At 29.0% G+C, this 115,343-nt stretch carries 98 protein-coding genes, 1 tRNA gene, 1 other RNA gene and 1 pseudogene (1 of these 101 running past the window's edge); 84 read left to right on the top strand and 17 right to left on the bottom strand.

Going from position 1 to position 115,343, the window contains the following annotated elements:
* Both selB and BUA48_RS15640 read left to right on the top strand, forming a co-directional pair.
* Positions 1-93, top strand: partial view of a selenocysteine-specific translation elongation factor gene (gene selB / locus BUA48_RS11770; RefSeq protein ID WP_072832256.1) — the final stretch only. Its footprint begins 1,815 nt before the window's first position; the window shows 93 of its 1,908 coding nt (coding positions 1,816-1,908); the start codon falls outside the window, past its left edge; its stop codon occupies positions 91-93.
* Positions 94-403: 310 nt separating this feature from the next.
* Positions 404-500: transfer RNA gene (locus BUA48_RS15640), tRNA-Sec, on the top strand.
* 373 nt (positions 501-873) lie between these two features.
* On the opposite strand, the gene BUA48_RS11765 is transcribed toward BUA48_RS15640, so the two are convergent.
* Positions 874-1,107 carry a hypothetical protein gene (locus tag BUA48_RS11765; protein WP_072832255.1) on the bottom strand — a complete coding sequence of 78 codons (234 nt, stop codon included), beginning with the start codon at positions 1,105-1,107 and terminating at the stop codon, positions 874-876.
* Positions 1,108-1,346: 239 nt separating this feature from the next.
* On the opposite strand from BUA48_RS11765, the gene BUA48_RS11760 reads away from it, so the two are divergent.
* Both BUA48_RS11760 and BUA48_RS11755 read left to right on the top strand, forming a co-directional pair.
* Positions 1,347-2,078, top strand: coding sequence for a TIM barrel protein (locus BUA48_RS11760; RefSeq protein WP_072832254.1), 732 nt, complete (start codon positions 1,347-1,349; stop codon positions 2,076-2,078).
* Between the two features lie 226 nt (positions 2,079-2,304).
* Positions 2,305-3,063, top strand: a complete 759-nt coding sequence (locus tag BUA48_RS11755) for a MerR family transcriptional regulator (protein WP_072832253.1) — start codon at positions 2,305-2,307, stop codon at positions 3,061-3,063.
* Positions 3,064-3,487: 424 nt separating this feature from the next.
* On the opposite strand, the gene BUA48_RS11750 is transcribed toward BUA48_RS11755, so the two are convergent.
* The 4 genes from BUA48_RS11750 to BUA48_RS11735 all read right to left on the bottom strand — a co-directional run bounded on the left by BUA48_RS11750 (position 3,488) and on the right by BUA48_RS11735 (position 7,453).
* Entirely contained in the window at positions 3,488-4,807 is a 1,320-nt protein-coding gene (locus BUA48_RS11750) for an HAD family hydrolase (RefSeq protein ID WP_072832252.1), read from the bottom strand.
* A gap of 768 nt (positions 4,808-5,575) precedes the next feature.
* Positions 5,576-5,989: an arsenate reductase ArsC gene (locus BUA48_RS11745; RefSeq protein ID WP_072832251.1), complete on the bottom strand. Its 414-nt coding sequence runs from the start codon at positions 5,987-5,989 to the stop codon at positions 5,576-5,578.
* Positions 5,979-7,028, bottom strand: a complete 1,050-nt coding sequence (gene arsB / locus BUA48_RS11740) for an ACR3 family arsenite efflux transporter (RefSeq protein WP_072832250.1) — start codon at positions 7,026-7,028, stop codon at positions 5,979-5,981. Before arsB ends, BUA48_RS11745 begins: the two co-directional genes overlap by 11 nt.
* Before the next feature lie 116 nt (positions 7,029-7,144).
* A complete protein-coding gene (locus tag BUA48_RS11735; protein WP_072832249.1) occupies positions 7,145-7,453 on the bottom strand; it encodes an ArsR/SmtB family transcription factor in 309 nt (102 codons plus the stop codon).
* Positions 7,454-7,810: 357 nt separating this feature from the next.
* Between BUA48_RS11735 and BUA48_RS11730 the strand changes: the two genes are divergently transcribed.
* The 3 genes from BUA48_RS11730 (at position 7,811) to holA (ending at position 11,701) form a co-directional block, all read left to right on the top strand.
* Complete coding sequence (locus tag BUA48_RS11730) at positions 7,811-7,963, top strand: zinc-ribbon domain-containing protein (protein ID WP_072832248.1); 153 nt, start codon at positions 7,811-7,813, stop codon at positions 7,961-7,963.
* Between the two features lie 892 nt (positions 7,964-8,855).
* Positions 8,856-10,640 (top strand): ComEC/Rec2 family competence protein, encoded by a 1,785-nt coding sequence (locus BUA48_RS11725; protein ID WP_072832247.1) that lies wholly within the window; start codon positions 8,856-8,858, stop codon positions 10,638-10,640.
* Between the two features lie 32 nt (positions 10,641-10,672).
* Complete coding sequence (holA, locus tag BUA48_RS11720; protein WP_072832246.1) at positions 10,673-11,701, top strand: DNA polymerase III subunit delta; 1,029 nt, start codon at positions 10,673-10,675, stop codon at positions 11,699-11,701.
* A gap of 408 nt (positions 11,702-12,109) precedes the next feature.
* On the opposite strand, the gene rpsT is transcribed toward holA, so the two are convergent.
* Positions 12,110-12,373 carry a 30S ribosomal protein S20 gene (gene rpsT, locus BUA48_RS11715; RefSeq protein WP_072832245.1) on the bottom strand — a complete coding sequence of 88 codons (264 nt, stop codon included), beginning with the start codon at positions 12,371-12,373 and terminating at the stop codon, positions 12,110-12,112.
* A gap of 378 nt (positions 12,374-12,751) precedes the next feature.
* On the opposite strand from rpsT, the gene gpr reads away from it, so the two are divergent.
* The 26 genes from gpr to ppdK all read left to right on the top strand — a co-directional run bounded on the left by gpr (position 12,752) and on the right by ppdK (position 40,458).
* Positions 12,752-13,729, top strand: coding sequence for a GPR endopeptidase (gpr, locus tag BUA48_RS11710; protein ID WP_072832244.1), 978 nt, complete (start codon positions 12,752-12,754; stop codon positions 13,727-13,729).
* Between the two features lie 118 nt (positions 13,730-13,847).
* Complete coding sequence (gene spoIIP, locus BUA48_RS11705) at positions 13,848-15,116, top strand: stage II sporulation protein P (RefSeq protein ID WP_072832243.1); 1,269 nt, start codon at positions 13,848-13,850, stop codon at positions 15,114-15,116.
* 50 nt (positions 15,117-15,166) lie between these two features.
* Positions 15,167-15,421, top strand: a complete 255-nt coding sequence (locus BUA48_RS11700) for a hypothetical protein (RefSeq protein WP_072832242.1) — start codon at positions 15,167-15,169, stop codon at positions 15,419-15,421.
* Positions 15,422-15,621: 200 nt separating this feature from the next.
* On the top strand, positions 15,622-17,430 hold the full coding sequence (lepA, locus tag BUA48_RS11695) for a translation elongation factor 4 (RefSeq protein WP_072832241.1): 1,809 nt from the start codon (positions 15,622-15,624) through the stop codon (positions 17,428-17,430).
* An 84-nt stretch (positions 17,431-17,514) separates the two neighbouring features.
* Positions 17,515-18,642 (top strand): radical SAM family heme chaperone HemW, encoded by a 1,128-nt coding sequence (gene hemW / locus BUA48_RS11690; protein WP_072832306.1) that lies wholly within the window; start codon positions 17,515-17,517, stop codon positions 18,640-18,642.
* A gap of 286 nt (positions 18,643-18,928) precedes the next feature.
* Entirely contained in the window at positions 18,929-19,966 is a 1,038-nt protein-coding gene (hrcA, locus tag BUA48_RS11685) for a heat-inducible transcriptional repressor HrcA (RefSeq protein WP_072832240.1), read from the top strand.
* A gap of 36 nt (positions 19,967-20,002) precedes the next feature.
* Positions 20,003-20,629 (top strand): nucleotide exchange factor GrpE, encoded by a 627-nt coding sequence (gene grpE, locus BUA48_RS11680; RefSeq protein WP_072832305.1) that lies wholly within the window; start codon positions 20,003-20,005, stop codon positions 20,627-20,629.
* Positions 20,630-20,934: 305 nt separating this feature from the next.
* Complete coding sequence (gene dnaK, locus BUA48_RS11675; RefSeq protein WP_072832239.1) at positions 20,935-22,764, top strand: molecular chaperone DnaK; 1,830 nt, start codon at positions 20,935-20,937, stop codon at positions 22,762-22,764.
* A gap of 89 nt (positions 22,765-22,853) precedes the next feature.
* Positions 22,854-23,993 (top strand): molecular chaperone DnaJ, encoded by a 1,140-nt coding sequence (dnaJ, locus tag BUA48_RS11670; RefSeq protein ID WP_072832238.1) that lies wholly within the window; start codon positions 22,854-22,856, stop codon positions 23,991-23,993.
* A gap of 340 nt (positions 23,994-24,333) precedes the next feature.
* Positions 24,334-25,275: a 50S ribosomal protein L11 methyltransferase gene (gene prmA / locus BUA48_RS11665; RefSeq protein ID WP_072832304.1), complete on the top strand. Its 942-nt coding sequence runs from the start codon at positions 24,334-24,336 to the stop codon at positions 25,273-25,275.
* A gap of 13 nt (positions 25,276-25,288) precedes the next feature.
* Positions 25,289-26,041, top strand: coding sequence for a 16S rRNA (uracil(1498)-N(3))-methyltransferase (locus BUA48_RS11660; protein ID WP_072832237.1), 753 nt, complete (start codon positions 25,289-25,291; stop codon positions 26,039-26,041).
* A complete protein-coding gene (gene mtaB, locus BUA48_RS11655) occupies positions 26,041-27,342 on the top strand; it encodes a tRNA (N(6)-L-threonylcarbamoyladenosine(37)-C(2))-methylthiotransferase MtaB (protein WP_072832236.1) in 1,302 nt (433 codons plus the stop codon). Before BUA48_RS11660 ends, mtaB begins: the two co-directional genes overlap by 1 nt.
* A 98-nt stretch (positions 27,343-27,440) precedes the next feature.
* Positions 27,441-27,785 carry a histidine triad nucleotide-binding protein gene (locus BUA48_RS11650; protein WP_072832303.1) on the top strand — a complete coding sequence of 115 codons (345 nt, stop codon included), beginning with the start codon at positions 27,441-27,443 and terminating at the stop codon, positions 27,783-27,785.
* A gap of 124 nt (positions 27,786-27,909) precedes the next feature.
* Positions 27,910-28,086, top strand: a complete 177-nt coding sequence (gene rpsU, locus BUA48_RS11645; RefSeq protein ID WP_072832235.1) for a 30S ribosomal protein S21 — start codon at positions 27,910-27,912, stop codon at positions 28,084-28,086.
* Positions 28,087-28,110: 24 nt separating this feature from the next.
* The gene (locus tag BUA48_RS11640) at positions 28,111-28,557 is read left to right on the top strand and encodes a GatB/YqeY domain-containing protein (protein WP_072832234.1); all 447 of its coding nucleotides are present in this window, start codon (positions 28,111-28,113) and stop codon (positions 28,555-28,557) included.
* Between the two features lie 108 nt (positions 28,558-28,665).
* A complete protein-coding gene (gene yqfC / locus BUA48_RS11635) occupies positions 28,666-28,947 on the top strand; it encodes a sporulation protein YqfC (RefSeq protein WP_072832233.1) in 282 nt (93 codons plus the stop codon).
* Positions 28,940-30,097 (top strand): sporulation protein YqfD, encoded by a 1,158-nt coding sequence (yqfD, locus tag BUA48_RS11630; RefSeq protein WP_072832232.1) that lies wholly within the window; start codon positions 28,940-28,942, stop codon positions 30,095-30,097. Before yqfC ends, yqfD begins: the two co-directional genes overlap by 8 nt.
* A 39-nt stretch (positions 30,098-30,136) precedes the next feature.
* Positions 30,137-32,401, top strand: coding sequence for an HD family phosphohydrolase (locus tag BUA48_RS11625; RefSeq protein ID WP_072832231.1), 2,265 nt, complete (start codon positions 30,137-30,139; stop codon positions 32,399-32,401).
* An 8-nt stretch (positions 32,402-32,409) separates the two neighbouring features.
* On the top strand, positions 32,410-32,907 hold the full coding sequence (gene ybeY / locus BUA48_RS11620) for an rRNA maturation RNase YbeY (protein ID WP_072832230.1): 498 nt from the start codon (positions 32,410-32,412) through the stop codon (positions 32,905-32,907).
* Between the two features lie 75 nt (positions 32,908-32,982).
* Positions 32,983-33,681, top strand: coding sequence for a diacylglycerol kinase (locus BUA48_RS11615; protein WP_072832229.1), 699 nt, complete (start codon positions 32,983-32,985; stop codon positions 33,679-33,681).
* A gap of 144 nt (positions 33,682-33,825) precedes the next feature.
* The gene (locus BUA48_RS11610; protein ID WP_072832228.1) at positions 33,826-34,227 is read left to right on the top strand and encodes a cytidine deaminase; all 402 of its coding nucleotides are present in this window, start codon (positions 33,826-33,828) and stop codon (positions 34,225-34,227) included.
* A 41-nt stretch (positions 34,228-34,268) separates the two neighbouring features.
* Positions 34,269-35,153 (top strand): GTPase Era, encoded by an 885-nt coding sequence (gene era, locus BUA48_RS11605; RefSeq protein ID WP_072832227.1) that lies wholly within the window; start codon positions 34,269-34,271, stop codon positions 35,151-35,153.
* 21 nt (positions 35,154-35,174) lie between these two features.
* The gene (gene recO, locus BUA48_RS11600) at positions 35,175-35,921 is read left to right on the top strand and encodes a DNA repair protein RecO (RefSeq protein WP_072832226.1); all 747 of its coding nucleotides are present in this window, start codon (positions 35,175-35,177) and stop codon (positions 35,919-35,921) included.
* Between the two features lie 5 nt (positions 35,922-35,926).
* The gene (locus BUA48_RS11595) at positions 35,927-36,580 is read left to right on the top strand and encodes a DUF4342 domain-containing protein (protein ID WP_072832225.1); all 654 of its coding nucleotides are present in this window, start codon (positions 35,927-35,929) and stop codon (positions 36,578-36,580) included.
* Between the two features lie 499 nt (positions 36,581-37,079).
* Positions 37,080-37,721 (top strand): transcriptional regulator CcpN, encoded by a 642-nt coding sequence (gene ccpN / locus BUA48_RS11590; RefSeq protein WP_072832302.1) that lies wholly within the window; start codon positions 37,080-37,082, stop codon positions 37,719-37,721.
* A gap of 103 nt (positions 37,722-37,824) precedes the next feature.
* Positions 37,825-40,458 carry a pyruvate, phosphate dikinase gene (gene ppdK, locus BUA48_RS11585; protein ID WP_072832224.1) on the top strand — a complete coding sequence of 878 codons (2,634 nt, stop codon included), beginning with the start codon at positions 37,825-37,827 and terminating at the stop codon, positions 40,456-40,458.
* 368 nt (positions 40,459-40,826) lie between these two features.
* Here the strand turns inward: ppdK and BUA48_RS11580 are convergent, their stop codons facing one another.
* Positions 40,827-41,894 (bottom strand): CotS family spore coat protein, encoded by a 1,068-nt coding sequence (locus BUA48_RS11580; protein WP_072832223.1) that lies wholly within the window; start codon positions 41,892-41,894, stop codon positions 40,827-40,829.
* A gap of 487 nt (positions 41,895-42,381) precedes the next feature.
* Between BUA48_RS11580 and dnaG the strand changes: the two genes are divergently transcribed.
* The 15 genes from dnaG to BUA48_RS11505 all read left to right on the top strand — a co-directional run bounded on the left by dnaG (position 42,382) and on the right by BUA48_RS11505 (position 56,732).
* A complete protein-coding gene (dnaG, locus tag BUA48_RS11575) occupies positions 42,382-44,142 on the top strand; it encodes a DNA primase (protein WP_072832222.1) in 1,761 nt (586 codons plus the stop codon).
* Between the two features lie 24 nt (positions 44,143-44,166).
* Positions 44,167-45,225 (top strand): RNA polymerase sigma factor RpoD, encoded by a 1,059-nt coding sequence (gene rpoD / locus BUA48_RS11570; protein ID WP_072832221.1) that lies wholly within the window; start codon positions 44,167-44,169, stop codon positions 45,223-45,225.
* A gap of 728 nt (positions 45,226-45,953) precedes the next feature.
* The gene (locus BUA48_RS11565) at positions 45,954-46,841 is read left to right on the top strand and encodes a PH domain-containing protein (protein ID WP_178138981.1); all 888 of its coding nucleotides are present in this window, start codon (positions 45,954-45,956) and stop codon (positions 46,839-46,841) included.
* A 32-nt stretch (positions 46,842-46,873) separates the two neighbouring features.
* The gene (locus BUA48_RS11560) at positions 46,874-47,560 is read left to right on the top strand and encodes a tRNA (adenine(22)-N(1))-methyltransferase (RefSeq protein WP_072832220.1); all 687 of its coding nucleotides are present in this window, start codon (positions 46,874-46,876) and stop codon (positions 47,558-47,560) included.
* 3 nt (positions 47,561-47,563) lie between these two features.
* Positions 47,564-48,376, top strand: coding sequence for a Nif3-like dinuclear metal center hexameric protein (locus BUA48_RS11555; protein WP_072832219.1), 813 nt, complete (start codon positions 47,564-47,566; stop codon positions 48,374-48,376).
* A gap of 404 nt (positions 48,377-48,780) precedes the next feature.
* An RNA gene (gene rnpB, locus BUA48_RS11550) (RNase P RNA component class A) lies at positions 48,781-49,124 on the top strand.
* A 213-nt stretch (positions 49,125-49,337) separates the two neighbouring features.
* The gene (gene pyrE / locus BUA48_RS11545; RefSeq protein WP_072832218.1) at positions 49,338-50,009 is read left to right on the top strand and encodes an orotate phosphoribosyltransferase; all 672 of its coding nucleotides are present in this window, start codon (positions 49,338-49,340) and stop codon (positions 50,007-50,009) included.
* Between the two features lie 227 nt (positions 50,010-50,236).
* Complete coding sequence (locus tag BUA48_RS11540; protein ID WP_143147717.1) at positions 50,237-50,560, top strand: hypothetical protein; 324 nt, start codon at positions 50,237-50,239, stop codon at positions 50,558-50,560.
* 217 nt (positions 50,561-50,777) lie between these two features.
* Positions 50,778-51,458 carry an MgtC/SapB family protein gene (locus BUA48_RS11535; protein ID WP_072832216.1) on the top strand — a complete coding sequence of 227 codons (681 nt, stop codon included), beginning with the start codon at positions 50,778-50,780 and terminating at the stop codon, positions 51,456-51,458.
* A 410-nt stretch (positions 51,459-51,868) separates the two neighbouring features.
* Positions 51,869-52,420: a maltose acetyltransferase domain-containing protein gene (locus tag BUA48_RS11530; protein WP_072832215.1), complete on the top strand. Its 552-nt coding sequence runs from the start codon at positions 51,869-51,871 to the stop codon at positions 52,418-52,420.
* Between the two features lie 219 nt (positions 52,421-52,639).
* The gene (locus BUA48_RS15635) at positions 52,640-53,491 is read left to right on the top strand and encodes a hypothetical protein (RefSeq protein WP_072832214.1); all 852 of its coding nucleotides are present in this window, start codon (positions 52,640-52,642) and stop codon (positions 53,489-53,491) included.
* 322 nt (positions 53,492-53,813) lie between these two features.
* Complete coding sequence (locus tag BUA48_RS11520; RefSeq protein WP_072832213.1) at positions 53,814-54,533, top strand: LytR/AlgR family response regulator transcription factor; 720 nt, start codon at positions 53,814-53,816, stop codon at positions 54,531-54,533.
* Entirely contained in the window at positions 54,530-55,906 is a 1,377-nt protein-coding gene (locus BUA48_RS11515; protein ID WP_072832212.1) for an ATP-binding protein, read from the top strand. The genes BUA48_RS11520 and BUA48_RS11515 overlap by 4 nt, the downstream gene beginning before the upstream one ends.
* A gap of 113 nt (positions 55,907-56,019) precedes the next feature.
* Complete coding sequence (locus BUA48_RS11510) at positions 56,020-56,163, top strand: cyclic lactone autoinducer peptide (RefSeq protein ID WP_072832211.1); 144 nt, start codon at positions 56,020-56,022, stop codon at positions 56,161-56,163.
* 2 nt (positions 56,164-56,165) lie between these two features.
* The gene (locus tag BUA48_RS11505) at positions 56,166-56,732 is read left to right on the top strand and encodes an accessory gene regulator ArgB-like protein (protein WP_072832210.1); all 567 of its coding nucleotides are present in this window, start codon (positions 56,166-56,168) and stop codon (positions 56,730-56,732) included.
* A gap of 604 nt (positions 56,733-57,336) precedes the next feature.
* Here BUA48_RS11505 and BUA48_RS11500 read toward each other — a convergent pair.
* Entirely contained in the window at positions 57,337-57,903 is a 567-nt protein-coding gene (locus tag BUA48_RS11500; RefSeq protein WP_072832209.1) for a sigma-70 family RNA polymerase sigma factor, read from the bottom strand.
* Between the two features lie 209 nt (positions 57,904-58,112).
* Here BUA48_RS11500 and BUA48_RS11495 point away from each other — a divergent pair, with 209 nt between their 5' ends.
* Together BUA48_RS11495 and BUA48_RS11490 are read left to right on the top strand one after the other, a co-directional pair.
* Positions 58,113-58,583, top strand: coding sequence for a helix-turn-helix domain-containing protein (locus BUA48_RS11495; RefSeq protein WP_072832208.1), 471 nt, complete (start codon positions 58,113-58,115; stop codon positions 58,581-58,583).
* A 258-nt stretch (positions 58,584-58,841) separates the two neighbouring features.
* A complete protein-coding gene (locus BUA48_RS11490) occupies positions 58,842-59,063 on the top strand; it encodes a hypothetical protein (RefSeq protein WP_072832207.1) in 222 nt (73 codons plus the stop codon).
* Between the two features lie 209 nt (positions 59,064-59,272).
* Here the strand turns inward: BUA48_RS11490 and BUA48_RS11485 are convergent, their stop codons facing one another.
* Entirely contained in the window at positions 59,273-59,725 is a 453-nt protein-coding gene (locus BUA48_RS11485; protein ID WP_072832206.1) for an ImmA/IrrE family metallo-endopeptidase, read from the bottom strand.
* Between the two features lie 608 nt (positions 59,726-60,333).
* On the opposite strand from BUA48_RS11485, the gene BUA48_RS11480 reads away from it, so the two are divergent.
* The 16 genes from BUA48_RS11480 to BUA48_RS11405 all read left to right on the top strand — a co-directional run bounded on the left by BUA48_RS11480 (position 60,334) and on the right by BUA48_RS11405 (position 76,109).
* Positions 60,334-60,549 (top strand): helix-turn-helix transcriptional regulator, encoded by a 216-nt coding sequence (locus BUA48_RS11480; RefSeq protein WP_072832205.1) that lies wholly within the window; start codon positions 60,334-60,336, stop codon positions 60,547-60,549.
* Between the two features lie 465 nt (positions 60,550-61,014).
* Positions 61,015-63,549 carry a CHC2 zinc finger domain-containing protein gene (locus BUA48_RS11475; protein WP_072832204.1) on the top strand — a complete coding sequence of 845 codons (2,535 nt, stop codon included), beginning with the start codon at positions 61,015-61,017 and terminating at the stop codon, positions 63,547-63,549.
* 622 nt (positions 63,550-64,171) lie between these two features.
* The gene (locus tag BUA48_RS11470; protein WP_072832203.1) at positions 64,172-64,609 is read left to right on the top strand and encodes a hypothetical protein; all 438 of its coding nucleotides are present in this window, start codon (positions 64,172-64,174) and stop codon (positions 64,607-64,609) included.
* 216 nt (positions 64,610-64,825) lie between these two features.
* Positions 64,826-65,185: a hypothetical protein gene (locus tag BUA48_RS11465; protein ID WP_084666291.1), complete on the top strand. Its 360-nt coding sequence runs from the start codon at positions 64,826-64,828 to the stop codon at positions 65,183-65,185.
* 1 nt (position 65,186) lies between these two features.
* Positions 65,187-65,681, top strand: a complete 495-nt coding sequence (locus BUA48_RS11460; RefSeq protein WP_072832201.1) for a hypothetical protein — start codon at positions 65,187-65,189, stop codon at positions 65,679-65,681.
* A complete protein-coding gene (locus BUA48_RS11455; RefSeq protein WP_072832200.1) occupies positions 65,682-66,023 on the top strand; it encodes a DUF6673 family protein in 342 nt (113 codons plus the stop codon).
* The gene (locus BUA48_RS11450) at positions 66,023-66,625 is read left to right on the top strand and encodes a bacteriophage Gp15 family protein (protein WP_072832199.1); all 603 of its coding nucleotides are present in this window, start codon (positions 66,023-66,025) and stop codon (positions 66,623-66,625) included. The genes BUA48_RS11455 and BUA48_RS11450 overlap by 1 nt, the downstream gene beginning before the upstream one ends.
* A gap of 189 nt (positions 66,626-66,814) precedes the next feature.
* Entirely contained in the window at positions 66,815-66,970 is a 156-nt protein-coding gene (locus BUA48_RS11445) for a Com family DNA-binding transcriptional regulator (protein WP_072832198.1), read from the top strand.
* Positions 66,971-67,020: 50 nt separating this feature from the next.
* The gene (locus BUA48_RS11440; protein WP_072832197.1) at positions 67,021-70,221 is read left to right on the top strand and encodes a phage tail protein; all 3,201 of its coding nucleotides are present in this window, start codon (positions 67,021-67,023) and stop codon (positions 70,219-70,221) included.
* Positions 70,214-71,062 (top strand): phage distal tail protein, encoded by an 849-nt coding sequence (locus BUA48_RS11435; RefSeq protein WP_072832196.1) that lies wholly within the window; start codon positions 70,214-70,216, stop codon positions 71,060-71,062. Before BUA48_RS11440 ends, BUA48_RS11435 begins: the two co-directional genes overlap by 8 nt.
* A gap of 18 nt (positions 71,063-71,080) precedes the next feature.
* Entirely contained in the window at positions 71,081-71,698 is a 618-nt protein-coding gene (locus BUA48_RS11430) for a hypothetical protein (protein WP_072832195.1), read from the top strand.
* On the top strand, positions 71,680-72,987 hold the full coding sequence (locus BUA48_RS11425) for a siphovirus ReqiPepy6 Gp37-like family protein (RefSeq protein ID WP_072832194.1): 1,308 nt from the start codon (positions 71,680-71,682) through the stop codon (positions 72,985-72,987). The genes BUA48_RS11430 and BUA48_RS11425 overlap by 19 nt, the downstream gene beginning before the upstream one ends.
* 15 nt (positions 72,988-73,002) lie before the next feature.
* Entirely contained in the window at positions 73,003-74,985 is a 1,983-nt protein-coding gene (locus tag BUA48_RS11420; protein WP_072832193.1) for a hypothetical protein, read from the top strand.
* A 10-nt stretch (positions 74,986-74,995) separates the two neighbouring features.
* Entirely contained in the window at positions 74,996-75,181 is a 186-nt protein-coding gene (locus BUA48_RS11415) for a hypothetical protein (protein ID WP_072832192.1), read from the top strand.
* Positions 75,182-75,193: 12 nt separating this feature from the next.
* Positions 75,194-75,634, top strand: coding sequence for a hypothetical protein (locus tag BUA48_RS11410; RefSeq protein ID WP_072832191.1), 441 nt, complete (start codon positions 75,194-75,196; stop codon positions 75,632-75,634).
* A gap of 76 nt (positions 75,635-75,710) precedes the next feature.
* On the top strand, positions 75,711-76,109 hold the full coding sequence (locus tag BUA48_RS11405; RefSeq protein WP_072832190.1) for a phage holin family protein: 399 nt from the start codon (positions 75,711-75,713) through the stop codon (positions 76,107-76,109).
* A gap of 412 nt (positions 76,110-76,521) precedes the next feature.
* Here the strand turns inward: BUA48_RS11405 and BUA48_RS11400 are convergent, their stop codons facing one another.
* Positions 76,522-77,079 (bottom strand): CD3073 family putative ECF transporter S component, encoded by a 558-nt coding sequence (locus tag BUA48_RS11400; protein ID WP_072832189.1) that lies wholly within the window; start codon positions 77,077-77,079, stop codon positions 76,522-76,524.
* Positions 77,080-77,860: 781 nt separating this feature from the next.
* Positions 77,861-81,868 (bottom strand): SdrD B-like domain-containing protein, encoded by a 4,008-nt coding sequence (locus BUA48_RS11395; protein ID WP_072832188.1) that lies wholly within the window; start codon positions 81,866-81,868, stop codon positions 77,861-77,863.
* Between the two features lie 972 nt (positions 81,869-82,840).
* On the opposite strand from BUA48_RS11395, the gene BUA48_RS11390 reads away from it, so the two are divergent.
* The gene (locus BUA48_RS11390) at positions 82,841-83,482 is read left to right on the top strand and encodes a DUF3862 domain-containing protein (RefSeq protein ID WP_072832187.1); all 642 of its coding nucleotides are present in this window, start codon (positions 82,841-82,843) and stop codon (positions 83,480-83,482) included.
* 1,196 nt (positions 83,483-84,678) lie between these two features.
* Positions 84,679-85,548, top strand: coding sequence for a YitT family protein (locus BUA48_RS11385; RefSeq protein ID WP_084666288.1), 870 nt, complete (start codon positions 84,679-84,681; stop codon positions 85,546-85,548).
* A gap of 464 nt (positions 85,549-86,012) precedes the next feature.
* Here the strand turns inward: BUA48_RS11385 and ade are convergent, their stop codons facing one another.
* On the bottom strand, positions 86,013-87,800 hold the full coding sequence (gene ade / locus BUA48_RS11380; RefSeq protein ID WP_072832186.1) for an adenine deaminase: 1,788 nt from the start codon (positions 87,798-87,800) through the stop codon (positions 86,013-86,015).
* 447 nt (positions 87,801-88,247) lie between these two features.
* A complete protein-coding gene (locus BUA48_RS11375; RefSeq protein WP_072832185.1) occupies positions 88,248-89,045 on the bottom strand; it encodes a DUF368 domain-containing protein in 798 nt (265 codons plus the stop codon).
* Positions 89,046-90,397: 1,352 nt separating this feature from the next.
* Here BUA48_RS11375 and BUA48_RS11370 point away from each other — a divergent pair.
* The gene (locus tag BUA48_RS11370; protein ID WP_072832184.1) at positions 90,398-91,051 is read left to right on the top strand and encodes a nitrite/sulfite reductase domain-containing protein; all 654 of its coding nucleotides are present in this window, start codon (positions 90,398-90,400) and stop codon (positions 91,049-91,051) included.
* A 387-nt stretch (positions 91,052-91,438) separates the two neighbouring features.
* Here BUA48_RS11370 and BUA48_RS11365 read toward each other — a convergent pair whose 3' ends face one another.
* On the bottom strand, positions 91,439-91,984 hold the full coding sequence (locus BUA48_RS11365; RefSeq protein WP_084666286.1) for a DUF6512 family protein: 546 nt from the start codon (positions 91,982-91,984) through the stop codon (positions 91,439-91,441).
* Between the two features lie 1,240 nt (positions 91,985-93,224).
* Between BUA48_RS11365 and BUA48_RS11355 the strand changes: the two genes are divergently transcribed.
* From BUA48_RS11355 to BUA48_RS11340, 4 genes are all read left to right on the top strand, one after another.
* The gene (locus BUA48_RS11355) at positions 93,225-94,403 is read left to right on the top strand and encodes a Shedu anti-phage system protein SduA domain-containing protein (protein ID WP_072832183.1); all 1,179 of its coding nucleotides are present in this window, start codon (positions 93,225-93,227) and stop codon (positions 94,401-94,403) included.
* 345 nt (positions 94,404-94,748) lie between these two features.
* Positions 94,749-95,000, top strand: coding sequence for a hypothetical protein (locus tag BUA48_RS11350; protein WP_072832182.1), 252 nt, complete (start codon positions 94,749-94,751; stop codon positions 94,998-95,000).
* Positions 95,001-95,023: 23 nt separating this feature from the next.
* On the top strand, positions 95,024-96,607 hold the full coding sequence (locus BUA48_RS11345; RefSeq protein WP_084666284.1) for an SIR2 family protein: 1,584 nt from the start codon (positions 95,024-95,026) through the stop codon (positions 96,605-96,607).
* A gap of 376 nt (positions 96,608-96,983) precedes the next feature.
* Positions 96,984-101,762: an SMEK domain-containing protein gene (locus BUA48_RS11340; protein ID WP_072832181.1), complete on the top strand. Its 4,779-nt coding sequence runs from the start codon at positions 96,984-96,986 to the stop codon at positions 101,760-101,762.
* 335 nt (positions 101,763-102,097) lie between these two features.
* Here the strand turns inward: BUA48_RS11340 and BUA48_RS15400 are convergent, their stop codons facing one another.
* The gene (locus tag BUA48_RS15400; protein ID WP_143147716.1) at positions 102,098-102,310 is read right to left on the bottom strand and encodes a hypothetical protein; all 213 of its coding nucleotides are present in this window, start codon (positions 102,308-102,310) and stop codon (positions 102,098-102,100) included.
* A gap of 382 nt (positions 102,311-102,692) precedes the next feature.
* On the opposite strand from BUA48_RS15400, the gene BUA48_RS11335 reads away from it, so the two are divergent.
* From BUA48_RS11335 to BUA48_RS11300, 9 genes are all read left to right on the top strand, one after another.
* Positions 102,693-106,790 (top strand): NACHT domain-containing protein, encoded by a 4,098-nt coding sequence (locus BUA48_RS11335; RefSeq protein ID WP_072832180.1) that lies wholly within the window; start codon positions 102,693-102,695, stop codon positions 106,788-106,790.
* 90 nt (positions 106,791-106,880) lie between these two features.
* Positions 106,881-107,243, top strand: a complete 363-nt coding sequence (locus BUA48_RS11330; RefSeq protein WP_072832179.1) for a hypothetical protein — start codon at positions 106,881-106,883, stop codon at positions 107,241-107,243.
* A 528-nt stretch (positions 107,244-107,771) separates the two neighbouring features.
* A complete protein-coding gene (locus BUA48_RS11325; RefSeq protein ID WP_072832178.1) occupies positions 107,772-108,683 on the top strand; it encodes a tyrosine-type recombinase/integrase in 912 nt (303 codons plus the stop codon).
* Between the two features lie 91 nt (positions 108,684-108,774).
* Positions 108,775-108,927, top strand: coding sequence for a hypothetical protein (locus tag BUA48_RS15630; protein ID WP_178138980.1), 153 nt, complete (start codon positions 108,775-108,777; stop codon positions 108,925-108,927).
* A 23-nt stretch (positions 108,928-108,950) separates the two neighbouring features.
* Complete coding sequence (locus BUA48_RS11320; protein WP_143147715.1) at positions 108,951-109,301, top strand: hypothetical protein; 351 nt, start codon at positions 108,951-108,953, stop codon at positions 109,299-109,301.
* A gap of 82 nt (positions 109,302-109,383) precedes the next feature.
* Positions 109,384-109,695 (top strand): hypothetical protein, encoded by a 312-nt coding sequence (locus tag BUA48_RS11315; RefSeq protein WP_072832176.1) that lies wholly within the window; start codon positions 109,384-109,386, stop codon positions 109,693-109,695.
* Positions 109,682-110,332: an SWIM zinc finger family protein gene (locus tag BUA48_RS11310; protein ID WP_072832175.1), complete on the top strand. Its 651-nt coding sequence runs from the start codon at positions 109,682-109,684 to the stop codon at positions 110,330-110,332. Before BUA48_RS11315 ends, BUA48_RS11310 begins: the two co-directional genes overlap by 14 nt.
* A 125-nt stretch (positions 110,333-110,457) precedes the next feature.
* A complete protein-coding gene (locus BUA48_RS11305) occupies positions 110,458-110,652 on the top strand; it encodes a hypothetical protein (RefSeq protein WP_072832174.1) in 195 nt (64 codons plus the stop codon).
* Positions 110,653-110,671: 19 nt separating this feature from the next.
* A complete protein-coding gene (locus BUA48_RS11300; protein ID WP_072832173.1) occupies positions 110,672-112,210 on the top strand; it encodes a recombinase family protein in 1,539 nt (512 codons plus the stop codon).
* A 233-nt stretch (positions 112,211-112,443) separates the two neighbouring features.
* Here BUA48_RS11300 and BUA48_RS11295 read toward each other — a convergent pair whose 3' ends face one another.
* Positions 112,444-113,808: a hypothetical protein gene (locus tag BUA48_RS11295; RefSeq protein ID WP_072832172.1), complete on the bottom strand. Its 1,365-nt coding sequence runs from the start codon at positions 113,806-113,808 to the stop codon at positions 112,444-112,446.
* Positions 113,809-114,410: 602 nt separating this feature from the next.
* On the opposite strand from BUA48_RS11295, the gene BUA48_RS15625 reads away from it, so the two are divergent.
* Together BUA48_RS15625 and BUA48_RS11285 are read left to right on the top strand one after the other, a co-directional pair.
* Positions 114,411-114,572, top strand: a complete 162-nt coding sequence (locus BUA48_RS15625; protein ID WP_178138979.1) for a hypothetical protein — start codon at positions 114,411-114,413, stop codon at positions 114,570-114,572.
* Positions 114,573-114,592: 20 nt separating this feature from the next.
* Positions 114,593-114,910 carry a hypothetical protein gene (locus BUA48_RS11285; RefSeq protein WP_072832170.1) on the top strand — a complete coding sequence of 106 codons (318 nt, stop codon included), beginning with the start codon at positions 114,593-114,595 and terminating at the stop codon, positions 114,908-114,910.
* Between the two features lie 285 nt (positions 114,911-115,195).
* Here BUA48_RS11285 and BUA48_RS15395 read toward each other — a convergent pair.
* Positions 115,196-115,343, bottom strand: a pseudogene (locus tag BUA48_RS15395) (integrase core domain-containing protein); the annotation flags it as partial.

Genomic DNA, 115,343 nt, shown 5'->3' with positions numbered 1-115,343 from the left:
AATTCTAGCAGAAAGTATGTAGTTGCATTACTAGAACATTTTGACTCTATAAGATTAACTAAGAGAATAGAAAATGATAGGGTGTTATATTAGTCATAGAAAGTTAATATAAGCTCGTAAATGCATTGAATTTAAAGAGAATATTTAAATAGTGTAAGGATAGAATGAAGATAAGGTAAGCTTGAAATATGGCTTGCCTTGTTTTTATATTAAGAAGATTGAGTATAAAGATTAATTTAAATGACTATTAAATTTTCAGAATAAAAAGTTGAATTAATTTAATTATATGTACACATATAAAGGGTTTTATATATCAAAATATAGTGAAAAAAAATAAAATTGAAGAAATATAGGATAAAATGTTGCATTTATTTTAGTTTTATGGTAGAATATTTTTTGTCGAGGGAGTAGATAAGTGCTGGTGTACTTGCCGGTCTTCAAAACCGTGTTGTCGTGCTAAGACCACGATGGGTGAGTTCGATTCTCACATATTCCCGCCAAAAAGCTTAAAGTGTTGAACTTTAAGCTTTTTTTATTTTGCATTTATATATAAATCTTATAAAAGGTGTGCAGTAGGTGTGCAGTAAAAATACATCCTTAAAACTGTATATTTAAAACTCAAATAGAGCACTTACGCAGATAAAGCTTAGGTACTTTTATTTTAAGAATAAAGATCAAGGTTTAGTTCATTGGTTCTAAAAAGATTTTAATAATAAATAGGTAATTTATTATCATAGAAGAAATACCTATAAACAAAGGGTTTTTTAATATCTTGTTTATAGGTACTTGTTTTAAAAGATATAAGATTTATACCTTTATTGATTTTGATTCTTATGTATTTTTATAGAAAAGATTAAAGTTTAATTTTTCATATTACTTTTCATCAAAACCGCCAAGTGCTTTTTCAAAGCCTTTTAAAGCATCATCAACAGCAGCTTTGCTTGCACTGAATCCCTCTTTGAATTTTACTTTGAATTTATTTTTACAATTAGGACATTCAACTTCGCTATCTACTTGATTTAGCTTAAGTTCTATTATTTCTTTGCAAACAGGACAATTTATAGAAATATCTTGTTCTCCAAATAGAGAATTGAAACTTAATGACATTGAATAATCCCCCCCATGATTTATTTCGACTTAGCAGAGTCGATAGTTAAATTATAGGATATATATGTTTATATTACAAGTAATTCAATAGTTTGTATATCTAGTATATAAGGAACTAGATTTTTATTAGATTTTCAATTAATCATATACAATATATTGAATTTTATGATATCATTTGCATATGTTAAACTACAATATATACGGGGTTGTAGAATTTTATAAAGTGAAGAGGTTAGATGATGATAGAATACGGAAGAAGTATACGTTGGTTTAATGATTATAGAGATGAAATAGAGTTTTCGAGTTTAAATAAATTTACTTTTATGCAAATCTGGTTTATGAAGGGGGATTTGATACTTGATAAGGTACCATATCCAAAAGAGGAGTATGTCCTTAATTCTAATTTTCCAGTAATAATTCATGCAGTATATGATATTGATGACTATGATAAGTATAATGATGAATTACTTCGTATATTAAAGGTTTTAAATCATAAGGAAGTAATTATACACCCAGTCTGTGAAAGTGCTCCTGTGAACTCAAAAACTATATATACATTTGCAGATAACATTTATAAAACAAATCAATTACTTAAGGCAAATAATATAAAACTATATATTGAGAATAATAGTGTAATTGATAAGGTTAATTATAAAGCTAGTGATTTAAAAATAGTCTTTGATAAAAATCCAGAGGTTGAATTACTTCTTGATATCGCTCACATAGATGATTATGATCATTTACAAAGTATTCTTGAAGTTAAGTTCCCTAAATGTATACACATAGCAGATAAGCGTTTTAGTGAGGAGCATGAACATCTTCCACTAGGGCAAGGAGAACTTGATTTTGAATTGATTTTCAAAAAGTACCTAAAGGGATATGAGGGGAAAATTATCTTTGAGGTAGTTGATGAGGATGAAAAAATTATAAAATCTAAAAGTATAATAGAAAAAATATTTGAAGATAAATAAATTTAAGGGAAGTCAGAAATGGCTTCCTTTGAATTTATATAATAAAATAAACAATTATATAAAGTATTGTGAAAATAAAATGAAGGTATTGAGATTTTTCTAAAATATAGTGTGAAAGTGAAATGAAGTTATTGATTTTCTTCTAAAGTGTAGTGCAAAAATAAAATAAAGCTATTGACCTTAACATTGTGTTATAGATTAATATAGTTTTAGGAGGAGAATTGCCATGTACATGATAAATGAAATTTCAAAGTTAACTGGAGTAAGTATAAGAAGGTTGCATCATTATGATGAAATAGGGCTTTTGGTACCAAGTAAAAGGACAGAGTCCAACTATAGAATGTATAGTGAAGAGGATGTTGAAAGGTTATATCAAATATTACTTTTTAAGGAGTTAGATTTTCCTCTTCAAGAAATTAAAAGATTATTATATGATGAGGAATTTGATAAGCAAAAGGCTCTTACAATGCAAAGGGAGCTTATAGTGGAGAAGAAAAATAGGTTAGAAAATATAATAGAGTCTATAGATAGTAGGATTGTGAATTTAGGAGGTAAAGCTATGAGTAAAAAGGATTTTAAGGCATTTAATTATGAGGAAATAAAGAAACATGAGGAAAAATATAAAGAAGAAGTAAAAGAAAGATACGGTAAGACAAGCGCTTATAAAGAAAGTAAAGAAAAAACATCAAAATATTCTAAGGGGGAGTGGGAAAATATAATGGGAGAGGCAGCTGAAATATATGAGGGATTAGCTGCTTTAATGGATGAGAATCCTTCTAATGAGAAGGTACAGGAGTTAGTAGGTAAATGGAGAAGTCATATAAGTAAAAACTATTATAATTGCACCTTGGAGATTTTTAGAGGATTAGCTCTTATGTATGTGGCAGATGAGAGATTTACTGAGAATATAGATAAGTATGGTGGAGGCTTAGCACAGTTTTTAAGTGAGGCTATGAATATATATTGTGATAATAATTTAAAGTAGCTTTAAGAATACAGCAAAGTAAGAAATTTAGATTGATTTAAGCTTAGAAGTTATAACTATGAAGTTTAAGATAATGAAGAAGAAAACTTTAAGCATAAATAGGTATAAACATAAGGAGAAATATATTATAGTTAAGTTTAATTGATAAAACAATTAGAAGAGAATTATAGAAATATAGGGATAAGTATATATGTTGCATTAAATAAAATTCATTCATATTTTATAGGATAAAAAATTTAATATATATCGTAAATTACGATGATGCAGATTTAATATTGCAAAGTATATATAAATAAAAGTTTAATTGAATAGTATAAGAAAAGAGAGAGTAAAACTTAATTAAAGATTTTAAAAGCCCTATATGCTTAGTTTTGAGTTAATCATATAGGGCTTAATTTATTTTAAACTATTAAAGCACACTAAACTATTTAAGTTTCTCTTCAGTCGCACCTAATTTAATAGATTTTTCAGAAGAAGTGTATTTACCAGTATTATCGTTTCTTCCTTGTAAGAAGAATCTAGCTTCTGGTTTACCCATAGTTTCAATAGCTTTTTCACAAAGCTCACCGATTTTTCCACCTTTGCATCTGTTGATGATTAAGCTAACTTTAGTATCATCAAAATCAGATAACATGTTAACGTCACCGTTGCTGTCTCCACCAACGATTACTGGGCCATGTCCATGGATTGGTACTAAGAATTTGTTTATAGTTTCTGTTTTACCTTTTCCTTGAGTTTGGAAATACTCAGGATCAAGTTCAGCTGTTATTTTTTTGTCCTCAGTTTTTAAAAGTTCCATAGCGTAAACTTTTTCACCTGGTATATTGTAACCATACTTAGGGTTTGTAGCAAACTCTTTAACAACGTCAATGTAAGAAGCAGAACAAATATAAACCTCAATTCCGTTTTCCATTAAAGCTTTGTATAAGTTTTGTTGCTCAGCAACAGTTCTTAAACCAGTGTTAAATGAAACTGAAACAACACCAGCTTTTCCTGGCATTTCTTCAGAACTTGTCCAAGTTTCTTCACCTAATTCATGTGCTAACCAATAGTCGTTAGATTTTTCAGTAAGAGTAGCAACTTCTTTAGAAGTCATTCCTGCAAATAAGTAAGTAACCCATGGGTAGCTTACATCTGAACTGAAAGATTCTCCGATTGCAGCATAAAGATATCTAAGTTTAGCTTTGAAATCAGTATATTCTTTAGTCTTTTTGATTTCATCTAAAGATTTAGATCCTTTAAGTCCTTTGAAGTTTTCATATAAATATTTATAGTCATTAGTAATATCTTCTGTAATTGAGTCGATATTAACTGGTTTTCCATCTTTATTGTTACATTTCTCGTTAAAGTTGTCCTTTGGAATATTAGTTTTCATAACTGAATCTAACTCTTCAGGAGTCATTTTAAATTCTAAGTTTTCTAATTGGTAAGCAAGTAATGCTTCTTCAACGTCATTCATGATTGTAGTGTTGTCCCAATCGAAAACAGCATAAGGTTTTTGTTTTTCATCATAGTTTTTGCTATCTTTTCCGTATTCTTTGATAACATTAACTAATGCATTGTAAGTATCAGGAGCCCATGCTAATTGCTCTAAACCGTATTCTGATTTTGTTGCTTTTTCTTCTACATTTGTTTTAGCATTTGATGCCTCATCTTTTTTTGCAGTAGTTCCACATGCAGTTAAAGAGAATGCAACTAAAGTTGCTAAAGCAATGCTAAGAGTTCTTTTCTTAAAGTTATTCATGATTTTACCTCTTTTAATCTCTTAATATAAATTTATCTTTTTTAGTATAAAGTTATTTATAAGTTATAGTATAAATTATTTTATAATTGCAATGAAAATAATCTATAAACTAATTCTTATAATAAAACATAAGTTTATAAATTTAATACAATTCAGGTTTATAAAATATAAACGTATTTTATAGATTTATAATTTATAAAAGCATCTTGTATCAAAAAATTAATTTAAAGTTAATAAAATGTTGCAACAATGTAAATTTTGTGACTATCACAAGTATATTTATACACCTCTACCAAAGATAAGTCAATATTTTTGATATAATTTTAGAATAATTAAATAAATTCACATAAAAATAAAAAAAGATAAAAATTCATAAAAATAAAAAAATAAATTCAAATTTGAAGTATACGTAAATTTTCTTTAATGGAAACATAGGAAAATATTATGAAAATGAAAAATATTTTTCTGTAGAAAATATATAAAATCTAAACAATAGAATGGAATTTAAATAGTAAAATGTTTTTGTAGTGAAAATTTTAAAAATAAGAACTTGGATTTTATATATATTTTTGGAAAAGTTTAATTAAACTATATAAAAGTTTATTTGTGGTAATTAAATATATTGAAGAAATATAAGATTAAAGTAAAATAAAAGATATTATGTTGATAAAATAAAAGATAAGGTGAAACTTTTTATTAAAAAGGTTTTTAATTAAGATTGAAAAAAACGTAGTCCTATTTATTTCAAGAAATAGGACTACGTTTTTGTTATAATATATTTTCTATTATTCTTTTGCGTAAATTAAGTATATTACAGTGAATTTCAGTTATGATTTCTAAAAAATCTTCATCGGATTTTCCAGTAGGGTCCTCTAGTCCCCAATCTTCTCTAAGAGTACATGGAAGAGCTGGACAGCTTACGTTACATCCCATTGTTATAACAATGTCCACTGGAGGAATATCACTTAATAACTTTGAGCATTGAGTTTCTTCCATATCTATATTGTACTTTACTTTCATTAGTCTCACAGCATCTTGGTTTATTTTAGATTTTATTTCTGTGCCTGCTGAGTAGCTTTCGAAAATATCAGATGCTAGATGTTTTCCTAAGGCTTCAGCAATTTGACTGCGACATGAATTATGAACACATATAAAAGCTACTTTGGGCTTATTATTTTTCATTATTACTAAACCAACCTTTCGTACTATTTGCAACTTTAACTAAAAATAGCATGATTGGAACTTCTACTAAAACGCCTACAATAGTTGTTAAAGTTGCGGGCGATGACATTCCAAAAATTGATATTGAAACAGCTACAGCTAATTCAAAGAAGTTAGAGGCTCCTATCATTCCTGCTGGAGAAGCAATATCATGTGGTAGCTTTAGTAAATAACTTGCTAAATAAGCTATAAAGAATATAAGTATTGTTTGTATAATTAAAGGTATTGCAATAAGAATTATGTGAAATGGATTTGAAATAATCACATTTCCTTGGAAAGAGAATAAAAGAATTAGGGTAAGCAATAATCCTATAGTAGTAATACCATCAAACTTTTTTATGAAAATATTTTCGAAATAATCTCTTCCTTTTTTCTTAGTAATAAAATATCTTGTGAATATTCCTCCAAGCAAAGGGATGACTACAAACAATACAATTGATAAAAATAAAGTATCAAAAGGTACAGATACATTACCCATTCCAAGTAAAAAACTTACAATAGGAACAAATGCAACTAAAATAATTAAGTCATTTGTTGCAACTTGTACAACTGTATAACTTGGATTTCCCTTTGTTAAAGAACTCCAGACAAAAACCATTGCAGTACATGGGGCAGCTCCTAATAGAACAGCACCAGCAAGATATTCCTTAGCTAAATCTGCAGGTATCCACATTTTAAATACAATATAAAAGAAGAAAGCAGCAATAATATACATTGTAAATGGCTTGATTAGCCAATTAGTTACCCAGGTTACAACTAATCCACTAGGATTTTTACTAATGTTTTTAATGCTTTGAAAATCTACTTTCATCATCATTGGATAAATCATTATCCAAATAAGGATTGCAATAGGTACTGATACATTTGCGTATTCAAATTTATTTAGGAAGTTTGGTAAAGCAGGTATATATTTTCCTATTAGTATTCCGCTAAGCATGCATATAATAACCCAGAATGTAAGGTATTTTTGAAAAAAGCTGATGTTTTTATTCTTTGACATAATTTACTCCTTTTGCTGTAAAAGCATCTTTATTTTTTTCAAGATATAATTGCCATATATTCATATAAAAAAAATTTGATGTAAAGTTTTTTATAAAAGCCATCCTATGATGACTTTTATTTGCAACATTGAGGATGACTATCTAAATCAGGAGTAGTTAGCTCTAACAAACGATTAGAAGCATATTCTCCTCCACACTTACTTAATTTATAATGAGTCCATTTACCCTCTTGTCTACTTTCTACAAGTCCTGACTCACATAAAATTTTCATGTGATAGGAAAGGGCTGATTGTCCTATATTCATATTATCAATTAATATACAAGCACATTTTTCTCCGCTTTTTAAAAGTTCTAATATATATATTCGTTTTTCATCACATAGTGCTTTAAATATTTTTACGTCTTCTTCGTAATTCTTACTCATAGGTAACACCTCACATCAAAAATTTTTGATATGATAATAATATAGGGTAGATTTTTATTTGTCAATAGTTAGTAATAAAAAATATAAAAGGTAAAGTAATTTATGAAAATATTAATAGAAACTCTTGGATATATATAAGTTTAGAGTTTAAAATAAAACAAAAAGTATGTTTTAATTAACATAAGGATTTAAAATTCAGAATTTTTAAAAAAATACTATTTTAAATGTTGACGGTGAAAAATCAAAATGGTATAATCTCTATAAATTAAGAGATTTAAACATTCAGAATAGTTCCCTTTTAGGTTTTAGGAGAATATTTCTATGTAGTTTAAATCCTAAAATATGGAGGTGGAGACTATGGCAGATAAGAAATTAATTTGTGCAGATTGCGGTCAAGAGTTTGTTTTCACAGAAGGTGAACAAGAATTCTACAGAGAAAAAGGTTTTGAAAATGAACCAAAAAGATGTCAAGACTGTAGAAGAGCTAAAAAACAACAAAGAAACAGATAATTTTAAATTAGAAGTTTTGGCTGATAACATTAGTTATCAGCATTTTTATTTTTTGTTAAGATATTTCAATAGGGACATTTCCTTAATCATATAAATAAAATTCTTTCATGAAATATATAAGTTTTAATTCATATTCTATATTTCTAATCATAGGTATATTTATTCTATAATGAATGGGACATCTAAATACAATGAAGATTTTTTATTAGAATATATACAGATTATGACTTCCTAGGAATTTATTCTCTCATAAATAATAAAAACAATATAATAGAGATTTTCAAAGTTCTCATGATTTAAATCAATAGCATATAAGTGGCTTTTAATAGTGTGTCTGTAGTTTTCAAGGGTATAAATTATGCAATACAATTAGTTAAAATGTGTAAAAAATATAAAAATAGGAATTTATATTGCGCATTTTGATAATAATGTAGCTATAAACAGTGAAGTGTTATAGTAAATTTTTTTATAACCCTAAGGAGATAATTACAGTTTTCTATAGAATTTTCTACTAAAGGATATAGTTTCTGTGTGCTTACCATATTTCTTTGGGTTTATTATGGTGAAATAGGTATATGTTGTTGCAGAGCTTGAGGAGAAATATTTACTATAAAATTATTTAAAAGGAGGACTTTAGAGAGTTATTATTTATACATAGGACTTTGAAGAAGCTACAGTTATTTTTATAAGATAAGTTTTAAAGATAGTTAGATATTAATATGGAGATGAGTTTTAAAGATAGTTATGTATTAATATGGATATGAGTTTTAAAGATAACTAGACATTAATATAGTGATATGTGTTAAACCTAATTAGGTATTAATGAGGTAGCTTAAGTTTTGGCTTTGATATTGAGAAGTATACAATAAAACTTTTTTAAATAAAGGAGATTATGGATAGAGATACTTTTGGCTTTCCTATGGTGTATTATGCTTTTGCTATTTTTATTGGAAGTTTATATGCCATGGCTTATAAGGATAGTGCTGTAGTTGCTACGATTTTTAGTATTATACTAATAGTTATAATTGCTTTTACTATAAATTATAGAGATTTAATAATTGTGATGTGCTTTTTTATTTTAGGAGCAGCTAGTAATTTTATTTATTTTGATTTTAAAGCTCCAAGCTCACAGGGTATGGAGGGGAGAATAGTGGAGCAGAATGAGTTTAATTATGTGGCTAAAATAAATGGCAAGCTTGTACAACTAGATGGTGTTTATAATAGTGAGATAAGGGAAGGAAGCAGGGTTTTAATTAAGGGAGCATATGAAAAATATCCTATATATAATAGAGGGGTAGTTGCTAGGTGCAAAGTTGAGGAGTGTACCTTAAGTAAGGATGATTTTATTTCAAAGATATATGATAAAAAGAAAAATTTCTACTTATTATTAAAGGAGCAGATGGGAGAAGACAAGGCAGCTGTAGTGGTAGCTTTATGTTTAGGTGATGATGCTTATATAAGTGAGGAGCATAATGAAAAGCTGAAAATCCTAGGGATAGTCCACGCTATTTCGGTATCGGGACTTCATATGGCAATAATATATACATTTATAAAGAAGGCTTTAGGAAGTAACTTAGCTTTAATAGGAGCATTTCTTTTCTTGATTATAACAGGAGGAAAGTCTGCTACGGTAAGGGCTTTTGTTATGATTTTAGTAAATGATTTAGCATATAGATGTGGAGAGAAATATAGTGCTTATTCGGCTTTGAGTATTTCTGCAATAATATTAATAATTACAAGACCTTTTAGTGCTGCGTCGCCTGGATTTATGTTATCTTTTCTTGGGGTAATAGGTATTCTTATGTTTAATCATAAAATAGAAAGAGCTGTATATAAATTACCTAAGACTTTGAGGAGCACCATAGCTTTAGGGGTAAGTGCTCAGGTTTTCACTTTTCCTTATATGGCTATTGTTTTTGGACAAGGAAATATAAATTTTATACTTGGAAATTTAATTTTACTTCCTATATTAACAGTGGTTATAGTTTTAGGTACTTTGGCTTTGATATTTTGTAAAATACCTTTAGTGTTTATTATGCTTTGCAAAGGAATGGAGTTTATTTTAATTTGCTATGAAGGGTATAGAGAAATTTTATTGAAATTAAGCTTTGGAATTATGAGTTTAGGCTATTTAGATGCAGTGCTGTTCATAGTAATAATAACTTCCTTTATACTTATGAAAAAGGGGCATAAAAAGCTGGTGTATATTCCATTAGCTTTTATAATTGCAGTTGGTATAAGTAGATATAAGTTCAATGTAAATATTAGTTATTTTAAAATGGCTTATAGTGATGGTATACTAATAGAGTATAAAGACAAAAGTACCTTTATATGTGATGATTCTAAAATGATAAAGAATATTGAAAAGGTAAGGGAAATAGATAATTTTGTAACTGTAGATAATTTAAAATCCTGTGCTATGAATTTGGATGAGGATTTTAAAGTTTCATATTTAGATAAAGCTTATACTAAAAATAGCAAAAAGGATATTCTTGCTTTTTCATGTAAAGATAAGATTAATAATGTTTTTGTAAAGGACTCTAAGGATGTAAGTAAGGAGTCTATTGATGGTAACTATAATATTGAAGTTTTACCTCAGGGCGAAAATAGATTTTATAAAAATGAGGTTTTGGCAAAATATATTATAGTAGGTCATAGGATTATCAGAATTAAGTAACGTATTATGTGAGGATAAATGGGAGTGATACTTTGATAAAACTAAGTGAACTAAGTGCAAAGTTAGATAAAAAGAATTTTGATAGCTGTTATATCTTAGGTGGAGTAGATGAAAATTTAATAAAGGAATCTTTGAAAAAGATAATTGATTGTAATGTAGATCCTACTTTTAAGGATTTGAATTATGTTGAGTTTGACGGGGAAAATGCACAGATAATAGATGTTATTAATGCCTGTGAAACACTGCCTTTTATGAGTGATAAAAAGGTGGTTATGGTATACAGATGTAAGTTTCTAAAAAGTGGTGGAAATAAGGAAGATGAAAAGAAACTTGATGAAATAAAAAAATACATAAGTAATATGCCTAAGCATTGTATTCTTGTTATGTATTATCTTTTTTCATCGGATAAGGATAGAATAAATCCTAAGTTGAAGGCTCTTGAAAAGAATGCCACTGTGGTTTCTGTTGAGAAATTAAGGGGTGGAGAGTTAAAAGCTAAGGTTAAAAAGATATTTGATCAAAATCATAAGAAAATAGAGCAAAATGCTTTAACTTTATTTTGTAATGAAGTAGATAATAATATGGAAATTATAAATAATGAAATAGCTAAATTATGTGCTTACACTGAAGGAAGAGGGGTTACAAGGGAGGATGTACTTGTTTTAATGCCTCAAAGGTCTGAAAGTCACATTTTTGATTTAATAGATTACATTGGGGAGAAAAGACTTAAAAATGCTCTTGATGTATTAGATGAGATATTATTTAAGGGTGAAAAGTGGAATTTTATTTTAAGTAGCATAGGAAAAAGATTTGAACAGATACTTAATATAAAGCTGCGTCTTAATCAAGGTAAAAATAAGGATACTATAGCAAGTGAAATGTCTTTACATCCTTATGTTTGTGAAAAATTAATTGCTCAAAGTAGAAAGTTTAGTGATAAAAACATAGTTAAAATTTTAGAACAATGTTTAATTACTGAGGGAAGATTGAAAAGCAGAACAATTGATGAAAAGGTTGAGCTTGAAACTTTGCTAATAAATATAATGACTGTAGTAAGGTAAATGAAATAGCTAAATATAAAAGCCTCAATTTAAAATGTACATTTTTAATTGCAACAAGGTTTATTTAATAACAGTTATTTCTAAGTATGATGAAGAATCATTGTTGAGATAGATATATAAGAATACATAAATAAGGTTAAGTAGAGGCTATAGCGATCTAAATAAAAAGTTTATGAAATTATAATAGGGTAGTTTAAATAAGAATATACAAATTGGAATGCTATAAGATTATCTAGGAACTATATTAATAAAAGAGAAAAGTTTATAAAGCTGGAAATAAAATAAGGTGGACAAAATGTCCACCTTATTTGTTTTTTATAGAGTTAATAAAGAGCTTACTTCATATAAGCAACTAAAAAACACTCTATAAAAAACAACAACCGGTATAAAATACCGGTCTATATTCCACTATGCCATAGCATTTAACTTAGCAGCAAGTCTTGATTTATCTCTTGAAGCTTTGTTCTTATGTAGAATGTTTTTAGCACAAGCCATATCAATAGCTTTAACTGCTAAAGTTAATTTAGCTGTAGCTTCTTCTTTGTTACCTGCAACAACTGAAACTTCGAAATTCTTTATAGAAGTTTTTAATGCAGATTTAACCATTTTATTTGCAAGAGCTTTAGTAGCGTTTACTTTAATTCTCTTTTTAGCTGATCTTGAGTTTGCCATTATGTGTTCACCACCTTATTTTATTATAACTGTGTACGCAGCTTTTGGGGAATCACGTACGAGTTCATATAACACGTGATATTATAGCATTAAATTTACAAGACTTCAATAGAAAATCCAAACTTAATTAATATTATTTGTAGATAAGATTAAAGTCATGAGAATTTCCATATAAAGATGAAGATTTATATATAAATAACAAGGGTTAAAGTAATAGACTTTGTAGGTGTTATTGAAGTTTTGAAAAATTATATATGAAAAAGCAGAATTAAAATAATATAACAGTATACATTAAAGAGATTAGGAAAAAATAAGAAAGACATAATAGATATATTGTAACTAAAGGTAATAAAGAGTTTATTCAAAGGAGGAAATATTGTGGGAAGTATTAGAACGGATTTGGCTATAGAAGCACAAGAAATGTATAAAGAGAAAAACTCTGTTGAAGAAATACCTGGTACAGAGGTTAAGGAATATAGAGATGGAGCAATGAAGGTTACTCATGTAAAAATATTAGATAATGATGGTGAACTTGCCATGGGTAAACCAAAGGGAGATTATATTACCATAGATATGCCGATTATTGTGCATTATGATAATGACTCTAAGGAAGAAGTAAGTAGAGTGCTTTCAAGAGCCATGAAACCTCTTATAAAATTAGATGAAAGTATGACTGCTTTAGTTGTAGGTTTAGGAAACTGGAACATAACACCTGATGCTATTGGCCCTAAGGTTGTTTCTCAAATAATGATAACAAGACATTTAAAACAATTAGTACCAGATAGTATAGATGAAGAAATAAGACCAGTTTGTGCTATTGCACCGGGAGTGCTTGGATTAACAGGAATGGAAACAGGGGAAGTTATAAGAGGAATAATAGAGAAAACTAAACCTGATTTAGTTATATGTGTTGATGCCTTGGCTTCAAGAAAAACAGAAAGAGTTAATAGAACAATTCAAGTAAGCAATACAGGAATATCTCCAGGTGCTGGCGTTGGTAACAAGAGAATGGAACTAAGTGAAAGAACCTTAGGAATACCTGTACTTGCAATTGGCGTGCCAACTGTAGTTGATGCAGCAACCTTGGCTAATGACACAATTGATTTAGTTTTAGAGGATTTAATTAAAAATGCTACAGAAGGTAGTGAGTTCTACAAGATGTTAAAGGAAATGGAAAGTAGTGATAAAGAGCAATTAATGAAGGAAGTATTAGATCCAAAAGTAGGAGATTTAATGGTTACTCCAAAGGATGTAGATATGATAATTGATTCTGTATCTAAAATAATAGCTGGAGGAATTAATATATCTCTTCAACCATCCCTAAGCTTAGAGGACATAAATAACTTTATTAATTAGCTGTGACTAAAGTTCACAAAATGTTAATGAACCTTTCCTAAAAAGAAGTAATAAAAAAGTTATCCCCTCATATATTTTAATATATAAGTCCTAAATTCGTTGATATGGGGGGATAAATATGAAAAACAAAAGTGGAAAAATAATGTTACTACAGGAAATAAAGAAATTCTTAAATGAAAGGTTCAATAGTAAAGATTTAACTTCGATATTAAATAAAATAAAGAGGATAAAATTACCATATGAACTTGAAAATTTAAAAAATAAATGGTCAAGCCCTGGCAACAATTATAAATTTAATTATAATAATAACAAGAAAAGAAAAGGTCCTAAGAGAGAGAGTAAGTTTGTAATATATTTTAATATAGTAACCATACTCATAGTTGTAATATTATTTTCGCCTAATCCAGTTATTAATGCTGAAACTAATCTCATTAGGATGGAACAAGGCAAGTATGAAAATATGATTGGTTTTAATATGCCATATTTAAATGGGAGCAATGGCAAAAGTGGCATAATACAAAATCTATTAGACTTTATGGGTATTGATTTAAATAATCCTTTATCTATAATGGCAAAGGAAGTTTCTTGCTTTAGTGACGGTGCTAGAATTGCTTCAAATGATTCTTGTGATGAGCATGATAGACAATTGAGCGAGGAAGATTTAAAGGGTATTACTTCTTTTAATTTAAGTGAAGAGGACATAGTTAAAATAGAAAATGTTGATACTGACATAGATATAAAGATAAAGGCTGCTCTTGAAAAAAACTTAAAGGATAAGGATAAACCAAGAGTACTTATTTATCACACACATACTCATGAGGGATATCTACCAGATAAACCTTATGCAGATAGCCTTGAAAACTCTGTTGTCGCAGTTGCTGATGTTTTAACCTCAACACTTACTGAAAAGTATGGAGTTAAGGTGGTTCATGATAAAACTGTTAATGACTTGGACTACAATGCATCTTATTATAGATCAAGTGAGGTAATTACAGATCAATTAAACAAATACAATGATTATGATTTAATAATCGACCTTCACAGGGACTCTTCTCCAAATAAAAAGGAATTAGTTTGTAATATAAATGGAGAAAATACTGCTAGATATATGTTTGTTACAGATGATACTAGTCCTAATCATCCTGAGCATATGAATATTCTTAATAAGCTTATAGATACTTCTGAAAGTATTTATCCTGGATTTATAAGAAGTAATAAGATTTATCATTATAAAACAGGGGGAATACTACACTTTAGCCAAGATAAGAGTCCTAAGTTAGCTGTTTTAGAAGTTGGATCAATGATTAATGATATTTCTGAAACTAAAAATACAGGCAAATATCTTGCTACAGTAATTGCTAAATATATTGCTGATGTAAATGAATAGAAATTACCAAAAAAGTACATCCTTTAAATATTAAGGAGGTGCTTTTTTTTATGAACAAACAAAGAGGTAAAATCTTTGCTGTGGTTGTTTTTGCATTTTTGATTATGGTAACAGGTATAACTGTTGTAAATATAAGAGTAACTAGAAATTTATCTCAAAGCTACGAGTATGATGGATTAAAGGTATATTTGGAAAAAGACCCCTTCACCTTTGCTGTAGATTTTGGAGATTATTATTTTAAATTTGATGGTAGCGGAATAACTAAGATCACAAGAGACATTGTAAATGTATTCAATAGAGATTGATAAATAGATAGCTAATTCGGTTTATATAACAAAAAACGTTGACAAGAACTCTTGATTTTATGATATAATTTGAATGATTGCGTAAAAATATAGTAAAGCAATCCTTTTTAAACTGTGGCTTTTGAAATAAAACTAATTTAATTTAAGATAGTTTTGTAAATTATAATATTCATAAATAAATAGAATCGGGGGTAGAAGTTATGCAGAGTAATAGACAAGAACGTATAAGAAACTTCTGTATAATAGCTCACATAGACCATGGTAAATCTACTTTAGCAGATAGATTACTAGAAAAAACAGGAACACTTACATCTAGAGAGATGGAGCAACAGGTTCTTGATAATATGGAGCTTGAAAGAGAAAGAGGAATAACTATAAAGTCCCAAGCAGCTAGATTAGTATACACTGCAAAGGATGGAAATGAGTACATATTAAATTTAATAGATACTCCAGGGCATGTAGACTTTAACTATGAGGTATCAAGAAGTTTAGCAGCTTGTGAAGGTGCTGTACTTGTTGTTGATGCAACTCAAGGTATACAGGCTCAAACTTTAGCTAACTGTTATTTAGCAGTTGATAATGATTTAGAAATAGCACCTGTTATAAACAAAATAGACTTACCAAGTGCTAGACCAGATGAAGTGAAAAAAGAAATAGAGGACATTATAGGTCTTGATGCATCAGATGCACCTTTAATTTCTGCTAAAACAGGCTTAAATATAGAAGATGTTTTAGAATCAGTGGTTGAAAAAATACCTGCACCTACTGGAGATGAAGAGGCTCCATTAAAATGTTTAGTATTTGACTCTTATTATGATAGTTATAAGGGTGTAGTAAGTTACGTAAGAGTTATTGATGGCTCTGTTAAAAAGGGAAGCAAAATTAAATTCATGGCATCAGGAAAATCCTATGATGTAGTTGAGGTTGGAGTATTTACACCAGGACCTATGTCAATAGGAGAATTAAAAGCTGGTGATGTTGGATACATAGCAGCTTCTATTAAAAACGTAAGAGATGCACGTGTTGGTGATACTATAACAGATGCAGCTAATCCAACAGAAAATGCTTTAGAGGGATATAGACCAGCAGTACCAATGGTATTCAGTGGTATTTATCCAGTAGATGGAGCTGACTATGAGGAGTTAAAGGAAGCTTTAGAAAAACTTCAGTTAAATGATGCTGCCTTAGCCTTTGAACCAGAGACTTCTATAGCTTTAGGCTTTGGATTTAGATGTGGATTCTTAGGATTATTACACTTAGAAATAATTCAAGAGAGAATAGAAAGAGAATTTGATATAGATATCATAACTACAGCACCTTCCGTTGTTTACAAGGTGTATAAAACTAACGACGAGATGATTGAAATAACTAACCCAACTAATCTTCCAGAACCATCAGAAATAAAACACATGGAAGAGCCAGTTGTTAAGGCTTCAATCATAACTCCTTCAGATTATGTTGGAGCTATTATGGATCTATGCCAAGACAGAAGAGGAGTATTCCTTGATATGCAATATATTGATACAACAAGAGTTGTAATCAATTACGATATACCGTTAAATGAAATCATTTACGATTTCTTTGATGCTTTAAAATCAAGAACAAGAGGTTATGCATCCTTTGATTATGAAATGAAGGGATACACTCAAACTAAACTTGTTAAGCTTGATATTATGTTAAATAAAGAAAAGGTCGATGCTCTATCAATGATAGTGCCTGAAGAAAGGGCATATAACAGAGGTAGAATCATGGCTGAGAAGTTAAAGGATATAATCCCAAGACAGATGTTTGAAATTCCAATTCAAGCAACAGTAGGTGCTAAGGTAATAGCAAGAGAAACAATTAAGGCTATGAGAAAAGACGTACTTGCTAAGTGTTATGGTGGAGATATTTCAAGAAAGAAAAAACTTCTAGAGAAACAAAAACAAGGTAAGAAGAGAATGAGACAGGTTGGTAGCGTAGAAGTGCCACAAGAAGCATTCATGGCAGTACTTAAATTAGACGAATAAACTTAAAACTAAATTAAGATTACACAATTAGAGGGAGTATTAACTTCCTCTAATTTTATATTAAAATGAAATAAGGTGATTAAAATAGAGAAAACAGCGTTATATATACACATACCTTTTTGTAAGCAAAAGTGTTTATACTGTGATTTTGCTTCCTTTGCAGGAGCTGAAAAGTATATGAAGGAATATACAGAAGCCTTATGCAAGGAAATTGAAGCATATAAGGATATAGAAATAGAAACAGTTTTTATTGGTGGGGGAACACCTACTTATTTATCTATTGAAGCCTTAGAGCTTTTAAAAAATACTATGAAAAAATTAAAGTACTCCAAAACTCTAGAGTTTACTGTGGAAGGGAATCCAGGTACTTTTACAGAGGAGAAACTTAAAATTTTTAAAGAAATGGGCATGAATAGATTGAGTATAGGACTTCAATCCTTTGATGATAATCTTTTGAAGAGTATAGGAAGAATTCATAGTGCAGAAGACTTTAAAGAAAGTTATTATATGGCAAGAAAAATGGGTGTTGAAAATATAAATATGGACTTAATGTTCGGGCTTCCTAATCAAAGCTTAGAAAAGTGGATAGAGACTTTGAGAGAAGCTATGACTTTAAATCCAGATCACATATCTTGCTATAGCTTGATAATAGAAGAGAACACAGCTTTTTATAATTTATATGAAAAGAATTTATTAAAGCTTCCTAATGAAGATACAGAAAGAGACATGTATTCCTTAACTAAGAATATCTTAAGAGAAAATGGATATGAGCAGTATGAAATCTCTAATTACTGTAAGAAGGGTAAGGAATGTAGACATAACTTAGTTTATTGGAACTTAGAAAATTATATAGGGTGTGGTGTTGCTGCACATTCTTATTATAATGGTGAGAGATTTAATAATTGTGAGAATATAAAAGAATATATAAAGATGATGAATGAACAAAACAGTCCTATTATAACTAAAAGTAAAAATACCTTAGAGGATGATATGGAAGAGTTTATGTTCTTAGGTCTTAGAAAGATACAAGGAATTAGTATTAAGGAATTTAATCAAAGATTCAATGTTGATATTTATGATGTATATAAAGAAGTAATTGAAAAATATAAAGACTTAAACTTACTACAGGATTCAGAAGGATATGTGAAATTAACAACTAAAGGCATAGAAGTTTCTAATGTGGTAATGGCAGACTTTATTATAGATAGATAAAGTATAAAAATATGGTAAGAAAATCATCATATTTTGTAAATAAAAGAAAAAGGTTATTAATAAGGTGTAAATTTTATTAATAGCCTTTTTCTTTTTGGTATAAAATAGCGTAAGAAAGAAAAAATAAGAGATATTAAGAGAAATATTGAGATAAATTTAAAACAAAGCTATAAACAATCAAAAATAAAGAAAATATATTTTTGACAAGGTTTTAAAAAAGTGATATTTTTTAAACATAGCAATTAGCACTCGAGGTTAATGAGTGCTAATAAAGAGGTGGTAGTAAGTGGACGATAGAAAATTAAAAATTCTAGAGGCTATTATAAAGGATTATATTCAAACTGGAGAGCCTATAGGTTCTAGAACAATAGCTAAAAAGTATGACTTAGGGGTTAGCCCCGCTACTATCAGAAATGAAATGGCTGATTTAGAAGATTTAGGCTATATTGAGCAACTCCACAGTTCATCGGGTAGGATACCTTCAGACCTAGGATATAGGCTGTATGTTGACAAACTTATGAAGCGAAGAAATATAAGTGCTGAAGATGAGATTTTGATTAAGCAAAAGGTATTTACTTCAGCAATATATGAAGTGGAGAATTTAATTATAGAAGCCACTAAAATACTTTCTGAATTGACTGAGTTAGCATGTATAGTAAAAACTCCATCAATAAGAAAAGCCTATATAAAACAAATACAATTAGTCTTTATTGATCCATACAATATTTTAACTGTTATAGTTACTGATACTGGAGTTATTAAAAACAATGTAATAAGAGTTTTTAGTCCGGTAGAGGAAAGTTCTATAAATGGATTAAATGTTTTAATAAATAGAAGAATTGTAGGATTAACAATAGATGAAATGGATTTGGAGGTTATAAATAATCTTCAGAGAGACTTAAGAGGTCATGATGATATATTTAATGCGCTTATACCTGCATTATATGAAAGTTTAAAATCCACAGAAACTTCTAAGGTTTATACTGAAGGATTTACTAACATATTTAACTATCCTGAATACAATAACATAGATAAAGCAAGAGAGTTCATACAATTTATAAACAATGAGCACAATGTGGATATGTTATTAAGTAGTAGAGAAAAGGAAGATGGTATAGCAATAAGCATAGGTGCTGAGAATTACTTAGCTGAAGCAAGAGATTGTAGTGTAATAACTGCAACTTACAGTATACATGATAGACCATTAGGTGTAATTGGTGTTGTTGGGCCTACTAGAATGCAATATGATAAGGTAATATCCATATTAGGTAAAATCGTAAAAGAGTTAAATATCAATATGGAGGATATTTACAAAAATAAATAGTTAGTTTAAAAGCTGACTTTGAAATTAGAATGGAGGATTCAAGTGGTGGATAACAAAGAATCAAAGTTAAATGAAGAATGCAAGGAGAATACTTCAACAGAATTTGAAGTAGGATGCGACGCAGCTACTGAAGAGTGTATTGAGGAAACAGAAGCAACTTCAGAAGAGACTTCAGAGGAAGTACTAGACTTTACAAAAGTTTTAAAGGATAAAGTTGCAGCTCTTGAAGAAGAGGTGAAGCTTTTAAATAATAAATTAGAAACTGCTGGCGATAGATTTATAAAGCTTAGTGCAGAGTATGATAATTTTAGAAAAAGAACTAATAAAGAAAAAGAAAATATTTACACAGATGCATGTGCAGATGTTTTAAAAGAGTTTTTACCAGTTTTAGATAACTTAGAGAGATCAGTTGCTGTAGGTGGTGACATTGAAGATTTCAAAACAGGAATAGAAATGGTAATAAGAGGATTTAAAGATTCACTTGTAAAACTTAATGTTGAAGAGGTTGAGTCAGAAGGAGAATTTGATCCTAACTTACACAATGCTGTAATGCATATAGAAGACAGCTCACTTGGTGCAAACCAAATAGTAGAGGTTTTCTTAAAGGGCTATAAAAGAGGCGATAAGGTCTTAAGATATAGCATGGTTAAGGTTGCTAACTAAGCACTTAAAAAATATTTTGCTTATATAACTAATAAATAATCTTAATTATATTTAGCTTTAATTTTAATTATATATCTTGCATTAAATAAGCTTCATTTATATTTTATAGGATAAGAAATTTAATATGTAATAAATTAAGATGATGTAGATTTAATATTGCAAAGTATGTACTAAATAAATTTAATTATAAATAAGAGTAATTAGTATTATAATAAGCGAATTTAATAAATTTTAATAAATTGTAATAGAAACAAGCAAAACAAGTAAAATAATATAGATAAATTAGTTATCAGGAGGAAATTAAAATGGCAAAAATTATAGGAATTGACTTAGGTACAACAAATTCATGTGTAGCTGTTATGGAAGGTGGAGATCCAGTAGTAATAGCAAACTCTGAGGGTGCAAGAACTACTCCATCAGTTGTTTCTTTCCAAGCTGACGGTTCAAGATTAGTTGGGCAAGTTGCAAAAAGACAAGCAATTACAAATCCAGATAAAACAATAATATCAATAAAAAGACATATGGGTACTAACCATAAGACAACAATAGATGGTAAAGACTATACACCACAAGAAATTTCAGCTATGGTTCTTCAAAAAATCAAAGCTGATGCTGAAGCTTTCTTAGGTGAGCCAGTAACAGAAGCAGTTATCACAGTTCCAGCTTACTTTAATGACAGTGAAAGACAAGCAACTAAGGATGCTGGTAAAATAGCAGGCTTAAATGTTAGAAGAATAATCAACGAGCCAACTGCTGCTGCTCTTGCATATGGATTAGATAAAATGGATACAAACCAAAAAATCCTTGTATATGACCTAGGTGGTGGTACATTTGACGTATCTATCCTTGAATTAGGTGATGGTGTATTCGAAGTTTTATCAACAAATGGTAACACTAAATTAGGTGGAGATGATTTCGACGAAAGAATCATGAACTACATTGCTGAAGACTTTAAAGCTCAAAATGGTATTGATTTAAGACAAGATAAGATGGCTCTTCAAAGATTAAAAGAAGCTGCTGAAAAAGCTAAGATTGAGTTATCTTCATCAACTCAAACAAACATAAACTTACCATTTATAACAGCTGATGCTACAGGTCCAAAACACATTGATATGACTTTAACAAGAGCTAAATTCAATGAGTTAACTCATGACTTAGTAGAAGCTACTATAGAGCCAATTAAAAACTCTTTAAGAGATTCTGGTTTAGATAAATCAGGTGTAGATAAGGTTATCTTAGTTGGTGGTTCAACAAGAATACCAGCTGTTCAAGAAGCAGTTAAAAACTTCATGGGCAAAGAGCCTTCAAAAGGAGTTAACCCAGATGAATGTGTAGCTGTTGGTGCTGCAATCCAAGCTGGTGTATTAACAGGAGACGTTAAAGACGTATTATTATTAGACGTAACTCCATTAACATTAGGTATCGAAACATTAGGAGGAGTAGCAACTCCATTAATAGAAAGAAATACAACTATTCCAGCTAAGAAGAGTCAAGTGTTCTCAACAGCTGCAGATGGTCAAACATCAGTTGAAATTCACGTTGTTCAAGGTGAAAGACAAATGGCTAGTGACAACAAGACTTTAGGTACATTTACATTATCAGGAATAGCTCCAGCTCCAAGAGGAATTCCTCAAATCGAAGTTACTTTTGATATAGATGCCAACGGTATCGTTAACGTAACTGCTAAGGATAAAGGAACTGGTAAAGAAGCTAACATCACTATTACAGCTTCAACAAACTTATCTGATGATGAAGTTCAAAAGGCTGTAGATGAAGCTAAGAGATTCGAAGCTGAAGATAAGAAGAGAAAAGAATCTATAGAAATTAAAAATAATGCTGACCAAATAGTATATCAAACTGAAAAAGCTTTAACTGACTTAGGTGACAAGGTTACTGCTGAAGATAAAGCTAAAGTTGAAGAAAAAGTTAATGCTGTAAAAGCTGTAAAAGATGGCGAAGATTTAGAAGCTATTAAAAAGGCTACAGAAGACTTAACTCAAGAGTTCTACGCTATTTCTTCAAAATTATACGCTGATGCAAATCCACAAGGTGCAGGAATGAACCCAGAGGATATGCAAGGTGCTTCTCAAAACAACAACGATAATGTAGTTGACGCTGAGTTTGAAGAAAAGTAAAATAGACAGAGTGACATTTAATTAAGGGAATGGGTAGATACCCTTCCCTTAATTTAGGTTTAAATACAAATAGGTGGTGAAATTATAACATGGCAAGTAAGGATTACTATGAGGTTCTTGGAATAAGTAAAGATGCTACAGAAGCTGATATAAAAAAGGCCTTTAAAAAATTAGCATTAAAATATCATCCGGATAGAAATCCTGATGATAAAGAAGCGGAAGAAAAGTTTAAAGAAATAAATGAAGCTTATCAAGTACTAACAGATTCAGAGAAGAGAGCAAGATATGATCAATATGGAACTGCTGATTTCAATGGATTTGAAGGTGGCTTTGGTGGCGGCGGCTTTGACATGGGCGATTTAGGTGATATATTCGGAGATATCTTTGGAGGTTTCGGTGGATTTGGAGGAGGATTCTCTTCTAGAAGAAACCCTAATGCCCCAAGAAAGGGATCGGATTTAGAAGTAAATCTAAACCTAACTTTTGAAGAAGCTGTATTTGGTGTGGATAAAGATTTAAAAGTAAATAAAAATGAAAAATGTAGTGCTTGTGGTGGAACAGGTGGAAAAGATGGTGCTAAACCTACTACTTGTGATAAATGTAATGGTAGTGGTACTGTGATGAGCCAAAAGAAAACTCCATTTGGTACTTTTGCAACACAAACTACTTGTGATAAGTGTAGAGGAACAGGTCAGGTAATTAAAGATCCATGTACTACATGTAGAGGAACAGGACAAGTAAGAGAGCAAAAGGTTATAAGCATAAAGGTTCCAGCAGGAGTTGATACTGGAAACGTAATTCCATTAAGAGGATATGGTAATCCAGGAACTAATGGTGGACCAAACGGAGATATATATGTAAATATCTTTGTATCACCACACAGTAGATTCCAAAGAAAGGGAATAGATATCTATATAGAAGAAAAGATAAGTATAGGTAATGCTGTATTAGGTGTTGAAATTGACGTTCCAACAGTTGATGGAGAAGTTAAATATAAAGTGCCAGCAGGAACTCAGTCAGGAACAGTATTTAGACTTAAGAATAAAGGTGTTCCAAGAGTAAATGGAGGGGGAAGAGGAGATCAATATGTTAAAGTAGTAGTTGAGATTCCTAAGAACCTAAATGATGAACAAAAAGCAGCAATGAAAGAGTTCATGAGAGCTAGCGGAGAAGATGTATCTCATATTGAAGATACTAAAAAGCATAAAATATTTAAAAGTAAAAAATAAAACTAAGTCTACTTCTTGTTAATAAGGGGTAGACTTTATTAATGTATAGATTATTGACAATTGCAGTCATAAGGTTATACTTAAAATAGCATTGCATTAAATATAAAAAGGCATTATTATATAATATTATCCTTATTATTTGAGAAAGGATTAAATTTAAAATTGCTTTATGCAATATATATTTTTTAGAATTTACATTTATATCTTGCATTAAATAAACTTTATCTATATTTTAATAGGATAAAGAAATTTAATATGTAGTAAATTACGAGGATTGAGATTTAATATTGCAAAGTACATATAGAAACTAAATTAATTTACATAGAGGTGATTATTCATGATGGATAAAGAATGGATGGAAGTTACGGTTGTAACTAGTAGTGAAGCTGTTGAAGCTGTTTCAGGATTTTTTTATAACACTGGAGTAAAGGGTGTATCAATTTTAGATTCAGAGGATATAGAGTTTAAGAAGAAAAGCAAGGGTGAATGGGATTACTTTGATGAGAGCTTATGTAGTTTAACTACTGGTGCTGTTATTAAGGGTTATTTTAAACATGATGAGAACTTTGACGGCTATTTAAAGTACATAGAAGAAAGTGTTGATTCTCTAGAAAAATTTGGTTTTTCTAAGGGGGATGGCATAGTATCTGCTTGTAAAGTTAATGAAGAAGATTGGGAAAATAACTGGAAGAAATACTATAAGCCTACTAAGGTTGGACAAAAGGTTGTTGTAAAACCTATATGGGAAGAGTATGAGAAAAAAGAGGATGAACTAGTATTAGAGTTAGATCCAGGTATGGCTTTTGGTACTGGAACTCACGAAACTACAAGAATGTGTATAAAAGCTCTTGAAAAGTATACAAAGCAAGATTCTACTGTTTTTGATATTGGAACAGGTTCAGGAATTTTAGGTATAGCAGCTGCAAAATTAGGTGCTAAAGAGGTTATAGGTGTTGACTTAGATCCAGTAGCAGTAGATTCAGCTAAGAAAAATGTTAGCTTCAATGATATAAATAACATTGATATTAGATATGGTAACCTTATGGAAGTTGTTCAAGGAAAAGCTGATGTTATTGTTGCTAATATTATTGCAGATATTATTATGTTATTAGCTGAAGATGTGAAGAGCTTTATTAAAGAAGGCGGAAGATTTATTTCCTCAGGAATAATTTTAGATAGAAAAGAAGATGTTGTAAACAAGCTTTCTGCTTGCGGATTTACTATTGAAGAAGTAAATGTTGAAGGCGAATGGGTTTGTGTTGTAGCTAAAGTAGAAAAATAAAGAGAGGTAATTTATGCATAAGTTTTTTGTCCCTATAGAGAATTTTACAGCTAATGAAGCTTTTATTGAGGGTGACGACGTAAAACATATTTATAAGGTTTTAAGACTTACAGAGGGTGACGAGATTAGCATCAATAATTGCCAAGGTGAAGAGTTTTTAGGTGTAATAAAGGATATAACTAAGAAAGAGGTAGTTGTTAGTATATCTCATAAAATGGAGCTTAATAATGAAAGTCCTATTGAGGTTCATTTATATCAGGGATTACCGAAGTCTACTAAAATGGATTTAATTTCTCAGAAGGCTACGGAACTAGGTATATCTACTATAACACCTATAATTACAGAAAGAGTAGTTGTTAAAACTGATTTAAAGGAATTTAACAAGGTTGATAGATGGAACAGAATAGCTTTAGAGGCTTGTAAACAAAGCAAGAGAAGCTTAATACCAAAGATAAATACTCCTATAGACTTTAAGGAGCTTTTGTCTCAATTAGAGCTATGTGACTTAATTGTTGTGCCTTATGAAAACGCTGAAGGATACGGCTTAAAGGGTGTATTTAAAAATGTGGATAAGGATGCAATAAAAACTGTGGCTATAATAATAGGACCAGAGGGTGGCTTTGAAGAAAGTGAAATAGAAGAACTTAAGGACAAGGGTGCACATATTGTTACTTTAGGTCCAAGAATTCTAAGAACAGAAACTGCTGGTTTTACTTGTTTGAGTTTGATTATGTATGAGATAGGAGATTTAGGAGGAAAAATATAATGAAAGTTGCCTTTGCAACATTAGGTTGTCGAGTTAATGTATATGAATCGGAAGCTATGTCAGAGAAGTTTATAAAAGAAGGATATGAGGTTACTGAATTTGATGAGTTCTCAGATGTATATGTAATCAATACATGTACAGTTACTAATATGGGCGATAAAAAGTCTAGACAAATGATTAGTAGAGCAAGAAGAAAGAATCCTGAGGCTATAATAGCTGTTGTAGGATGTTACTCTCAGGTGGCATCAAAGGAAGTAAGTGAAATTGAAGGTGTAGATGTAGTTTTAGGCACAAGAAATAAAAGCGAAGTCGTATACTGGGTTAATAGAGCTAGAGAAGAGCAAAAGCAACAGGTTAAGGTTAATGATGTACTTAAGAACAAAACCTTTGATGAGCTTAATATAGAGGAATATCAGGACAAAACTAGAGCCTTCTTAAAGGTTCAAGATGGATGTAATAGATTTTGTTCATATTGCTTAATTCCCTTTGCTAGAGGAGCTGTTTGCAGCAAGACTCCAGATAAGATAATTGAAGAAGTTAAGAAGCTAGCAGAGCATGGATTTAAGGAGATAATATTATCTGGTATACATATAGCTTCTTATGGTGTGGATTTAGATAAAAACATAAATTTAATCACAGTATTGGAAGAAATTAATAAAATAGATGGTATAGAGAGAATAAGAATTGGCTCTATAGACCCTACATTTTTCACAGAAGAAGTAATTAAAAAAGTAGCAGAAATAGATAAGATGTGTCCACATTTCCATTTATCAATGCAAAGTGGTTGTGATGAGACTTTAAAGAGAATGAATAGACACTACAGTGCTATGGAATATAAGGACTCTGTAGATAATTTAAGAAAATACATTAAAGATGTGTCTATTACTACGGATGTAATAGTTGGTTTCCCAGGAGAATCTGAGGAGGAGTTTTTACAAACTTACGAATTCTTAAAGGAAATAAAATTATCTAAAACTCATGTATTTAAATTTAGTCCTAGAACAGGAACTAAGGCTGCTACTATGAAGGAGCAGGTAGACGGCAAGATAAAAGATCATAGAAGTAATATGTTAATAGAGTTAAATAAAGAGAATGAATTAAGCTTTATGAATAAATTTATTGACAGTACTATGGATGTTTTATTTGAGCAAGAAAGTAATTCACATAAAGGATTTTATGAAGGATATACTCCTAATTATATTAAGATTTTAGCTGAATCTCATGAAGATTTACAGGGGAAAATAAAAAGAGTTAAGCTAAAAAAATCAGAAGAAGAACATATGATAGGCGAAATAATATAAGCGTAAAAACAGCTAGTTTGGTGAAAAATATGAGATTATATAATGGTATAAGAAGAAAATTAAGGAAGATAAAAAGGTACTTAAAAGGGGGTGAAAAAATGGAAAACTGTATATTCTGTAAGATATTAAAGGGAGAAATTCCCTCAGAAAAAGTTTATGAGGATGAGAAGGTTTATGCTTTTAAGGATATAAATCCAGAAGCTCCAGTTCACGTTCTTATAATTCCTAAGAAGCACATAAGCAGTGCAAATGAGCTAACAGAAGAGAATAAAGAAGTAATTGGTGATGTTTATTACGCAGCACAGAAAATTGCTAAGGAATTAGGAATAGCTGACAAGGGTTATAGAATAATAAATAATTGCGGTGAAGATGGTGGGCAAACTGTGTTCCACATACACTTTCATTTAATGGGTGGAAAGAAATTAAATTGGCCACCCTGTTAGTAAATTCTTAAATAAATGTTGACACTAACTAGCAAAATAGTATATAATCTATAACGTACTATTTATTCCTACGTTTATTTGGATAAAATTAAGTCAAAATGGCTAGCGGAGGGAGGGATATAGAATGTCAGAAGTAAAAGTAAGAGATAATGAAACGTTAGAAAGTGCTTTAAAAAGATTTAAAAGAGAGTGCGCTAAGTCAGGGGTTCTTGCTGAAGTAAGAAAGAGAGAACACTACGAAAAACCAAGCGTAAAAAGAAAGAAAAAATCAGAAGCTGCTAAGAGAAGAAAAAGAAAATAGTAGTGTGAAAGAGGGTAAGTTTTAGTGTCCTTAAAAGAATTATTACAAAATGATTGGAAGGCAGCTGTTAAAGCTAAAGATAAAGTCAGAGCGACAACTCTAAGTATGGCAAGAGCTGCAATACTACAACTTGAGAAAAGTGGCAACTGTCCACAGGTTGATGACAACTCTGTTATAGAGATTATAGCAAGAGAAGTTAAACAACGTCGTGAATCAGTTGAAGAGTTTGTTAAAGGTAATAGGCAGGATTTAATTGAAGCAACCCAGCAAGAAATAGAGATTTTACTAGAATACCTTCCTAAGCAGTTGACGCAACAAGAGATAGTTGAGGTTATTCGTGAATCAGCTATTGAAGTAGGAGCAAGTAGTGCAAAGGATATGGGTAAGCTTATGTCTGTCGTTGTACCGAAGACTAAAGGTAAAGCAGATGGTAAACTTGTAAGCAAACTAGTAAGAGAATATTTAAACTAATAATAAAGACTCAGTTTTATACTGAGTCTTTTTTGCGCGTAAAAAGTAGTAATTAAATTCCATAATCTCTCATAAATTAATTATGAAATATTAATATGAGGTGATAGTGTGAGTGGTAAATTTGAAGCTGCTAAGGTTGCAATAGCTAAAAAGATTGATATACCTAAGGAGATAGTATCAGGAGACCCTAAAATAACGGTTATAGCTGACAAAGAGATAACTATAGAGAATCATAAGGGGATTATATCCTTTGGCGATTTTGAGGTGCATATTGACACAAACTATGGGGAGCTGGTAATAGAGGGGTCTAACTTTGAGATATTATACCTTGGAGGAAGCACCCTAACTTTAAGTGGTAAGTTCAAGGGGGTGCATTATTGCAATGTTTAATAAGTTTAAGAGGGATATTGTTAGACTAGAGATAAGAGCTTTACATCCAGAAAACTTTATAAATAGGCTTTGGATTGAAGAGGTTTATGTGGAGAATCTTAAAAAGGAAAACATAAGCACGATTTGCATAGACATTGAAGCTAAGGATTTAGAGAGGGTTAAGATATTTGCAGAGGAAGAGGAAATAAAAATTAATATAGTAGGCAGAAGCGGACGTGCCTACTATAAAAGAAAGCTTAAGAAAAGATCAGTGCTATATGCAGGTGTTATTCTGCTTGTAGCCTTAACATACTATTTGTCTACATATTTATGGAGTGTTAGCATAGCAACGGAAAGTGCTGTATCTCCTTATGAAATAAGGCAGCTATTAAAGGATAATGGAATAGTTCCAGGGATAAAAAAATCTAAGATAGATATATTTCAAATTGAGAAATTACTTTGTCAGCAAAATAAGGAGATAATATGGGCTAAGGCTAGAATTGAGGGTACTAGACTAAAAATAAAAATAGCTGAAAAACAAACTCCTCCTAATATAGAGGATGATACAACACCTTGTGATTTAGTAGCAGTTAAGAATGGTGTTATAAAAAATGTATATACTAAATCCGGTACGGCAATAGTTAAAGATGGGGATGTTGTAAATGCTGGAGATGTTTTGGTTAGTGGAATTCAAGGTAAAGAGGAATCAACCTATGAAGTTCATGCTGAGGGTAGTGTAAAGGCTGAAACAAACTATGAAAGAGAAACCATAATTGATACAACTCAGCCTAAAAGAGTGAAAACAGGAAACTTTATAGTGAATAAATATATAACTTTATTTGGTAAAAAAATTTACCTAAAAAATGGGTTAAATAACTTTGATAATTATGATAAAATAGATAAAACAGATTCTTTTATAAAAAGTGAATATTTATATGAGGTTAAAGAAGAGAATATAAGTGAAGAAAACATAGAAAAAAAAATAAAAGAGGTTTCTGATAAACTATATTCTGATATAACTATAAACTTCAATAAGAAAATAAAAATTGTAGATACGGTAAGAGAAAATAAAGAAGAATCTGAAGGGGTATATAAAGTCAGAGTTTTAATTATAGCAGAAGAAGATATATCAATGCCTAGGGCTATGGAAAATAGCAACTCAGGGCAGTAAAAAGAGGTCACGTTTTTAAGAGAAAAAGGTGGGATGGCTATGTTTAAAGAGAAGATTGCGGAAGTGATGAAAAATGATAAGCTTATGAAGGGAATTATATTTGGGGTTACCTTCTTATTCATATTCTTTACTTTGGTAGGAGCAGTAACTCCTGAAAAATATTTTTTAAAGGTGGGAGATATAGCAGGGTCTTCTATAAAGTCTCCAAGTAATATTGAAAATACTATCGCAACAGAACAGAAGCGAAAGGAAGCTGCTGATAAGGTTAAGGATGCAATCACCATAGATACGGAGGTTGCAAATGAAGTAAGTCAAAATATACAGCAGTTATTTTCAAAGACTTTGGAGATAAAAAGTACTAATGTGGATGATATAAAAACTTCGGACTTAGTTTTTACTGAGCAGGAAAAGGCTTTAATGGAAGATGATAATACAAGTAAAAATGATCTTATAAAACTAAAAAGATTAAAAGCAGATGTTGATATTAGATTATCTGATGAAAGTTTTAAGATTTTACTTTCTTTAAATGCCAATGAGTTTGAAAGCTTAAATAAGTATTTAGATGAAACCATGGGTGAGCTTTATAAGCAGTATCAGATAAACACTGATCTTAAGCAAGCTCAAGACTTTATAAATTCTCAATTTAATGTCTCTGATTTTAATATTAGTACAAGAGAATTAGGAAAATCTATAGGGTATAATTTAGTAAAACCAAACGTTAAAAATGATAGTGTTAAGACAAAAGAGCAAAAAGAAGAGGCAATGAAGGCTGTACAACCGGTTATGATTAAGGAAAATCAAATAATCGTTAAGGAAGGAGAGCCTGTAACTTCTGAACAAATAGAGGTTCTTAAACTCTTAGGTATATATGGAGAAGATAATAGTTTTGCAGTAATGGCATCTATTTCATTATTGGTTATTATAGCTATAACTCTTTTAATCGAAGGGTTCTATATTTATAAATATCATAAAAAGGCTTACACTAACAAGATGCTAATTTTGATATGTTTACTCCAATGTTTTTCCATACTTATAGCGAGAATATTGTCTTATATATCGCCATTTTTAATTCCTTTAGCATGTGTACCAATGCTTATGGCATTGCTTATAGATGAAAACTTATCCATAATACTAAATGTCATAAACTGTGTTTTTATAGCTATAGCTACTCATAGTAATGTGCCTATAACCCTTATGGCTGTAACTAATGCTATTATGGGAACCACATTATTAAAGAAAATGGATACAAGAAATGATATTTTATATTCATCTTTATACATTTGTGGTATAAACCTTGTGTTTACAGCAGCTCTAAGCTATATACAAGTGGATAACAGTTTTAAAGCAATGCTTATAAAATGTGGATATTCCTCAATTGCAAGTTTACTTTCTGGAGTACTTACAATAGGGGTACTTTCAAGTTTAGAAAGTTTATTCGATATAGTAACTACGGTTAAGCTCTTAGAGTTATCTAATCCTAACCAACCCTTACTTAAAAAGCTTTTAATGGAGGCGCCGGGAACATATCATCATAGTGTTTTAGTTGCTAATTTATCAGAACTAGCAGCAGAAGCTATAGGTGCTAATTCGGTTTTAGCTAGAGTTGGGGCATATTATCATGACGTTGGTAAACTGAAAAGATCTTATTTCTTTAAGGAAAACCAAGTTGGTATGTCTAATCCTCATGATAAGCTATCTCCTAACTTAAGTACCTTAATTATAATTGGTCACGTTAAGGATGGGATAGAACTTGCTAAGGAATATAAGCTTCCAGAAGTAATACAAGACATAATAAGGGAGCATCATGGTACTTCACTAGTTAAATATTTTTATATAACAATGAAAAATAATAGTGAAAAGCCAGAAGAGGTTAGGGAAGAAGACTTTAGATATCCAGGACCAAACCCACGTAGCAGAGAAGCAGGTATTATAATGCTAGCTGATGGAGTAGAAGCTGCTGTTAGATCAATATCAGAGCCTACTACTGGGAAGATCCAAGAGATGGTTAATAACATAATCAAAGGAAGATTAAATGATGGTTATTTAGATAGCTGTGATTTAACATTGAAGGATATTGAAAAAATAAGAAAAGCATTTTTAAAGGGGCTATCTGGAATATATCATGAAAGAATAGAGTATCCTAAGTTAGCCACAAAGGAAAATGAAGATAAATTAAAGAAAATAGAAAATATAGATGAGCTAGATAAATTAAACGAAGTAAATAATAAAAGTGGCTCAGAGAAATTAGAACAACCAGAAAATAAGAGTAAGTTAGATAACTTAAACAAAGAGAAGGGAAAATAAAAGAGGTAATGATTTATATTGATGATAGACAAGATAAAATAAAAGTTACAGAAGAAATGGTGGATGCAATTAAAGAAATTATTGATTATGCATTAAAGGAAGAAGGGGTAAAGGTAGATTATGAAGTAAGTCTTATTTTTGTAGATAATGAAAATATTAGACTTATAAATAATGAGCAAAGAAATATAGACTCAGTTACAGATGTATTATCTTTTCCTATGCTAGAGTATCCACAGGATGAGGTTTTTAAAGATGTTTATATAAATTATGAATTCGATGATAGTTTCTATGATGATGGAAATCTCGTTTTAGGAGATATCGCCTTATCTTTAGAAAGAGCGCAGGAGCAAAGCCTTGAATATGATCATAGTTTTATAAGAGAAACTTGCTATTTGATAGTGCATTCAATTCTTCACTTATTAGGCTACGATCACATGGGTGATGACAAAGTTATGATGAGAAAAAGAGAAGAAGAGATACTAAATAAGTTTAAAATAAGTAGATAAATCAAACTATATGTGACATACTAGTGTATGTCACATAATTTATATATAAAGTATTTCTTGAGAGGATGTGGTAATGTGAAAAATAAGAAATTGACACAAAGTTTTAACTGTGCTATAGAGGGGATTATTGAGGCTATAAGAAAAGAAAGAAATTTAAGAATACATATATTTGCCACATTTATAGTACTAACAGCATGTTTTTTTTATGACTTATCTAGAATAGAAATAATGATAATTACAACAAATATAGCTATTGTAGTAATGGCAGAGCTTTTAAATACAGCAGTAGAAAAGGCTTTAGATGCCGTTATTGATTATAAACATCCCTTGGTTAAGTTTTCAAAGGATGCAGCAGCAGGAGCAGTTCTCGTAGCTGCAGGTAACTCAGTTTTAGTAGGATATATGGTGTTTTGGAATAGATTAAAACCTTTTACTTTTAATATGCTATCTAAGATTCAAAGTTCTAAGGCACATATGGTATTTTTGGTTTTAGTTTTTGTATGTGTAGTTACGGTAATAATAAAGGTTATAGTTGGTAAAGGTACACCTCTTAAAGGTGGAATGCCTAGTGGACATAGTGCCATTGCATTTTCTATAGCTACTATAATAGCCTTTTTATCAAAGGAAACAGTAGCTCAGGTACTTGGCTATGTATTAGCCTTAATAGTTGCTCAAAGTAGGGTTGATTCTGAAGTTCACTCTGTACTTGAAGTTATAGTAGGTGCTATACTTGGAACGGTTTTAACAGTTCTATTCTTTAGAGTAGTTTTATAACATATATTTATAATTATATAGTATAATATAAAATATAAGACAAAAATATAGCAATAAATATAATATATATTGTTATATTTATATAAGATATGATTTAAGTTTTACAGCATATATAGTAAACTTAAAGTACAAGGGAGGAAAAGTATGGATTATAATATACTAATACAAAAGGCCATTGAAGCGAGAAAAAACTCTTACTCACCATATTCTAACTTTAAAGTTGGTGCTGCAGTACTTGGTGAAGACGATAATATATACTTAGGTTGCAATGTAGAAAACGCATCCTATGGAGCTACAAATTGCGCAGAAAGAACAGCTATATTTAATGCCATTGCTAATGGAAACAGAAAGATAAAGGCTATAGCTTTAATAGGTGACACAAAGACTTACACTTATCCATGTGGAATATGCAGACAGGTTATAGTGGAGTTTAGTGACGAAAACACAGATATTATAATAGTAAAGAATGAAAATGAATATTTGGTTAAAAAAGTTGAAGAAATACTTCCTGGGGCTTTCACAAAAAAAGACCTAGATGTACAATAGATATAGGATTGAAGGTAAAATAAAACAACAGAGGAGGAATTATGTTTAAATCAGGATTTGTAACGATAATAGGAAGACCAAATGTGGGGAAGTCCACATTAACTAACTATATAATGGGTGAAAAATTAACTATTGTTTCAAACAAACCTCAAACAACAAGAAACAATATACAAACAATATTAAACAAAGAGGATTGTCAAATAATATTTGTAGATACTCCAGGGGTTCATAAACCTAAAAATAAATTAGGTGAACAAATGGTTAAGTTTGCATCAGACTCTTTAGGCGAAGTTGATTTAGTATTATTCATAACTTCAGCAGAGGGAGAAATGATAAAAAGTGATGAATATATTTTAGAAGAATTAAAGAAAGTAAAGGTTCCTGTTTTCTTATTAATTAATAAAATAGATGAAACTACACCAGAAAAGGTAGCTACGACAATAGAAGCTTATGCAAAGGCCTTTGATTTTGCAGAAGTAATACCTATGTCAGCCTTAAAGGGTAAAAACGTAGAGCCATTAATGGAAGAAATGAAAAAGTACCTTCCAGAAGGACCTAAATATTACCCAGAAGATATGATTACAGATAAACAAGAGAGATTTATTGTAAACGAAATAATAAGAGAAAAAGCTTTAAGACTTCTAAACCAAGAAGTGCCACATGGTATTGCCATAGAAATACTTTCTATGAAACAAAGCAAAAGTGGAACATATCACATAGATGCTAATATGTTATGTGAAAAGGCTTCCCATAAAGGAATTATCATTGGTAAAAATGGTACTATGTTAAAGAGAATATCACAATATGCTAGAGAAGACATAGAGAAGTTCTTAGGAAATAAAGTATATCTAAGAGTATGGGTTAAGGTTAAAGAAGATTGGAGAGATAGTCAATTCCTATTAAAAGAATTAGGGTACAAAGACTAATTTAGTTTAGGGGATGATTTTCTGAGTATATTTAAAACTAGAGCTGTAATTATAAAAACTCAAGAATTCAAAGAAAACGATAAACTCGTATGGCTGTATACAGAGAAACTTGGAAAGATTTCAGCCATAGCTAAGGGAGCTAAAAAGGGCAATAATAAGTTTTTAGCAGCTACATTGCCCTTCACCTTTGGTGAGTACGTTCTATATAGAGGAAAGAGTTTATACACTATAAATGAATGTCAAATTATTGATTCTTTTCAGGAATTGATAGGTGATTTAGAAACTCTCACATATTCTTCTTATTTAAATGAACTTATAGATATTGCCACAGTAAACGAAGAAAGTAATAGAGAATTATTTAAACTATTAGTTTCCACATATTATTTATTGAGACATAAGGTTATAGATACAGAAATACTAATAAGAGCTTTTGAATTAGGATTGCTAAAGAATACAGGTTATGGCTTAATTTTAGATAAATGTGTAAAGTGTGGAAAGTCTATTAATAAATCTAATTACATAGATTTAAATTCCTATGGATTTTGTTGCTCAGATTGTAAAGCACATTTAAGTGCCAACATATCCTATTCTACCTATAATATTATTAAGTACATAAACAATCTACCCTTTGATAAATTAAGTAGGCTTTCATTAACCAAGGAAAACAAGGGGGAAGTTTATGATGTATTATCTAAATTAGTTGGGCAAAGTTACTCAAGAAGACCTAAGAGTCTAGACATGTTCAATTATTTGATTAAGGAGGAATGATTTAAATGGAAATAACTTTAGAAAAGATTGATTTAATAAGAGAAAGACTAGGTGTATCTTACGCAGAAGCAAAGGAAGCATTAGTAGAGTGTGATGGAAATGTAGTTGAAGCATTAATATATTTAGAAGAAAAATATGATAATGCAAAGAGTGATGTTAACAGTCAAATCAAAGAAGAAATATATACATCAACAGAAGAATTTAAGCAATGGTTTAAAGATCTTATAAGAAAAGGCAATTTAAGAAGAATAAAGGTTAAGAAAGATGACAAGACTATAGTTGATGTACCAGTTAATACTGGAATAGCAGCAGGCTTAATAGCATGTATATGGACTCCTATAATTGTAATAGGTGTAGCTACAGCTGTAGTTGCTAAATTAACTATAGAAATAACTAGAGAAGATGGATCAGTTGAAGTAGTTAATGCAATAATCAAAAATGCAGTAAATGAAACAGTTGATAAATTTAAAGATATGAAGGAAGAATTCAAATCAAGATCTAATGATGAGTATTCTCATTTTTCACAGGATGACAATGACGAGACAATATATACTTATACAGTTAAGTATGATGAAATGGGAAATGAAGAAGTAGAAGTTAAGTGTAAAGAAGAAGTTAAATTTGAAGATGATGAAAAAGATACTAATAAAGACAACTAATTAATTAAGCATATAAAAGTTTTAAGTATTTATTTTGATAGGTTTATATTAAAAAGGTTTGTAGTATAAAGGTCTATATTTACGGTTTACATTAAAAAATATATATGGAAAAGCAATAATAAGTATTTAATAAAATAAATGAATATAAAGTAAAGCACAAATGTATATAAAGCCAATAAAAGTCTATAAATATAATATATAAATAAAACTAGCAGTCTTAAACTGCTAGTTTTTAAAGGAAATCAAGCCATAGAGGGTATAAAAAGAGGTATACAGTTAATAAAATGATATACAATTAGCATATATGATACACAAAAAAGCTATATATGTTATACTAAATAATATAAAAAAGCTAAAAAAACTTAAATAGTATGCAATAATCGTAGTTAAATGCTGATAAATACGGCGAAAATGGCGAATTTGGCTCTTTAGGTGTGTTGTAATGTTAAATGTGATACATTATAATAAAAACAGTAATAGAAATGTTACCGGGAAGAGGGTGGAGACTATTAAACTTACAGATAGACAAGAGGAAATTATAAGATTAGTAAAAGAAAAGCAGCCGATTACAAGCGAGAAGATCGCAGGTAGTTTAAGTTTAACTAGAGCTGCGTTAAGACCAGATTTGGCGATTTTAACCATGACAGGAATTTTAGAAGCACGACCAAAGGTTGGCTATGTATATTCTAAAAAACCCTCTTACAGTATTATATATGACTATTTAAAAGGTATTAAAGCAGGCGAGGTAATGTCAAAGCCTGTAATGGTCAGTGAAGAATGTACAGTGTATGATGGAATAGTTCATTTATTCTTAAATGATGTAGGAACATTATTTATTCAAAGTGAAGGATGTTTAGTTGGAGCTGTTTCAAGAAAAGACTTCTTGAAAATAGCTATAGGTGGAACTGATATCCACAAGGTACCTATTGGAATAATAATGACTAGAATGCCAAATATTATATACTTAAAACCAGAAGATTCCATATATGATGCAGCTAGAAAAATAATAGATCATCAAATAGATAGTTTGCCAGTAGTAGAATCAGTTTTTGAAGATGATGTTGAACAATTAAAAGTTATAGGAAAAGTTTCAAAAACTAATCTTACAAATCTGCTTATTAAAATGAGCGAAAACGGGTAGAATTTTTATGGTGTGGGACAATTTGGTGCCAGTATAGGTTTTTGGTTGATGTCGAACAGGTAAAATTTATATAAAACACTAGATAATTAAGGAGTTGTTAAAAATGGGGAATAAGAAGTTTGTTTACTTATTTAGCGAAGGAAATGCCTCAATGAGAAACTTATTAGGGGGTAAGGGTGCTAACCTTGCAGAAATGACAAAGCTAGGCATACCAGTACCAGAGGGCTTTACTGTTAATACGGAAGCTTGTATTAAGTATTATACTGATGGCGAGAAGTTATCAGATGAAGTTATAGAACAAATAAAAGAGTCTTTAGCTCACGTTGAAAGCATTACAGACAAGAAATTTGGATGTAAACAAAATCCCTTATTAGTATCAGTTAGATCAGGTGCTAGAGTATCAATGCCAGGAATGATGGATACAGTATTAAACCTAGGATTAAATGATGAGACTGTTGAGGGATTAGCAAATTTAACTAATAATCCTAGATTTGCTTATGATTCTTATAGAAGATTTATTCAAATGTTTGCAGACGTTGTTATGGGTCTTGATAAAAACAATTTTGAACAAATACTAGAAGAAGCTAAGGAAGCAAAGGGCGTAAAATATGATACTGAATTAGAAGCAGATGATTTAAAGAAAATCACTTTAAGATTTAAAGCTTACTATGAAGACTCCTTAGGAAAGAAATTCCCACAGGATCCTGTTGAACAACTTTTAGAAGCTGTTACAGCAGTATTTAGATCATGGAATAACCCAAGAGCTATAGTGTATAGAAGATTAAATGACATCCCAGGAGATTGGGGAACTGCAGTTAACGTTCAAAGAATGGTTTTCGGAAACATGGGAGACAATTCAGGAACAGGAGTTGCATTTACTAGAAACCCAGCAACTGGAGAAAAGAAAATATATGGTGAGTATTTAATAAATGCACAAGGTGAAGACGTTGTTGCAGGTATTAGAACACCTCAACCAATAGCTAGATTAGAGCAAGATTTACCAGAATGTTATAAGAAGTTTATGGAAATCGCAAGCAATCTAGAAAATCACTACAAAGATATGCAAGACATGGAGTTTACTATAGAGCAAGAGAAGTTATACTTCCTTCAAACAAGAAATGGTAAGAGAACAGCTCAAGCAGCTTTAAAGGTAGCAGTTGACTTAGTTGAAGAAGGTTTATTAACTAAGGAAGAGGCTATATTAAAGGTTGAACCTAAGCAATTAGATTCTCTTCTACACCCAACTTTTGATGAAAAAGGCTTAAAAAATGGTGTTGTTTTAGCTAAAGGTTTACCAGCATCACCAGGTGCTGCATGTGGAAAGGTATATTTCACCGCTGAAGAAGCAAAAGCACATCATGAAGATGGGGAAAAAGTTATTTTATTAAGACAAGAAACTTCACCAGAGGATATAGAAGGTATGGTAGCTGCTGAAGGTATATTAACAGTTAGAGGTGGTATGACATCACACGCTGCTGTTGTTGCTAGAGGAATGGGTACATGCTGTGTTGCAGGTTGTGAAGCTTTAAGAGTTAATGAAAAAGAAAAGACTTTCGAAGTAGCTGGAAAAGTATTTAAAGAAGGAGATTTCATTTCTTTAGATGGTAGTACAGGTAAAGTTTACGAAGGACAAATCGAAACTAGATCACCAGAAATGGTAGGAGATTTCGGAGTGTTCATGGCTTGGGTAGACGAAATAAGAAAGTTAAAAGTAAGAACTAATGCTGATACTCCAAAGGATACAGCTCAAGCTATAGAGTTTGGTGCAGAAGGTATAGGTTTATGTAGAACAGAGCACATGTTCTTTGAAGAAACTAGAATACCAGCTGTTAGAGAGATGATAGTAGCTAAGAGTGAAGAACAAAGAAGAAAAGCATTAGACAAGCTATTACCAATGCAAAGAGAAGACTTTGTAGGTATATATGAAGCTTTAGAGGGAAGACCAGCAACTGTTAGATTACTAGATCCACCTCTACATGAGTTCTTACCAAACAAAGAAGAAGAAATAGTTGCATTAGCACAAGAAACGCATATTACTGTTGAAGAATTAAAGGCTACTATAGAATCTTTACATGAGTTCAACCCAATGATGGGTCACAGAGGATGTAGATTATGTGTATCTTATCCTGAAATTGCTGAAATGCAAACAAGAGCAATCATAGAGGCTGCTATTGATGTAAATGAGCGTAAAGGATTTAATATAGTTCCTGAAATAATGATACCTTTAGTTGGGGAAATTAAAGAGCTTAAGTATGTTAAAGATGTTGTTGTTAAAACAGCTGATTCAATAATAAAAGAAAAGAACTGTGATTTAAAATATCAAGTTGGTACAATGATAGAAATTCCTAGAGCTGCATTAACAGCTGATGAGATTGCTAAAGAAGCTGAGTTCTTCTCATTTGGTACAAATGACTTAACTCAAATGACATTTGGATTCTCAAGAGATGACGCTGGTAAGTTCTTAAACTACTACTATGACAAGGCTATTTATGAATCTGATCCATTCCAAAGATTAGATCAAAATGGTGTTGGTCAATTAGTTAAGATGGCAGCTGAAAAGGGTAGATCTACAAGAGAAAACATTAAATTAGGTATATGTGGAGAGCATGGTGGAGATCCATCTTCAGTAGAATTCTGTCACAATATCGGATTAAATTATGTATCTTGTTCACCATTTAGAGTACCAATTGCTAGATTAGCAGCGGCACAAGCACAAATTAAAAATCCAAGACAATAGTTTATATAAATGAAATAAAAGTTGCCACATTTAGAGAAATCTAAGTGTGGCAACTTTTAGTTGTGTTAAATGTAAAGAAAAGTTTAAGGTAAAATGGTATAGAAAAGGTAAAATATGAGGTGAAAGATATAGACAAAGAAATGGTAGAAGGAAGAGAAAAGATAATAGAGGAAAAGTAGAATAATAGATAAGCTCTTAGAGAGAGAAAGAAATAAGAAATAAGAATGAAAAAGGGCTTAGCGATATAGAGAAAAGGTAAGATGGAAGAGCGAAAAAAGACTTGGAAATATAGAGAAGAAGTAAAAAGAAAATCGAGAATGAGTATAAAAATAAAGAGCCAAGTATACTTGGCTCTTTTATGAGTTTTTTTAAAGTGTTATGTTAAATTTATCTTCGATATATTTCTTGAAGCTTATTACAAAGTTGTAGTGAGCATCGCAGGTTCTTACGGTCTTGCATAATAGTGTAAGGAAGGCTTGCTTGTTACACTTTTCAATGTAGTTATAATAATCTCTAGATATTTTCCAGTACTTTTGAGGGAAGGCTAAATAAGATAGTAGATATTTATAATCATCTACTGTCATTTTTATATTTTCGTTATATACATATAGCCACTTTAGAAGTAAATCCATGTCCCAATTAGTGGAGTCACGACGAAGAATTCTTCTAAGTGCATATCCCACATCATGCATTGCATAGTCTACGGAGCTTTTATCGAAGTCTATTGCCCAAGTTTTTCCGTCAGGAGTGAAGATAATATTTTTATTAACGTAATCTCCGTGACATAGGGTTTTAGTTAAGTTTTCATATTCTATAGACATTGCTGCACTGGTTGAGATGTTAGCTATTTCTTTCATTTTTTCATAGTATTTAAGATAGACCTTAGAGAATTCATCCTTATATTCAAAGGCATAGTTTGAATAAGTAGCAAGGTTTTTTAAATGCTTATAAGTTGAAATATCAATTTTATCGCATTTATAATTAACTTTACTACCTTCTATTGGGATGAATTTTTTACCGCACTTATGCATTTCTCCCAAGGTTACAGCTATTTTATATAGGTGAACAGGATTGTTATAATCACATTTTTCACCATGAACCCAAGGAGTTAATATGAATATCATATTTTTATAAGTTACAAATCTACATTTATCTTTACTAGGCAATAATTTAGGTACATTTATTCCGTGTCTATGCCACCATTCAATGGTAGAATACACAAAAAGTAAAGTAGTAGCTGGATAATATATCTTTTTTAAACAAAAACACTGCTCATCTGATGTTACTTTATAGACTGCTCTTTGTTTGGCAGTATCTTTGAACTTAACTTGTTCAATTGTACAATTATTAAGGTTGTATTTTGGAAGAACGTACTTTTTTACGTTCTTTTCACTGAGTAAATTAGGATCATTGGTAGAAACAAAATTTTTGGGCATTTAAAACACTCCCTTTATATTAATAGAAATAACTAACAGTAAAGGCTTAGTATCATACATTACAGTATATTCAGTAAAAATATTTTTTAGAACTTTTAAAAAATATTTATAATTTTTACATTATTAACAAATACTATGGAGATGATTGATTAATAAAAAAATATTATTTAGAAGTAGTATTTACATTGAAATCATAGTATAATAGAATGGCTTTTATATTACATAAAAGCTATATTGACTTACATAATAAAGCAAATTTGTATTTAAACCCCTTTAAATAAGGGCTTTAGAGGAATTTGTTTCATAATTAATAAAAAGTTAAATGTTTTTATTAAAATCTTTTTACATAAAAGAAGGAGTTACGGATTATAAGTAGAATTTATATCAAGATAGAAAAATAAATTTTAATTATAAAGAAGGAATTTAGTAATTCTTGTCGAATAATAAATATAGAGTTAAATCATTTAAAGGTGGGTGGAAGTTTTAAGTGATACCAGAAGATATTCTTGAAAGAATAAAGAATGAAAATGATATTGTAGACGTGATATCAGAGACAGTAAGGTTAAAACGAGCAGGTAGAAATTATTCTGGACTTTGTCCCTTTCACAATGAAAAAACTCCATCATTTAGTGTATCATCTGATAAACAGATTTTTAAATGTTTCGGTTGTGGAGAGGCAGGGAACGTAATTACCTTTGTAATGAAAACTAAAAACATGAATTTCCCTGAGGCTTGCGAGTTTTTAGCTAAAAGGGCTAACATAGAAATTCAACAAAGTACTAATTCAAGTAAAGAAAAGGAATCATATGGCAGACTTTATAAATTAAATGTAGAGGCGGCAAGGTTTTTCTTTTCAAATTTACAAAATACAAAAGAGGCAAAAGCTTACTTCATAAGAAGAGGCATAAGTGAGCAAACTATTAGAAGGTTCGGATTAGGGTATGCTCTTGACGGCTGGAATTCACTTATGAATTATCTTAAAAAAAGAGGATATACAGAGTTAGATATGTTATCTTTGGGTTTAGTGGCAAAGAGTGAAAAAAATAATTGCTACGACAGATTTAGAAACAGGGTAATTTTCCCCGTATTTAATACTCAAGGAAAGGTTATTGGATTTGGTGGTAGAGTATTAGATGACTCAAAGCCGAAGTATTTAAACTCTCCAGAAACAAAGTTATTTAATAAAGGTTATAACTTATATGGACTTAATTTTGCTATTAAAAATCTTAAGGAGAGAAGTCTTATAATAGTCGAGGGATATATGGATTGTATATCCTTACATCAGTATGGAATAACAAATGTTGTTGCTTCATTAGGTACTGCACTTACGCAAGGGCAAGCTAAGCTTATGAGAAAATACGTAGATGAAGTGATTATTTCTTATGATGCTGATGTGGCTGGGCAATTAGCGACTTTAAGAGGATTAGACATTCTTAGAAAAGAAGGTTTTAGTGTAAAGGTTTTAACTGTTCCTCAAGGCAAAGATCCCGATGAATTCATAAAAAGTAATGGTAAAGAAGCATTTTTGAGACTTGTAGAAAATGCAGTCCCATTAATAGATTACAGGATTACAAGAGCTAAGGAAGGTCTTAACCTTAAGGAAAATGAAGGACTAATTGAATACATAAAAAGAATAACAGAAATTCTTATTGATCTAGATCCTGTAGAAAAAGATGTCTATATTAAAAGAATTTCAGAGGAAACAAAGATCAAAGAGCAGTCAATATATGATTTATTTAACAAAGAATTAAAAAATAACATGAAAAATAGTGATGGAATGAATACTTCACAGGAATTTAGACAAAAATTATATATAGAACCATCTTATGTTAAAGCTGAGAGAACTATACTTCATCTTATGCTTGTGGAAGAGACTTTTGAGTATATTACAGAGGGCTTTTCAAAGGATGATTTTATAAGAGAAGAGTGTAAAGAACTTTATAATTTAATTATAAAGTTTCATGGAGAAGAAAATAATTTGAAAAAAATTGAAAATAATTGTTTGAATTCAGAAACTGTTAAGGAATGGATTAATATAACGGATTTAAAAATTCTACAGCAAGAGGATAGAGAGAAATTCGTAAAATTAATAGAAGATTGTAAAAAAGAAATAACAAATTTTAAAATAGAGGAATTAAGAAAGGATATTATGAGTAAAATAAAAGAGTTTGAAAGTAAAGGAATGCTTGAAGAGTCTATTAAACTTGCAGAAGAACTAATGCAGATAGAAAAGCAATTAGCTAAGTAATAGAGTGAGAAGGGAGGTATATTCATGAAGGACAAAGGAGAAAAAATGAAGGTCGTTAAAAAGCTTGTGGAAAAAGGTAAGAAGCAAGGTACTTTAACGTACCAAGAAATAATGGATGAGTTAGATGAAGTTGATATAACGCCAGATCAAATAGAAAAAATATATGAAGTTCTTGAGTCTATGAATATAGAAGTAACTGGTCAAATTGAGGAAGAGCAAGAGGAAACAATTGAAATAGCTATTCCAGAAGGGATTGCTATAGATGACCCTGTAAGAATGTACTTAAAGGAAATTGGTAAAGTTCCTTTACTTAGTTCTGAAGAGGAAATTGAGCTTGCTAATAGAATCGAACAAGGTGATGAATATGCTAAGAAGAAATTAGCAGAAGCCAACTTAAGACTTGTTGTTAGTATTGCTAAAAGATACGTTGGTAGAGGAATGTTATTCCTTGACTTAATTCAAGAAGGTAACTTAGGTTTAATCAAAGCTGTAGAGAAATTTGACTACAGAAAAGGATTCAAGTTCAGTACTTATGCTACATGGTGGATAAGACAGGCAATAACAAGAGCTATTGCTGACCAAGCAAGAACAATAAGAATACCGGTTCATATGGTTGAAACTATAAATAAATTAATAAGGGTTTCTAGACAATTACTTCAAGAGTTAGGTAGAGAACCACAACCAGAAGAAATTGCTAAAATTATGGAAATGCCTGTAGAAAAGGTTAGAGAAATCATGAAGATTGCTCAAGAGCCAGTTTCTTTAGAAACTCCTATAGGTGAAGAAGAGGATAGTCATTTAGGTGACTTTATACCTGATGATGATGCACCAGCACCAGCTGAGGCAGCAGCTTTCACTATGTTAAAAGAACAATTAATCAATGTTTTAGATACTCTTACACCAAGAGAAGAAAAAGTTCTAAGACTTAGATTTGGATTAGATGATGGTAGAGCTAGAACTCTTGAAGAAGTAGGAAAAGAGTTTAATGTAACAAGAGAGAGAATAAGACAAATTGAAGCTAAGGCTTTAAGAAAACTTAGACATCCAAGTAGAAGTAAAAAATTAAAAGATTACTTGGATTAATAGCTAGTGTTAGCTTAGAATCCTATGATGAAATAAGCAGTAAAATAGGATTTAAGCTAACTTTCACTATTGCAACTATACTAGTTTTAATAGCACCCTTTGGGTGCTTTTTCTATATTGATTTTATTATAAATAGTAAATTATTAATAGGGGGTAAAAAACTATTTTCATTTACTAATTTATAAGAAGTTGATGAAAATGGCTTAGTTTCAGGCTTTGAAGGATTTCGTAAAAAAAGTAAATTTAATATGATGAAAAAAAGTAAGTGAATAAATTACTTTTTTAGAAAAAAGATAAAATTCAAAGCAAAAAAGTTTCATATATATCTTGCATTAAATAGACTTCAGCCATATTTTATAGGATCAAAAATTTAATATGTAATAAATTACGATGATGTAGATTGAATATTGCAAAGTATATATATGTAAAAGACTTTACTTTTAGAGAGTTACTTTGAACTTAGTTACATGTTAAGTATAAAAAAATCTAAATTAAGTATAAAATTAAATTAGAAAAAATATACTTAGAAAATAAGTGAAATAAAACTTAAAAGCAAATGAAACCCTATAAAATATCTTATTTATGCAGGAAAAGTAAAAAATGAGCTTTTTAAGAATTGAAATTATGAATAAGCACTTCAATTGTATATGATAATGCACAAATTTTCTTAGAATTTACAGCTTTAAAAAATATGATATAATATAGGTGAATAAAGGAGAGTGATGAACTTGGAATTTAAGGCTAAGAGGCCAAGGGAAATGTTTTATGTAATATGTTTATGTGTGTTAAGTATATTTGGGATGTTTGTGAGTACTAATCTTGTGGACTCCTACACATGGGATAAAATATTATTTTCCCTATTTACAGTTATAATAATATATCAACTTTATTATATGATGGCAGTAGAAACTTTAAAGTATTCAATAGATGAAAATGGAATAGAAATTATTAGATTCTTTGGGCTTAAAAAGACCTTTATACCTCAAAGAGATATATTAGGGTATTTATATAAAGATACTAAAATAAGTGGTGTAAAATTATCAGGTTATAGTTTAGCTAATATTAATTATGGAAAATGTTTTGAAGACACTATAGGACTTTGCAAGTTATTCTTAACTTCTAGCCATAATAACTTTTATATAGTAACAAAGGATATAACATATGTTATATCACCAGCAGATATTGATAAATTTAATGAGAAGCTAGATAAAATAAGCAGTACAGTTGAGAATTTTAAGAGATTTCCTAAGCAAGGGAAATTGGAGTTATATAAAGATAAGCAGTTTATGATTCCTTTTTTGTTGACCAGTTTTTTATGTATAATATCAGTTGCGACACCACTTGCATTATACGGTCTTAACATGTTACCACAGATTATGCCACTTAAGTTTAACTCACTTTTTCAGCCTGTCTTAATAGGTACTGGAAAACAGTTTGCGTCAACTCAGATGTTTTATGGAGTAGGTGCTATGGCACTTTTAATGTGCATGTATTATGCAACACATTTTACAGCTAAATTTGATAAGAGATCTTCTTATAAATATATTTATATTGCACTTTTAGTTGTGGTAATGGTATTAATAGTTCAATTTAGAATACTGTATAAATATCTATAAAATTAAAGATATAAGATGAGGAAATGAAGAATATGGATTTAAGTATAAGATTACAAAAGATTGCAGATTTAATAGAACCTTGCGAATCGGTAGTAGATGTAGGGACGGATCATGGATATATTCCTATTTATTTAGTTAAAAATAATATATGTAAAAAAGCTATAGCTTCAGATATAAATAAAGGCCCTATTGAGCGTGCTAAAAATAATATAAGAATGAAGGGGTTAAGCGGTAATGTTAAGTGTAGATTAGGAGCTGGATTATCTACAATTAAGAAAAATGAAGTAGATGTAGCTGTTATCGCTGGTATGGGTGGCAACCTTATAAGAGATATTTTAAATGACAAATTAGAAGTCTTTAAAGCTCTAAAATATGCAGTGATACAACCAACACAAAATGTTGAAGTCTTTAGAAAGTATGTTTTGGATTCAGGATATGAAATATTAGGTGAGGATATATGCTTTGATGAAGGAAAGTTTTATCAAATGCTTAAAATAAGATATAGGAAAGCTGCTCCTATAGAAGTTGAAAATGAAATTTTCTATGATATAAGTGAAAATTTAATTAAACAAAAACATCCTGTAGCAATAGAATATGCACAGCATTTAATAGAGAAGTATGAGAGAGTATGCAGTTCTTTAAATGAGGATACAGAGAATAGTAAAGCTAGAAAAATAGAATTAAAGAAAAAGATAAACAGTTTAAAAGAGGTAATGTAGATTATGGAATTATATATTAAGGAATTAGTGAAAATAATTGAATCTATTGCCCCAACAGTGTTAAAGGAAGACTTTGACAATGTTGGATTAATGGTTGGAGATAATAGAGAGAAAGTATCTTCTATATTAATAGCTTTAGATTGTACTTTAGATGTAATTGAAGAGGCTAAAAATAAGCAGTGTAACTTCATATTAACTCATCACCCATTATTATTTATAAAACCTAAATCTATAACTAATGAAACTTTACAGGGAAGAAAAATATTATCTTTAATAAAAAATGATATAAATTTATATTCAGCTCATACAAATTTAGATTCAGTGCAAGGTGGATTAAATGATTATGTAGCAGAAGCTTTAGATATCAAAAACTTTAAGATATTAGATAAAAGCCCTAAGGGAATGGTTGAAGGAAATCATGGAATAGGCAGAATAGGAAAGTTAGAAAGTCCAATGACTTTACTTGAACTATGTAATAAGGTTAAGGATAGGTTTAATCTTAAGAATGTAAGATTTGCAGGAGACCTTAATAAAGAAATTTCTAGAGTGGCAATAATAAATGGTTCAGGGCAAGATTATTTCTTTAAAGCAAAATCCTTAGGTGCTGAGTGCATAATAACAGGAGATACTTCATATCACTTTGTAAGCGACTTTAAGGAAGAGGACATATGTATTATTGATGCAGGGCATTTTGGTACAGAATGGAGTGCAATGAAGTCCATAGAGACTGTTTTAAAAGAAAAGCTAAAAGAAGCGGGACATGATATTACAATATATATATCACAAAGCGCAAAGGACCCATATGAAGTTTTATAGAAGGAGTTATTAGCAATAGCAGTAAAGTTAGTAATGAATTTATATATAGTAATTTATATATGATAATAAATAATATTAATCTTATATAGATTTAAATTTAAGTAGAAAATAAATAGTATTAAAAAGCACAGTAATTTCTGTGCTTTTCATATTTTATAGGATAAAAAATTAATATGTAATAAATTATGATTATGTAGATTTAATATTGCAAAGAATATACAAGGACTATATAAAAATTTTTTTATTATGACTTTTAAGGAAGTTATTTAATAAAGTACTTTCTTAATTCAAGTTTAAAGTTAAGTGTAAATATTATAGGTAGTAGCAATAGCAGGACATATTTCCGAGGAAATGTAGAAATTTGTTGTTGTAATTTGTTTTATAGTATGATATTATAAGTACTGCGAGTAAGCCAGACAATCGCTGCTGTAGTTTACTACAGAAGAGGAAAGTCCGAGCTCCATAGGGCAGGGTGCTGGGTAACTCCCAGTGGAGGCGACTCTAAGGAAAGTGCAACAGAGATATACCGCCAAGTTTACTTGGTAAGGGTGGAAAGGCGAGGTAAGAGCTCACCAGCGCATTGGCGACTTTGCGGCTATGTAAACCCCATCTGGAGCAAGATCGAATAGGAAGACATTATGGGGCTGCCCGTCCCGTCTTCGGGTGTATCGCTTGAGCATATTGGAAACAATATGCCTAGATAGATGATTGTCTAATACAGAACTCGGCTTATAGACTTAGTCGTATATTAAAAACACTGCGTTATACGTGGTGTTTTTTGTATAAGAAATAACTTGAGGTAGAAAATGGTTTTAAAAGCACAGTTTAACTTATCATATAAATATAAAATAATAATCTATAAGTTGTAATTAATATGTATAAAATTTAATTTTAGAAGTTAAGCGCTCAAATTGAGTGCTTTGGTTACATAAAAGTTTATAAAAATATATGGGGGTAGCGTATGAATTATAAAGAGAAATTTATTGAGTTAATGGTAAGAGCACAGGTTTTACAATTTGGAGATTTCACAACAAAGAGTGGTAGAAAAACACCTTATTTCATTAATACAGGTAACTACAGAAATGGTATGGAACTTTACGAACTAGGTCAATACTATGCAGAAGCATTCCATGAAAAATGTAATGTAAGCAATCCAGTATTATACGGACCAGCATACAAAGGAATTCCACTAGTTGTTATTACTTCAACAGCTTTAGCTCAAAAATTTGGTGTAAACGTACCTATTAGCTTCAATAGAAAAGAAAAGAAAGACCACGGCGAAGGTGGAATGATAGTTGGAAAGGTTCCAACTAAAGAAGATAATGTTGTAATCATTGAAGATGTTATTACAGCAGGAACAGCTATTAGAGAAACTATAGGAATCCTATCACAATTAGGTGATATAAAAATAGACTCAGTAGTAATAGCCGTTGATAGAATGGAAAGAGGAACTGGAGATGTATCTACATTACAGGAAATCGAAAGAGAATACGGCATAAAAACTTATTCAATAGTTAATATTCGTGAAATAGTTGAGTACCTACATAACCGTCCAGTTGATGGAGTAGTTCATATCAACGATGAAATGAAAAAGAAAATTGAAGAACACTTAGAGAAATACGGCGCTAAGTAATAATATATAAGAATAATTAAAGATGAAAACTAAGAAATAGAGCCAGTGAGAATTTTCTAATACAGAACTCGGCTTATGAACTTAGTTATATATAGAAAACACTACCCATATGGTGGTGTTTTTTATATACTTAAGTTACGGATTTTAATAAATTAACTTTAAAGAAAATCTAACAACATAGAAAAGATAATTTGCTTAAGAGATTGATAGAATATGAATAATTTAATATGATGATGATAAGAAGTTATAATAAAGTAAAGACAATGGATCAAAGAAAGGCATTAACATATTTTCTAGAGTATTTATTTTTAATACAAGATGATAGCTTATCTGAAAAATTCAAAGAAATTAAGGATAGTGCGGGAGGGGTTGTAAAAATGAGTATTGATGAAATAAGAGAAAAATATTTAGAGGAAAAGGGTAAGGAAGAGAGTAAAAAAGAAATAGCTATAAAGTTACTTGATATATTAGATGATGAAACCATAGCAGAGAAAACTGGTTTGGATTTAGAGGAAGTTAAAAGATTAAGAAAAGAGAATTTAAAAATATAGTTAAGCATTGCAGATATATTATATGTAAACTTATTGAATGGCTTTGTTATAATTCAGTTTGATTTTTAGGTGTGGATATTTTTATATAGACATTAAGTTTAAGGTTATATCATATACTTTAAGATGTTTATAGAGTATAGAAGTATTTATTGCCATATGTATTAAGATGATTTAAAGTTAAGGTATATCATTAAATAATAGGTAAGCGGGTGAGTGTATGTCAGTAAGTTGTTTAATGCAATTAGATTATCTTTTAAGGATTTGCATAGCGGCTATATGTGGAACTGCTATTGGATATGAGAGAAAAAATAGAATGAAGGAAGCTGGTATTCGGACACATTTTATTGTGGCTGTAGGTGCTGCTCTTATTATGATTGTATCGAAGTATGGTTTTCAGGATCAGATAGGATGGCAGAATACAAATCTTGATCCATCACGTATAGCGGCACAGGTTGTAACGGGGGTTGGATTTTTAGGTGCAGGTATAATTTTCATGCACCGAGAGAGTATAAAGGGATTAACTACAGCGGCAGGTATTTGGGTTACAGCTGGGATTGGACTAGCAATAGGTTCAGGATTATATTTTGTAGGGGCAGTAGCTACTGTTGTTATTATTTTAGGACAAGTCCTATTGCATAGTAAAATTAAATTTTTATCTTCTCCTAAAACTGAGTTATTGCTTTTACAGATTGCTAATCTCCCAGGGGCAGTGCAGGAGATACACAAGCTTTTAACTCATGAGGAGATAACTCTTATTAATTTTAAGGCTAAAACAGATGATGAACTTCCTGATAGGATTAGCTTGGAGATTATTATGAGAACTGATGAATGGTTTGATATGTGTAAACTTATATGTACTTTGCAGGATAATCCTCTTGTGAAGTCTGCTGAGTTTTAAAAAAATTAATAAGCACTGTAAAATCTAGTGAGGTAGATTTTATGGTGTTTTTTAATGCATTTAATATGGATATTTAAAAAATATGAGAATGGTATATAAGGATATTTTATTGAAAGCTCCTTAAATAGAATTTATATCATTTATAGTTTTAAAGTATATATATTGCATTAAACAAACTTCACTCATAATTTTATAGGATAAAAAAATTAATATGTAATAAATTATGATGATGTAGATTTAATATTACAAAGTATATATTTAAATTAATTTTTTATATAAGTATAAAGAGCAGTGAAGTTTATTATGAGCTTTACTTTGTATTAAGGTGGATTATAAATTTTAAGGTGGCTATCTGTATTAAATTTCAAATATAATATAGATAGTACATTTATTATTTTGGAGGGAAGAGTATGGAGAGAAAAACTGAAAAAGAGAAAATGCTAGAGGGGAAATTATATTGTGCTTTAGATGAAGAACTAATGAGGGAGCAGGCAGAAGCTCAAGCTATTCTTAGAAAATTTAATAATTCTTCAGAGGAAGATAGTAGTGAAATTTTAAGAAAGTTATTTGGGAGAACTGGGGAGAACTTTTGTGTAAAGCCAAGCTTTCGTTGTGATTACGGGTACAACATATATGTTGGTGAAAACTTCTTTGCTAATTATGACTGTATAATTTTAGATGTTTGCAAGGTTGTAATAGGGGATAATTGCATGATGGCTCCTAGAGTGTGCATATATACTGCAACACATCCCTTGGATGCAGAAACAAGGATATCAGGGCTGGAGTATGGGAAGGAAGTTATCATTGGGGATAATGTTTGGCTTGGTGGAAATTCTGTTATAGCACCAGGGGTAACTATTGGTAATAATGTAGTTGTGGGGGCTGGAGCAGTGGTAGTAAAGGATGTTCCGAATAATGTTGTAGTTGGAGGAAATCCAGCTAAGATTATAAAGTATTTATAATTGATCATGGATAGGTAGCTTTAACTTAGAAATTTCTACTTAAGATTACTTTCTAAAATAATTAATATAACTAGTGCTGTGTAATTTGAAATTTAATACAGTAGTTTTATTAAATAGAAATATAAATAAAAATAAATAAATAAGTTGCTATGATTATATAGTAATTATACATATTATGCTAAAATAGAGGGAGTTATTATAAAATTGGGGGAGTTTAGTATGGGGGAAGAAAAAAAGAAACCTTTTTATGAGAAGGCTTGGTTTTGGATTATGGCTGTAATTATACTAGCTACAATAGGAAATGAATTTTCAAATGGATCAAAAGATAGCGCCAATAAAAGAAATGATATTACTATAGAGAGCAGCAGTAATAAGGATAAATCAAAGGAAGAAATTAAAAAGGAAGAAGCAAAGAAGGAAGAGTTGAAGAAAGAAGAAACTAAAAAGGAAGAGGCAAAAAAAGAAGAATTAAAGAAAGAAGAATTAAAGAAAGAAGAAGCTAAAAAGGAAGAAGCAAAAAAAGAAGAATTAAAGAAAGAGGAAGCCAAAAAGGAAGAGGTAAAAAAAGAGGAAGCAAAGAAAGAAGAGCCTAAGAAAACCTCAAGAATTACCGCTGGCACATATAAAGTAGGAACTGATATTCCAGCAGGAGAATACTTAGTGTTAGCTACTAGAAGTATGTGTTATATAGAAGCTGCTAAGGATAGTACAGGTAACTTAGAAAGTATCATATTTAATGATAATTTAATGAAGGGCAATTCATATGTAACATTAAATAATGGGGAATATTTTAAACTTCAAGGTGGGGAAATGTATCCAGTTGCAGAGGCTAAGTCTATAATACCAGCAAGTGGATTATATACAGATGGTATGTATAAGGTGGGAATTGATATTCCAGCAGGAGAATACAAAGTAGTATTAGATAGTGCAATGGGCTATGTAGAGGTGTCAGCTAATAGTACTCATAAGCTTGAAGCTATAATTACAAATGATAATTTAACAGCAGACTCCTATATAACAGTATCTCAAGGGCAATACCTTAAGATAAGTGGAGTTAAAATTCAAAAATAATAGCTTAAGATATAACAATAAACGGTTATAAATGAAAATTTTATTTCTGTTTATTTTTTTATAGGAAAAACTTTAAATGATAAAAGTAATAATATAAAATTAACTAATTAATGCAAATGTAAACATTTGAAATGAGTATTAGTATACTATATAATTAGTTTGGTGAAAATAACACAATATATAGTTAATAAAAAGTAAAGGGGAGGATTGCTTAGGATAGTACATAAAATTAAAGAACTATTAGATGAAAAGATAAGATTAAAAACATTTTAAGTTAAAGTTATATTTAATAATTGCGGTTACTAGAGTTGGGGGAAGGTATATGATTAAAATTGCATTTTGTGATGATTGTGAAGAAGATCGTAATGAGATTTTACGTTTATTAGGAAGGATTGAATGTTTATGGCATGAAGAGTTTTGCATTTTTCCCTTCAGTGGTGGTAGAGAGCTATGTGAATCTTTAAAAACAAAGTTCTATGATATAATACTTTTGGATATCCTAATGGATGATTTAGATGGGGTTGAGACAGCAAGAAAGATTCGTTCTATGGGAGTTGATTCAAGAATTATTTTTATATCAAGCTATGATGAACGATTAAGAGATTTATTTAGTGTGGGTACCCTTGGGTTTGTGGACAAACCAATAGATATAGAGATTTTAGAGAAAGCTATTAAAACAGCTTACCAATCAATTTTGCAAGATAATGAGAGAGTATTTATTTATCAGAAAAACAAAACTAAAAATTTTATTCCCTTAAAGGATATTATTTATTTTGAAAGTGATAAATATCAAGTAGCTATTCATACTACTAAATCTGTAATTAGGTATAATGAAAGCTTGAAAAATATATGGGGTGAACTGAAAACCAATGAAGAATTTATAATGCCACACAAGGCATATATTGTAAATTTAAAGTATTCATCAGTACAAAATTCTTCCACTATTTTAGTTAACAATAATTTATCTATATCTATAGGAAGAGTGTATAAAGAAGAAGCTCTTCAAAAGTATATGGAATATCTAAGGAGGAGAAGGAATTGATAGAAGAAATTTTTTCTCAGAAAAGCTTAATTTACTCAATGATAACTATTGTAACACTATACATATATCATTGTTTTTTTGAAACTTTTTTCTCTAAAAAAAAGAGAGGCAAGCATATATTTCTAATTGCTACATATGGCATGTTTTTTATAATAACTCTTATTTTATTTTTATTTATTCATGGTGGGATTATAAATATTATAATAACCATTGGAATGTTATTTTGTATTACACAGTTTTATGAAGCTAAAATAGCTCATAAGATTTTTGCAGTGCTCATAATGATAATTCTTATGAGTTCTATGGAGGTTTTTGTATCAGTTATGTATAGCACAATCTTAGTAATTCCCATGGAAAATGTTTTAGTAGGGGAAACGGCTTTATTAATTATAGCATCAATTTCTAGACTAATTCCTTTAATTATAATAAAGTGCTATCAATTCTTTGAAAAGTCTATAAATGATAAGCGTAATAAGACATTGTCCAAGATATATTGGATTACATTAATTATGATTCCTACTGTAAGTATTATTATTATTCACTGCATATATGTACTTTCTGATGAAAAGAGAATTAATCATAATTGGTTAGTAGCCACTGCTATTGTATCAGTTCTATTTATTAATATATTATTTTATTATTTATATGATAAATTAATAGATGCTTCAGAAAGCAAATTAGAAAATGCGCTACTTAGCAAACAAATAGACTACTATACTACTCAATATTCTCAAATAGAAAGTAACTGGAAGGAATCTCAGCGTCTCAGACATGATTTAAAACATAATATAATTAATATTCAATCGAAGTTTTCAGAAGTATCTGACTGTAATGCTAACTATATAAAGAGTGAGTTTTTTAAATTAATTGATGAAATAGATTTACATGAAATGATTATTTATTCTGGAAATGCAGCGATTGACACTATCTTAAATCATGAAATCAATGTAGCTAAGAAAAAAAACATTGAAATTGATATAAAGGTTAATATTAGCGGTGATATTAATGTTGAAGGCAAGAGTTTATGTATTGTCTTAGGAAATGCTTTAGATAATGCCATAGAAGCTTGTGAGTATTTAGAAGAGAAGTTAAGAAAAATTTCTATAAAGATTTTCGAAGAAAAGGGTAATATGTACATAAATATATCTAACTCTTACTTAGGAAAAATAAACTTCAAAGATAATTTTCCAGTCAGTATAAAAAGGGACAAGACTGCTCATGGAATTGGACTTAGAAGTATAAATAAGATGGTAAATAAACTAGGTGGATACATGCAAATAAACACAGAAAACAACATTTTTCTTTTGGAGATTATTTTATTTGGAGTGATAAAAGGAGCAGAAGATTATCGTATAATGGAGAAAATAAACTAAAAGAAATGAAATATGTATTTTATTAAAAGTTTAATGTATTTCGTTTGAACTTGAAAATTCCTTCAAAATATTATGCTAATATGTAGTTGCAATGTTTAAAGGGGGAATGAGTTATGAAAAAATTTATTTATAAATATGGAAAGATATTTGCTGCAATTGCATTTATGTTTACAACATATAATTCAAATTCAGCGTGTGTATATATCATCCATCAACCAGAATTACCAAAAGAAGCAAAGCGTTTACGTAAATTTTAACTATGAGAAATCTTTGTGAGAAATTCGCAAATGCACTTGTAGAAAGCAAACAGTGTGATCCAAGGGATAAAGAAATTGTTGTTTTCGGATTAGCTTCGGCTATTGAAATAATAGGTAATATTATTACGACTTTAATAATTGGATTCTGTTTAAAGATGACCTTAGAAAGTATCTTATTTTTATTTAGCTTTTCATTTATACGTACATATACAGGGGGATATCACGCAGAAAAGGCTAGCACTTGTTATATAATGTCTTCAAGTATTATAGTATTAGCATTGCTTACCTGTAAAATAATGCCTGAAGCATACTTTATAAGTACAAGCATTATTTTATTAATAGTAGCAATTCCTACTATATTATGCTTAGCACCTGTTGCTGCAAAACATAAACCTCTAGATTATGAAGAAGTATCGTATTTTAGAAAAAAATCATTAATAACTTTATTTATTGAGCTACTAATAATAGTGATATTTATGATTATAGGGTTTAAAGCAGGAATTTTTCTTGTATCCCTAAGTTTATTTTTAGTTTCAGTATTAATGATTATGGAAGAGTTAAGTAAATAAACTTATAGTTACAAAGTTTATTAAAGTAAGTAATTAAGTATTTTTTATAGAGGGTATGATTTGTAAAAATAAAATTTTAAATAAGATTCATTATCTAAATATATAATAAACTCATCTAATTTGGTAGTATAGTTATATTCATAAGGAATATGCCAGTCTTACTATGCTACATTTCTAATAAAAAGGGCTAATCTTCCTTGTCCTACATATTAAAGGCACATTTTTATTAAGGACAGTTTAGATAATGAATTGAGGATATGAAAATTTTATTTCTAAAAACATAGTAATCTATTATAATTTACTAATAATTATACAGTGATATAAAATGTGGTTTGTAACCACCAATACAGACCACATTTAATATATATTGAATGTATCAATATGTTTGTTTAAGTTACATTGTTTATAATAATCGTTTTAATAGAAGTATATTAAGGTTTAGTCACTTACTAATAAAAAGTAAGTGATTTTTTTTAGGGTCATATTAGAAGAAGTATTAAAAAACTCATCTTTAATAATAATATTTATCTTAATTTATACCTAAGCTAAGAGCTTAATTTTCTAGTTTTATTGCAAGGTAGTATTTACATAAGCTAGTTTATTCTTATTGAAAAGTCGTAATCATAGCAGCTTGAATTTTAGCTAAAGCAATTTTATGCTTTCTTGCTATGGTATGGGGAACCACATTGAGCTCCTTTGCAAGTACTTTTCGAGTTTTATTTTTAAAGCATATATCTATTATTAATTTTTGATCTAAAGGAGTTAAATTTAAAAGTTCCTTATTTAGCTTTTCTGTATAAATATTACTTATAGCTATATTCTCATAGCTTGTATTATCTATAAATAAATTCTCGAAGATATAATAGTCATCTTTAGGCAAATCATTTAAAGCAATATTTAGAGCATGCTTGCTCTCCTTTCTATGATTCATTCTAAGTTCATTTTCTATAACAACACTTGCAAACTTGTGAAATTCTATGTTTTTACTTAAATCATAAGAATTAAAAGCTTTATAAAGTCCTAAAAAGCTTATTTGCATTAAATCATCTATGTCATAAAGGTAAGTCCAGTTTTTACATTTATGATATAGAAAATTCTTAAACAAAGTATAAGTATCCTGTAAACTTAAATTGCATATTTTATTTTTATATAAGATATTTTTCTTTTCCATTTTATCCTCCTACGTAAATTTGTAAGTTATTATTAAGGTTATCTTACGTCAAAAGGTCTTAAAACACAAAGATTAAATATTCTTATTTATGCTTATTTGAAATTGAATTATGAAGTTAGATATGTATAAATTACTTTAAGTAAAAATTGCTAACTCTTATTGACATAATGACGTAGATGACGTATTATTGTAGTGTGAGGTGTATTGAAATGAGTGCAAATAAGTTACTAGGTTTAAAAATTAAAAATTTAAGAAGTAGTAAAAGCTTAGAGTTGGGCATTAAGATTACACAAAGCAAATTAGCTAGTGAATTAGGAATCTCTCGTTCTTATTTAGGAGACATTGAAAGTGGCAGGACTAAGCCAAGTGATGAGATACTAAATAAGTTAGTTACATATTTTAACGTCACTCTTGAGTACTTATTAAGTGAAGAGCCTGTTGAAGGTAATGCCTTAAAAGAAGATGTATATGCTAAGATTCCGGAAGAGTATTCAAGTAAATACAAAGTGACCTCTAGAGATGTGACAAGATATATGGAAGAAATGAAAAGATCTAATGAAGCCTTCTTTTTAAATGATGAATTGAATGAAGATGATAAAAAGGAAATGCTTGATTTAATGTCAGAACTATTTTGGAAAGCTAAAAGCATTAATAAAGAAAAAAGAAAGAAAAATAAATAAATGAAATTTTGAGATAAGATCACGTAAAAGACTCTTATCTTTTTTTTATACAATAATAAGATATATGGTAAAATTAAAAATTTTAATATATTTTGAAGAAAAAATCACTTAAGTATGTGTAAATAAATGGTTCAATAGTAATAATTAGAGTATAATATATATATAATAAGACAGCAAGTAAGAACGTGAATAAGTTTAAGAATAAAAATAATAAAATGCTTTTAAGTAAGGTTTTATTATTAAAAAGGGGAAGGTAAAATGAAGAAGAAGTTAAATATAATTGCTATATTTTTAGGATTAATTCTTATAGGTATAGGTGTCTTTATTGGATATTTAAATGATTTCCAAGGAGATAGTGGCTTCCTGTTCTTTATGTTAGGTGGTCCATTAACCTGTGTTGGAGTAGTGTTTACACCTAAGATATGGGAGACTTTAGGCTATGCCATAGATATCATAGCTTGTTTTTTTAGTGGTCTTTAATTTGTAATTTTCAATATAAATTGTAATGAGAAAATTAAATAGTTTTACTTTAGCCTCATTTAAATCTATTAAAGTTATGAGGGAAAGTTAAGATATTTATTAAAGAACAAATCTTAAAATAAAAAATTAAAGTGGATAAACTAAGTTCAATGTTATTAGAGAAATAGCAAGGAGCATTAGTTTATCCACTTTTTATATTGTAATGAATTTTATTTATTATTTTTAAACTTATATTCAACAAGTTTACATGGAACACCATAAATTTTAGAAAGTTCATCGGTGGTCATTGAAACAGGTGGGTATTCTTCTAACTTACTTTCATCAATTAGTAACTCAGCTGCAAACTTATCAGCTTCAATTTCGAATTTTCCTCTTTGAAAAAGAGTATGATCATGTAAAAAGAATGCACAATCACTAGAATGATAAAGGGCATGACCTAGCTCATGAGCTAAAACATACTTCCTTTCTAATTCATCTTTCACTCTGCTTGTATTAATTACTATAAATTTTACTCCAAGAATTTTTTTAAATAAACCCTTAGGTAAATCTTCAGAAAAATCTTTTTCCACTATAGTAATTCCTAATTCCTTAGCAATTTCATTAGGATTTCTAGTATTAAATTTTTTAACTAAGTTTTTAGTTCTTAATTTGAAATTTATCATAATACCACCACTACTTGATTTCTTTAATAAACAGTTCTTTAAAGTTGAGTTTATAAGACTCAATAATTAAATAGTACGGCATTTACGTCATTATGTCAATAAGAGTTAGAAAAATTTTGAAAAATGAAGATAAAGTAATGCAAATTTATTATAAAAGCAAATATAAGACAAAATGACGTTTGATACTTAAGTTAAAATGACGTAATATGTAGCTAAAGAAGTTTTAAATATATTTATACTTAGATATATATCTTGCATTAAATAAACTTCATTCATATTTTATACAATAAAAAAATTTAATATTTAATAAATTACGATGATGTAGATTTAATATTGCAAAGTAGATATTTTGAGAAAATTAAGTTTATAAATATATATAAGAAAGCTTCATGTTACATATAAAGTAAAGTTCGAGAGCTTGGTTTTACATCTTAAAAGCAGGAAAAGCCTCATAGTGGAGTAGCATTATTTCAAAGTATGTATTCTTAAAACTTAAAAATAGAGAGCAGAGAAAATAATAAGAAATAAGTTTAGATTTTTAATGAATATATAAATTTAAGTCTGAGGTATATGTTTAAAATTTTTAATTTAATAAAGGGGGAGAGAAGATGCAGGATTTATTTGAAAATTTAGATTGGAACAAAAAGATGGAGGTTTTAAGGGTGATGAATAATTGGACTCAGATGGAGGCAGCTGAAAGATGTTTTACGGTACAAAAGGCTTATTGGTCATGGGAAGCAGGTAAGGTATATCCACGCAAGAATAGTAGACGAGCTATAGCAAGAGCTTTTTCAGTTAAGGAAGAAGAGATTTTTAAAGCTTAAACTTTAATTTGAAAATAACCTTAATGAGGCAAGTTAATAAAAAAACTATTAGCCATACAAGGGGAAGAAATAGAGGAGAAACAATCTAATTACTATATTAAAAGAAATTTGAGATGCAGAAACTTTAATAGCTCTGTTAAAAGAAATGTAAGTTAGATAGTTTAACTGAGGTATTAATAAGAGATTTAAGATATAGAGACCTTATTAGTTATGTTAAAAAAATATAAATTAGATGATTTTACTTAGGTATTAAGAAAAGATTTGAGATACAGAGACCTTATTAGTTATGTTAAAAAAATATAAATTAGATGATTTTACTTAGGTATTAATAAGAGATTTAAGATATAGAAACCTTATTAGTTATGTTGAAAGAAACAAATATAAATAGATAATTTAATCAAGGTACTAAGAAATAATTTATAGAGGATTAGATTTATTAATTATATTATGAGAGGAAGTTTATAAATGAATGATTTAAGTAATTTTAATTTAAGAGAATTTATAGAAAGAGAAACAGGAGAGAGATTTAATGCTCAAGGCTATATTAAATGTCCTTTTCATAGTGAGAAAACACCATCTTTAACAGTTAAATATAATGCTAGTTTATGCAAAGATACTTTTAAGTGCTTTGGATGTGAAGTCTATGGAGATGCCATTGATTTTATAAGCAAATTAAAGAATTTCACTTATATTGAGGCTAAAAAGTATTTGGGTATGTCTGTGAATAAATCCTTTGGTGAGACCTTAGAAGATAGAATAAAAAAGTATGCTCAGTGGGAGATAAGCAAATTTAGAAAGAATAATGAGCTTGTGGATGTGTTCACCTTTGTAGATGAAAATAATGAACCTAAGTATTTTAAGGTGAAGTTTAAGTTGCCAGATGGAAGTAAACAAATTTCTTACTATCATTTTGAAAAAGACAAAATTGTTAACACAAGAGGGGTAGAGGAACTTCCATACAACTTATTTAACCTTATTAATGGCGTAAGGAGCAACAAAGCAATAATTGTAGTTGAAGGAGAGAAGGATGCTAATACTGTTAACTCAATTCTAGGACAAGAGTATGTTGCAACTAGTATCAAGGGCTGCAAGGACTTAGAGGTTATTTTAAAAGAAAATTATAAACCTAAGATAATTATAATTGGTGATACTGGGAGGGCTGGGGAAAAGTATAAAAAGCAGGTTTACGAGAGCTTTAAGGATTATGCTTATGACATAAGGATAGTTAATTTACCAGGTATTAAGGCACTTGGAGATAATAAGGATGTAACGGATTGGATTAACATTGGACATAATAAAAGAGATTTACTTAATGCTATAAAGAGAAGTTTGAATTTAAAAAGTAAGCAGGACTTACAGCAGGATTTTAATGGAATATATAAAACTGTTTTTAAGCAAAAATTAGATGAACTATTGGAGTTTAAAAAATATATAACAGATTTTAATGTTTTAGAAGCAACGAGAATTAAGTTTGTGGAAGAAGATGAGGAGGGAATAAGGCTTAAGCTTCAAAGTATTAATGGGGAAATAATAGAAAGGGTTGGAGATGTAACGGTTTTTGATGATATAAGAAGTTTTAAAAATTTCTTATCTACCTTAGAACTATCTTTTAAGGGGAATATTGAGGATTTAACGGAATTAAAGGGATGGATAAATAGATATTTTGCCTTAGATATAGAGCATGTATATGAGGGAATGAGCTTTATTGAAAAGGATGAGGAAATATATTTTGTAATGGAGGAAGGGGCTATAGGAAAAGGAGGAATTGATAAGAGTATTAAAAGCATTAAAAGTTTTAAATCCATGCTAGAGATACCAGAGATAACAAAGAAGGAGTTTAAGCTTGTAAGAAAATATTTATTTAAGTTTTTACCCCTTGAAAAATCTATTTCCATTATTGGAACGCTTATTAATGACTTAGCAGCTTATCAAAATCAAGCCATAAAAGGTAACATGCATCACTTACTTATAGCTGGGGAAAGTGGAAGTGGAAAATCTACTATTTTAAGAAATGTCATAGCTCCAATACTTAATTATGATGGAAATGAGATAAAGTCCATAGGTCTTATAACTCCCTTTGCTTTTATTAGAGATTTAAGTGAGGGAAATTATCCAAGCTTATATGATGAGTTTAAACCTTCAAGTTTAGATAAATATAAGGTGGCAAAAATATCAGAAATACTTAGAAATTTATATGATAGATCAGCAGTATCAAGAGCAGATAAACTTTATAGAACAAAAAGATTTGACATTAGAAGACCACTTATTTTAGTCGGTGAAGAGGGATATCCAAATCAAGAAAAAGCCTTAATAGAAAGAAGTTGTATAGTGTATCTTTCTAAAAAGGAAAGAAATGAGGAGTCTTCAGAAGCTGTAAATTGGATTATGAAAAATGAGCATTTACTTAATAAATTAGGGCGAAGTTTAATCAATGTAATAACTAATTTAAGTGTCAAAGAGTATAAAAACATAACTGAAAAAGTAGCCTTAGAGCTAACAGAACTTAATGGAAGACCATTAAATACTGCTATTAATATATGTGCAGGAATAGAGATTTTAAATATTTTGGGTAGTAAATTAAGAGTTGAAAGAGTTGGAAGTTATGCTTCTTATGTGGTAGAAAACCTGAAAAATGAGGTCCTTGAAAATGGAAGAGATGTTCGTTCAACAGTTGAGCAAATGCTGTATTTATATAACGATATGATAGAAACAGGACGAGCATTAGGCTGTGAAAGTGTTGTTATAAATAGATATTCAGGATTATATATAAAAACAACAGAAATGATAGATCAAATACAAGAGCATGTAGCACGATTTAATTCGGATATAAATCCCTTAAAACTTAGAGACTTTAAAAAACAAGCAAGCAAAAGTGGCTATTTAATAGCTTCATCAGATAAGGTAATAAAAGTTAATGGCAAGGCTGTAAAGTTCGATACCTATGACGCTGCCTTGATTAGAGAACTTGGCCTTACAGCTATTCTTTCCGAAGAATTTTAAAAAAGGTAACTTTGGTAACCTTTTGGTAACCGGCTGTAGACTAGTGATTTCAAGGGGTTTCCCTATTATATATATATATAGTTACTATAAAATAAAAATATATATTATATATAAGGGAAATAAAAAAATATATAGGCATGTATTTTCTAAAAGGTAACCCAAAAAGGTAACCGGTGAGAATTTTAAAATATAGAGAAAAACTAAGAAAGAAAAGTGAGAAACTTTGAAAGAAAGAGAGAAGCTAAAAGATAAGTGTGAAGAGATATAGAAGAAATAGAAGTACTAAGAGACAGAGTGAAGTGGTTTCAAAGAAAGAGAGGAACTAAAAGATGATGGGAAGAGCTTTGAAAGATGGAGAAGGACTAAGAGATAAGTGTGAAGAGATATAGAAGAAATAGAAGGACTAAGAGACAGAGTGAAGTGGTTTCAAAGAAAGAGAGGAACTAAAAGATGATGGGGAAAGAGCTTTGAAAGATGGAGAAGGACTAAAAGAGAAAAGTGAGAAGCTTTCCAGGAAGTAGAAAAACTAAGGGTAAAAAAAGGAGAGATGTAGACTGTACACTGTAATGTGGACATGTTAGGTGTAATTGAGAAAAGACAATAGTGAAGGGTGGATGAGAATATGGATAAGGTTTTAAAGGAAACTGAGAATTTGCTTTATGGTTATAAGGATTTTGAAACAAAATTGAAGATTATAGATTTAGAGATAGAGAAGGTAAAGAGTAATTATAACGGTGTAAGTGCTGTGAGAATTGAGGAGGCATCATCAAAGACTAATAAAGTAAACTCTGGAGTGGAGAATGAAATTTTAAAGAAAGAAGAGGCTATATTAAAACTGCAAGAGATGAAGAAAGAAATAGAGTACACGAGAAGAAAGGTGGATATATCTTTTAGCAATTTAACGGATGAGGAGCAGATGCTTGTGAATTTAAGATATTTCAGTAGACCTAAAAAAACTTGGATTGAGATAGGTAATACCATGGGCATAGATAAGGACTATTGCTGCAAGCTTAGAAAAAATATTGTATATAGAATCGGGAATTTAGTTAATAGCATTTAGTTTTAAAGAAATTCAGTTTTATGACAGTTTTATAACAGTAAGGCAACAATTTTACGTTAAAAATACGTGTTAATATATTAGCATAGAAGATTGAACAAGAAAGCAATTTCAGTTGTTTAAGCTCTATAAAAAGGAGGTGTTAATATAGCTACTGTTATAGAAAGTGTAAAAAACTATATAAGGGGTTGCCCTTACTTAAGTGAATTCAGTGCAGCTGTGTCTACAGGGTATGCAGCAGTAAATCCTGAAGCTTATTTTATAGCAGAGTTACCATCTGAACCTATAATTAAAAATTATTTAGATGGTAGTACCTTAAGACAATTTGTCTTTGTGCTTGCAAGCAAGGAGACATATGGGCCAGAAATAGCTCAGGAATTAGACAAAAGTCAATTTTATGAGAAATTCGTAAAATGGCTAGAAAATCAAAACAAAGATGGAATACTTCCTGTTTTAGATGATGGAAGAGAAGCTAGAAGTATTCAAGCAATTACCACAGGTCATACATTTAATATTGATATAAATAAAGCAAGATATCAAATTCAATGTAAATTAACTTATTATCAAGGGGGAAAATAAAATGGCAAAGGTTAGACAAAGAAGAAGTGTTGCAAACTATTTAAATGTTGGTAAGGAGGCAGAGGAATTCGTACTAATGGGTGCAGGTTTCATAGACTTAAATGAAGTACCAGCAGCTCAAACAACTTCAAAGAAGTATGTAAATGATAAAACAGCTAGAAAAGCTGTTATTGGATATGATTGGACTACAGCTTATGTAACAAATCAAATCAGAGATGAAAAAGCAGTTGAGTTTATATGTAATGTAGGAGAAATGCAGTTAACAGGACCAGAATGTGAAACTGATTACGTAATAGTTGATTTAGACAAGAAAACTTCAGTGGAAAACGAGTACAAAGCTAGAAAGTTTAGAGTAGCTATAGAAGTTGCAAGTTTTGATAACACAGATGGTGACATGGGTGCTACAGGAAACTTACACGCTGTTGGAGATTTAGTTTCAGGAAAGTTCAATACAGTAACTAAAAAATTTACAGCAGATGGAGAGGTAAAAGCGTAAATGAAGGTTAATGGAGTAGAATTAGGTGATTTAGATATATTTGATGTTGATATATCAGAAAAATATGAAAAAGTATTAGAGAGAATTGATACTTCTAAAACTGAGGTTGAAAATTTAAAAGCTTCAGAAGTAATAAGAAATCAATGTGAAATGATATTTGGTATTTTCAATGATTTATTTGGTGAAGATACTCATAAAAAGGTGTTTGGTGATAAAGTTAATTTAAGAGTATGCTTAAATGCTTTTGCTGAACTAGTAGATCAGATTAATTCTCAAAAGGATGATATAGACAAGCTTACAAATAAGTACTCTTCAAATAGAGTGCAAAAACGTAAGAAATAATGAATATTTTAATAGATTTAGTTCCAACTACTGTGAATATCGATCATAAGCAATATGAAATTAATAGTGATTTTAGAAATGCTATCTTATTTGAATTACTTATGCAAGAGGATGAGATAGCAGAACTGGATAAAACCATGCAAGCATTGGAGCTATTTTATCCAGTTTGTCCTAAAAATATAAATGAAGCAGTTGAAAAAATGCTTTGGTTTTATATTGGGGGCAAGGATGATAAGAATATTACTTCGAAGAAATCTGGTTCTGTAAATAATATTAATAGAATTTACAGTTTTGATTTTGATGATGATTATATCTACTCAGCTTTCTTAGATCAGTATGGAATTGATCTGCAGGATATAGAATATCTGCATTGGTGGAAGTTTAAAGCTATGTTTAAATCCTTAAAGGAAGATAATGAAATAGTAAAGATTATGGGCTATAGAGCTACGGATTTATCTAAAATTAAGGATAAAGAACAAAGAGAATTCTATAAAAAGATGAAGCAAATTTATGAACTTCCAAAATCTCGAAATGAGGTTGAAAAAATTAGTGATATCGAAGAGGCACTACTTAAGAGTGGGAATTTAAGCGATATATTGTAATATTATTATAATAATATGAAATTGAATTTATAAATAAAAGATAGGGGTTGTTGCATAAAGAAGATTTATATCAATAATTTAGGTTATTGATGGTGCTTTTTAATGTGACAGCCCCTTTTAAAGAAGATTAGCATAACATTAAACTTTTATAATACTTTTCTAAAATAAAATCTTTATTTTGTAAAGAGGGTGATTTGTATAAAAGATATAAGATGTACAAATTGTAATCAGTTATTATTAAAAGCTGATTACATAAGGGGAGAAATAAAGTGTCTTAGATGCAAGAAAATAAATGTAGTTAATATAAAACAAGAAGACAGAGCAGAGAGTCACACCGGAGAGTAGTGAGCTAATGCCTGCTTTTTTTATTTAAATAAAAAGGTAGGTGAGAAAAGATGAATGATTTTGAAAAAGAAATCAATGCAGCTAATGTTGCTTTGGTAAACAATTTAAGTATGAGTTTAGCCATGCTTATTAAAGTTGTTTTTGAAGCAAAGGCTCAATTAGAGGAGTTAACTGTATCTGTACAAATGCTGACCATGGCCTTAAACGAAATGAAAAAGTCAATGAGTTCTAGTGGTTACAAACAATTTACTAGAGAAGTAATAGAAGCGCAAGAACCTATGGTTTATTTAATAGAGCTAGTTGAATCTGTGGATGACAAGTTTAAAAGACTCAAGGGGGAACTAGCTACAACTATTAAAGATGGTTTTAATGCCTTAAAGAATGAAGTGTTAAATGTAAAAAATGAACTATGTAATTTAAAAGATAATGCTATTGATTTTGTAGTAGGTGGATTTAATAAGCTGAAGTCGGGAGTTAATACTGTTGTAGATGAATTCAATAAACTGTTAGATCAGTCCAACAATGTAAAAGAAGAGCTGAAGAAATTAAAGGACATGGCGGTTAATAGTTTAAAAGATGGTTTTGATAAGCTGAAAGCAGGTGCTGTTAGTCTTGTAGATGAAGGAATTAGCAAACTAAAGACAGGTGCTATAGGAGCTGTAGAAGAGTTTAAAAGGATATTAGATCAATCGAATGATTTAAAAGAAGAGCTAATGAAACTAAAGGATATGGCAGTTACTAGTTTGAAGGATGGTTTTGATAAATTAAAAACAGGAGCTGCAAGTCTTGTAGATGAAGGAATTAGCAAACTGAAAGCTGGAGCTATAGGAGCTGTAGAAGAGTTTAAGAAATTGTTAGATGAATCTACAAGTGTAAAAGATGGATTAAACAACTTAAAAGATGCAGCACTTACTAGTTTAAAAGATGGCTTTGAAAACTTGAAGGCAGGAGCTATAAGTTTCGTAGATGAAGGAATTGGTAAGGTAAAAGCTGGAGCTATAGGAGCAGTAGAAGAATTTAAAAAGTTATTAGATCAATCTAATAATGTAAAAGAAGAGTTCAATAAATTAAAAGATACAGCTCTTAGTAGCTTGAAGGATGGCTTTGAGAACTTAAAGGCTGGAGCTATAAGTCTTGTAGACGAAGGAATTAGTAAATTAAAAATAGGTGCTAGCACTGTTGTAGAAGAGTTTGGTAAATTATTAGGGCAATCTAACATCGTAAAAGAAGAATTAGGTAAACTAAAAGACATGGCGGTTAATGGCTTAAAAGATGGTTTTGATAAGTTAAAGGATAAAATTTCAAATGTAAAAGAAAGTTTTTGTTCATTAAGAGATGGAGCTATAGATGCTTTAAGTGAAGGATTTAATAACTTGAAAAACGGAGCCATCAATCTTTTAAGTAGTGGTTTTCAAAAGTTAAAAGATGGGGCTAAGGAACTTGCAGATAGTGGTATTGAAAAACTAAAAATAGGTGCCATTGGTGCTATGGAAGGCATTCAAAAATTAATAGGAAAATGTAGCAATGCTAAAGAAGAACTGAAAAATTTAAAAGATAAAGCTATAGATAACGTCAAAGAGGGACTTCATAATTTAAAAGATAAGGCTATTTCATCTGTAAGCGACGGGTTTAAGTCATTAAAAGAAAGTGCATCAGGACTCGCTAATAAAGGTATGGAAGCTTTAAAAACTAAGACAAAAGAATTAGCAAGTAAGGGATTTGCTTCACTTAAAAATGGTATTGTATCAGCTAAGGATAATTTAAAGGGATTTTTAAAGGATAGTATCTTAGCAGCTTCTGAGTTTGAAAAAACCCAAGGAGTTCTAGGAGGTAGTGGTGATAGTTTATCGAAGCAGATGGAGAAAGCTAATAGTAATGTTGATAAATTAAAGCTTTCTGTTGGAAATGCATTGATGCCAATAGCTAAAGGAGCCGCAGAGGAGTTCGCTGGCTTAACTGAACAGTTAAATTCAGCTTTTAATGAAGGTGGATTTGAAGGATTAGCTGGATCTATAGGTGGTGTTTTAGCTCAGGCCGTTACCTATATCGCAGAACAAATTCCTCAAATTGTGGAAATGGCAGTTTCAGTTGTTAAGAGTTTTTCAGAGGGTATAATAGCTAATTTACCTGAAATAGTATCATCAGGTATGCAAATAATATCATGTTTAATTACAGGAATCATGGAAGTTTTACCTGATCTTCTAGAAATGGGTGTACAGGTATTAGTTGCACTTGTTAATGGAATTGCTGAGGTTATACCAACTTTACTTCCATTAGTAGTTGAAACTTTCTTTAGTTTAATAAATGTATTACTAGAAAATATTCCTGTTATTGTTGAGGCTGGAATAAACTTTATAATGGCCTTAGTAGATGGTATATTGGCTGCGATCCCAATCCTTATAGAACAAGCACCAATAATAATTAAGAACTTAGTTGACGGATTAGTAACAAGTATTCCTATGTTAATAGATGCTGCCTTAAATATTATAGATTCTTTAATAGGTTTTATTACGGATGAGAATAATTTAAATAATTTGCTTAATTCTATGTGTCAATGCATTGATGCCATTGTAGAAGGATTAACAACAGCGGCACCTATGCTAATAGATGGGGCATTAAAGATTATTGGAAAGTTAGTTGAATTCTTAACTAATCCTGAAAACTTAACTAATATATTCAACTGTGCAATAACATTAATAGCTAAGTTAATTGAAGGATTAATAAATACATTACCAAGTTTAGTAGGAAGTGCACTTAAGCTTGTTAGTGGAATAATAGATACTTTATTAAGCACAAACTGGCTTAAGGTTGGTGCAGATATATTACTTGGTATAGGTAAAGGATTGCTTGATGGAGTATGGGATTTAGCTAAAAGTTTAGGGAAATCATTATTAGGAGCAATTAAATCTGTATTTGGAATTAAATCTCCTAGTAGATTATTTGCTAAGGAAATTGGTCCATATCTAGCGCAGGGGATAGGTGTTGGATTTGAAAAAGAAACTCCTAGCTTAGAAAGTGTTATAAGCGGTGATATAGGTAGTTTGGTTAATAAAATGCAAGCTACCGTTGCATATGAAGCTTCTAATTTTTCTTTAGGAATAGGGGCTAGAGCTAATGAAGGTAATAGTAGTATAGTAAATAATAATGACAATGGAGTAGTTCAAAATGTTACTATTAACCAACCTGTTAAGTCTCCATATGAAACTGCAAGAGTCTTGAGAAGAGTAGGGAGGGAGTTAGCATTTGGATAATAAAAATGTGAATTTAAGATTAGAAAATAACAGTGGATTCTTAGATTTAGGTAAAAGCAAGGAATTTAACTTAGTAAGCATTGAAGGTCTTGAAAGTGCTGATTATGAAATTAATATAAGCAATAATATTATGTATGATGGCGGAAGTGTTGTTAATAAAAGGATACAGTGTCATTCAATATCCTTTGTTGGAGAGGTTTTTATCAATGAGGACTTTAATATAAAAAGACAAAAGCTTATAAGCTTCTTTAATCCTAAAAATACAGGGTATTTAACTGTAAATTACCTTGGAACAGAGAGAAAAATAAAATATGAAATAGAGAGTTTTAAAATAAATCATCCTAATGTATACGAACCTATGGAATTTCAGGTTAATTTAGTTTGTGCTAATCCTTATTTTCAAGATACTTTAAGCTTAGGAAAAGAGATAAGTACTTGGATTGGAGGATGGAAGTTTAAGTTTAAATTACCCTTTAAGTTTAAGCAAAAGGGTGATACTAAGGTTATTATAAGCAATTTAGGGCATGTTGAAACTCCAGTTGAAATTATTTTTAAAGGACCAGCTGTTAATCCTTCAATAGTAAATCTTACAACTGGAGAATTTATAAAGATAGATAGGACATTAACAAGTGATGATATTCTTTACATTACTACGGAATACGGTAACAAAAAAGTAGAAATAGAAAACAATGGTGTTAGGAGCAATGCTTTAAACTACATTGATTTAGATTCTACTTTTTTTAGTTTGGTAGTGGGAGATAATATTATTGAATACAAAACAGATGGATTAAAGCCTGAATCCGTTGAGATAAAATATAGAAACAGGTATTTAGGTGTATAAAGTTAAGGGGGTGTAGCAATGCAGTATTATGGTTTTTTTAATGGTGAACAGGAATATGGCCAAGAAGAATTTAGCAGATTATTTGATAATATTTATGAAAGTGGTGTTTCTGTAAAAAGTGATGATACTTTAGGTTTTGGAATTGTAAAGGATCAAAGTACATTAAAGGTTTCAGAAGGATATGCTATAGTAAAAGGTTTTTATTTATATAATGATAGCTATAAAAATATATCAGTAGTTAAGGATAGTAGCTTCGATAGAATTGATAGAGTGGTTATAAGACTTAATATAAATGAAAGAAAAGTAAGTATTGAGTATAAGTTAGGTACTCCACAAAGTACTCCTAAAGCTCCTACATTGCAAAGAGATAATTTAATATATGAATTATCCTTAGCTCAAGTTAGAGTGAATAAAAATGGAGAAATAATAATAAGTGATGAAAGATACAATATGGATTTATGTGGAACCATAAGACCTAAAAATTTAACAGAGTTTAATTCTATGATAAAGGATTACTCTGCAAAATTTGATAGATGGTTTGAATCTCAACAAGCTAAAGGATGGAGAAACATCTTTATTCAGAGTCAAAAACCAAGTGGAAGTGTGGCAGGTTCAATATGGATAGAATTAGCATAAGGGTATTTGATAAAAATATAAATTTTTTAGGAGAAGTAGATGAATATACTTCTCTTTTTTATATAAGAAAATGGAATACCCATGGAGAATTTGAATTTCACTTAAGTAGTATTGATCCTAATATTATCAAAATAGGAAATATAGTTATGTTAGGAAAGGATAAAGCTAAAAGTGGAGTTATTGAATATGTTGAGATAAATCAAGAGAATCATAAAGAAATAATAGTAAAAGGATTTGGACTGAGCTACTGGCTAAGTCAAAGGGTAACGGTACCTCCTATAAATGCTGCACAGGATTATTACAATACTAATGCTGAAGATATAATTCTTAATTTAGTAAAAAATAATGCGATTTTACCTACAGATAGAAATAGAATTATTCCTTATCTAGAAATAGAAAAATCTAAAGGAAGAGGAGAATTAATAGAGTTCCAAACAAGATATAAAAACTTAGCTGATGAATTAAGTAAAATAGCTAAGGCGTCTTCCTTAGGTTTTAATATAGATTTAGATTATAAAAATAAAAAATTTATCTTTAGGGTACTAGAGGGAAGAAATCTGACTTCTTCACAGAGGGTTAATCCACCAGCAATATTTTCCTTAGACTATGACAATATAAAGAAGCAAAACTATGTGGAATCAACTATAGGATATAAAAACTGTGGATATATTGCAGGAGAAGGAGAAGGCGAAGAAAGGGATATTGAGGTAATTTATAATGAGCTAAGTGGATTAGAGAGAAGAGAAATCTTTATAGATGCTGGCGATGTTAAAGAAGGTGGAAACCTTATTGATGCAGGAAAAATTAAATTAGCTGAAAATCCTAAAATAGCTTCCTTTGAATGTGAAGTAGATCCTAATGCATATAAGACAAATTGGGATTTAGGGGATGTGGTTACAACCATTGATAAGAAACATAAAATTGTAATTAATAATAGGGTGTTAGAGGTTACAGAGGTTTATGAGACTAATAATTTTAAGGTTGAACCTAGATTTGGAGAAGCTATTCCAAGTGTTAATGAAAAAATAAAACAAATTACAGATGTACCTTTAAAGGAAAATAAAAAAAAATCACAGGAGCCTACAGGGGCTATAGATAAAACCTTTATATGCACTCAATTATCTCCAAGTAAACTTTGGAGAATAAATCATAACTTAAATAAAATGCCATCTGTATCTGTTGCAGATAGCTCAGGGACTGTTTTAATGGGCGATATAAGGTATATAGATAGTAATAATTTAGAGTTGATATTCACAACTGAGGTTTCAGGAAGTGCATATTTTAACTAGAAAGGAGAGTAGGATTTGAAATATTTTTCTAATATTGATTTAAATAAAAATGAATTGCAAAATGCTAGAATTCAAAATCTAGGAGCAGCTCCAGCTAGTGCTGTAAAAGGACAAATATATTTTAATAATGTAGATAATTTATTTTATGGTTTCGATGGAGATTCATGGATAAACTTAGGTAAAGTCTTAAATGGAAATGAAATAGTTACTTTAATTAATGGAAGTAGTAGTAAGTTAGAGGATAAGAATTTAAGTACAGTTGTTAATGATGCTATAAGTAAAAGACACAGTCATGGCAATAGCTCAATATTAAATGCTATGGAACAAGCATTTACAACTGCACTTAAAAATAAATTAGATGGAATAGAAACAGGAGCTAACAATTATACACACCCAGGTAATGGAAGTAATCCACATGGAACAACTAAAGGTGATGTAGGCTTAGGAAATGTAGAAAATAAAACTTCAGCTACTATACGAGGAGAACTTACAAAGGAAAATGTAGGTGCTGCATTAGGTTTTATGCCTAAAAAGATATTAGAAGGGGTAGAATCTTCTAGACCAATAGCAACGGGATCTATGATTATATATATAAGCACAGACACTAAGAAGATATGGCTAGATTCTTTAAGTAATACTTGGCTACAGATAGGAGGACAAGATACTATTTCCTGGGGAAATGTAACGGGAAAACCAGTGACTTTTACACCTCCTGTAGCTAGTAATAGTGTGCTTGGAGGCATAAAGGCTGGAAGTAACTTAAGTATAGATGCTGATGGAACTTTAAATGCTAATGATAATCCTTCAAGTTATATTATTAAACAAGAAAAATTTATAGCAGCAGAAGGGCAAAGTTTATTCACCTTAAGCAAGGGAAAATATAGACAAGGACTAGGTACATTAGCAGTATTCCTTAATGGAGCTAAGGTTGCCAATACAATGGTTGATGAAACATCACAAACAAGTTTTACTTTAAAAACAGGATTATCTGCGGGAGATCATTTATTAGCTGAGTATGTGGAGTTAGTAAATATAAGTCCTTATCCAATACATGGAAGTGAACATTTGCCAGGGGGAGTAGATCCTATTCCTTTAGTCACAACAAGTAAAGATGGTCTTATGAGTAAAGAAAGCTTAAGTAAACTTAATGGAATTGCAGTAGGGGCCAATAATTATACTCATCCTTCTACACATGCAGCTAGTATTATTGTTCAAGATACCAATAATAGATTTGTAAGTGATGGAGAGAAAAGTACTTGGAATGGAAAAGCTGAAGGAAATCACAATCATGGCTTAGCTAGTTTAAGTGAGAAGAGTTATAACTCCTTAAGTGATAAACCAAACTTAGGAAGTGTAGCTAGTAAGGATGTAGGAGCGAGTTCAGGACAAGTACCTTTAATAGGCAGTAATGGAAAGTTAGATCCTACTATAATGCCAGCCTTAGCTATATCTGATACTTTCGTTGTCAATTCAGAAAGTGCTATGTTAGGACTTGCTGCAGAAATAGGAGATATATGTGTAAGAACGGATTTAAGCAAATCCTTTATTTTAAAACAATCTCCAGCTAGTACCGTAAGTAATTGGCAGGAACTCTTAACACCAGCAGATAAGGTGTCTAGTGTAAATGGTATGACTGGATCTGTGACTTTAAATAAGTCTCATGTAGGACTTAGCAATGTTGATAATATACAACAAGCAACTAAAGTGGAGTTTAATAGTCATAATGGTGATGCTGTAAAACATATAACAGCAGCTGAAAGAACCACATGGAATGAAAGAACTGAAAAATATGTAACTAATATAGGAAATGGTACTTTAACTACAATTCCTGTAACACATAATTTAGGCACAATGGATTTAAGTATTTCTATAAGAGAGACTTCAAGTCCCTACAATATTGTTATGGCTGATGTGCAACTTGTAGATAATAACAGTCTTAACGTATTATTTGCTACAGCTCCATCAAGTAACCAGTACAGTATAGCAGTTATAGGTTAGGAGAGATAACATGAAGGTTTTAGGAAAAGAATTAAAACTTAATGGCAAGGATGTAGCCTTAAAAGAGAATATACCAATAAAATTAAGTCAGTTAAGTAATGATATGGGCTTTACTCAAGAGGCTATGAAGCAAGTAATAAGTACAACACAACCAAGTAATTCAAAGAAAAATGATGTTTGGATACATTTAATTTAGGAGGAGATAAATATGGCAGTTAAAAATGCAGTTTATAAAGTAGATAATGGTGCAGGTGCATTTGATGAAATAATGTTTAAAACTCAAGCAGAACAAGTTGATATTGGACAAAACTCGAGCTTGAAACAATATCTTGATAAAGTAAACCTTGCAACAAAAAATGATGGTTCAACTGGAGCAGACGGTCAAGAGGGATGGATTCCACTAGGAAATGGAGAAAAACTATATTTTGGATGGTTTAATGTTCCAACTTCTTCTGGAGTAGCATGGGGATCTAGAGTTTATGCAGTGCCTGAATGTACTTTAATAAGAAATGCAATTGTATGTAGCGCTGGAGACTATAGTATAAGTTTGCTTAATTTAGGTGGAACTAATAATAAAATGAATGTAGCAGTATATAATGCACCAGTAGGTGGATTTGGCAGAGCAAGATATTTTGCAGTTGGATATTAAAAAGGTATTAAAAGTATGGTGTGTTTAATTAAACTAAGAATCAATATGATAACCTTAAATAAGGAGTATATATAGTATGGAGAAAAATTTTTTTAGTGGGTTTATTGCTTTTATTGCTACTATATTTACATGGTTATTAGGTGGTTGGAATACATCATTGAGTATATTAGTATTATTTATGACCTTAGATTATATAACAGGAGTACTTAAGGCTTATGTAAATAAGGATCTTAGTTCGAATATAGGGTTTAGAGGAATTGCTAGGAAGTGTGTTATATTTATAGTTTTAATAGTAACAGCATCTTTGGACAAATTACTGACAACTCAAAACTGGATGTTTAGAACTGTTGCATGTTATTTTTATATAGCAAATGAAGGATTGAGCTTAATAGAAAATTGTTGCATCATAGGTATACCAATCCCACCTAAAATCAAGAATGCTTTAGAGCAATTGAAGAGCAATGAAGATGATTAGGTGAAAGTAATAACTTAAATGAATATATAAGATATTGAAGTAATATATTTATAAAATATGATTTAGTAAAAGGCTGTAGCCCATGGAAGTTTAATAGCAATATACTTTAAGTTGTTTAATAAAATAACTTAAGTATTGTTATTATAAATCTTGGTGCTACAGCCTTTATTAATTTTATGTAGAGTTATATTAGGCGTAAAGAAAATTTATATATATATATTCTAATAGACAATCTTCATTGTATTTAAGGGTAAGATCTATTGGAGAATAAACACAACCACTATTAGGAATGTAGAATATTAATTAGAACTTATATATACATTTTGTAATATTAAATCTACAAATCCCATCAACAAGTTTTAAGTAACTTATAATATTTCAAAGTAGAAATTACTAACACTGCTTCTGAAGCTTACTTCTGAACTTTAGCTTTAATACTGAAAAAATTCTTAGGTAGTTTTGTGATCATAATTGATACTAATACACAAGTTAGAATTTTATCTACTAAGTTGCTTGCTATTCTAGGGAAGAATGTTGAAGCAAATATAGTTTGTCCAGCTTGTCTTAACCACATCACTAATAAGTCGGCACCACTTCCGCTAAGTCCACCAGATATAAGTATAGATATAGGTGTTCCAATAAGTGGGCACACAACAGAAAGGATTAAGCCAGAAATTATAGCTGTTTTTAAGTCGAATTTAAATTTCTTAGCTATGAAGCCCACAATTAAACCTACAGCTATGTTAACTAAAGCAAAAGGAATATTAGTAGGAGAAGAAATTGCTCCTAATACTAAATTGGTTGTTAATCCTATAGCTGCTCCATAAAGAGGTCCCATAACAACGGCTCCAAATACAGTCCCTATGGTGTCTAGAAATAATAGTGGAATATTTAAAACTCCCATTATTAATCCTAAAACAATATTAATTACTATACATATTGAAGAAAAGGTTAAGTGTTTTGTTTGCATTTTAAAAATCTCCTTCTTAGATATCCTGTGTAACTTAACACAGAACTTTATTTTAATTATTTATAAGTTTTAATTAAATTACACATGTTCTAATTAATGATAATTACTAAGCTTTTATATATGTAGTTATATTTCGGGTTTATAATTTAATTTATATATGCATATAGGTTGCAATATTAAATCTACATCATCGTAATTTATTACATATTAAATTCTTTTATCCTATAAAATATAAATGAAGTTTATTTAATTCAAGATATATATTTATATTTGAGCTTTATGATTGAATCAAAATCAATATGAAATATAATTGTCGAAAATTACTATAAGCCCTTTAATGCATCTTAATTATATAGACTTATAAAAGTTAAGTGAAATAGTTTTAAATTATTAATAAAGAGATAAGTATTTGAAAAAACTATAAAGGTAAGTTATTCCAATGGGGTATAGTTGAAGGGGATACATTAAATATAATAATAGGAAAATCACCACATGAGTTATGATAATTTTTAAGACGTTAGATTACTGTATAATCCATAAATTAAAATAATATACAAGGCATATTAGCTATTGAAAGGTCTTTACTAAGGTTAATCCCTTGGTAATAAATAACTAATATGCCAAGTTAATATTCATAAAGAAGTGAGTTGAAATTTAATTTGCTAAATTAGTTATTTAGTCTGTGAATCTAGTTTATAAAGAATTAATTTATAAACTAGATTCACATAACTAACTTTACATAACTAACTTATAATTAATTAGTCTTTAAATTACTATAAGATTATGAGTTATCGCAACAATCTCCAGCGCCACTTTCTTGAGCAAATTTTAATTTGTCGTGTAGAATTATTTCAAGTTTAGTTATTGCACTAATCATTGATTCTACTGAACAATTTACTTCTATTAAATCTTTAATTGGTAATTTTAAAGCAATAGCCTTTTGAATCTTTTCACCTTCAGCATTTAAAATATGAGCAAGAGCAGTTTCTTCAAGTGCTACTGATTCAATAAGATCAGTAATAGCTTGTTGATAAGGAGTGTTTGTGCATACCTTTACAGAAATTGTTTTTGTTGTTGTTTGACCCTTACTATCAGTAACGCTATAAGTTACTGAATACACTCCAGGTTTTGTTGTATCAACATTATTGAAAGTTACAATTATTTTACTTGTAAGATCATTACCTTTACAATCTGTTGCTGTTACACCATCAAGTGGATTAAAGGTAGATCCGGTATGAATACATTGATTGGAAGCATTAATAGTTGGTGGACCACAAGGCTTTTCTACTAAACCAGCATTAATATCTGTTCTATCTTCATGAGCACCTAATGAAATAAGATTAGTAAAGCCAGTTACAGGATCTGGACGGCTTCCATTAGGCTCAAAAGCTTTTTGTTGAGTAAGGACAAATTGTGGTGTTGGAATAAACTTTACAAAATAGTCATTAGGATCTAATTTATCAAAGATATAATGTCCTGGATCACCAGCTAAATCAGAGGTTGTAGTTGTTGCAAGTAGAACACCAGTACTAGAGTATAATTTTACAGTCACACCATTTACACCAGGTTCACCTGGATCATGGAAACCATTTTTATTAAGGTCGTTCCATACAAAGTTACCTATACTCGATTTCTTTATAGCAACAATACCAGCATTGATGTCTGTTTTGTCTTCATGAGCTCCTAATGAAATGATATTAGTAAAGCCAGTTGTAGGATCTGGACGGCTTCCATTAGGTTCAATAGCTTTTTGCACAGTAAGCTCAAAGCCAGACATTGGAATAAATTTAACTTTATAGTCCTTTGGTTCTAATTCATTAAAACTATAGTATCCTGGATTGCCAGCATAATTTGCTGTTGTAGTTGTTGCAAGTAGAACACCAGTACTAGAGTATAACTCTACAGTTACACCATTTACCCCAGGTTCACCATCATCATAAATTCCGTTTTTATTAAGATCCTCCCAAACAAAGTCTCCAATACTTGATTTTGTATTAGGAACAACCCCTGCATTAATATCTGAAATTTTTTGATCCTTTGAAAGTGTAATAAATGAGGTTAAACCTGTAGTAGGATCTGGTTTACTACCATTTGATTCCATTGAATGCTGACTAGTTAAAACATAATCACGAGAAGGGATGAATTTTGCTTGATAGATTCCTTCTACAAGGTTATTAAATAAATAGTATCCAGCTTTTCCAGTAGCATCGTCAGCTGTAACTGTTGTATCGATTAACTTTCCAGTTTCAGAATAAAGCTCTACCTTCATACCATTTATTCCAGGTTCATCAGGATCATAAAGTCCATTTCCATTTAAATCAATCCAAGTGAAATCACCAATACTACCAAGGATATTCTCATCAATTTTTATACTAACTTTATTAGGTTCTGTTGGAAGTAAAGGCTCAGTTCCACTACTTGTAACTTTATTTGCTCTTACTGCATAGGAGTTATAAGCAAGCTTGCCTAATCCTATACCAACAGGGGCTTTTGCTCCAATGTCAACAATTAAACGGTCATATGGGTTTAAGATAACAGAGGCACCAGTTGTAACTTTAATAGAGCGAAGAGTTGTTATATCTTCTGGAGGTATTAAACTCCAATCACCAGTACCAATTGGATTTCCTAGCTCATCAAAACGTTTAGGATCATTACTAGTAGAGTATTCAATAACAATAACAGGACTTGGATCTACTGGGTCACCAATGATATTTACAATTTGTGCTGTTACTGCTGAGGTTGCATATACTTCAAACTCAGAACCCCTTTGCTCACTTGTTAAGATTACACCTGTATCTCCTAAATAAGGTAAAATATCAACGATTTCAATATTCTTAAGAGTAACTGGTTGGTTATTTGTTACTTGAAGACGATATTTAATATTACCACCTTGAGGAGTAAGGCCGTTGCTCTTGAATTCAAGATCTTTTTCTCCTTGAACAAGTTTCTTAAGGGAAAATTCTGAAGTTGATAATACTACTCCTTGTAATTCTGAATAAGATAATTTATCTGTAGTAGTTAGTCCATCACCATCTAAATCTAGAGGGTCATCTACATCAGAAGATACATAGTAGACATTATTTCCTGGCATACCTAGATATCCTTTGTTTGTAAATGAGGATGGAGCATCAATTTCAACAAAGGCTTTAAATATTAATTGAATAGTAGAACTGCTAGGAAGAGTGTAATTTAAGAAACTCCAGCGTAGAAGTGTTTCACCAGTACCTAAAAAGTTAGGAAAGACTTCTCTACTTGGAATAGGGATTGGGAAGTTTGGCTCTCTTGAGTCATAGGTTAGTCCTGTAGTTAAGTCAGAATATAAAAGATATTCACTATTTTGGACATATCTTAATCCCTTTGGCATAATATCTATTAAAATAGGTTGAACTGTAATTGTATTTAGTGCTTCTGCTTTTAAAATTACATTGAATTCTTCTAAAGGGTAATATGCTGCTTGATTTGGACTAAAAGATTTTGTCATAACCAAATCAGAAGCACCGTTTACAAAAGATGAGCATATATCTGTTTTACTTATACTACCAGAGGATGCAGTTACACTATTATGAATAGTAGAATTTAAAACTGCTTTATAGTTTGTAAAGCCACTAATAAAAAGTGTATGACTTGAATCTGTAGCATCCAAGTTTTGTGCAGTTAGTTTTATCTTTGTAATCCTATCTCCAGAAGGAATAAAAGGAATTAAATCTGTATATGGGTAAGAACCATTAGGAATATTTTCAGCAATTGGAACATAATTTGTAGGATTAGAGTCAAAAGCAACAAAAATACTATAATTGATTAGTCCACTTGATGCACTTAGACGTAAAGCTGAAATATCAACTTCACTAGGAAGAGTATCTTCTAGTACATAATTACTTAAAGTTACATTACTTGTATTGCTGTTAGTTATATCGTAGTTCATAGGAGCACCAATCATGGTTGTAAGTGCACCTACAGCATATAATAAAAATCCTGCTTGAGATGGATCGTAAACAGACATAGTAAGAGGTGCATCATTTCTATCATTACCACTCATACTCCACTTACCAGTATTAACAAAGGTTTCACCAGGACTTACGGTTGAGCTTACCTGTGCTTTAAAAGTTATATCATAACGTGCACCACTGTATTTTGAAAGGTTAAAGGTTAAACTATTGCCAGTCCAGTAGCCAGTTACATTATTGGCAGATGGATCTGAGTAACCACCAGAAGGTACGTCATTTCCGATTGGTATGAATGAAGTAATTGGAGAAAGCTCTGGTGGCAATACATCTGTGATTACTACATTATTTATAGTAGCACCTGGGTCACCATTATTTGTTAAGGATAAAGTAAAGGTTACTTCATCATTTGGATTAACAACACTTGAAGGTTCAGCAGATTTTGTCATGAAAAAGGCTTCAATTAGTTTAAGATTTACTGTAGGTGCTGTTGCTTTAGCTACAGTTGAATCATCTGCAATAAGATCCATTTTATTAGTAAAGCTATCATTATCTACTCTACCAGGACCAAAGAAGCAAGCAAAGGTAAAGGATAGAGATGTCCCAGCGTTTACAGGACCTAAATTAAAGGTTACCTCAGTTCCACCAGCTACGGGATTTTCACTTATACTTTGTATTTGTCCACCAACAGGGGGAAGAATATATTTAATTTTACTTGGGAAAACATCAACAATTTTACCTGCTTGTGCAGGTTGAGATAGTCCACTGTATGATGCATTAACTGTATAAATAAAGACTTCTGAGCCAGATACTAATGTTTTACTAACGGTTTTGGTTATTTGAGCCATAGTTATTTCCTCCTTATAAAGTTTAAGACGTTCTATATTATATTATGAAGAGATTAGAATTTATGTGACATAAATCAACTATATAATGATTTTAATTACAAAATTATTGGTAAAATAAGGGTTTCAAAAGCAATAAAAAGTTTAATAATGTAAATAAATACAATAAATTCATGAGAATTTAAAGATTTTTGAAAGTATATATGTTGCATTAAATAAAATAAATTCATATTTTATAGGATAAAAAAATTAATATTGTAATAAATTGGGTGATGCACGTTTAATATTGTAAAGTATATATAAATCCTAATTAATATTATAGATTGACATTAATTCTTGTAGGTATTTTATAATCAGTGTTATGGCTAAATAGAATGAAGAGAGTTTATTGAAATATATACAATGAAATTTTAAGTTCTCTTATAATATAAAAAAACCTTTTATATATTGAATATATAGTAGATAAGATAAAATTAAAAAACTATGCATTTAAAAAAGAATATGTGAATAAACATTTAAAGATGTGAAGTTTAGTTTATATTAAATTTAAAAATTACTTTAAAATAGAATCTACTTTAAAAGTAAGTAATTTAAGTAAGACCTACTTAGAATAGGAACTGTTTTAAGGAAAAGTAACTTAAAATGGAGATATTTAAAATAGAGGTATGTTTTAAATAGAAATTAGGTTAAAGAAAACTACTTAAAATAGGAACTGTTTTAAGGAAAAGTAACTTAAATGGAGATATTTAAAATAGGATATGTTTTAAATAGAAATTAGGTTAAAGAAAACTACTTAGAATAGGAATTGTTTTAAGGAAAAGTAACTTAAATAAGAGTTATTTAAAATAGGATATGTTTTAAATAGAAATTAATTTAAATAAGAGTTATAAGCTAGAATTCACAGGAACTGAAGAGAAATACTATAAAACTATTTTCAATATTCCTGTAATTAAAGCTTTAAAGGGAGGCTTAATAATGAGTAAAGAAGAAAAAATTAAAAAGCCAATTTATAAGAGACCTTGGATTTGGGTTTTAGCGGTTATTGTTGTTTTAGCTATCTATGGAAGTAGTCTTGGAGATAAGGATGATTCTGCTACCAATTCTGGTGTAAAGGTTGAGGATTCAGATAAAGAACAAGCTAAGAAAGATGAAACTAAGAAGGACGAAAAGAAAGAGGAAAGCAAAATAAATTATGAAAACTTCTTAAAAATAGAAATGGGTCAAAGCTATGAAGATGTAGTTGCTTTATTAGGTGAGGGAACTCAAAAGACTTCTTCAGAGGTAGCTGGAGTAAAAAGTGTTTTATACTCATGGAAGGGAGATGGAATAGCAAGTATAAATATGACAATTCAAGATGGAAAAGTTTCATCAAAGGTCCAAGCTGGCTTAAGTAAAGAGAAAGTTGATTTGAACTTAGAAAAATTTGAAACTATAAAAGATGGTATGACTTATGATCAAGTAAAAGAAGTTTTAGGTGAAGGCGTATTATCTACTCAGTCAAAAATAGTTACTTCTAAACATGAGATTTATTCTTATAGTAGCAAAGAAGCAGGGATTGCAACTATTGGATTTATTGATGGAAAGTTAAGTTCTAAAACTCAAGTTGGATTAAAATAGTTTTGTTTTAATAATATATGGCTTAATGAAAATAAGAACTTAAAATAAACACATAAAAAGCTTATAAGATATTTTAAAATTTAAAATGTATATTTTACAATAAATAAGATTTAATTGTTTTAGGTTATATCTTTATAAATAGGCTTTACCATAGTTAAAGTTGATTATGATTATAAATACATTAATAAAAAACATTATTTTATAAAAAACTTGCAATAAAAAATTTTTTTATAAGAAAATTTTTAATTTTCAATTACATGATTTGTAAAAACATGTAAAAATAATTGCATTAAAAGTTATGAATATATATGTTTGGAAGTAGTATATATATTCAAAAAGTTCAAATAAAGGTTTTATAGTAAAGAGTGATTATTTTTAAAACTAATTAGGTTATAAATTCAAAATAATAAAAAGTGCGCAATTAAATTGCAGCACTTTTTATTATTCTAAATAAGTATTTAGGAGTAAAAAATTTAAAAAAGGTTATATATATAAACTATTATTAAAATTTAAGCTTTGAATTAACAACATGGAGAGTTTAAAAATTAACTCATAACTTTTAAATATTTAATAATAGTCGGGGGCAAATTTAAATTAAATCTTAAATAAACACATAGTTACCTAAGAAAACTACTAATATAAGCACGTTCATGCTCAAGAATACATCTAAAGATAAATTATAATTTTTCATCACTCATCACCTCTATTGTAATTATGTACAAAATTGGAATTAATTAAACATAAATAATTAAAAAAATTTAAAAGTTTAAGATAAGAGGGGAAAAACTCTCTAAAGGATTTATGATGTTAGACATATTTAATATGGTTGTAGAGGATTTTAATTATAGGTATCGGTATAGTTTATAAAGTTACTTAAGCAGAAGATTTAAAAGAACTTTTAAATTTGTATAGAAAGTATTACTAAGCTGTGAATTTTTTTCTTTTTATAAGTTTATAAAAAATAGTGCATATGAATTAATATTTTATAAGATAATAAATATGCAATATGCAAAAAACACTGCATATAATTATGCTTTGAAAATGCATGGATATTTATATTAATAAATTCATAAATTGTTAAATGTAGTAAATAAGGCGCGTTTTAAAGGTTACTGAGTAAATTGACACAGGTAATTTGCCTGTAATATAATGTTAACCAGAGGTTATAATTTGATAAACTTTTAGGGGGTGAAATTATGGAAAAACAAAATAAAAATTACATAATGCTAGTTAAGGATTATCTGATTATTTTAGTAGGTATTTTTATGGTAGCTGGGGGAGTATACTTCTTTTTAATGCCTAATGACATAGCGGCAGGTGGAATAAATGGTTTAGCAATGGTTATAAACAAATTTATACCAGCAATACCTGTTGGGGGAGCAATGTTCTGCATAGACGTAGTATTGTTTATTGTGGCTTTTTTAGTTATAGGAGCTAACTTTGGAGGTAAAACTATATTTGCGAGTTTATCTCTATCTAGTACGATTTTCATATTAGAAAAAGTTGTACCAATGACTAACCCTTTAACTAACGACATGTTCATAGAATTAATCTTCGGTATCATAATTCAAGCTATAGGTATGGCTCTAGTATTCCATGCTAATGCATCTACTGGAGGAACAGATATTATTGCTAAAATTATAAACAAATATACTCATATGAACATTGGTAAAGCTGTATTACTTGCTGATATAGTTGTTGTAATGTTAGCATTGCTTGCATTTGGATTTAAATCAGGATTATATTCATTATTCGCTGTTATCTTAAATGGATTAGTTATTGATAAGGTAATTGAGGGCTTAAATGTTTGCATGGAAGTCAAGATATTATCTGATGAAATCGATAAAATTGAAAAATTCATTTTAGATGAATTAGGAAGAGGCGCTACCAGATATTACGGAATGGGTTCTTATAGTAGAAGAGATATGGAAGTATTAGTTACTATTGTTGATAGAAATGAGTTTTTAAAATTAAAAGCTTATATTAAAGAAACAGACCCAGGTGCCTTTGTATCTGTAACAGAAGCTTATGATACTTTAGGTGAAGGATTTAAGAAATTAGCTTAAGGTAGATGAAATATAAAATTAATCTCTCTAAGATAGTGTTTATGCTATCTTAGAGAGATTTTTTATTTATATATTGTATTAAGTAAACTTCAACTTTATTTTTAAGTTTTTAGTAAATAAGTTTTATTTCTGTATTTTAACTTAACCCTTCTTATATATTCTTTAAAGCATTTAGAATAAATTTAATTATAAAGACCATTAATAATTGTATAAAAAACTGTAAAGAAATCTTTTGAATCATAAATGTTTTGATAGAATAAATTCAATTAACATACTTTACTAGTTGCTTTAGTTAAACTAAGGATTTTCAGAGTAGATAGTTGTAATTTAATAAGCTAAACTAATATAGAATAATTAATTAACTATAGAAAAAATGTCCCTCCTAAATGCTTAGGTTGGACATTTCTCTAAAGTCTATCTCATATAATTTTTACTATAACAAGGTATATAATTAAGAGAAATAACTATATAAATAAATCTACAAATTCAAATTTAACTGTATCTACAAGTCCTCTATTAGTAAGTCTAAGCTCTGGTATAACAGCTAAAGAAATAAGTGCTGTAGTCATGAAAGGTGAAATCAAATCACAGCCAAGAGTTTCCCAAGCTTTTTCAATTCCTTTAAGCTTCTTAGCTATTTCTTCTACAGGCTCATCAGACATTAAGCCAGCTATAGGAAGTGGTAACATAGCTAAAACTTCACCATTTCTAACAGCTATCATTCCGCCACCAACTTCAGCTAATTTATTTGCAGCAAAGGCCATATCCTCATCATTAGTACCAACAACTAATAGGTTATGTGCATCATGTGCAACAGTTGATGCAATAGCACCTTCCTTTACTCTTAAGCCTTTAACAAAGCCTTTTCCCATAGTGCCAGTCTTTTTATGACGTTCTATAACAGCTACTTTTATAACATCATTTTCAAGATCGATTTGAGCTAAATCATCCTTAATAGGTAATTCTATTTCTCTATGATAAGTACCAACTTTAGCTTCTATGATTTCCATTACACGAAGCTTGGCCTTATTAATATTTTTAACAGGGCATTGAATTTCAAAGTCCTCAGCCTTTAAGTTAGCTTTTATGTGCATAGTGTTTTTAACATCATCATAAGAACCTTCGGGTATTGAAAGAGTTGTTTCACCATTCTTTGCAACAACTTCTCCATTTATTAAAACTTCTTCTACAGAAACCTTTGTTAAATCACTTAATAATACTATGTCAGCACATTTTCCAGGAGATACAGTACCTAAATCTCTGCTCATATTAAAACATTCAGCTACATTAAGAGTAACCATTTGTATAGCCGTAATAGGATTTACACCTTCTTCTATAGCTCGTCTTACTATATGATCCATGTGTCCATCTTCAATTAAAGTATCAGGATGTGTATCATCACTTACCAAAGTTATAAAACGAGGATCGATATTATGCTCAGTTACAGCTTTTATTGTTTCTTTTAAATCATGCCAAGCAGAACCTTCTCTAACTTGTACATACATTCCAAGTCTAGCCTTAGCTAAAGCATCTTCACATCTAACAGTTTCATGACAACATCTTGCACCAGATGCAATATAAGCATTCAAACCTTTACCAGTTTCAGGCATAGAGTAATGACCAGTAATTGTTTTGTTAGCTTTAAGTGTAGATTTTAATATTTTATGAACATCAGGATCACTATTTATAACTCCAGGGAAATTCATCATTTCACCAAGTCCAACGATTTTCTTTAAGCTCATAGCTACATCAACTTCTTGAGGTCCTAAAAAGGCTCCGTTATCCTCAAAGAAGGGTGTAGCAGGAACACATGAAGGCATAGTAGTAAATACTCTAAGAGGAACAACCTTTCCATCCTCAATCATAAGATCCACACCCTTCATACCTAAAACATTGGCAATCTCATGAGGGTCCATATAAATACTTGTTGTACCATGAGGCATAACAGTTTTTGCATACTCTCTAACAGACATCATGCTACTTTCAACGTGTATATGTCCATCCATAAAGCCAGGGCTTATATATAAATCAGTTGCATCAATTACCTCAGTATTATCGCCAATACAATGAGAAGCATCTCCAACTAAAGCAATTCTTCCTTTAACAATAGCCACATCAGTATTAGGTAGAATTTCTTTAGTATTTACATTTACAAGTTTTCCGTTTTTTATAACTAAATCTGCAGGTTTTCTACCCATTGCCACGTCACATAAATCTTCCGTTACTTCCCATAACTTAAAAGTCTTTTTCATAATAATATATCTCCCTTACCGCAAAATTTTAAGTCAAATTATTATTAAACCAGTTAAAATTATTAAGATAATATCACTTTTGATGAAGCAATGCAAACTAAAAATCAAAAATATATGTTAATAAACTATGAACAAGAATAAAAGGGAGAAAGTTTTAATAAAAGTATATAAAAATTAAAAAATAAAGAAAAAATGAAATATAAAAGTCATTAATAAGCACGATAAGAAATAAAAAAATCATAGAGGAGGTAAGTGGAATTAAATTCAGGAAATAAAGAGGGAAATATAAACATTAATAAAGAAATCCTTAAGAGGCATAAATAAAGATAAAAAAGGGGTGTCGCATTAAGAAATTTATATACAACATATTGTATTTATAAGTTATCTATAAATAACAATATGCTATTATATTTATTCTTAGTGCAACATCCCTTTGAAATTACTATGTTATTTTGAAGATATAAAACTTGCTGCAGCACCTATAATTAATACTACAACAGCTATTACCCCTTGAATTGAAAAAGTAAATCCAGGGTAAATAACAACTAAAGAACCTAATACAAATCCTAAAATAGCAGAATAAGTAATTTCAGGTACCTTTTTAAGAAGTATATCTATTAATTTAGAAGTTGCTAAAACTCCCACAAGAACCCCTAAAGCTACAGGTATTAATATAGGAATATTTAAATCAGCAACTGCACCTAATATACTATAATAAACCCCAAGTAAAAGAAGTACAAAAGAACCACTTATTCCTGGAATAATCATAGAACCCGCTGCTACAACTCCAGATAAAAACAGTATTATAAAAGAAGTAACAGTAAGTCTTGTAAGCTCTAAACCACTACTTGGTGGAATTACAACCTTCATAGCAACAATAATTAAAAGTGCAATAACAAAAGAAATAATAACCTTAGGATTTATACCCTTAGTAGTTGATTTCTTATAAATAAGAGGAGCACTTCCAAGAATAAGCCCCATAAAGAAAAAGTTAGTTGGAATATTATAATTTTGAAGTAAAAACTCAAGTAATTTACTAAAACCTAAAACACCAACACCAGCACCTAAACCAATAGGTATTAAGAAAAGCATATTTTCTTTAAATTTCTTAGTTAAAGTACTAATTGCATTTATTAAATCATCATATAAATCAAATACAACAGCCATAGTACCACCACTAAGCCCAGGTATGATATTAGCAATACCTATAATCATACCCTTAAAGAAGTTTATTAAATTTTTCATATGTATTCTCCTTTAAAGCCAATATATACTAAGCAAAATAAAACTAAAATATCAAGATTAATACAAAATCAAGAGTCATATAACATTAAAATCTAATATAATATGAAGATTCATGAAAGATTAAAACCTCATTAAAACCCAGGTTTCATTTAACATTAAAACCTCATTAAAACCTAAGATTCATGAAGGATTAAAACCTTATTAAAACCTAAGATTCATGAAGGATTAAAACCTTATTAAAACCTAAGATTCATGAAGGATTAAAACCTCATTAAAACCTAAGATTCATGAAGGATTAAAACCTCATTAAAACCTAAGATTCATGAAGGATTAAAACCTCATTAAAATCAAGATTCATGTAGCATTAAAACCTTATTAAAATCAAGATTCATACAAATTAAAACTGAATATATAACACTAGAAAACATAAAGCTTTCATATGCAAAAATACACAATATTAAAATCTTATATGCAAAACAATCAAGATATTAGCTTATTAAGTGCAAAATATATATAAATATTTATATTTTTATTCATATTGAATATTAGTACATAATTGTAAAAAATACAAGTAAAATTATTCATAACAAATTATTAACGTAACTTAAGATACAGAAAACAAAGCAGAAAAATTATAAAATAAGATTACAATAAAAGTATAAGTTACATAAAGAAAATTATACTTATATAATAAGAAGAGAAAATTATAAGGCTTTATATATTTAAGCATAATATATAATTTTTTAGTTAATCATGAAAACATAATAGGAGAATTTAAATTTATATGGAGTTTAAGCTTAAATTAGTACTTATTTAAGGTAAGATGTTTTTAAAAGAAAGTTTAGTTAAGTAGATATATTTTTAATAGAGAACTTGAGGAAAGCTTAAAAGAGATCTCTTCAAGTTTAGAAAAATGGATTTAAGATTAATATGAAATAATATATAAGTATAAAAATATAAAATTAAAAGAAAATGAATCAAGGTTTAATTATTTTATATAAAGGAAATTGAAAGAAGATAAGAAAAGGCTAATAATTATATATAATAAAATTATATATATATTCTAATAAACAATCTTCATTGTATTTAGAGTTAACATCAACTGTAGAATAAATAAAACCATTGCTAGGAATGTAAAATCTTAATTAGAACTTATAGATAAGAAAAAATTAATTACTTTAATTATGAAAGAAATCAATTAAATAATTTAGTACATAGTAAAAAGGAATTATAAATAATGGGTTATGTGAGAGTTGGGTACTTACAATACAAATCTCACTAAGGATAAGAAAAGGAGGTGAAATTTAGTGAGAAACTGTACATATAAAACATTTTCTCGCTAAATATTAAATATGGATAAACACTACGGGAATTTGCAAAAAATAAGAGATGGAAAAAGAACATACGCTATAACACCACACATTGTTGGAGGATTTATAACACCAGAAACCCTTGAGAAAATAGCAAAGGTAACTAAGAAATATAAGGGCGTTATCAAATTAACCAGTGGGCAAAGAATATTAATTACAAACTTAAAGGAAGAGGACATACCGCAAATATGGAAGGAGCTTGACATGGTTCCAGCAGTAAAAAGTCCTTATTCCGTTAAGAATGTTGAGATATGCCCAGCAGGATTTTGTAAAAGATCTAAATACAACACAATACCAATAGGAGTTAAGCTAAGCAAGAAATATCATGGTGCAGAAATGCCAAACAGAACCAAAATAGCAGTGGCAGGATGCCGAAACGCCTGTGGTAGCGCCTATGGAAAAGACGTAGCTGTAATAGCAGATAAAACAGGATTTATAGTAGCAGTTGGAGGATCAGCAGGATTCCATCCTAGACTTCCAGACATAATAGCAAAGGACATAAGCGAAGAAGAAACCCTAAAACTTGTAGACAAAGTCTTTGATTACTATAGAGAAAATGCAGAATTCGGAGAAAAATTAGGACTATTCATAGACAGAATAGGAATAGAAGAATTCAAAAAAGGAGTATTAAGCTAAAAGAGAGGCATGGTTTTAAGAAGTAGAAATCTTAAAACCATGCCTTAAAATTATGCCCTTAAAAAGTTTGTTTGTTTAACAAAAATATTATTAGCAAAAAAGAAAATTTATATGCAAAATCAATAAAAATCTTAATCAAACTATATAAACTTCTTATTAAAATTCAATTCTAAAGCACAGATATATACTATATCTATTTATTAAGCTTCATAAGAAAATACTATATCTTTAAGAGGATAATTTAATAGTAATAAGCTATGCATGTTTTAATAAATAATCGTTATTCTAAAAAATAAACTTAAGCTACAACCATTGAACTATCTATATTTCTAGGTTATTTATCTATATTTTTAGAGATAATATAATAAAGTAAACTATATACTTAGCTTATAATCTCAAAATATATTTAAAAATACAGCCAGAGGAACTTCTAAAAATCCCAAGAGAAATTGGAGGATTAAAAGTAAAATAAGTGAAAAGCATGATACTCAAACTTATTAAAATAAATCCTAAAATATTAAAGTTTACCCCTAAATTCCTATAAGTATAAAGCTTATAAGACACTATCTGAGAAATTATACAACCTATAAAAAACAAAGAAATATCAACCCAAACCATAGATTTACCAGTAAAAAAAGTATAAGCATAAAAAACTACAACAATAAATAAATTACAAGTAAGTACACCTACAGCCTTAGATAAAAAATAATTCCTACTTATGTCCTTCAAATAATGCCAATCCACAACTGAAAACAAAAGCAATGGGTAAAAGCTAAGCTTCAAATGCTCCCAAACACTCTCACTAACAGGAGTAAAAATCCCCACAAAACAGTTATTGCCAGACCATTCATACACAAAGTGAAACAAACTCCCCATAACACACATAAAAATGGCACAAGCAATACACCAACCCTTAATAGCCTTTTTATTCACAAAATCATCTCCGTAATAATTGATAATAAACACCTTTCATAGATAATGTACAAAATTAATAAAACTCATCATTTATAGTCATATATACTTTTCAATATTAAAACTACATTGCAATATTTTGATGAAAATTAGTATTTCACTATAAAAACATCAAAGTAAGTAAAGTTTACTTAATGCAATATGGACTTAAGAACAAAAATCAACTTTAAATATAAGGAATATACCTTATTGAAATCTATATTTAAATAATATTAAAGCTACAATATTATTTAAAATTAGATTACCTTTAAACATTTCTCTTAAGCATATAAAATAGTTGAAATCCATCTAATGCAATATATATTAAAAAATCTGAACTTTATGTAAGAAAACAAAAAATAATTCCTAATTTAATTTTTAACTTAATATAGAAACTTTATACTTTCAGTCCAATTAAAAATAAATATGCATTAAATAAAGAGTACATCTTTAAGTTTTTGTAAAAATGAGATATAATTTTGTATAAATAGTAATTTATACCCGAAACATTTAAAATAATTGTTTAAACTTACACTTATTTGACACCATGAGAAGAACATAAAGAAGATCCAAGAAATATCATGAATAAACTAAATAACATGTATTTGTTTAGGGCTAAGAAGCAAGGAGAAAGCTATAAAATTTTATAGAGATAACCAAGGCTTCAAAAAAGATGAGAAACGCGACAATCCAGAGAGAATATTTTTGACATACCAAGAATTAAATTTCAAGTTTATCCCGTAGATTTATTAGTAAAAGACATAAAGAAAGAAAATTCACCAAGGACAAGCAGTGTCTTTAGTGGAATAACATTAGCATACAACGTACAAGAGAAAGAAAAAATTAATAAAATCATAGGAATTGCAAGAAAATTAGGAGTAAAAACAGTCAGAGAGTTAAAAAAGTATTTGGTGGTGAATACTACGCATATTTTATAGAGCTATATGTATGACATTGGGAAGTAGTAGGGGAACAAGATTTAAATACTATAAAGACGGAATGCGGAAGTTTGAGGAATAGATAGGGAATGAAGAGAACCGTATCACAAGTAAATGAGGTTTTTAGTCTTAGATATTGATATAAATTACTTAAAACATATTTTTATAGATAAAAATAGCGTATCATAAATAAATATTATTATGTTTTAAAGTATATTATAATTGTACAATAGATTATATAGGTGAATTTATATATTTGATAAATTGTGGGAGTGGGAATCTAAATGAGAAATATAAAAATAAAAAAAAATAAAAGAGTTAAAATAAAGAGAGAGGTAAAAGAATTTGTACTTAAGTTTCAAGAAAATGTTAAGAGGCAATTGACTTTACTTAAAAAAATGGATGTAAATATAAATGAAGTATTCCCAAAAATATTTTGTAATAAAGAAATGTCTTTTGAAGCTATTTACTCTATAGATAAAGAACATATTTTAATTAGGATGATATCATCTGATAAGTTTGAGTATAAATTTAATCTTGTGAATGGGGATGTTATAGATTATTTCGATGAAAGTGGAACATGGTCAAGAGGGCCAGTAGCTTTTAAAATTCAAGATTGTTTTGGTGTAAATCTCAAAAATATTAACATTATAGGTGGAAAGCCATTTAGTTTAGATGGAGAAATATTTATTACTTTAGATGGTATGGAATTTAGTTTGCCAAATGATAAAAGAATAACTTTAGAATATGCAAGTATAATGTCATATAAAATATTTTTAGAAAAATTAAGAAATATTGATATTTTTGTAGATAACATTATATTCACATATTTTGATTATTTCAAAACATATAATGAAAAATTAAATTTAAGTGAAGACACAAAGATAGAAGAATATAAAAATCAACTAAAAATTGTAGGAGATAAATTTTTAAAGCTTATTCATGATACTAATACAAAAGAATTAGAGATAGACAGTTTTATAGAGAAGAATCCAATAATATTAGAAAAAGGATTGGATATAATTACTCCAATTCATCAAGTAGTGTTAACTGATATTTTTGAAGAATATGGACAGGACTTAAAACCTGATGTAATCGGTTTTAATAAATATACAAATGGGTGGAGTATAATTGATTATAAAAGAGCAAAAAGAAGCTTAATCAAAAATAATGGAAAAGTAAGATGTGCATTTAAGTCAGAAGTTAATGATTTAGAGGCTCAGCTTAGGGATTATAGAGAGTATTTTAATGATTCAACAAAGAGAAAAGAATTTTATAATAAATACAAAGTAGATGTAGAATATCCAGATACTATAGGAATAATAGGTCTTATAGATGAAATTGAAGAAAAGCAATTTAATAGATTGATTTTAGATAAACCTAAGTGGTTTAACGTTAGAACATATAATTATTTAGAAAAAAAGTTTAAAGATTATATACAAGATTCAATAAGTTTAAGTTAATAATATAGACATCATTTGCAAGTGATATGGTTTATTTTTCATTTTTAAAAGCAATAAAAAGTGCATAATTATGGTGATTAATAGTATGCAAAAAGGAGGCGGAGAATAATGAATAATAGAGAAAATTTTAAAAGTGAAATTAAAAAGTTTAGAGAATCAAATAATGAAAAAAATAATGTTTATAATATCATGAATTGACTCGTATTACTATAGTTGGTTAGGTGAATTTGGAATAGATAGAACTGTTGTATTTGATGCAGAGGAAGAAGACCTAGCGTATCATAGTAGAGTATTATATATAAATAGATTTAAATAAAATAAATAGAATTAAGGTGTGTGAGTAAAATGGTAGTTACAAATATTATGCCATGTATAAAGGTTACAAAAGAGAATAATATGAGTGGTATGGATATGTATATTGATTTAGGGTCTAAGATAAGAGTTACAGATGATGAAGGTAAGATATTAGAAGGTAGAGTGTTCTCTTTAGAGTTAGCTAAAGATGAGGAAGAGGATGATATGCTATATATATTATTAGATAATAAAAAGCAATTTAGTATAGGTATAAGTTATATAGTAGATATAGAAAAACTATAATTGTATGCATGGGGGTATGTATAATGGAGAAATCGATACTAGATATATTAATAGAAAAAAATGAGTTTCCAGTTATATTTATTGGGTCTGGTATTTCGAAGCGATATCTTACTGGGTATCCAAGTTGGGAAGAGTTACTTGAAGAGTTATGGAATAAAACAAAAAATAAAAATTTCTTTGGTCATTTGAATAAGATAAGGGAAAAGCTTAAGCAAGAGGGAGTTACTGATGATGGAGAATTAGATTTTTTAGTTAATACATTAGTAGCTACAGAGGTTGAATCTAAAGTTAATGAAAAATTTTATGATGAAAAAATTGAAATAGAAGGATTATCTCAAAAGGAAGCATATAAACAGTCAATATCCCCTTTTAAAAAATTATTAGCTAATAGATTTTCTAAATATCAGATTAGAGAAAATTATAATAATGAATCAGTAGAATTTAAAAATATGTTAATGAAAGCACAAATAATATTAACGACTAATTATGACACTTTTATAGAAGATGAGTATAATAGTCAAAGTAAATATGGGATTAAAAAATATATAGGGCAACAAGGATTTTTTAAACAAACAATAGGATATGCAGAACTTTATAAAATACACGGTTGTACTACAGAAGCAAGTACATTAATTATTAATGATGATGACTATAAAAGGTTTGATAAAGACTCTGTATTAATAAGTGCAAAAATAATATCGATGTTATTACATTCACCAATAATATTTTTGGGATATTCACTTACTGATAGAAATATTAGAAAGATAATAAAAGACTTTACAGGGTCTCTTAATGAAGAAGAAAGAGTAGAATTAGAAAAAAGATTGATAGTTGTACAATGGGAAGATGGGATAAGTGAAATAAAAGAGGAAATAGTTATAGATAAAGATTTAGGATGTAGATTAACTGTTGTTAAAACAGATAATTTTTTAAAGGTTTACAAAAAATTATCCACTATAAATCAAGGAGTAGCTCCATCAGAGGTGAGAAGATATCAACATGTTATAAAGCAGTTAATAGTTGAAAGAGGTAGGGTAGGAGAGTTAAATTCAATGCTTGTTTCTCCAAGTGAATTAGATGATATTGAAAAAGTGATAGGGAATAAAAATATAGTGGTAGCAATTGGAGATAGTAAAATAATATTTAATATGCCTAATGTAGTAGAGTATATATATGATTATATTTCCGATGAAAATGAACAAAATATAGATACAATATTGAGATTTATTGCAAGTCAACAAGGAAAGTCTATATTACCAATTTTAAGGTATGTAAATGATGAAAATATTGATAGAAGTAACTTACATGAAACTGAAAAGAGAAAATTAAGAGATAGACTAAGAAAACAAGGTAACTTACGTGTGCAGATGGAATCTTTACTATATAAAGCAGAGTATGATAGCATTGAGAAGATAATAAGAGAGAGTTTTGCTAAATACAAGGAATATTCATTGATAGCATATAATTTTGATAAAATAGGCACTGAAAAAATAAAAGACTATATTTTAGAAGAGATTAAAAAGAGTAAGGATAATGGAGAGATAACTGTAGAGACAAACTTGAGAAGGTTATCATTAATATATGATTTAAAGAAAAACAAAAAGTAATTATATGGTAAAACCTCACTTAGTACTGACACGGAGAAGCGTATCTGTGGAGAACCAAAATTATTAGAAAAAATAATTAAAAGTTAAGTGTGTTAAGTTTTAGAAGAACAGCTGAATTTATTTCAGTTGTTTTTATTATATATAGAAAAAATATGTTTTCAAACTTTAATATGGAATTTATTTAAATAATGTGTAAAAAATAGAGATATTATAAAATAAATTAGGGAATACAGATAAATTGTATAAAATTTATGGTACAATTATACATAATATTGTTTAGTAAAAGTGGTTTAATATCACTTAGTATATAGTTTGAATTTGAATACTCATATAAATATAATGACATTTAATTAATGTTAAATGAGGTGGGGGAGAATTGAAAAAATCAGCTGAGAGAATTCAATTTATAGCAGATTATATTTCTGCATATGAAGAGAAAATAAAGTTACTTAATATAAATGGTCTTTTTGATGCTGCTAAATTATTTGAGTTGTTTGCAATTGAGGTAGGAAGTCTATACTTTGGGCAAAGGTTAAGTAATTTAAATGTTGATACATATACTTATCCATGTGTTGATTTGATATCTCAGGATATGGAAATATATGTTCAAGTAAGTACTGCTAAAGATATTCCAGCTAAAATAAAAAAAACACTTGAAAGCATCCGGGATTCAAAGAAAACTGAAATTAATAAATTAACAAATGTAAAGTTCTTTATGCTCAGCAATGATAGTGAGGAAAAAGTAAGAGATTACATAGGTAATGATTCGATAGGTAATATTTCATTTACTAAATCAAATGACTTAATAACTACAAAGGATATTCTTCAAAGAGCAACATTTGATATGAATTTCCAAATTGCTTTATATGAATTACTTAAAAAGGAAATTGAGAGTATTAAAGATAATTCATATAAATATAAAGAGGCTGTAGATTACAGTAAAAGTATTGGGTTAGCTAATATAGATTGCAAAATAAATTACGAGTATGAGATAGATAGAAGTGAACTTATTTCAAAGATAAAGATGGAAAATCATAAATATATTTCTATACAAGGATCAGCAGGAAGTGGGAAATCTGTTCTTTGTAAAAATATTGTTGAAGGAGAGAAAAATGTTATTTATGCAAGAGCAGAACGCTTTTTAGAGGAAAATGACATAAATAATATTTGGGGATTTAATGTTAGGGAGACGCTTAAATATCTGAATGGGAAGCCTATTATATTTTTTATAGATTCACTAGAATTTATTGCTGATATGCGTACAAAATTTGATGTATTACGTGTACTCTATGAATGCACTAAGGAATATCCAGAAGCAAAAATAATTACTTCTTGTCGTACAAATGATAAGAATGCTTTTATAAAAATTGAAGGTAATTACTCCGTTTATTCATATGAGGTACCAGAATTAACAATAATAGAACAAACTGAAATTGCGGAAAGATACCCAATTATAAAAAGAATGCTTGAAATGAAATCATATGCTGAACTTCTGAAATCACCATTCTATATAAATTTAATAGTTTCAGAAATTGCTAACATTGATAATATTTTTGATGAGAATCAATTAAGAGATCATATCTGGCAACATATAATTTGTTTAGATGATAGTGATATTGAGAAGGTAATTAATTCTATAGTCTTTACTAGAGCTAAGGAGTTTTCAATTGGTGCAATTAGTAGTATCTATGATACTGAAATAATAAAAGAGCTTGTTTCAAAAGGCGTTTTAGTTAGAAACTTAAAGAGTGTTAGGTTAAAGTATGATATCTTTGAGGATATTTGTTTTGAACAGTATTTGGATAATGAATTTAATAAATGTAAAGGTAATTATAAAGACTTTTTTAATGAAATAGAAACATTAGGTAGATGTATTTACAGACGATATCAAATTTGGATTTCAAATAAATTATTAGCGAAGGATAATAGAGAAAGATTTCTATATGAATTAGTTTTTTCAACTAACATGCCAAACGATTGGAGAATGCAAACTGAAATAGGGTTAGTAAAGTCGAGATATTGTTGTCAATTTTTTAGTGAATATGGACAAAAGATCATTAGAAATGGAATGATAAATGAATTTATTAAAATAACAAATTTATATGGATTTGAGATTAGTAATGATTACTTTCAGAAGTATCCGAATTATATAATGTTAAAACCTAGTGGAAACGGTAGATTGAGTTTAATAAATTTAATTTTAGATAATAAACTATACAAAAAAAATGAAATTATACTATCAGATGTAGAAAAAATTTGTACAGATTATTCTAAGTCGAAGTTTTATGAGGAGAAAACTGCAGAAGAAGCTTGCGAGATTTTGGAATATATAATTGATAAACATATAGAAGAATTTAAAAGTGGAGAATATTATAAATTAGGTGATATTATAAATGAGTTACTTACGCCTGTCTATCAAATGGCAGAATATTCAGTTGAGTGGATAAAAGGGTTTTGGGAAAAACTGGTATATTACTATAAGGGAAATAATCGAAGAGAGAGGAGATTCGCGGAAGATATTATTGTAGATACCCTTAAATTTAAACATATGAAACTAGCTGAATATTTACCAACGGAATTATGCAATCTTGCAGAAATGTCTTGGACATATTCCCCAGTGAAAAACTATAATCAATATGAGTTGGGGGGGGATGGTAGGGATAGGTATGGTATATATTACCAGTATGGTCTAAGTGAAAAGGCAGAAGCGTATGAGAATGAATCAAGTAGGAGCAATGTAATACAAAGCAATTTTTTTCATATATTATTCAGAAGAAATTTTTGGATAGGATTAAATTGGGCAATTAATTTCGTTAATAATGCAGTATTAGAGATAGAGGGAAAATGTGAAGGTGGTTTATTAAAATATGAAATTAATTATATAGATAAGAATATAAAAAAAACTTACCTAGGTTTGCCGGAAATGTGGCTAGTAACGACAGAGCAACATAGTATGCCAATAGTTATAAGTGATCTAATATATTGCTTGAAAGAAGAATTGAGAAGTGTAATAGAAAATGATGCTGTAGTGAATAAAGAAACAGTTAGATTCGCTGAAAATGTTAGGGAGTGTATCTATGAAAAATCTAATAATATAGCATTATTAACAATAATTGCTGATATAGGAATGGAGTTTTTTGAGAAATTACCTGGTTATGCATTAGAACTAGCAACAAATATTTATATCATCCATAATGACTTATCAAGATTTTCTTTATCAATAAATAATCCAGTGAAGGAAATGCTTGAAAAACAAATGTTTATGAAGGTAGGTATACCATTTCCACTCGCAGACAGATATAATAAGAAGAATATTGATCAATATAACTTATTGGATTATGTTAGTAATATACAAATTTTTGGTAATGATGAAATCAAGATAAAATGTTACAAGATTTTAGACTATCTGTATTCGGTCGTACCAAATGATAAAGAAAACGCAACTAATCATTTGCAAATTCAAAAAATGGATTTACGAACTGCAAATGTAGTGAAGATTGACAACAATACTATAGCATTATATCCAACTATTACTGGAGAAGCTGAGAAAATAACAATTAAAAATGAGAAACAAAGACAACCTGAAAAGGATATTGCAAAATTAATTAATAATTACAATCAAATGATAAGTGAAAATAAATTTAAATTAAAGGATTCGCTTGATGCAATAGAATTTATTCTAGAAAAAAGAGTAATTTGTATTATTCCACAAAATTATGATAAAATTCTTGTTGATTTAATTACTATGGCTTTAAGTGACAAGGACCTAGATAGTGACATAAGAGCAAGATTAAGTCAATTGTGGATAGATGGAATAAAAGGTTACTTTTTAATGCAGAACTTTATTTTTGAATATAGTCATTCTTTGGTGCTATTTTCACAGGTAGATACAAATGTTTGTCATACAATCAAGGAACAAATAAAGAAACTAATTCTGGACTTAATATTATATAAGAGACACGATGGCGTAGTAGCGCAAATAGCACGTTATGCGAAAGTATATTTAAGTACAAATGAACAACTTGCAAAGTCTGTATTTAATACAATCTGTAAGTTTGCAGAAGATGAAATGAATCATCAAAAATTTAATGCTGAATATATATATAAATATAGAAAAAATGAAAATTTCAAATTTACACCAAATACACAACCAAAACTTTCAGGTGTTGATTCCTATATAGAAAATGATAAGAGGGAAAAATATAAAGGTCAGAGTGATAAAATAATTTCAGAATATTTATATAATAACACTACACTTGATTTAGTAAATTTTGATATGGATAATTATGATATTTCCACTATGTGTTATGCTATTAACTGTGGTTTAACTTTAGGTGATACCAATTTTGCAATGCTTGTTAATAAGATATTTAAAGGTATGATTAATATATGGAAAATAGCTGATAACAATCATAATAGTCATGAAATACTGGGAGTTTATCAACTTTTTGAGGTTATGGAATTTTTTCAAAGAGAAATAACTGCCAGTGAGTCTAGGAGGACTATAGTTTTAGATATATTATTTACAGAGGTTGATTTTTCGATGTTTACTAACGAAACTATAGAGTTTTATCTGGATGTGTTTGGAGTATTACTATCAGAGTACTTTGATTCACATAGTAACAAAGAAAAGCGTGGTAATTGTGAGGATATTATTTTTTCGCTAGAAAGTAGGATTGCAGAAATAAAGCAAGAACAAGTTAAAGTCAAGTTATACAAATCTCTTATACTATCTATTACAAGGTATGGAGGGAGCGGAGATTGGAGCAAATGTTCATCAGGGTATTCTTATCAAGATAAGCAATTTTTAAATAGTTTATTCAGCAAGTATGGTAGATTTCATTTAAAAGAGATGCTAGATACGATTTATAAACTTCATTTAGATGAATTACTGCCAGAGATACTTTTATCAGTAAGAGATGCATTCAAAAATATTCTACCAACAAATAAATTATATACTAATACTTTTGCAGGGATAGTAAGAGAGAAAAAATGGATTGTTCTAACTTTGATAACAAAGGCTTACTTAAATTTTAGTGATATTATAAAAGATGATTATGATTTGACGGAGTCATTTGAAGAAATTTTAGAGATGCTTATAGAAATAAATTACGAAGAAGCAGCTACAATTTTAGATGAATTTAGAGTCCATTAAATTTATAAGTAGTGAAATTTTACAAGACTCTTATGAAGATTCATATAAAAGCTATGTAAATGAAACATATAAAGAATACAATGACCGTAATAATGTAATTTTAGCTGGAAATATATTAACATATATTGATACAAATTTCTAAAAGTTTAATGAGTTTTTAGTTATAGAAAAGAATTATAAACTTACATGATAATAAAGGATCAACGTTTTGGGCGTTGATCCTTTAAATAGTATACTCTAGTTCCATTAAAACTTTTTATAAATTTTTATCACATCAATAAGATCACAAGCATCATTTATTATTACAGATGAAGTATCATTTTCAATTATACTATTTAATAGTTGTAGATCTTTAATAGTTGTAGATCTTTAATAGTAATACTATCTGTATTTATAGTACCATCAGAATTAACTTGCATTTTAGAATAAATAACATCAATAGCCTTAGAATTACTAGAATTATTAATAATAGCTAGTAGTTCTTTATAATGTACCTTAGCAGCATTTAGTATTTCCGTTGATAATGAACTAAATAAAATAGATTTCATTTGTGAAATAATAACTTGAGCATCAATAGTATTAAGGTTAGTATCAGCAATATTTAATGTTATTTTTTCATCTCTGATGTGATAGTAATAATATCTCTGTGTTTGTTTAAATTAATAAAGTTTTTCATTTTTAATCATTTCCCTTCTTATTTGAATTTTAATTCTTATGTAATATAAACAGCAATTTCACTCATTTTAAGTTTTCATATAGATTTTTTTATAAAAATTATCATTAGTTGACTAGAATTTAATATTTACAACAAGTCTAAGCTTAGAATGTTATAATATAGGTAGTGAGTTTAAGGAGTAAAATGGGTGTGTTTAGGTAGTTTAACAATTAAGATGGATATTAAAAGAACATTAAATAAATAGGGGGAGCTATATGATTGATATTAATTGGAAAAGGTTTGAACTTAAGAATCCAAAAGCAACAGAATCTTTTGAAAATATGTGTTATTTTTTATTTTGTCGAAGATATGGAATAACTGAGGGGATACGTACTGATTTTAACCAAGTTGGATTAGAAACAGAACCTATTAAGAATTCAATGGGGAAATATTGTGGATTTCAGTCAAAGTTTTTTGAAAAAGGTATTGATTATAATCAAATTGAGCATTCAATAGATAAGTCTTTAGATGCTTATGAAAATCTTGATTATGTAATTATTTATTTAAATCAAGAAGCTAGAACATCGTGTAAATCTGCGGTAAGGATAGAAGAGAAGTGTAAGAAAAAGGGGGTTACTATTGAATGGTTTTTACCAAATAACTTTAAAATAGCATTGAATCAACCTAATAATTTAGATCTAGCTCAATTTTATTTTGGAGAAATGGATATACTAGGATTTATTTCAGATTCTAAAAGTATTAGAATGAGTACAGTTTTACAATCAAGGGAATATATTGAATTAAAAGTTAATTCTTTAGAAAAAACTCAATTAGTAACAGAATGTGCTAATGAAATTATAAAGTCTAATAAAAAAATATATCTTTTATCAGGGGCAGCTGGAACTGGAAAAAGCATATGTATGTGTAAACTATTACATATTTATGGTGGAATAGATGAAGACACAAAGGAGAATCAGATAAAAAAGATTGAAAGCATTGGGGCCATACCCATTTTTATAAATTTAAATAATATAGCATTAGAAAATTTAGAGAATATTGTATTAGAGTATAGAAAGAAAGTTTCTAATGGAATTAGTAATAACAAATATATATATTTGTTTGATGGGTTAGATGAAGTGCCAAGGGTAATGATAACTTCTACTTTATTATTTCTTGAGGAGTTATTAGGAAGTGATGCTACAAATAAGGTAATTATATCTTCAAGAATATCAAGCTATAATAAGTATATTCTAAGATCAAATATTAAAAATATAATTGAATATAAAATAATGAATATTGGTGTTGAGGAAATTCACTATTATTTTAAAAACAAATTTAATGAAGAAAAGATTAAGAAACTTTCAAAACTAGAATGTGAAAATCCTAAGTTTATAAGAAATGTAAAAGATGTTCTTACAGTATCTTTATTATGGAGTCATATTGATAAAATAAATAGCACAACGTCATTAATAAATTTTATAAAATATAGTATAAATGAAATTATTGGAGGGGTTTATCACAAAAAGTATTTAGAAACACTAAATTTACCATATCCTAAGGAAGATGCAGTTATTGAATTAAATAAAAAAATATCTTTTTCTTTATTTGAAAAAGATACTGTAAGTGTAAGTTATTCTGAATTGTATAATATAGTAGAGAAGTATTTTCCAAAATGTGATTATGATTCATTAAATAATATTGTTGGATATATAATAGATAGTTTTTTTGATGTTAATTCTTCTAATGATTCTTATAGCTATACTTATCAACATAAGAGATTTATGGAGTATTTTGTTATATTAGAACTAGAATCTATATTTAGTAATGATTTAAATTATCTACGAACTCATAATATTGTCGTAAATAATGAGCTATTTGAAAAAATGTTAGTTCCATATCTTAAAAATAAGGCACAAGAGAAAAAAGATTTGTCACTTGCATTTATGATTGGATTAATTAATGTTTATTTAGGTAATGATAGAGCGTGGGGAGTAGATAATTCATTCTATTTTTGGTCAGATTGGATTACCTATGCAATTGCATCTCAAGTAGATGAAGTATTTGAAGATATAATAGAAGATGAATCTCTACCTTTTAATAGATTTTTTAGACATATACCTGAGGGCATATTAAAGCATTTATCTAGTACATCAATTAAATTAAGATATAACGATGAGTTACGATATTTTTTTAAAAGCTACTTATCCCTAATAAGTATGATGCATAAATTAAATAAACATAAATATTTAGTTAGTATGCTAGAAAATTATGATGAAATTATGAGTCTAGCAAGTGAAAAGAAATTCTATTATAATACTGGATCTGAAAGGGATAATAATTTAGTATGGAGGAATATAACATATATTGATATAGTAATAAAACAAAATGATTTCCATGAAAGAATGGAGACTATATTAAGTAAATCAAAAAAAGTTAATATTGATAACTTATTTAAAGGTTATATTGAGATAGACTTATTATATTTATCTTCACTATATTATAATGTTATTTTGTATAAAGCAGATAAATGCACAGAGATTATAAATAAAATGAATTTAAATCAATTGAGTGTATTTGCCATAGCTTTAGCTAAACCAGAATGTATAAAGTTTTTATTTGTTAATAAAGTTTTAAGGCAAGTATTGGAGAAAAAATTACATGAAGAGATTAAAATAAAAACACTTAGTGGAGTAATAAATATTGTTTTGAAGAATATTTTAGGTATAAAAGTTTCTAAAAATGAATTTAAAATAGTTAGTGAATTTTTATGCAATACTAAGTTGTTAACATCATCAATATTTTGGAAGGAACATTGTGATACAGTGGCATTTATTCTATATTCATTTGATGAGAAAGATTTTTTGAGTAGTATAGAGATACCCATAAAAAAATATGTTGATACATATTCATTACTTATAGATATGATAAAAAATACTTGTTCTATTACGAAATTTGTGAAATTCTCTATAAACAATGTTGTGGTAAATAGTGAAGTAGCATATTACATTAAAATATTAATAGGCAAGGCTTTAGCTTTAACAGATAATTCAGATATTGATATTATAGGGGCTATAGCTTATATTAACAGAATACAAAAAGATGGCAGTGTTTTGATAATTTATCATATTATGAAATTATTAAATCCAATTAGGTATAGGCAACTAATATCTGCCTCAGATTTAAATAAGCTAGATACGAATTTAGTTTATAAAGATATTGATTATACAAGTACAAGTGAGTGTATGTTTATGTTATCTTTTATTTTATCAGAACATAATAGCAAACGCAGTTACGAGTTATTACTTAATGGAATAAGCAATGGTATTCTAAGAATGAATGATAGAAAAGACACTATTGGAGATTATAGATTAATAGATTCATTAGAAGTATTTTTAAAGAATAATTGGATATCTGATGATATTTTAAAAGGCTATTTAAAAAGAATACTAAATATAACTAATATTATGAATCAGAATAATATTGAAAATGATACGCATAGTATGGTAATGAAATTGTTAAATAAATACAACTTTGGTATGGCTGAATTTTACTACAAAACTATAGTATCAAAAAAAGAAGTTTATAATTTGATCCATTTAGATCATGTACTAGCTAGAATATATAGGGGAATAGATGTAAGTGAAGTAGAGCGTTGTTTAGAGAATTTAACAGCTGATTATGATAGATACCATGAAAAGATTGATAGTAGTTATTTTTATTATAAAATAAAAGCGTATTTAAGAATTTCAAACTCTGATTTATATACTGATTTAGATAGAAGTAGATACTTTAAGAAAGCATGTAAGGAAATTGATTCAATGGATTATGCTGGATGGGGAAGAGAACTTAATACAGAAGAGTATGAAATATATGATAAGCTATTCTTGAGATATGGAAATGAATCTAGTATAACAAAAAGGAAAGAAATAACAGTGCAACCTAAAGGAGAGAAGAAAGAGTTAGTAGATGTATTGAGTATTTTAAAGCAAATAAAGACAAGGGAAGCTTTAGATGAATTCTTTACTCAATTAAAATCAAATTATAGCATTGATACTTTTGAAGTGAATGAGTTGCTTATTGATAAATGTTTTGAAATTTATGGGGATATAGAAATGATCTTTAATTTATTTGAAAAATCATATTATCCAGGAAACATGATTTCTTTTAATAGCCATAATTTTTGGATGACAGTTGTAGTAGCTCTTAGAAATATTAAATCTAAAAATGATATGATTGAATTTTTAATTAATAGTGGAGGAGGTCATGATGGTTTTTCTGAATTAATAAAAATATATGGATTTATAGGCGATAAATATAATTGCATTAAAGCATTTGATTCATTGATCAGATGTATAGAGTTTTTGTTATGTTAAAGTTTTTTTGAAAAAAATTAAGTAATAATTTGAAATGGTGCAACTCCTTGATTATATTATGAAAAATAATTAATTAAGGAGTTGATTTTTATGTATGGAAAATTCAAAAAATGTGATTACTGTGGGCATAGGGAGAGGGTTTATGAGCAACACTGTTTTATGTTAGGGATGGATACAGCAAGATTGGTATGTGGTGAAGGTTGTGAATGTGAATATATAATGTTTAAAGATAATTTATTAGATGTAACAGATTATATGTTTGATAAATTAGAAAAAGAGTACAAATTTAATAATTGTAGTGGGTGTAAAATTAGAAATAGGAGCATAAATTCAAAAAAATACTTTTATAAAATGCTAAAAGTAGTAGAAAATCAGGAATTAAGGACAGATCAAAAGTTGGAAGAGGCATATGGTATAGAAAATGAATACTTTGATGAATTTGGAGGTTTTTAAATAAATATTTGAGAATGTAAAATATCTTTAGATATAGTTTAACTATATCTAAAGGTATTTTTTTATTTTATAAAGGTATTTAATTATTATTTAGTGAAACTTATTTTGAAAAATTAAACAGAACAACTCTTATAAAAAGGGATTATTATAGATTATAAATAGGAATTAACAATTATTTAGCAGTGTTAGCTTTGATAGCAGCACCTATGGTGTTTGATACTGCAATCCGTTGTAGCTATATTTATTTATAAATATAGCTACGCTTGCAAAGGTAAGTATACGGGCTTATTACTAACCAGATGAATTTTAGTACATAGCAAATCGTCTCAGTTTTACTGAGACGATTTGCAGCAGGACTGTAAATCCTTATCCCGTAAGGGATAAGCGAAACGATTTACTTGAAAATTTGATGAAACAAAATAATAAGTAAAAATTTTGGTTAAGTTTCTATAAAAATCTTATACAATAATTTGATAATAGGTAAGAAGTATGTATACTGTCTTAAAATTATTAAAGGAGATGGTATATATGAGAAAAAATATTGATAAATATGATTGGCAATTAGATGAAAAAACACAAAATATTTATAATAATTTATGTGTTCAAGTAGAAAAGATATTTAGACATTGTAATCAAGGATCTTACAAAACACGTGAAAGGTATGAGGATGGAGTTAAAAACTTTGCAAAATTTATAGCTGATGTATTTAAAAAGCAGAATTTAAATAATATAAAACCTAAACATTTATATGCATATGTAGAATTTATGCAAGATGTTGGATACTCTACATCATATGTAACTACAAATCTTTCAGCAATACGTTTTTTCTATGATCAAGTTGGAAATGATAGCAGTAAATTACCCAACAATAATAAATTAGGTGTAATTAGTAGAAGTAAGGAAGAAAGAATAGGTGATAATAAGGCGTGGTCACCCATGGAGATAGAAGCATTTGATAGATATGCAAGTGATGTAGGACAAGAGAGATATGGGGATATGGTAAGACTAAGTAGTCAATTGGGACTTAGGTTACATGAGGTATGTAGATTAGATAAGAATCATTTAAGACAAGCATTGCAAGAAGGAAGGATATCTATTAAAGGTAAGGGAGGACTTGTACGAGATGTACCTGTAAATGATAAAACTTTAATTCAAAAGTTATATAATAATACAAAAAGAGGAGATAAAGTTTTTATAAGAGAAGGTGAGCAAACACATAAGGTTATAAAGAATATACAAATGTTTATCTATAACAACCAAGATAAGTTTGCATTGGATAGAGATAAACAATTAACATTCCATGGATTACGCCATTTTTATTGTCAAAACAGATATAAGGAACTTATTAGAGGGGGATTAACAGACTTGCAAGCTAGAAAAATTGTAAGTAGAGAGTTAGGTCATTATAGAATAAGCATTACAGAAATATATTTAAACTAGATATTTATTAAAAATATATGGTTAAAAGTTGAAAGTATGATATGTACTATATATAATGCATTAAACTTTTAGATTAAAGGAGAGATGTGTTATGGAGAAAGAATTTATAAAATTTAGCAAGGATTTTATGTATGTTATAGATGATAATGGAGATAGAGTAGAGAGGTACCATCTTTGGTTGCTAAAGCATTTAATAGGCACAGATATGTTGTGGAAACTAATGAGTTACAGATGCAATGTGTAAATTGTAAGAATTGGATTACAATAATGAAAATTATAGATGATAAATTTGTAGATACACATGATGAAGGTGTTGTAGATAAGATATTTACCAGAGACAGACAAGGATTTTATTTTGCTAATAGATGTTCGAAATGTAAAGAGAAGTTATCAGTTACTAAGGAAAATAATCCAGTTAATTTACTTGAAAAGAATAGTAAATATAGTTTCTATTTAAAGCCTAGCAATAAGGAGTATATAGATTTTAAAGCAGCTGCTTTAGGGATAGATATTGCAGAAACATTAAATAGAATTATAGAAAAAGATAAGACACCAGAAAATATTAAAAAGTTAAAAGATGAATTTGCTAAAAGAGTAGATAAGAAGTTTAAATTGTAAACATTGCGCTAACAACGCTTAAAGCATCCTGTAAAGGGTGCTTTTTTGCGGTATTATCCAGTTTAAGGGGAGGTGAGACTGTATGGCAGAGGCCGAAATAAAATATTATGATGTTGATGATTTAACAAAAGAAAATAGTTACTATGCACAGCTTATATTTAGGATTTTAAGAAAAGATGGAAATAAAATTACTAAATTTAATAAGGACAATCATTTAATTTTAAAGATAGTACAAGATTTATATAATTTATTAAAAGATAGTGATGAAATTGAATTAGAGCGTGCAAAAATAGAATTAAGCATAAAAATTGCTGCTAGGAATGAAAGATATGAGGTTTTTACAATAGAAAAGTTTATTAAAGATGATACAGGAGATTTTTATGCTGGAGATTAGTACTGATGCAAGTTCTAAAAATGAAAAACCCTATTGCTTAATAGGTTTTGTGGTTTTAGAAGATAATTCAATTATTAAAAAAGATGTTGAAGAAGTTGATTTATCTAAAGAAGTTATAGAAAAAAGAATAAATGAAACGATATACTTAGAGTTACGTTCCGTAGTGTTTGCACTAGAATATTTAGCAAATAACAATAGTAATGAAGAAGAAATCAAAATTTATAATGATAATACCACTGTTATTTATATACTAAATAGACTCTTTAGAAATAAAAGAAAAATAACTAAAATAGAACAAATTTTAAAAGCAGAATTGAAAAATGCAAAAGATATGATAAGTAGGATTGGAACAGTAAAATTCAAGTATATCAATAGCAAAGATAATAAGGCGCATAAAACATTAGAGAATTACAGAAAAGCATGTGAAGTATATACAAAATTTATATTGTTACGAAAATGGGAAGAAGATATTAAAGACTTAAAGATAGAAAATATTAATGAAGAAGAGTTTATAGTAACAACTATAAAAGGTAATAAGTTTAGAGTAAACCTAGAAAATAATATGTGTACATGCAAGTATTTTTATTACAATAGAGAAACTTGCAAGCATATTATTGCCTGTAAAAGATATAAATAAAATCATAGCCATTAGCATTTAAAGCTAGTGGCTAAAAAAATATAAAAAAATATCACCTGAAAATTTGATTTTAGATTTTATATCCGTATATTGTCTGAAAATTGAATTTGGAGGTGATGTAGGATATGTATGATACATTTACTTTTAACAGAGTTAAGACGAGGGTGACAAGAGATAATTTAGAAAATGGATGTTATATATCTAATAGCAGTCAAGTATTAGATAGCATTGAAATAGATGAAGATTACATGGAGCAAATGTTTGATCCTATTTTAGAAGTGTTTTATAACCTTTTACAAAAGGAAGGGAAATTACAATAGAAGAAAGGAAGTAGATAAAATGAAAATGAGAGTTGTAGCATATGCAAGATATAGTTCTGATAACCAAAGGGAAGAGAGCATAGATGCACAGTTAAGAGCAATAAGGGATTATGCGAAGCAAAATAATATGATAATTGTAAAAACTTATGTAGATAGAGCAATGAGTGGTACAAAAGATAATAGACCAGAGTTCATGCAAATGATTATGGATAGTAGAAAAAAGATATTTGATGCAGTCATTGTTCATAAATTAAATAGATTTAGCAGGAATAAGTATGATGCTGCAAAATATAAACATAAATTGCAAAGGAATAATGTTAAACTATTAAGTGTATTAGAAAAGTTAGATGATAGCCCAGAAAGTGGCATAATGGAATCTTTGCTAATTGGGATGGCTGAGTATGAATCAAAAAACCTGGCTAGAGAGGTAATGAAGGGTTCTTTAGAAAATGCGAGAACAGCTAGACATAATGGGGGATTACCTCCCCTTGGATATACTGTTGATTCAAGAACTCAGCTATATATAATAAATGAAGAAACTGCTCCAATTATAAGATTTATATATGATTCTTATATAAACGGAAAAGGATATAATGATATTATTAATGAATTAAATAAAAGGGGTTTAAAAACGTCCAAAGGAAATAATTTTACTGTATCTACAATAAAAGATATCTTGAAGAATGAAAAATACATTGGAACTTATACTTACAATAAAGCAGAAGCAAAGAATGTTGATGGAAAAAGAAATTCTCATAAGTCTAAAAAGGAAGATCAAATAATTAAAATAGATGGTGGAATGCCAGCTATTATTAATAAAAAAGATTTTGAAGAAGTTAAAAGAATTATGGAGAGGAATAAAAAAATTCATAATACTTATAATGCTAAGGAAATTTACTTACTTTCTGGGTTGATAGAATGTGGAGAATGTGGCGCTAAAATGAATGGAAATATATCTTATTACAAAAGTAATGGAGATAAGTTAAGGTATATAATGTATCGTTGTACTTCCAAATCAGGTCAGAGTAAAGATCATATTAAAAGCATAAAAAGAGATATAATAGAAGAATATATTTTAACTGAGATGGAGAAAGTTATTTTTAGTGATAATGTCATAAATTATTTAGTAAAAGAGTTAAGTAAGTTTTCAAATGCCAAAGGAAAGCAAATGCAAGATGAATTAAAATTTACTAAAAACAAGTTATCTAAAATAGAAAAAGACATAGAAAATATTTTGTTAGCAGTTGCAGAAGGAAATAGACATGCTAGCTTAATGGACAGGCTATCTAAATTAGAGGAAGAAAAAGAAAGTTTAATTATACAAATGGAAGAGACTAAATTAAGTTATCCAGAAACAGAACCAATAACAGCTTCTTATTTGAAGAAAGTATTTAAGGAGCATAAAAAGATATTAGAGCAAAGGGATAAGGAACTTATAAAGAAATTTATATCATTGTATGTAGAGAAAGTTATGGTGTTTGAAGACTACATAGATGTAGTCTTTAAATTATCACCATTTTTGGTTCAACGAGGTCACGGTGAACCGCACCATAAGTAAATGAGGTTTTTTATATTATCTATAGATTTAAAGTAATCAAAGGTTGAAGCTAGAAGAAATCTCATAGGTTTTTACTAATTTTGTATGTCATTAGAATTAATTTTGCTACCGTTAAATAGTTGAAGGTAGATTAGATAACATATAAAATAAATGTAAGCATTCGTATTAGTTAAGTCAAGATTTTGTGTTAAGTTTCCTCAGTAAAAGTTATATCAAACAAGTGTAGTACTATATTATAAATTTTTATCAATACTCCTTTTTAATTGCCATAGAAAGTAATAATCATTTTCTCTTAGTGTTTCTTTCCATGGAGCCTTACTAAAAATTTGACGTCCTACAGTTATTGATGCGCTAGTACCAATGCCTAGTGATTTCATAATATCAGTCATATTATTAGGAATTAGCCCTGTATAAAGCCCTGCTGAAATAACAGTTCCCAAAAGTGTAATTTCATAAAATGTCTTTTTAAAAAAGCCATTTCTAATATTCTTTAATTTTTCATCTAATTCATAAAATGCTGGGAATAAAATATCATCATATATATCACGTAACTCTACAGGTGAATTTGTTTTACATTGTTGAGAAATAGATTTATTTAAAGCAACTCTATATTTATTAAATGACTCACCTTCGACCTCTCTTAAATGAAGCGCTTTCTCGATGGTGATATCTGCTACGAATGGCATATCGTATTTAGGCATGGCATTATAATAATCTAATCCATGATTAGGTCTGTTTTTTTGATTGGTTAATTCCATAAACATACCATCTGAAATTTTATTAGTAATGAACTTAGCATTATTATTCCTACAATATGACGCATAATAACATGAAGAAACAAACTCTTCCTCAACAAAATTATCAACAAAATCATTAATTAAATTTTTATCTGTAATTAATGATCCAGCTTTTCTTATAGACTTCGGCAATTTAATTATATCTTTTGGGGGTATGGTAAATATTTGTCCATGTTCCGGGAAAAATTCATCTATATTCTCAACTTTAAATGTTGCGAAATTATTATATTTATCATAAGAATCAATATACAATTTTACTTTAGTTAGTATTGATTTTTTTATTGGTTCAATATCAATAAAATTTTCTGAGCCTAATAGTTGCTTTTGAAAACAATTTTTACAGTATAAATTTTTAGGTGGAGCTATATGAACAATTCCTGATTCAATTAATTTTGAATATGTATTTAAAATTGCTATATCACATTGTAAATCATAGCGAAAGTAAAAATAACTTTCATAATCTGAATTAATTTCTTCTATATCAAATTCATAATGTGGGTTAGTAATAAAATTCAATTGAATATATACATCTTCAGCATATAAACTTGAGAAGATGGCAAATCTAGTAGCTCTTTTAATCTTACAGCTTAATTCAGAACATCCTCCGGTACCAGATAATTCATTATTAGGTAGGAAAGTAAATGGATTATACGTTTTTATTATGTAATCTTGTTCAATTAATTTTTTAAAATGTTCTATTATTATAATTAATTCTTCTGTTGTGCTATTCCAAATGTACTTGTTAAGATATTCTTCATTATCTAGATTTACTTCTTTTAAATATTCTACTATTCTACTCATTATATCCTCCATTCATGAAATATTATTCATAGTTACTATATTATACCACAAGATATTCCAGTAATCTACGTTGTTTATTACAAGTTTTTATATATTAATTTATTTCAAATAATATCAATATTTTTAAAAGGTTAAAAGATAGAAAATGCAACAATTCTTATAATATGGTTGAGGAAGGATTACCCAAAGGAACTAAATATAGCAGATTTAACAATGTAGATGTTTTTAGTGTTCTAAGTTATATTGAGAAGTCTTCTTTGTTTACATTCTTTTAATGATGGAAAAAATAGTTTGTAAATATGATTTGAGTACTTTCTTAGAGGCTTTATAAAAGGATTAGAAGATAGAGTAGCTTGTATTGAAAATATAGTGAAAAAACTATAATTAGGAGATAAATAAAACCCCACTTATTACCGATACGGAGAAACTTATCATAAAGAAGATTAATATTATTATTTTTATGATAAATTAAGTTCAACATTGATAGAAGAAGTAAATAAAGTATATGATGAAAATGGAGAAGAGATGGCTGAAAAAGTATTTATTTACCATATAGAAATGAAATATTGCATGGTAGAGATTTAAATTATGATAATATATTTGTGTCTAGTAAGTGTATCGTAGTACTTTTTGCAATTTATGATTGGATGACTAATAAAAAAAGCGAAGATTCTAGAAAAGAAAGATTTGTTGAAGCACAAAACTCAGTAAACTTTAAAGAAATAATAACAAAACTTAATAAAAATCAAGAAGATAAAAAATAATTAATTCATGGAAACCAAGAATGGTAACTATTGGCATGACTATGCCTGAGAGCGGTAAATATGAAGAATATAATGACTATGAATATATTCAAAAGGTGCTTAAAATTTTTGAGTATTGGGATAATAAGAATTATGGACAACTTTCTAAGATATTAGATAAAATGTTTAATTATGAAAAGTCACATGGGTTAAGATCTAAACTATGTAGAGAGCTATTTCAAAACAAAGAACTAATATCATATAGATTAATAGAAGTAGAAGATCGTACAATTTCATTAAGAAGAGTATTGGTAGAGCAAAATGGGAGAGTAATAATAAAATATTTGTTGAAAATTTAGAATTTGGAGTAGTTTATCAAGGTGAAAGAGATAAACCATTGTTACCGAATGAAAAAGGCGGAGAATGGATAATAGTACCTTGGAAAGTATAAGGATTATATAAAATTTAATTATGAAAAATGATTAAAATGTGGATTCTGTTAAGCTGATATGAAAAAATAGCTTAATATTTCGTAGAATTAATCGCACCTTGAAAATTATATAAGTTTGGATAATTTATTGCGTAGCAAATAGACCTACAATAAAATGGATTTTTGTAGGCTAATCAAAGATATTAAATTAATATTATGCTGCAACAAACCAAGAGTATTTATTTAAATCACTAACTGTAAGACCAGATACCTCCGCAGGAGTACAATTATTCAAGGAACCATGAGGTCTTATAAAGTTGTAGTGAAATATAAAAACTGAAATTAAGTTATTAGCTTTTTCA

Source organism: Clostridium collagenovorans DSM 3089, from assembly GCF_900130005.1.
GTDB classification, from domain to species: Bacteria; Bacillota; Clostridia; order Clostridiales; family Clostridiaceae; genus Clostridium_D; species Clostridium_D collagenovorans.
The sequence above is the reverse complement of the archived record's forward strand: the minus strand, read 5'-3'. Positions and strand labels throughout refer to the sequence as shown.

Coding starts and splice junctions, on each gene's coding strand:
- BUA48_RS11765 (WP_072832255.1), bottom strand. CDS start 1,107: ATGTCATTAAGTTTCAATTCTCTATTTGGAGAACAAGATATTTCTATA.
- BUA48_RS11760 (WP_072832254.1), top strand. CDS start 1,347: ATGATAGAATACGGAAGAAGTATACGTTGGTTTAATGATTATAGAGAT.
- BUA48_RS11755 (WP_072832253.1), top strand. CDS start 2,305: ATGTACATGATAAATGAAATTTCAAAGTTAACTGGAGTAAGTATAAGA.
- BUA48_RS11750 (WP_072832252.1), bottom strand. CDS start 4,807: ATGAATAACTTTAAGAAAAGAACTCTTAGCATTGCTTTAGCAACTTTA.
- BUA48_RS11745 (WP_072832251.1), bottom strand. CDS start 5,989: ATGAAAAATAATAAGCCCAAAGTAGCTTTTATATGTGTTCATAATTCA.
- arsB (WP_072832250.1), bottom strand. CDS start 7,028: ATGTCAAAGAATAAAAACATCAGCTTTTTTCAAAAATACCTTACATTC.
- BUA48_RS11735 (WP_072832249.1), bottom strand. CDS start 7,453: ATGAGTAAGAATTACGAAGAAGACGTAAAAATATTTAAAGCACTATGT.
- BUA48_RS11730 (WP_072832248.1), top strand. CDS start 7,811: ATGGCAGATAAGAAATTAATTTGTGCAGATTGCGGTCAAGAGTTTGTT.
- BUA48_RS11725 (WP_072832247.1), top strand. CDS start 8,856: ATGGATAGAGATACTTTTGGCTTTCCTATGGTGTATTATGCTTTTGCT.
- rpsT (WP_072832245.1), bottom strand. CDS start 12,373: ATGGCAAACTCAAGATCAGCTAAAAAGAGAATTAAAGTAAACGCTACT.
- spoIIP (WP_072832243.1), top strand. CDS start 13,848: ATGAAAAACAAAAGTGGAAAAATAATGTTACTACAGGAAATAAAGAAA.
- BUA48_RS11700 (WP_072832242.1), top strand. CDS start 15,167: ATGAACAAACAAAGAGGTAAAATCTTTGCTGTGGTTGTTTTTGCATTT.
- lepA (WP_072832241.1), top strand. CDS start 15,622: ATGCAGAGTAATAGACAAGAACGTATAAGAAACTTCTGTATAATAGCT.
- dnaK (WP_072832239.1), top strand. CDS start 20,935: ATGGCAAAAATTATAGGAATTGACTTAGGTACAACAAATTCATGTGTA.
- dnaJ (WP_072832238.1), top strand. CDS start 22,854: ATGGCAAGTAAGGATTACTATGAGGTTCTTGGAATAAGTAAAGATGCT.
- prmA (WP_072832304.1), top strand. CDS start 24,334: ATGGATAAAGAATGGATGGAAGTTACGGTTGTAACTAGTAGTGAAGCT.
- BUA48_RS11660 (WP_072832237.1), top strand. CDS start 25,289: ATGCATAAGTTTTTTGTCCCTATAGAGAATTTTACAGCTAATGAAGCT.
- mtaB (WP_072832236.1), top strand. CDS start 26,041: ATGAAAGTTGCCTTTGCAACATTAGGTTGTCGAGTTAATGTATATGAA.
- BUA48_RS11650 (WP_072832303.1), top strand. CDS start 27,441: ATGGAAAACTGTATATTCTGTAAGATATTAAAGGGAGAAATTCCCTCA.
- rpsU (WP_072832235.1), top strand. CDS start 27,910: ATGTCAGAAGTAAAAGTAAGAGATAATGAAACGTTAGAAAGTGCTTTA.
- yqfD (WP_072832232.1), top strand. CDS start 28,940: ATGTTTAATAAGTTTAAGAGGGATATTGTTAGACTAGAGATAAGAGCT.
- BUA48_RS11625 (WP_072832231.1), top strand. CDS start 30,137: ATGTTTAAAGAGAAGATTGCGGAAGTGATGAAAAATGATAAGCTTATG.
- ybeY (WP_072832230.1), top strand. CDS start 32,410: ATGATTTATATTGATGATAGACAAGATAAAATAAAAGTTACAGAAGAA.
- BUA48_RS11610 (WP_072832228.1), top strand. CDS start 33,826: ATGGATTATAATATACTAATACAAAAGGCCATTGAAGCGAGAAAAAAC.
- era (WP_072832227.1), top strand. CDS start 34,269: ATGTTTAAATCAGGATTTGTAACGATAATAGGAAGACCAAATGTGGGG.
- BUA48_RS11595 (WP_072832225.1), top strand. CDS start 35,927: ATGGAAATAACTTTAGAAAAGATTGATTTAATAAGAGAAAGACTAGGT.
- ppdK (WP_072832224.1), top strand. CDS start 37,825: ATGGGGAATAAGAAGTTTGTTTACTTATTTAGCGAAGGAAATGCCTCA.
- BUA48_RS11580 (WP_072832223.1), bottom strand. CDS start 41,894: ATGCCCAAAAATTTTGTTTCTACCAATGATCCTAATTTACTCAGTGAA.
- rpoD (WP_072832221.1), top strand. CDS start 44,167: ATGAAGGACAAAGGAGAAAAAATGAAGGTCGTTAAAAAGCTTGTGGAA.
- BUA48_RS11560 (WP_072832220.1), top strand. CDS start 46,874: ATGGATTTAAGTATAAGATTACAAAAGATTGCAGATTTAATAGAACCT.
- BUA48_RS11555 (WP_072832219.1), top strand. CDS start 47,564: ATGGAATTATATATTAAGGAATTAGTGAAAATAATTGAATCTATTGCC.
- pyrE (WP_072832218.1), top strand. CDS start 49,338: ATGAATTATAAAGAGAAATTTATTGAGTTAATGGTAAGAGCACAGGTT.
- BUA48_RS11540 (WP_143147717.1), top strand. CDS start 50,237: ATGATGATGATAAGAAGTTATAATAAAGTAAAGACAATGGATCAAAGA.
- BUA48_RS11535 (WP_072832216.1), top strand. CDS start 50,778: ATGTCAGTAAGTTGTTTAATGCAATTAGATTATCTTTTAAGGATTTGC.
- BUA48_RS11530 (WP_072832215.1), top strand. CDS start 51,869: ATGGAGAGAAAAACTGAAAAAGAGAAAATGCTAGAGGGGAAATTATAT.
- BUA48_RS15635 (WP_072832214.1), top strand. CDS start 52,640: ATGGGGGAAGAAAAAAAGAAACCTTTTTATGAGAAGGCTTGGTTTTGG.
- BUA48_RS11520 (WP_072832213.1), top strand. CDS start 53,814: ATGATTAAAATTGCATTTTGTGATGATTGTGAAGAAGATCGTAATGAG.
- BUA48_RS11510 (WP_072832211.1), top strand. CDS start 56,020: ATGAAAAAATTTATTTATAAATATGGAAAGATATTTGCTGCAATTGCA.
- BUA48_RS11505 (WP_072832210.1), top strand. CDS start 56,166: ATGAGAAATCTTTGTGAGAAATTCGCAAATGCACTTGTAGAAAGCAAA.
- BUA48_RS11500 (WP_072832209.1), bottom strand. CDS start 57,903: ATGGAAAAGAAAAATATCTTATATAAAAATAAAATATGCAATTTAAGT.
- BUA48_RS11495 (WP_072832208.1), top strand. CDS start 58,113: ATGAGTGCAAATAAGTTACTAGGTTTAAAAATTAAAAATTTAAGAAGT.
- BUA48_RS11490 (WP_072832207.1), top strand. CDS start 58,842: ATGAAGAAGAAGTTAAATATAATTGCTATATTTTTAGGATTAATTCTT.
- BUA48_RS11485 (WP_072832206.1), bottom strand. CDS start 59,725: ATGATAAATTTCAAATTAAGAACTAAAAACTTAGTTAAAAAATTTAAT.
- BUA48_RS11480 (WP_072832205.1), top strand. CDS start 60,334: ATGCAGGATTTATTTGAAAATTTAGATTGGAACAAAAAGATGGAGGTT.
- BUA48_RS11475 (WP_072832204.1), top strand. CDS start 61,015: ATGAATGATTTAAGTAATTTTAATTTAAGAGAATTTATAGAAAGAGAA.
- BUA48_RS11470 (WP_072832203.1), top strand. CDS start 64,172: ATGGATAAGGTTTTAAAGGAAACTGAGAATTTGCTTTATGGTTATAAG.
- BUA48_RS11460 (WP_072832201.1), top strand. CDS start 65,187: ATGGCAAAGGTTAGACAAAGAAGAAGTGTTGCAAACTATTTAAATGTT.
- BUA48_RS11455 (WP_072832200.1), top strand. CDS start 65,682: ATGAAGGTTAATGGAGTAGAATTAGGTGATTTAGATATATTTGATGTT.
- BUA48_RS11450 (WP_072832199.1), top strand. CDS start 66,023: ATGAATATTTTAATAGATTTAGTTCCAACTACTGTGAATATCGATCAT.
- BUA48_RS11440 (WP_072832197.1), top strand. CDS start 67,021: ATGAATGATTTTGAAAAAGAAATCAATGCAGCTAATGTTGCTTTGGTA.
- BUA48_RS11430 (WP_072832195.1), top strand. CDS start 71,081: ATGCAGTATTATGGTTTTTTTAATGGTGAACAGGAATATGGCCAAGAA.
- BUA48_RS11425 (WP_072832194.1), top strand. CDS start 71,680: ATGGATAGAATTAGCATAAGGGTATTTGATAAAAATATAAATTTTTTA.
- BUA48_RS11415 (WP_072832192.1), top strand. CDS start 74,996: ATGAAGGTTTTAGGAAAAGAATTAAAACTTAATGGCAAGGATGTAGCC.
- BUA48_RS11410 (WP_072832191.1), top strand. CDS start 75,194: ATGGCAGTTAAAAATGCAGTTTATAAAGTAGATAATGGTGCAGGTGCA.
- BUA48_RS11405 (WP_072832190.1), top strand. CDS start 75,711: ATGGAGAAAAATTTTTTTAGTGGGTTTATTGCTTTTATTGCTACTATA.
- BUA48_RS11400 (WP_072832189.1), bottom strand. CDS start 77,079: ATGCAAACAAAACACTTAACCTTTTCTTCAATATGTATAGTAATTAAT.
- BUA48_RS11395 (WP_072832188.1), bottom strand. CDS start 81,868: ATGGCTCAAATAACCAAAACCGTTAGTAAAACATTAGTATCTGGCTCA.
- BUA48_RS11390 (WP_072832187.1), top strand. CDS start 82,841: ATGAGTAAAGAAGAAAAAATTAAAAAGCCAATTTATAAGAGACCTTGG.
- BUA48_RS11385 (WP_084666288.1), top strand. CDS start 84,679: ATGGAAAAACAAAATAAAAATTACATAATGCTAGTTAAGGATTATCTG.
- ade (WP_072832186.1), bottom strand. CDS start 87,800: ATGAAAAAGACTTTTAAGTTATGGGAAGTAACGGAAGATTTATGTGAC.
- BUA48_RS11375 (WP_072832185.1), bottom strand. CDS start 89,045: ATGAAAAATTTAATAAACTTCTTTAAGGGTATGATTATAGGTATTGCT.
- BUA48_RS11370 (WP_072832184.1), top strand. CDS start 90,398: ATGGATAAACACTACGGGAATTTGCAAAAAATAAGAGATGGAAAAAGA.
- BUA48_RS11355 (WP_072832183.1), top strand. CDS start 93,225: ATGAGAAATATAAAAATAAAAAAAAATAAAAGAGTTAAAATAAAGAGA.
- BUA48_RS11350 (WP_072832182.1), top strand. CDS start 94,749: ATGGTAGTTACAAATATTATGCCATGTATAAAGGTTACAAAAGAGAAT.
- BUA48_RS11345 (WP_084666284.1), top strand. CDS start 95,024: ATGGAGAAATCGATACTAGATATATTAATAGAAAAAAATGAGTTTCCA.
- BUA48_RS15400 (WP_143147716.1), bottom strand. CDS start 102,310: ATGAAATCTATTTTATTTAGTTCATTATCAACGGAAATACTAAATGCT.
- BUA48_RS11335 (WP_072832180.1), top strand. CDS start 102,693: ATGATTGATATTAATTGGAAAAGGTTTGAACTTAAGAATCCAAAAGCA.
- BUA48_RS11330 (WP_072832179.1), top strand. CDS start 106,881: ATGTATGGAAAATTCAAAAAATGTGATTACTGTGGGCATAGGGAGAGG.
- BUA48_RS11325 (WP_072832178.1), top strand. CDS start 107,772: ATGAGAAAAAATATTGATAAATATGATTGGCAATTAGATGAAAAAACA.
- BUA48_RS15630 (WP_178138980.1), top strand. CDS start 108,775: ATGGAGAAAGAATTTATAAAATTTAGCAAGGATTTTATGTATGTTATA.
- BUA48_RS11320 (WP_143147715.1), top strand. CDS start 108,951: ATGAAAATTATAGATGATAAATTTGTAGATACACATGATGAAGGTGTT.
- BUA48_RS11315 (WP_072832176.1), top strand. CDS start 109,384: ATGGCAGAGGCCGAAATAAAATATTATGATGTTGATGATTTAACAAAA.
- BUA48_RS11310 (WP_072832175.1), top strand. CDS start 109,682: ATGCTGGAGATTAGTACTGATGCAAGTTCTAAAAATGAAAAACCCTAT.
- BUA48_RS11305 (WP_072832174.1), top strand. CDS start 110,458: ATGTATGATACATTTACTTTTAACAGAGTTAAGACGAGGGTGACAAGA.
- BUA48_RS11300 (WP_072832173.1), top strand. CDS start 110,672: ATGAAAATGAGAGTTGTAGCATATGCAAGATATAGTTCTGATAACCAA.
- BUA48_RS11295 (WP_072832172.1), bottom strand. CDS start 113,808: ATGAGTAGAATAGTAGAATATTTAAAAGAAGTAAATCTAGATAATGAA.
- BUA48_RS11285 (WP_072832170.1), top strand. CDS start 114,593: ATGGTAACTATTGGCATGACTATGCCTGAGAGCGGTAAATATGAAGAA.